This window comes from Massilia aerilata, assembly GCF_042656905.1.
Lineage (GTDB): Bacteria > Pseudomonadota > Gammaproteobacteria > Burkholderiales > Burkholderiaceae_D > Telluria > Telluria aerilata.
On sequence record NZ_JBHSMZ010000001.1, the window covers coordinates 744,544 to 857,273 of the forward strand.

The window sequence follows — 112,730 nt, forward strand, 5'->3', positions numbered from 1 at the left end:
GTCGAGCTGCAGTCGCTGGGCAATCGCGAGATCGACTGGCAGCTGGGCGTGTACTACGGCGCCGAGGACAACGGCATCCGCTTCGACATCCCGATCATGAACGGCACCCAGCAGGGCACCGTCGGCTGGCAGGGCTCCTTCATCCAGCCGAAGGAAACCGTCAAGTCCTCGGCCGCCTTCGGCCAGGCGACCTGGAACCTCGCGAACAACCTGCACCTGACCGGCGGCGCGCGCTATACCCACGACAAGCGCACCAACGAAGGCGGCAACGGCTATACCTGGAACTACGATGCGAGCGTGCCGCAGGTGCCGGTGAACCCGAACATCGACCCGACCAGGCCGGGCCAGGGCTACAACCCGAACGTGCCGTCGAATACCGGCGAATTCATTGGCCACAAGTGGACCGGCCTGCTGCGCCTGGGCTACGACATCGACCGCAGCAACATGGTCTATGCCAGCCTGTCCACCGGCTACAAGTCAGGCGGCCTGCAGGACGGCGGACGGCCCTACTTCGATGAGACCCTGACCAACTACGAGGTGGGCAGCAAGAGCAGCTTCATGGGCGGCAAGCTGCTGGTGAATAACGCGATTTTCTACGAGAAGTTCCGCGGCTTCCAGTTCAGCTCCCCGATCACGAATGCGGACGGCACCCGCGGCCTGGCCACCGAGAATGCGGACGGCGCCAAGATCTACGGCCTGGAATCGGAGATCACCGCCAGGATCACACCGAGCGACCGCCTGATGCTGGCCCTGACCTTCACCCCGCACGCCAAGCTGGGCAAGCTGACCGGCGGCTCGAACGACTACACGCTGCCGCCCTGCCCGGCCACCAACGGCGCCACCACCTGCCTGGACGTGACCGGCCACAGCATGCCGCATACACCGAAATTCATGGCCCAGCTGCAGTACCAGCACGTGTTCCGCCTCGGCGAAGGCACGACCCTGGCGCCGCGCATCTCGGCCCACTACGAGACCGAGTCCACGCTGTCGGTGTTCGACCTGGGCGCCGAAGACCGCCAGAAGGCCTACGGCCGCGCCGACGTCGGCCTGCGCTACACCCGCGACAAGTGGTGGCTCGACCTGTTCGTGCGTAACGTCAGCGACGAAAAGATCAAGACCAGCGCCTTCAACCCGGGCCCGCATGCGATCTGGCTGGCCCAGTACCAGCCGCCGCGCACCATCGGCTTCAACACCGGCATCGACTTTTAAACGACCATGATTCAATCCATGCACTTCCCTGCCAACTTCACCTGGGGCGTCGCCACCAGCGCGTTCCAGATCGAAGGCGCCGCGCGCGCCGACGGCAAAGGCGCCTCGATCTGGGATACCTTCTGCCAGAATCCTGCCAACATCGACGACCGCAGCAACGGCGACGTCGCCTGCGACCATTACCACACCTACAGGGAGGACGTGGCGCTGATGGCGGCGCTGGGCGTGGACGCCTACCGCTTCTCGATGGCCTGGACGCGGGTACAGCCGGAGGGCAAAGGTGCATGGAACGAAGCCGGCTTCGATTTCTACAAGCGCCTGATGGATGCGCTGCAGGACAAGGGCATCGCGCCGCACCTGACGCTCTACCATTGGGACCTGCCGCAGGGCCTGCAGGACGGCGGCGGCTGGCTGTCGCGCGACACCGCCCACCGCTTCGCCGACTATGCGCAGGAGGTGGCGCGCCGCTTCGGCGACCGCCTGGCGACCATCGCCACCCACAACGAACCCTGGTGTACGGCCAACCTCGGCTACGGCAACGCCCAGTTCGCGCCGGGCGTGGCCGATAAAAAGCAGGCGGTCCAGGTCTCGCACCACCTGCTGCTCTCGCACGGACTGGCGATGCAGGCGATGCGCGCGGCCGGCACGAAAGCGCAGCTGGGCATCGTGCTGAACCAGTGGACCGCCGACCCGGCCACCGACAGCGAAGCCGACCGCGCGCTGGCGAAGCTGGAATGGGCGCGCTCGGTCCAGTGGTTCATGGACCCGATCTTCAAGCGCCGCTATCCGGAACTGGCGCTCGCCCACCACGGCGCCGACGCGCCGCTGGTCCACGCGGGCGACTTCGACATCATCGCCCAGCCGCTCGATTTCCTGGGCGTGAACTACTACCGCCGCGAGGTCATGAGCGCGGAAGACCCGCCGCGCAAACCCGAAGGCGGCCAGGGCTTCACCGACATGGGCTGGGAGATCTATCCCCAAGGCCTGACCGAGCTGCTGCTGCAGCTGAAGGCCGAGTACGCGCTGCCCCCGATCTACATCACCGAGAACGGCATGGCATCGAGCGACCACGTCGAAGCCGGCGAGGTGAATGACACGGTGCGCCTGGAGTACGTCCGCACCCACCTCGAAGCGCTGAAGGCGGCGATGGACCAGGGCGTGGACGTGCGCGGCTACTTCCTCTGGAGCCTCCTCGACAACTTCGAGTGGAACTCGGGCTACACCAAGCGCTTCGGCATCGTCTACGTGGATTACGCGACCCAGGCGCGCATCCCGAAGGCCAGCGCGCTGTGGTACCGCGACTTCCTCGCCGGCCAGCGCCGTTCGCGGCAAGCCGCCTGAACACCATGGAACGCGACGACTACCCCGACGGCCCGCGCCTGCTTTCCGACATCGGCGGCACCAACGCCCGCTTCGCGCTGGAGCGGGCGCCCGGCCACATCACGGACGGCGCCACCCTGGCCTGCGACGGCCACCCGCGCTTCATCGATGCGGTGCGCGCCTACCTGCGCCGGCATCGCCGCGTGCGCGTCAGGCACGCGGTGGTGGCGATCGCGAATCCGGTCGAGGGCGACTTCATCCGGATGACGAACCACCATTGGCAGTTCTCGACCGAGGAGACGCGCGAAGACCTGGGCCTGGACACGCTGCTGGTGGTGAACGATTTCGCGGCGCTGGCGATGTCGGTGCCCGACCTTTCCGCCGCCGACCTGGTGCAGGTGGGCGGCGGCATGGCGCGTCCCGATGCCGTGATCGGCGTGCTCGGCGCCGGCACGGGCCTGGGCGTGGCCGGCCTGGTGCCGGCCTGCCACGATCCGGTCGGCTGGACGGTGCTGCAGAGCGAAGGCGGCCATGTCGCTTTTTCGCCCGCCGACGAGCGCGAGCAGCGCATCCTGTCCTTCTGCTGGCAGCGCTATCCGCACCTCTCGGCCGAGCGCCTGATCTCCGGACCGGGCCTGAGCCTGATCCACGAAGCGCTGGGCTGCCGGCACGGCGTGACAAAAGCGGTGTTGAGTCCAGCGCTGATCGTCGAGCGCGGCCTGGCCGGCGACCCGCTGTGCCGCGAGACCCTGGAAGTCTTCTGCGGCATGCTGGGCACCATGGCCGCCAACCTGGCGGTCACCCTGAGCGCGCGCGGCGGCATCTACATTGGCGGCGGCGTGGTGCCGCGCCTGGGCGCCTGGTTCGCGGACTCGCCCTTCCGCGCCCGCTTCGAGCACAAGGGCCGCTTCTCCAGCTTCACGGCGCAGATCCCCTGCTTCGTGATCCATGCGCCCACGCCTGCCTTGTCGGGCGCGGCCACCATGCTGGCGAGGCAGCTCGGGGCGCGTCCCGCACGCATCGAAGGAGGCCATCATGCCTATGCCTGAACCGGCGGGCGCACGCCGCTCGCCCCTGCTGTGGGTCCCGACCGGCTATTTCACGATGGCCCTCGGCTACACCATGCTGTGCAGCGTCACCGCCATCATGTTCAAGAATCTGGGCATGGACAACGGCCGCGCCGCCGCCTATTCGAGCATGCTGATCCTGGCCTACACGATCAAGCCGCTGTTCGCGCCCATCGTCGAGATGTACAGGACGAAGAAGTTTTTCGTGCTCTGCGCGCAGCTGCTGATCGGCCTGGGTTTCGCGGGCGCCGGCCTGGCGATGGGCCTGCCCGACTACATGACCGTCATGCTGCCGCTGTTCTGGCTGATGTCCTTCATCGGCGCCACCCAGGACATTGCCAGCGACGGCGTCTACGTGACCTCGCTCGACAGCCGCGCGCAATCGCTGTACTGCGGGGTGCAGAGCCTGTCGTGGAATATCGGCCCCATCGTCGCTTCCGGCTTCCTGGTCTACCTGAGCGGACGGCTGCACGCGGACGTGTTCCACCACGACCCGCGCGTGTTTGGCCCGGCCTGGATGGACGCCTGGCGCGTAATCTTCTTCATCGTCGCCGGCATCACGCTGGCGATGGCGCTGTGGCACACGCGCTTCATGCCCGAGGGTGCGCGCGCCGCGCACACGCCGGCCGACATGAAAGGGGCGGGGCGCATCCTGCGCGACGCCTTCGTGACTTTCTTCCAGAAGCCGGGCGTGTGGAAGATGGTGGCCTTCGCCTTCCTGTTCCGGCTCAGCATCGGCTTCCTCGAAAAGATCGGGCCCTTCTTCATGGTCGATGCGGCGGCGCGCGGCGGGCTCGGGCTGTCGAACGAACAGCTGGGCATCGTCTACGGCACCTATGGACTGGCGGCGGTGCTGGTGGGCTCCCTGCTGGGCGGCTGGTTCGTCGCGCGCCGGGGGCTGCAGCGCACCCTGTTCCTGCTGTGCTGCGCGGTGAACATCCCGAACCTGACCTTCCTGGTCATGAGCATGGTCCTGCCTTCCAGCCTGCTGGCCATCACGGCGGGCGTCGTGATCGAGAAGTTCTTCTTCGGCTTCGGCTCGGTGGGCTTCATGATCTACCTGATGCAGGAGCTGGCGCCCGGCCCCTACGCCACCACCCACTACGCCTTCGGCACCGGGCTGATGGGCCTGTGCGGCATGGTGACGGGCGTGCTGAGCGGCCACTTGCAGGAGATGATGGGCTATGTGCCCTACTTCGTGTTCGTGATGGTGGCGACCATCCCCTCCTTCCTGGCCTGCTGGTTCGCGCCCTTCCACCACGGGGATGGCGGCGCGGCCGAGCCTAGCGCACCGCCGCCGGCTGCGTTGGCCGCAGGAACGGGTAGGGATTGATGGCGCCGCCCGCTACGTAGATGCCGTAATGCAGGTGCGGCGGCGTGGTCGCGGCGTTGCCGGTGTTGCCGACATAGCCGACGATCCTGCCGGCATCGATGCGCATGCCGGCGTGCACGTCGCCGTAGCTGTCGAGATGGGCGTAATAGTGGCGCTGGCCGCCCGGGCCCAGCACCCACACCACCTGGCCGCCCAGCCGGTTGCTACCGACGCGCATCACGATGCCTTCGGTGGCCGCCAGCACCGGCGTGCCGCGTGTGGCGAAGATGTCGATGCCTTCATGCTTGCGGCCCCCGCTGCGCGCCCCGCCCCAGGTGTCGGCCAGGCGCGCGGACTTGACGCCGGCCACCGGCACCGGCAGCGTCATCGGGGCCGGCATCGCGCCCAACCGGATCGCATAGACGAGGTTTTCCAGCCACGGCCGCAGCAGGCTTTCGAGGGCGATCAGGACGATGGCAAGCGCCAGGCTACGCAGCAAGGTTCGCATGCGCCGCAGATGGGGGCGGCCGAGCCGTAATCAACGCAGGCCCGTTGCCACCATCGGCCATTCGAACCGCAGAATCGATGCTCAGCCGGGCATGCCCTGCAGGTTGGCGCGTACCCGCGCCAGCAAGTCCAGCAGCGCGCCCTGCTCCTGTGCCGTGAAGCCCTGCAGGGCCGCTTCCTTCAGCCTGCCGTCATTGCCGTGCAGGGCGGCGTGCACGGCCCGTCCCTGTTCCGACAGGTAGAGGTGCGCGCTGCGGCGGTCGGCCTCGTCGGCCCGGGCTTCGAGCAGGCCGCGCTCGCGCAGGGCGCGGATCTGGCGCGCCACCTGGGCCTTGTCGCGGCCCGAATGCGCCACCAGTTCGCTCTGCGTCGCGCCAGGATGGCGGGCGAAGAAACCGAGCGCCTTGACCTCCATGTGGGCCAGGTCGTTGGGGCCGTCGCGCAGGCTGCGATGCTGGGCCGAACGGTAGAGATGCATGATGGCATGCATGGTCTCGAGCACGTCGTCGACGGGCTTTTGGTTGACTTGATCAACTTGTTTCGGCATAATGGATGACATTATCAACTAGTTTGGAGCAATCATGACGCAGGAAGTACAAACCGCCGCCGGCAGCGCGCCGCTGGTCCGGCGCGTCCGCCACGAACTCAAGCTGCGCGACCTGGAAGTGGCGGCCGTCGACCGCCTCTCCCCCGGCTTCGCCGCCGTCACCTTCAAGGGCGAGGCGCTGGCCGACTTCACATCCCTCGGCTTCGACGACCACGTCAAGCTGATGTTCGGCGAGGCCGGCGAAGGACAGTTGCGGCGCGACTATACCCCACGGCGCTTCAGCCGGGAAGCGCGCGAACTGGTGATCGAGTTTGCGCTTCACGGCACGGGCGCGGCGTCCGACTGGGCGCGCACGGCCAAGGCCGGCGACCGCCTGCTGGTTGGCGGCCCGCGCGGCTCGATGATCGTGCCTTTGGCGCTGGGCTGGCATCTGCTGGTGGGCGACGACACAGCCCTGCCGGCGATCTCGCGCAGGCTGGAAGAGTTGCCGGCCGGGAGCCGGGCTTACGTGCTGCTGCTGGCGGATGCGGCGGACCGGCGGGAGTTTGCGGGTGCAGCGCAGGCGGAGGTGCGGTGGATGTCGTCCAATGAGGAGTTACTGGCCGCGCTGCGGGCTTTGTCCTTGCCTGCGGCCGACACCGGATTCGCCTGGGGCGGCGGCGAGGCGGGCTTGATGGCGCAGGTGCGGCAAGTGCTGACTGAGAAGGGGGTGCCCAAGCAGCATATGCGGGTATCAAGCTATTGGAAGCAAGGGGTGGCGAATCATCACGAGGATCTGGCATAGCCACTCTAAAGTCTAGAACCATGAAGGCATCTCAGTGTCATAGCTTGCAGGCGATTCTTGATCAATTTTCGTTTGGAGCACAAGCATGGAACTTTATGATGCCCCCACTGGCGAACCATTCCGATCAAATCAATTTCCTCAACTTCCGCTTCGCTACACGGGTGGAGACCTAGGGCTCGGAAATGATGGTGCTCCATGGATCTACTTTATCGATCAAGCTGGACAACGGTTCCTGACTCATTCCACGGAATGGGTTCTGTACAACATCAACTCTTTTCTAGAAGAACGCGATCAGATTCGGCTCCTTTGCGGTGTCGCTTTGCACTACGGGATGGATGCTTACGCCTTAATGGGTAGGAGGGGCTACCAGGACTACCTCGACGCCTGTATTCGTATCAAGCCCCTTCCGATAGCTGCAATGCGATATGGTATGAACATTTGCCCTTTGACCGGCAGACCGCAAATCTAAGCCACGTCTAACTTGGGTTCCCGCCTTCGCGGGGACGACGGTGGAGCTGCCCCTCCCGATCCAGCTCGAAACGATCAAAATCCCGCGCCAAAAACAGCTGCCCCCGATACACCTCGCGCGCCTCGTCCTCGACCTCCCGGATCGACGGCGCACCCTCCCCGTCCTGGTAACGCGGGCTGAAATGCGTCAGCACCAGATTCGGCACCCCGGCCGCCGCCGCGGCGGATGCCGTCATGCGCGCGGAGCTGTGCCGCGGCCCCGGGCCCACTTTCCGCAGCACCGCCTCCGTGTAGGTCGCCTCGTGGATCAGCACCCCGGCGTCGCGCGCCTCCTCGGCCAGCAGGCCGGGCGTGTCGTTGTCACCGCCGACGATCACTTTTCTGGGCTTGCGTCCCGGGAGCAGCCAGTCCTCGGGCCGCAGCACGCGGCCGTCGGCCAGCACGACTTCGCGGCCATGCTGCAGCGCGCCCCAGGCTTCGCCGCGCGCCACGCCGGCCGCATCCAGCCTGGCCGTATCGAGCTTGCGTTCCACCTGCCGCTCCGTGAAGCTGTAGGCCCAGCAAGGCATGCGGTGCGACAGCGCGGTCGCCCGCACGACCAGGTCCGGCAACACCTCCACTCCCTCGAGCGCCGTCACGTCGACGAAGGCAATCGGGAACGGCAGGCCCAGCTCGGTGGTCGCCATCACCCCTTCGACGAAAGGCCGCAACGGCGCCGGCCCGACCAGGGCCAGGGGCGCCGTACGGTTCATCATGCCGGCGCTGGCCAGCAGGCCAGGCAAGCCGTAGCAGTGGTCGCCGTGCATGTGGGTGATGAAGATGGCGGCCAGGTCGTTCAGCGACCACGGCGTGCGCAGGATGCGGTGCTGGGTGCCCTCGCCGCAGTCGACCAGCGACCAGTGGCGCGCCGCGCGCGAGGCGCCCAGCGAGCGCAGCGCCAGCGCCGTCACGTTGCGGGACTTGCTCGGGGTGCCGGACGAGGTGCCGAGGAACTGGAATTCCATGCTGGTGGGTCTCCTGCGCAAAGCGTCGATGGCCGCATTATCCCGCATGCGCGGCCGGCCCCGGTTCCGGTTCGCGCCCTCGATGGCCGGTTTCGCGCCCTTCCAGCCCGGCTTCGTCGCATCGCGTCTTGCCGCCGGCCCCGCGGCTGGGCACAATGCCCGAATGACAAGCCTCATCGATACCCTGCCGCCGCGCCCGGCCCTGCCGCAGCGCCTGCACCGCTTCCTGCGGGACCTGCGCCTGGCCGCCTTCTACAGCGCGCTGACCGGGGTCCTGATCACGCTGGTCGAAGGAAATCCGCAGATCCTGGCCAGCCAGATGGTCTATTCGACCTGCATCGGCAGCATCGCCGCGTTCATCGTCGACGGCGCCCGGCTGGCGTTCTGGGACGATCCCTCGCGCCGCAAGCATATATGGCCGCCCTTCGTCGCCTTGATCGTGCTGGCGGCGCCGGTGGCGCACTACTGCGGCATCGTGCTCGGCTCGCTGCTGCTGGGCGTCGAAGCTCCCAGCCTGGCCAGCTACCCGAACCCGCGCCAGGTCAGCATGATCCTGTTCTCGATGCTGTGCATCGCCGCGTTCTCGCTGGTGATCGTCAGCCGCGAGCGGCTCGAGCGCATCAAGCTGGAGCGCGGCGAAGCCCTGCTGCACGCCGAAGCCGTCGAGCGCCAGGCCCTGCAGGCCCAGCTGCGCCTGCTGCAGGCCCAGATCGAGCCGCACATGCTTTTCAATACCCTCGCCAACCTGCAGGGCCTGATCGCCATCGACCCGCAGCAGGCCAGCCGCATGCTGGACCAGTTGATTCAATACCTGCGCGCCACCCTGAGCGTCTCGCGCATGGAAACCACCACCCTGGACCACGAATTCGCCGCGCTGGAGGCCTATCTCGGCCTGATGGCGGTGCGCATGGGCGCGCGCCTGTCGTATCGGTGCAGCCTGCCGGAGGCCTTGCGCGGCGCACGCCTGCCGACCATGCTGCTGCAGCCGCTGGTCGAAAACGCCATCGTGCACGGGCTCGAGCCGAAAATCGACGGCGGCATGGTCAGGATCGAAGCCGCGCAGCGCGGCGACAGCCTGGAAATCGTGGTCTGCGACACCGGGCTCGGCCTGGATGGCGACGGCGCGCGCGCGGGCGGCGGCGTCGGCCTGTCCACCACCCGCGAACGCCTGCAGGTGCTGTACGGCGAGCGCGCCGGCGTCGAACTGCAGCCCTCGCCGCCGCAAGGCACCCTGGCCCGGCTCACTCTTCCCCTGGAGTTCGCATGAACGCTTCCCGCCCCATCCGCGCCCTCATCGCCGAGGACGAACCGATCCTGGCCGCCATCCTCGCCCAGTCGCTGCAGCGCCTGTGGCCCGGGCTCGAGATCGCCGCCACCGCGCCGAACGGACTGGCCGCGGTCGAGCAGGCGCTGGCGCTGCGCCCCGAGGTCCTCTTCCTCGACATCAAGATGCCCGGCCAGAGCGGACTGGAAGCGGCCGAGGAGCTGGCCGAGCGCTGGGACGGAGCGCAGCCCTTCCCGGAAGTGGTGTTCGTGACCGCCTACGACGACTACGCGCTGAAGGCCTTCGAACAGGCCGCCGCCGACTACGTGCTGAAGCCGGTCGGCGACGAACGCCTGCGCCGCACCGTGGAGCGCCTGCGGCTGCGCCTCGATGCGCGGCAGGACGGCGGCGGGCTGGCCCGACTGGTCGAGCAGATGCGGGCCCTGCTGCCGCAGGCATCCGCGCCGGAGCGCCTGAGCACGATCCGCGCCGCGGTCGGCAACGTGGTGCGCATGATCCCGGTGCAGGACGTGGTCTACTTCCAGGCGCTCGACAAGTACGTGACCGTCGCCACCGCCGACAGCGACGCCCTGATCCGCCTGCCGCTGAAAGAGCTGATGGCCCAGCTGGACCCGCTCCAGTTCTGCCAGGTCAGCCGCAGCAGCATCGTCAACATGCGGCAGGTGGCCAGCGCCAGCCGCGACGAGACCGGCAAGCTGAGCCTGGCGCTGCGCGGGCGTTCGGACCGGCTGAAGGTCAGTCCGCTGTTTGCGCATTTGTTCAGGCAGATGTAGGCACCGGCGCGCGCGGCGCTTCCCACTGCCGCCGGGCCGGAAACTGCCGGCCGGTCCGCCGGTCAAAGCTGATGACGCATAGTCGGAGGCGACCATGATACGGCGGATGCGGTTCCTCGCTCTCGCAGCGGCGCTGTGCCTGCTGGCCCTGTTCCCGCCGCCCGCCGGCCGGGGCGCCGCGGGCGCTCCGGGCGTCGGCCTGCTGCGCGTCGACGGCGTCATCGGCCCGGCCAATGCCGACTACGTCGTGCACGGCATCGCCCGCTCGGCCAGACTCGGACAGCAGCTGGTGATCCTCAAGATGGACACGCCGGGCGGCCTCGACACGGCCATGCGCGAAGTGATCAAGGCCATCCTCACCTCGCCGGTGCCGGTGGTGACCTGGGTCGCGCCGGGCGGCGCCCGCGCCGCCAGCGCCGGCACTTACATCCTCTACGCCAGCCACATCGCGGCGATGGCGTCCGGCACCAACGTCGGCGCCGCCACGCCGGTGGAAGTCGGCATCGGCAAGCAGTCCGGCGCCGACCCCTCGCCCATGGCGCGCAAGCAGGTCAACGACGCCGCCGCCTACCTGCGCGGCCTGGCCCAGATGCGCGGCCGGAACGCCGACTGGGCGGAGCGCGCCGTGCGCGAAGCCGTCAGCCTGACCGCCGAGGAAGCGCTGAAGCAGAAGGTGATCGACATCGTCGCACCGGACATCCCCAGCCTGCTGGCCCAGCTCGACGGCCGGCCCCTCACCGCGCTGGGCCAGGCGAGGCAGCTGCATACGAAAGGGATGGCGCCGGACGAATACGCGCCCGACTGGCGCACGCGGCTGCTGGCGGCGATCACACATCCCAGCGTCGCGCTGATCCTGATGATGATCGGACTCTACGGCCTGGTGTTCGAGTTCATGAACCCGGGCTTCGTGGCGCCAGGCGTGATCGGCGCCATCTGCCTGCTGCTGGCGCTTTACGCCCTGCAGCTGCTGCCGGTGAACTACGCCGGCCTTGGATTGGTGCTGCTGGGCCTGATGCTGATGATGGCGGAAGCCTTCCTGCCCAGCTTCGGCATCCTCGGCCTGGGCGGCATCATCGCCTTCGTGGCCGGCGCGCTGATGCTGATCGATACAGAGGTGCCGGGCTACGGCATTCCGCCGGCCCTGATCGGCACCCTGGGCGTGGCCAGCGCCCTGCTGCTGTTCGGCACCGCGCGCCTCGCGCTCACGGCGCGCAGGCGTCCGGTGGTCAGCGGCGCGGCCGCGCTGATCGGCGCCACCGCCAGGGTCGAAAGCGTGGCCCGGACCGGCGATCGCGAAGGCTGGATCCGCGTCGACGGCGAACTCTGGCAGGCCGCCAGCGGCCAGCCCCTCAGTCCATCGCAGGCGGTGAAGATCGTCGGCCGCAAGGGCCTGACGCTGGACGTCGTCCCTATCGATACCCCCAAGGAGGATTAGCCATGTTCAACGTCGGGATCGGCTTCGGCGCCCTCATCGTCCTGCTGTTCCCCCTGCTCGCATCGAGCATCAAGGTGCTGCGCGAATACGAGCGCGGCGTGGTGTTCCAGCTCGGCCGCTTCTGGGGCGTGAAGGGGCCCGGCCTGATCATCCTCGTGCCCCTGCTCCAGCAGATGGTGCGGGTCGACCTGCGCCCCGTGGTGCTGGACGTGCCGACCCAGGACGTGTTCTCGCGCGACAACGTCTCGGTCAAGATGAATGCGGTGATCTACTTCCGTGTGGTCGACCCGGAAAAGGCGATCATCCAGGTGGCCAACTTCATGGAAGCGACCAGCCAGCTGGCCCAGACCACGCTGCGCTCGGTGCTGGGCAAGCATGAACTGGACGAGATGCTGGCCGAGCGCGAGCGCCTCAACCTCGACATCCAGCAGGTGCTGGACGCCCAGACCGACGCCTGGGGCATCAAGGTCTCGAACGTCGAGATCAAGCATATCGACCTCGACGAATCGATGGTGCGCGCCATCGCCCGCCAGGCCGAGGCGGAGCGCGAACGGCGGGCCAAGGTGATCCACGCCGAGGGCGAGCTGCAGGCGTCGGAAAAGCTGCAGCAGGCGGCCTTCGTGCTGTCGCAGCAGGCCGGGGCGATGCAGCTGCGCTATATGCAGACCCTGGGCGCGATTGCCGGCGATAAATCCTCGACCATCGTGTTTCCGCTGCCGATCGACTTGCTGGGCGGGGCGCGGCCGCCGGCCGACAAAAAATAACTTATTACAAAGACTTTTAGTTTTGTTATCATTCCGCGATTCATCTGGAATATCCTCGGTCGCGCATGAAGCTCCTCGTCAAAATCAATCTGGGCCTGGTCGCCGTCTTCGGCGTCGGCTTTGTCGCCACCGGCTTCTTCACCCGCCAGGTCCTGCAAAAGAACGCGGAAGAAGAAGTGATCGGCAGCGCGCGGCTGATGATGGAATCGGCGATGGCGGCGCGCAGCTACACCACCGGCGAGATCAAGCCCCTGCTCACGCCGCAGCTGCTGAAGACCTTCCTGCCGCAGACCGTGCCCTCCTACGCGGCCACCCAGAGCTTCGCGGCCCTGCACAAGTCGAATCCCGACTACTCGTACAAGGAAGCGACCCTGAACCCGACCAATCCGCGCGACCGCGTGGTGGACTGGGAAGCGGACGTGGTGCAGCGCCTGCGCGACCATCCCGAGACCAGGGAATTCATCGGCCAGCGCAACAGCGAGTCCGGGCCTTCGCTCTACCTGGCGCGCCCGATCCGCATCAACGACGCGCAGTGCCTGAGCTGCCACAGCACCCCGGCCGCGGCGCCGGCCAGCATGCTGGCCCTGTACGGTTCGAACAATGGCTTCGGCTGGAAGCTGGGCGAGGTGATCGGCAGCCAGATCGTCTCGGTGCCGCTGGACGTGGCGATGCGCAAGGCCGACCGCACGGTGAACATGATCATGACCGGCTTCGCGCTGTCCTTCGCCGCCCTGCTGCTGTTCGTGAACGCGGTGATGTACTGGCTGGTGCTGCGGCCCATGCGGCGCATCGCCCGCATCGCGGACGCGGTGAGCGAAGGCCGCCTTGAGGTCGAACCCTTCCCGAAGGGCGGCAGCGACGAGCTGGCGGTGCTGAGTACCGCCTTCACGCGCATGCGCCGCAGCATGGAAAAAGCCCTCGCCCTTCTGGATTGAACTTCTGCTGGATTGAATCATGGCCTACGACGTCTTCCTCAGCCACTCCCATGTCGACAAGAGCCACGCCGACGCCATCTGCCACTGCCTGGAACGCGCCGGCGTGCGTTGCTGGGTGGCGCCGCGCGACATCCGGCCCAGCGAGGACTGGGCGGAAGCGATCATCAACGGCATGGACCAGTGCCGCATCCTGCTGCTGATCTTCTCGTCCAGCTCCAACAATTCGCCGCAGGTGCGGCGCGAAGTCGAGCGCGCGGTGAACAAGGGCCTGACCATCCTGCCCTTCCGTATCGAAGCGGTGGCGCCCTCCAAGAGTCTCGAGTATTTCATCAGCACCCAGCACTGGCTGGACGCCTTCGGCCGCGACCTCGACGCCAGCCTGGCGGAGCTCCAGCATTCAGTGACCGCCGTGCTGGGCGCGCATCCGCCTGAGCACGTGGCGCCGGCGCCGTCCGCGCCCATCGTGGTGCCGGCCGCTGCCGCCCCCATCCAGATCGCCGCGCCTTCGCTGCAGCCGGCCGAGCAGGAACCCGTCGCCCTCGAACTGGCCCGCATCCTCGGCCCGATCGCGCGCCAGCTGGTCAAGCGCGCGGCCCTGCCCGGCCGCAGCCGCCAGGACGTGATCGCCGCGGTGGCGCTGGAGATCGACGATGCCGCCGAGCGCAAGCACTTCCTGAGCCGCTTCAGCGCCCAGCCCAACTAAGAACGTCAACCGCAGTCCATCCATGTCCGACTCCGCCATCCGCTGCCGCAGCGCCGGCCGCATCCGCAATTTCCTCCGCAAGCGCCTCCTGCTGACTGGCTGGCAGGCGCACGATCTTCCTGACGCGCCGTCCCAGGACAGCAGCCAGGCCCTGCTCGGACGCCTGATCGGCTCTTCCCTGCTGCAGCGCCTGACCGGCGCCCTGATCGAGTCCGACACGCTGGCGCAGCGCATCGGCGGCTGTGCGCGCGACGCCTACACGGTGCTGTACGCCTGCGCGGCGCTGGCGGTGCTGCTGGCGGCATGGGGTGTTGCTTCCACTTCGGAGACCCTGCGCCTGGTGGTATCGGTGGCGGAGCTGGGCACGCTGGTGGTGCTTTTCCTCACCTTCCGCAACGCCCACCGCGTCAACTGGCACGAGCACTGGCTGGGGCTGCGCTTTCATGCGGAATTCCTGCGCTGCCTGCCGGTACTGGTGGCGCTGGACCGGGACAGCGCGCCGCTCTGGCTGCACGGCGGCGCGCACAAGGAGCTCGATGCCGAGGATACGGTCCTGCCGCCGCACCTGGCGGCCCTGTCCGGCCACCATCACGCCAGCGTGGATGCGCGCGCGGCCGCGGACGAGCGCGAACGGCGCCAGGTGCGCGCCGACTTGCTGGCGCAGCTCGACCGTGTCTGCCGCGACGACGAGTGGACCTACACCCTGACCGCGCTCGAGTATGCGCGCCAGCTCGCGCGCCAGCAGTTGCGCTACCACTGCCGCCGCACGCAGGAGGAACAGGCGATCGTGCACCGCGTCCACGGGATATCGCTGACCGGCTTCGCGGCCACCATCGCGGCGGTGATGGGCCACCTGGTGTGGCATGCGCCGGCGCTGACCATGATCTCGACCGGCGTGCCGGCCTTTGCCGCCTCGCTGCAGGGCTTCACCGCGCAGGAGGAATCGGAGCGCCTGAGCACGTCCTACGGCTCGATGGCGCACCGCCTGGACGCCTGGCTGAACACGCCGCTCGGGCGCGACGCCGGCATCGCCGAGGTCCAGGAACACCTGGCCAAGCTGATGGAACTGCTGATGTCCGAAGTCCATGAGTGGCACCGCCTGTTCGGCGAAAAAGGCATGTACCACCTGGGCTGAGCATGGCTACCCTGACACCATCGCCGCTCGTGATCGCGGTCAGCGGCCACCGCGCGCTGCATGCGGACGATTTCGCGCGGCTGCGCGCGCAGCTCGCAAGCGCGCTCGAAGCGCTTGCGCAGGCGGCGCCGCTGGATTGCCTGTCGCCGCTGGCGGCCGGCGCCGACCAGCTGTTCGCGGAGCAGGTGCTGGCCTTGCAGGCGCGGCTCGGCGCCGGGCGCGTACGCCTGCTGGCGCCGCTGCCGATGCCGGAAGCGGCCTACATCGCGAGCCAGGAACAGCCGGGGGCCACAAGCTTCCGCGACAGCTACCTGCCACTGCGCGGCCGCGCGCAGGCGGTGTTCGAGGTGCCCGCGGATGGCGGCCCGCTTGACGGCGCCGCGCCCTATGTGCGGCTGGGCGACTACCTCGCCGCCAGGGCCGGCCTGTTGGTGGCCGTGTGGGACGGCGACACCAGCGCCGGGCGGCAGCCCGGCGGCACCTTCGACGTGGTTATGCGTTACCTGGCGGCGCCCGGACGGACGGTGCTGCATCTGCCGGCGCGGCGCGCGGACAGCGCCGCCTCTCCGGCGCAGGCCTTGCCGGCCATGCTGACGCTCGATGACCAGGGCAGGCTGCGGCGCGACGAGGCTCCGGGCTCACTGGCCCGCTGGCTGTGCGCGGCCTGCGGCTAGTTGAAGCGGCCGTCCCTGCCGCCCATGCTGTAGCAGCCCGCACCCAGCAAAGCCACCGCGATGGCGCCCGCCAGATACATGCCCTGCAGCTCGAGCGCCCAGCCGCCCTGCTCGTTCAGGGTGAAGAACTGCCTGGTGTGCACCAGCAGCAGGGCCACGACCATGTTGATCGCCACCACCAGGGCCGCCGGCCGCGTGAACAGGCCGACCAGGATCAGGAGCGGCGCGACGACTTCGCCGATGTAGACGCCGTAGGCGAAAACGCCCGGCAGGCCGGCTTTTTCGACGACGCCGGTGATGAAGCCGATGCCGCCCGTGAGTTTCGAGTAGCCGTGGAACAGCAGCATGATGGCGAGGACGGCGCGCAGCAGCAGCTTGCCGTAATCCTCCGCCGGTTGCAGGATCGCCTGGGTTGCGTCGGTCGTTTGCATGAGAACTCCTTGTGCTTGTTCGGGTTGATTGTCCGGATGGGTGCGTGGCCGTCGACGTTCTCGCGGTAGCTGAACGGTACACCCAGATTCTCGAGGACGGCACGCGGCTGCTGCTTTTTAGTCAAATGCGTAGGCGTCCATGGCCAGGATGCCATGTTCGAAACTCGCGTGCAGCTGCGTGATCCTGGCGTCTGGACCGGCCGCGCCCATCGCCACGAACAGCGGCAGCAGGTGCTCGTCGGTCGGATGGTTGCGGACCGCGAAAGGCGCGGCCTCGCGGTAGTCCAGCAGCGCGGCGCGGTCGCTGCTTTCCAGGCGCGCCTTCATCCACGCCTCGAAGCCGCTGACCCAGTCCGGCACCGGGGCATCCACACTCTGCCCGCGGAACTCATACAGGTTGTGCGTCAGCGAGCCCGAAGCCAGCACCAGCACGCCTTCTTCGCGCAGGGCCACCAGCGCTTGCCCGATCCGCTCGTGCACGGCCGGGCCGGCGCCGCGCACCACCGACAGCTGGGCCACCGGAATGTCCGCATCCGGATACATCAGGCGCAGCGGCACCCAGGCGCCGTGGTCGAGGCCACGGTCCGCGCTGCGGCCGACGGGGACACCGGCCGCTTCCAGCAGCGCGGCGGCGCGTTCGGCGGCGTCAGGCGCGCCCGGCGCCGGATAGCGCATCTCGAACAGGGCGCGCGGAAAGCCGCCGAAGTCGTGGATGGTGGCGGGCTGCGGCGCCAGGCTCACCGCCGGGCCGCCGCTGGTTTCCCAATGCGCGGAGACGACGACGATCGCCTTCGGACGCGGCAGGGTCTTGCCGAGCGCCTGCAGGAAGCGGCGCGCGGGACTGTCCTGCAGCGCCAGCATGGGCGAGCCATGCGAAACAAAGAGAGTGGGAAGCGTGGCCATGTCGGTACCTCGTTCATTCGGAGCGGCGAAGGCCGCATCAACATGCTGCCATCTTAGGCTTTCCGAAGTTCGGAATAAACACGGCTGGATGGGCCAGACTGTCTCGTATAGTGGAACAATCTTCCCTAGTTGCCCCAGGACGGCACCGCGAATACCTCGACCAGGAAATCGATCAGCACGCGCACCTTCGGCGACAGGAATTTCCGCGACGGGTAGACGGCATGGATGCCCAGCTCGATCGAGCGGTAGCCGGGCAGGATCTCCTTGAGCGTGCCCTGCACCAGGTCGGCGCCGACCATGAAGCTGGGCTGGAGGATGATGCCCTGGTGCTGCAGGGCCGCGGCGCGGCAGGTGTCGCCGCTGTTGGTGCGCATGCGCGGCGCGACCTTCACCGTCACCTCGCCTTCCGGGCCGGTGAAGGTCCAGTTCTCGCCGCTGGCGAACAGGCTGTAGGAGATGACATCGTGGGCCGCCAGCTCGCGCGGGTGCGCCGGCTCGCCGCGCGCCTGCAGGTAGGCCGGCGACGCGCACGGCACCAGCCGGGTCGAGGCCAGCTTGCGGCTGATGAGGGAAGAGGCCGGCAGCTGCCCGATGCGCACCGCCAGGTCGTAGCCCTCCTCGACCAGGTCGGCCACGCGGTCTGACAGGGTGACGTCCAACGCCAGGCCGGGGTGGCGCGCCAGCAGCGCCGGCCACAGCGGCGCCAGGTGCATCAGGCCGAAGGTGACCGGGACGTTGGCCTTCAGCATGCCGCTGGCCTCGCCGCTTCGCGATGTGATCTCGGCCTCGGCCTGGTCGAGGTTGTCGAGCAGCTCGCGGCAGCGGGCATGGAAGATCTCGCCTTCGGTCGTCGGCGAGAGCTTGCGCGTGGTACGGTGCAGCAGGCGCAGCCCCAGCCGCTCCTCCAGCTCGGCCACGTAGCGCGACACCGCCGCCTTCGACATGTCCAGCGCCCGGGCGGCGCCGGTAAAGCTGCCGGCATCGATCACGGCGGCGAAGACTTTCATTTCCTGGAATTTATCCATCGTCTCGGGAATTGGAACAACCATGCCCATTCTACGATGATTGTCTCGCAGGAAGGCGATCACGATCGCTGGAATTCTCTATATGATAAGGACCATGACACCCACCGCCGCCATCCTCGCCGCCTTCACCCCGACCGGCAAGCTGCGCGCCGCCATCAACCTCGGCAACCCCATCCTCGCATCGAGCGACGAGGCCGGCGGCGCGCGCGGCGTGTCCGTCGACCTGGCGCGCGAGTTCGCGCGGGTGCTGGGCGCCGAGCTGGAACTGATGGTGGTCGATGCGGCCGGCAAGTCGGTGGACCTGGTGGCCTCGGAGGGGGCCGACATCGGTTTCTTCGCGATCGACCCGCTGCGCGGCGCCAGCATTGCTTTTACCGCGGCCTATGTGCTGATCGAGGGCTGCTACCTGGTGAAGGAAGACTCGCCCATCGGCGCCAACGAGGAAGTCGACCGCGCCGCCAACCGCGTGGTGGTCGGCAAGGGCAGCGCCTACGATCTTTACCTGACGCGCACGCTGCAGCAGGCGCGGATCGTCCGCTCGCCGACTTCGCCGACGGTGGTCGATACCTTCATCGAACACGGGGCCGAGGTGGCAGCCGGCGTGAAACAGCAGCTGGAAGCCGATGCGCTGCGCATCGGCGGCCTGCGCCTGCTCGATGGGCGCTTCATGGTGATCCAGCAGGCGATGGGGACGCCGAAGAGCCGCGGCGAGGAGGCGGCGGCTTTCCTGACGCGCCTTGTCGAAGCGATGAAGGCGAGCGGTTTCGTGGCTGCGGCCTTGGCGCGGCATGGGATTGCCGGCGCTTCGGTGGCGCCGGCGAGCATCTAGCCGGGATTACTTGCGCCGGGTGCGGGTACGGCTGGTGCGATGCTTGCGCCTCGACGTGAACCGGCGCGGCGCCACATGCTTATGCTTGGTTTCGCCGCACTTGCTGCGCTGCTTGTTGACGATCCGGGATCGGGCTGGCTCGATCTTACGGGTTCGCTGCTTCCATCGTCGCACGGAAGATGTCCCCGTAAGCCCGCGCCCTGGCTTCGGCGACGACATGGTCGACGAAGACCCTCAGCTTGGCGGGCAAGAGCTTGCGGCTCGAATAATAGATCGATAGAGCGCGAGTTTCGGCATACCAGGCCGGCAGCACGCGGACGATCTCCCCGCTCTGCAGCAGGGGCAACGCATGCGGCAGCGGCAGCATGGCGATGCCCAGTCCACAGGCCGCCGCCCGGCCCAGCGCCTCGGGATCGTCCATCACGGCCACCGGCTTCACGTTCGCGACGACCTCGCCGCCCTCCCCGTTCTTGAGTATCCACGGCACCAGCCGGCCGTCCGCCAGCGAACGCCGCAGCAAGCCTCGATGGCGCGACAGGTCCGCCGGATCGGCCGGCGCGCCATGCTTCGCCAGATAGGGGGGCGCCGCGGCCAGCACGATTCTCACCTGCGCCAGCTCGCGCGCTACCAGCCCTTCGGTCAGCTCGATGCCGCCGCCGATGGCGACGTCGTAGCCTTCGCCGATCAGGTCGACCTGGCGATTATCGAAATGCAGGTCCGGCACGATGTCCGGATAGCGCTCCATGAAGGTTTCCAGCATCGGCACGAAATAGGTGCGGCCCACGGCCGGCGCCATGGCCACCTTCAGCGTGCCCGCCGGTTTGCCCGCGCCCTGCTGCAGTTCCGCCAGCGCGCCGCCGATCTCGATCCAGGGTGCGCGCACCTGCCGGTACAGGCGCTCGCCCTCTTCCGTCAGGCTCAGGCTGCGCGTACTGCGCTGGAACAGCCGCACGCCGAGGCCGGCCTCCAGGCGCGCGACGCTCTTGCTGACGGCAGGCGGCGTGATCCCCAGGCGCCGGGCGGCGGCCGAGAAGCTGCCCTCGTCGGCCGAGGCGACAAAGGCATCGAGGTGGGTGCTGAGTTCATTCTGCATACCCGTATTCTAAACCAGTGGTTATAGCTGTTGTTTCTGATTGATGACTACCGCGACAATCCGGCGGGGCAGATACTTCAGCTACCGATTCTTCACCACGAAAGGAAACACACCATGAACACCTCATCACTCACCGGCAAAGTCGCCTTCATCAACGGCGGTTCACGCGGCATCGGCGCCGCCACTGCCCGCCGCCTGGCCAGCGAAGGCGCGACGGTCGCCATCGGCTACGGCGCCTCGGCCATCGCCGCCGAAGCGCTGGTCGCCGAGATCGAAGCGCGCGGCGGCAAGGCCATCGCCCTGAAGGCCGACGCCTCGGACGCGCCGGCGCTGACCCGCGCCATCGACAGCGTGGCCGAGCGTTTCGGCCGCCTCGACATCCTGGTGAACAGCGCCGGCGTACTGCTGATGGGTCCCGTCGACCAGTTCTCGCTGGATGACTTCGACAAGACCATGGCCGTGAACGTGCGCGGCGTGTTCGTCGCCGCAAAGGCTGCGGCGGCGCACATGCGCGACGGCGGCCGCATCATCAACATCGGCAGCACCAATGCCCAACGCATGCCGTTTGCCGGCGGCGCCGTCTACGCGATGAGCAAGTCGGCCCTGACCGGCCTGGTGAAGGGCCTGGCGCGCGACCTGGGCGGGCGCGGCATCACCGTCAACAACGTCAGCCCGGGCCCGGTGGACACCGACATGAATCCGGCGCAGGGAGATTTCGCTGCGTCCCTGCATGGCTTGATGGCGCTGCCGCGGCATGGCAAGGCCGAGGAAATCGCGGGGATGGTGGCTTATCTGGCCAGTGCGGAAGCGGCTTTCGTGACCGGCGCGGACTTGTTGATCGACGGCGGCTTCGCGGCCTGAGCTTGCGATGCTGCGGGACTTCAATAGATTTCGGCAGCCGCAGCCCGCACCGCGCGCAGCAGCAGATCGGCGCCTGGCGACAGCAAGTGATCGCGCTGGCGGATGATGCCGAAGGCGTCCATCTTGCAGGGCAGCTCGATGGGCAGGATGCGCATCACGTTCAGCGAAGCGTAGTACTGCGCCACCTCGAGCGGCATCACGTGCAGCGAATCGGTCTGCTGCAGCAGCGCCGTGATCATCAGCATGGCCGTGGTGTCGACCACATTCGCCGGCGGTTCCAGCCCCGCGCGGCGGAACATCATGTCGAAGCGGTAGCGCAGGATGCTGCCGTGCGGCGGCAGGATCCAGGGCAGCGGCGCGATGTCCTTCAGCGCCAGCTCGCGGTTTTCCTGCAGCAGCGGATGGCCGGGACGCACGACCGCGCAGGCCGGCTCCTCGGTCAGCTCTTCGTAGATCAGGCCGGTCGTGTCGATGGTGTCGAAGATGCGGCCGATCATGAAGTCCAGCGTGCCGTGCTGGAGCTTGTCGAGCAGGACGTTGCTGGCCTCGAGCTGCACGCCGATCCGCAGCAGCGGCGCCTCTTCCTTCACGCGCGCGATGGCGCGCGGCAGCAGGGCCATCGCCGGGGTCATGATCACCCCCACTTCGGCCTGGCCGGTCAGGCCGGCCTTCAGGGTGACGATGTCGTCGTGCGCCAGCGCCAGGCTGGTGAGGGCCATGCGCGCGTGGCGGATCATGGTCTCGCCGTAGATGGTCGGTTCCATCCCGCGCGGCAGGCGCTCGAACAGCTTCACGTCCAGCATCTCCTCCAGGTCCTTGATCTGCTTGGACGCGGCGGGCTGGGTCATGTGCAGTTCGTCGGCCGCGCGGTGGATGTTGCGGTAATCGTCGAGTGCGATCAGCAGCAGGAGCTGGCGCGTCTTGAGGCGCGCCTTGAGGAACCAGTTCGGGTTGGGCGTATCCATCAATACATCATATCATTCTGGCAGGCATCACTTGCATGCCGGCGAGGGATTGGCGGCCGGACCCTGCGCGGTCTGCGCCACCGGCAGGATCTTGCCGTCCGGGCCATAGTGCAGCTCCTCGACCGCCACCGAGCGGCGGAACTCGCCTCCGCCCGGCAATTTGCCGTTGTGGTAGAAGATATAGGACTTGCCGTTGAAGTCGACGATCGCCTGGTGGATCGTCTTGACGTTCGAATTCTGCTCCATGATCACGCCGCCGAAGGACCACGGACCGGTTGCGCTCGGGCCGGTCATGTACACCGTCTCTTCCGGGAATTTGCGCGAATACGAGAGGTAGTATTTGCCGGCATGCTTGTGCAGGTAGGACGCCTCCGTGAAGGCTTCCAGGCCCACCGTGTGGATAGCCCCATCCAGCTCGATCATGTTGGGCTTGAGCTTCGCGTACTTCATCACGGTGTTGCCCCAATAGAGATACGCCTGGCCGTCGTCGTCGATGAAGACGGCGGGATCGATGTCGTCCCAGGCGATCGGGGTCTCGTGGGTCATGTCGTTGGTGACCAGGGCCGAGCCGCGCGCGTCGACGAAGGGTCCGGCCGGGCTGTTCGACACCGCCACGCCGATCGCCTTGCCGGGGATGGTCTTGTGGTCGACCGTGGTGTAGAGGTAGTACTTGCCGTTGCGCCTGGCGATATCGCTGGCCCAGGCGTCGCGTCCGGCCCATTTGAACACGGTGTAGGGCACCGGATTCGGATGCTCGGTCCAGTTCTGCATGTCGCAGCTGGAGAACACGCGCCACTCGTTCATCAGATAGTCCTTGCCGCCGGCCGCTGCTTCGTCATGGCCGACGTACAGGTAGACGCGCCCGTTGTCGACCAGGGCCGCCGGGTCGGCGGTGTAGATCTTGCTGGTGATGGGATTGGCGGCCTGGGCGAGCGCGGACGCGGCCACCAGGATGGCTGGCAGGGCATGTTTCAGCATGGAGTCTCCGATTGATTTAGTTATTTGGCGCGCCCGCCCATCAGCCTCTGCACGACGCAGAAGACGAACAGCAGTGCGCCGATCACGATTTTGGTCCACCACGAACTGAGCGTACCGTCGAAGGCGATCAGGGTCTGGATCGCGCCCAGCACCAGCACGCCCGACAGCGCCCCGGCGATATAGCCGTAGCCGCCGGTCAGCAGGGTCCCGCCGATCACCACCGCGGCAATCGCATCCAGCTCGATGCCCTGCCCGTGCAGGCCGTAGCCGGACAACATGTAGAAGGCAAACAGCAGGCCGCCCAGCGCGGCGCAGAAGCCGCTCAGCGCATACACTGCCACCTTGGTACGGCCGACGTTCAATCCCATCATCGCAGCCGACTGCTCGTTGCCGCCGACCGCATACACGGCCCGGCCGAAGGCGGTGAAATGGGCCAGCCACACCGCCAGCAGCAGCACCACCAGCGCGACGATGGCGCCCGGCGACAGGAAGCCGCCGAGGACCGGAATCTGGGTCTGGGACAGCGCCACGAAGAAGGGCTGGTCGATGGTGATCGACTCGATGCTGATCAGGTAGCACAGCCCGCGCGCCAGGAACATGCCAGCCAGGGTCACGATGAAGGGCTGCAGTTTGAACAGGTGGATCACCAGGCCCTGCGCGGCGCCGAAACAGGCGCCCATCAGCAGCACGGCGCCGATCACCAGCGCCGGGTGCCAGTGCGCGGTCTGCAGCAGCCAGGCCGCCACCATGGTCGACAGGGCCAGCACCGAGCCCACCGACAGGTCGATCCCGCCCAGCAGGATCACGAAGCCCATGCCGATCGCCAGCACCAGCAGGAAAGCGTTATCGATCAGCAGGTTGAAGATCACCTGCAGCGACAGGAAGCCGGGATAGGCGGCCCCGCCGATGCCCAGCATGGCCGCCAGCAGGACGACCGTCACCATAGCCGTGAACCAGGGCGCGGCGGAGAGTCCCCGTGCGCTGCTTGCCAGGCTGCTCATGCGGACCTCCTCGATTGCGAAATACAGACGACGAACACGACGACCGCCTTGACGACCATGTTCACCTCGGGCGGCACACCCATCGAATAGATCGTGTAGGTGAGCGTCTGGATGATCAGCGCGCCGATCATGCTGCCCACCAGGCTGAATTTGCCCCCTAGCAGCGAGGTGCCGCCCAGCGTGACGGCCAGGATCGCGTCCAGCTCCAGCAGCAGGCCGGCGTTGTTGGCGTCCGCGCTCTTGATGTTGGAGGTGATCAGCATGCCCGCCAGGCCGGCGCAGGCGCTGCAGAACACGTAGACGAAGACGATCAGCGTGGCGGTACGCAGGCCGGCCAGGCGCGCCGCCACCGGATTGATGCCGACCGCCTGGATGAATAGGCCCAGCGCGGTCTTCTTCATCAGCAGCATGGTCACCGCGAACACCGCGGCCACCACGAACAGCGAGAACGGCAGTCCGAACAGGTAGCCGCTGCCCAGGAAGAAGAAAGGCTGGTAGTAGACCGTGACGATCTGGCCGTCGGTCAGCAGCTGGGCCAGGCCGCGCCCCGCCACCATCAGGATCAGCGTGGCGACGATGGGCTGCAGCTTGATGCCCGCCACCAGCACGCCGTTCCACAGCCCGCACAGCAGCGCCACGCCGAGGCCCGCCGCCAGCGCCATGCCCATCGGCGCATGGGCCGTGGCGCCGCCGATCAGCATCGCGGCGACGGTGCCGGACAGCGCGACCACCGCGCCCACCGAGATGTCGATGCCGCGCGTGGCGATCACCAGGGTCATGCCCAGCGCCGCCAGCATCAGCGGGGCAGCGCGGTTGAGGATATCGACCAGGGCGCCGTACAGGTGGCCATCCTTGAGTTCGATGCGGAAGAAGCCGGGCACCAGGATCGCGTCCAGCACCAGGAGCACCAGCAGCGCGGCGGCGGGACGCAGCAGAGGATGCTGCAGCAGGACGGTGCGAACCGAGGCGGCGGGGCTTGCCGCCGGCTTGGCGATACCGGGATCGACGCGCGCGTTCATGCACCCTCCCCTGCGGTCTCGCCCGCGATCGCCCGCAGCACGGAAGTTTCGTCGAGCTCCCCGCGCCGGTATTCGCCGCAGGCCTTGCGGTCGCGCATGACAACCATGCGGTCGGACACGCGCAGCACTTCCGGCAGCTCGGACGAGATGAACAGGATCGACATGCCCTTGCGGCACAACTTGCTGACGTAATCCATGATCTCCTGCTTGGCGCGCACGTCGATGCCGCGCGTCGGTTCGTCGAGAATCATCAGCTTCGGCTCCGTGGCCAGCCAGCGCGCCAGCAGCACCTTCTGCTGGTTGCCGCCGGAGAGCGAGCCGATGGGGGTCTCGATGCTGGCGGTCTTGATGCCCAGCCAGCCCACGTAATCGTTGGCCAGCTGCTGCTGGCGCTTGAGGGGAATCGCGCGCCAGAGCCCAACGCGCGCCTGCAGCGCGAGAATCAGGTTTTCACGCACCGACAGCGGCAGAATGGCGCCCTCGTGCTTGCGGTCTTCCGAACAGAAGCCGATGCCCTGCGCGATGGCGTCGCGCGGCGTGGACAGGCCGACCTGCCTGCCCTCGACCGCGATGCTGCCGCCGTCGGCCCTGTCGGCGCCGAACAGCAGGCGCGCGGTTTCGGTGCGGCCGGAGCCCAGCAGGCCGGCAAGGCCCAGCAGCTCGCCGCGGTGCAGCTCGAGATCGACCGGCGCCAGCACGCCCTTGCGCGCGATGCCGCGGGCGCGCAGGAAGACATCGCCGCGTTGCGCCTGCCGGCCGGCGGCCGCTTGAGCGCCTGCGTCTTCGGCATCCTCCGCCGCGCCGATCATCTTGTTCACCAGCGCCAGCCGCGACAAGTCGGCGCAGAAGTATTCGCCTTCGCGCTCGCCATTGCGCATCACGGTGATGCGGTCCGAGATCGCATAGGTCTGGTCGAGGAAGTGGGTGACGAACAGGATCGCCATCCCCTCCTCGCGCAGGCGGCGCAGGACGCCGAACAGGGTCTGGACTTCGGCCTCGTCGAGGCTGGAGGTCGGCTCGTCGAGGATCAGCACGCGGGCGTCCGTGTTGAGCGCGCGCGCGATCGCCACCATCTGCTGGATCGCCAGCGGATACTCGCCCAGCGGCTTGCCGACGTCGACGCCGATCTGCAGGCGCCGCAGTAGCTCGGCGGCCTGGCGGCGCATCGCGCGCCAGTCGACCATGCCGAAGCGGCGCGGATAACGTCCGATGAAGATGTTTTCCGCCACCGACAGGTTCGGACACAGATTCACTTCCTGGTACACCGTGCTGATACCCAGGTCCTGCGCGTCCTGCGTGGAGCGCGGGCGGATCGCCCGGCCGTTCAGGACCATGCTGCCGCCGTCGGGCCGGTAGACGCCGGTGAGGACCTTGATCAGCGTGGATTTACCGGCGCCGTTCTGGCCCATCAGCGTGTGGACTTCGCCCGGGAACAGGCGCAGGCCGGCCTCGTTCAGCGCCTTCACCCCGGGGAACTGCTTGTGGATGCCGGTGAGTTCGAGCACCGGCTGTTGAGCGTCGACCATGGCCGGCTCAGTATTTCCGGTTCGGGAATTCCTTGGCCGCGGCTTCGGCCGGGAACACGCCCTCGTCGACCGTGATGCGCTTGGGGACCGGCTTGCCGGCGACCACGCTCTGTGCGGTCTGCACCAGGGTCGGCCCGAGCAGCGGATTGCACTCGACGGTCACGTTGAGCTTCCCCTGCATCATGGCCTCGAAGGCGCCGCGCACCCCGTCGATCGAGACGATCACGATGTCCTTGCCGGGCTTGAGCCCCGCTTCCTCGATCGCCTGGATCGCGCCGATGGCCATGTCGTCGTTATGCGCAAACAGCACGTTGATGTTCTTGCCTTCGGACTTCAGGAAGGCTTCCATCACCTCCTTGCCCTTGGCGCGGGTGAAGTCGCCGGTCTGCGAGCGGATGATCTTCAGCTTCGGATTGCCGGCAATGACCTCGGCAAAACCGGTCTTGCGGTCGGTGGCGGGCGCCGAGCCGACCGTGCCCTGCAGCTCGACGATGTTGAGCGCCTTGTTCGGGTTCTTCTTCGCATAGTCCAGCAGCCAGCGCCCGGCGCGGCGGCCTTCCTCGACGAAGTCGGAGCCGATGAAGCTGACGTACAGCGAGGGATCGCTGACCTTGACCGAGCGGTCGGTCAGGATCACCGGGATCTTTGCATTCTTCGCTTCGCGCAGCACGGTCTCCCAGCCGGTTTCGACCACCGGCGAGAACGCGATCACGTCCACGCGCTGGGCGATGAAGGAGCGAATCGCCTTGACCTGGTTCTGTTGCTGCTGCTGGGCGTCGGCGAATTTCAGGTTGACGCCGGCCTGCTTGGCGGCGGCCTTGATCGAGGCTGTGTTCGCGGTGCGCCATTCGCTTTCGGCGCCGACCTGGGAGAAGCCGATGGTCAGGGGCTTGGCGGCTTGGGCTGGGATGATCACGGCGGCGCATGCGGCGGCGGCGACCGCGGCCAGGATGGTCCTGCGGATTGGGAGGGGCATCACTTGTCTCCGGTATTGTTGTGTCTCAATACTAAGGTATGGAGTGATGCTGATCCAATCAATTTTTCGTCACTAATGATAGCGATTTTGGTATCAGCGCAACAGTCGCAGGCCGTACAAGCCACCGGCGACCGAATCCTTTTTCGCGACGAAGCGGACCTCCAGCTTGCCGCTTGCGCTCTGCATGAGCGACGCCGGCAACGCATAGTCGCGGGTATAGAATTCGTCCGCCACGTCGGTCGGCAGCGCGATTTCCGCCAGCAGCGCGCCATTCACCAGGATATCGAACCTGCGCCCGCCATCCACCCGCGCAAACGTCAGCCGCAGCACCCTCGCCTCCTGCTTCGGATCGTTCAAGCGATAACTGAACCAGCCGGTCGCATGCCGCCAATGCCGCCCTCCGTTCACCCCGACCTCCGCCCCCTCGCCCTTGAAGAAGTGATCCGACTCCGGCTGCTGTTCCCCCGGCGCCACCTGGTCGATGGTCTGCGCATCCAGCGCCAGCCGTTCGGCTTCCTTGGCCGCATTCTCCGCCCGCATGCGCGCAAAATCGCCCGGCGTCGACTGCTGCCAGTACACCACGTAGCGCGAATCGTGCAGCCGGAAGAAGGGAATGAACTCGGTCGATGACCCCGCCCCGCCCTGCACCAGTCCCGGCGCCGTGAATGTCAGCGGCTTGCCCTTCACCGGCCTGAACCGCCGCATGAAATCCTTCCGATCGGAGACGAAAGTCGGCGCCGACTCCAGGGGACAGACCTGGCCCGAAGCGATATGCCCCATGCGCGAGTCGTCGGCCAGGAAGTTCAGGCGCTCGGCCGGGAAGGGATTGGTCTTCGCCGCCAGCACGATCGGGCCATGCAGCACGGCGTAGTAGTTCGACTTGTCCGGCATCTGCTCGAGGCGCGTCGTCATCGGCAGGTTGACATCGACGCGGTCGCCCCTGCGCCAGGCGCGGTCGATCGCGACGTATTCGCCAGGTTTGGCGACGATCTTCACCAGGCGGCCATTCACGCGCACGGCCAGCTTGCCGGCAGCCACCCAGGCCGGATAGCGGATTTTCATCGTGAAGCGCGCGTCGCCCTCGACGGTGATGCGGGTGCCCGCCTGGTCCGGGAAGCGGTTGGTCTGCGTCAGCTGCACGCCCTTCTCGCGCCACTGCAGCGTCGAAGGAATGAACAGGTTCACGAACAGCGCGTCGCCATCGTGGGCATAAATGAACTCGCCGTACTTGGCATGGCTCTCGATGCCCGAGCCGACGCAGCACCACATCGCCTGGTCCACCTGCGAATACACGCGGTACTGGTTCGGGCGCATCGGCGTGAAGTAGACGAAGCCGCCCGTGCCCGGACGCTGGGACCCGAGGATGTGGTTGTACAGCGCCCGTTCGTAGTAGTCCGCATACTGCGACTTTTCGCTCGACACGAACAGCATCTCGCTCAGCTTCAGCATGTTGTAGGTGTTGCAGGTCTCCGGCCCTTCGACCTCGTTGATCATTGGGCTGAAGTCTTTGTCGTCGTGGAAGTGCTCCTTGACGCTGTTGCCGCCAATGGCGACCGTGCGGTGCTCGACCACGGTCTGCCAGAAAAATTCGGCGGCGCGTTCCATGTCCCTGTTACCGGACAGGTCGGCGATGCGCTTGAAGCCGATCACCTTCGGGATCTGGGTGTTGGCGTGCAGGCCGGTGAGCCTGTCCTCGCCTTTCTCCAGCGGCTGCAACAGGGCCTGGTGCGAGAACTTCAGCGCCAGGTCCAGGTATTTCCGCTCTCCCGTCATCTGGTAGACGTCGGCCAGCACCTCGTTCATGCCGCCGTGCTCGCTCTTCAGCATGGACTGCATCTGCTCGTCGCTGAGATGGCCGGTCAGGCGCAGCGCCCAGTCGGACAGCGCGATCAGCATCGTGCGCGCATCCTCGCTGCCGCCGTAACGGTACGCATCGCGCAGGCCGGCGTAGATCTTGTGCAGGTTGTACCAGGGGACCCACTTGCCGTTGACCGAGAAGTTGTCGGCGTGGAGCTCGCCGGCGGCGACGTCGCGCCAGGCCGCACGCCCGCCGGGGATGCCGCCGAGATAGCCGTCGCCGTTTGCCTGCTGCGCGCGTTTCAGCTCCGCGACGAAGTAGTCCAGGCGTTCCTTGACGCCGGCGTCGCCGGTCGACGCAACCATCAGTGCGAGTGCGGACAGGTAATGGCCGCCCATGTGGCCGTCCAGGCCCGTCGACTCCCAGTTGCCGTAGCTGGGCTTCTTCGGTTCCATACCCGCTTCGCGCAGAAAGGGCGCGAGCAGGCGGTCCGGCTCCATCGCCATCAGGTAGTGCAGGTCCGTGGCCTGCGCGTCGAGGAAGGGACTGGGGCCCAGGCGCACGTCGCGCAGCGGGAACAGCTCGGCGGCGTTCGCGGACGCAGAGCCGAATGCCAGGAGTAACTGCGGCAGCAGCGCTGCGATCCGTTTCAGTGTCATGGAAGTTGTCTGCTCACATAGCGGTTCAGGTCCGCGGGATCGACGACGGGCCAGCCATCCTTGTCCCACTTCATTTCCAGCACCTTCAGCTTCTGCTTGTACTTGTCCGCCGTCTCGTAGGCGTGCAGCACCAGCCAGTCCTTCCCGGCTAAGGTATAGGCACTGTTGTGGCCCAGCGCTTTCCAGTCCTTGTCGCCTTCGATGAGCAGCGAGCCGCCGCCCAGCGCCATGTCCTTGCCCTGGCGGTCGAGGTAGGGGCCGGTGATGTCCCTGGCACGCCCGACCACGACCTTGTAGGTGCTCTTCGGTCCCTGGCAGCACAGACCCCAGGACGCGAACAGGTAGTACCAGCCGTTCTTCCTGAAGATGAAGGGTCCTTCGATCTGGGCCGCGCCTGGCTCCTCGTCCGGCGTGAAGGCGGGGCGTTCGCGGCGGGCGATGGTGTGCCATTCCTGAGGTTCGGCCAGCTTGGTCCAGCTGGAGTCCAGCTTGACCAGCTTGATGCCGGTCCAGAAGGAGCCGAAGGACATCCAGCCGTTGCCCTTCTCGTCTTCGGCGACGTTGGAGTCGATCGCGTTCCACAGGTCGCGGCCCGGCACCGATTGCAGGATCATGCCCTGGTCTTCCCAGCGGTAGTTGGGCGCGCGCGGGTCGAGCGTGGCGTTGCTGGTCACGCCGATGCCCGAGGTGTTCTTGCCGAAGCCGGACACCGAGTAGTACAGCAGGTAGCGGCCGTTGTGGTACTGGATGTCCGGCGCCCAGATGTGGTCGTTGAAGGTGGGGGCGGCTTTCTTTGCCCACGTCGGCTGGCCGGGGAAGATGCGGCCTTCCGGCTTCCAGTTCTGCATGTCGGCCGAGCTGTAGAAGGTGATGCCGGGGCCGGTGCTGAAGAGGTAGTATTTGCTGCCCTCTTTTGCCATGACCGGATCGTGGATGCTGACCTGGGCGGCGTTTGCCGTGCCGCACAGCGCGAACGCAGCAATGCAGACGGCGCGTATCGCCGCGTGGGCACGGGGTGCCCACCCTACGGACGTCTCCATGAATCAGCCTTCCACCGCAAAGACCATCACCGCCTTGGCCGGCACCTTCAAGGTCAGCTTGCCGCCGGCGGCTTGCGCGCTGAACGGCGCCGGCTTGATGGCCTGCGGCCTGTCGAAGGTGTTGTGGGCGTCCATGGCCTCCGCGCTCAGGACCTGGCCGGCGACCTTGCCGATGGCCTGGCCCGGTACATCGAGGGTCACGTCGGTCGCCTCATGCGGATTGGTGTTGACGAGCGCGACATACAGCTTGCCATCCCTGGCGCGGGCTGCCGAGGCGCTGATGCCGGGCACGCCCTTGCCGTTCGCGCCGTAGGTCGTGTTGTTGGCCAGGGTGAGCGGCAGCGAGGTCGCGTCCTGGAAGGGCACGTACATCTTGTAGGCGTAGTAGGTCGGCGTCAGCAGCATCTTGTCCTTGTCGGTGATGATCATCGCCTGCAGCACGTTGACCATCTGCGCGATGTTCGTCATGCGGACGCGGTCCGCGTGCGCATGGAAGATGTTGAAGTTGAGCGCGGCGACCACCGCGTCGCGCAGGGTGTTACGCTGGAACAGGAAGCCCGGATTGGTGCCCTGCTCGACGTCGTACCAGGTGCCCCATTCGTCGACGTAGAAGCCGATCTTCTTCTGTGGGTCGTTCTTGTCGAGGATCGCGACGTTGCGCTTGATGTGCTCGTCGATGCGCAGGGTGTTCGACATGGTCGAGAACCATTCGCTTTCCGGGAAGCCGGTGGCGGCGCCCTTCTTCTCCCATTTGTCGGTGGGCAGCGTGTAGTAGTGGAAGCTGATGCCGTCGGTGCCATGGGCGGCTTCGCGGCTCAGCGTTTCGGTCCAGCTGCTGTCGTTGTCGTTGCCGCCGCTCGCGATGAATTTCGGGAGCACGTTCGGCGGCGCCTTCAGGAAGGTCTTGTAGTGCTTGTACAGGCTGGCGTAGTACTCCGGCTTCATGTTGCCGCCGCAGCCCCAGGCTTCGTTACCGATCGCGAAATAGGCGACCTTGAAGGGCTGCGGATGGCCGTTCTTCGCGCGCAGCTCGGCCAGGCTGGACTTGCCTTCCGAGGTCATGTACTCGACCCACTCGGCCATTTCCTGCGGCGTGCCGGTGCCCAGGTTGCCGTTGACGTAGGCGTCCGCGCCCAGCAGCTCGACCAGATCGAAGAATTCGTGGGTGCCGACCGCATTGTTCTCGGGGACGCCGCCCCAGTTGGTGTTCACCTTCACCGGGCGCTTGCCGCGCGGGCCGATGCCGTCCTTCCAATGGTACTCGTCGGCGAAGCAGCCGCCCGGCCAGCGCAGCAGCGGCACGTGCAAATCCTTCAGCGCGCCGACCACGTCCTTGCGCCAGCCCTTTGTATTCGGGATCTTCGATTCCGGGCCGACCCACAGGCCCTCGTAGATGCCGGTGCCCAGGTGCTCGGCAAACTGGCCGTAGACGTTCTTGTTGATCACGGCGCCGGGCCGGGACGTGTCGACGGTCAGGCTCACCTGCGCGAAAGCCGGCAGCGCAGTGAGAATGCAAAGCGGGATGCCGAGGGCGAGGATCGAAGGTTTGAAGCAGGGCATGCGGGTCTCCATTCTTATTGATTGATTATTTGAATACGGCGACGAAACCGCCGTGCGCCTTGATCGTGAGCTGCTGCCGGCCGCCGCCGAACGCGGCCTGCATGAATTCGCGTTCGCCGGCGCCGTCCGTGATGAGCTGCCCTTCCCTGCCGGCCAGGAAGCCGAGGTCGAGGTCGAGCTTCAGGTCGGTATCGTCGGCGTTGATGCCGGCCAGGTACCAGGCCTCCCCGCTCTTCCTGGCGATGACGGCGTGGCGGCCCGGATAGCCGGCCACGAACCTGACCTCGTCCCAGCTGCGCGGCAGCGTCTGCAGGAAGCTTTTCACATAGGCGGGCACGCCGGCCATGCCTTCCGGCGTCTCGGCAAAGTGCTGGATCCCGGACAGGAACAGCACCGATTCCGCCAGCTCGAAGCCGTTGCGGGTGGCGCGGTGGATCTTCGGGATGTCGCCGAACACCATCGGCGTGAAATCCATCGGGTCGAACAGGTTGCGCGCGAAAGGCAGCATGGCGGCATGCCGCACCACGGCGTCCTGGTCTTCCTGGGTGAAGGTCGTGTATTCGAGGCCGCGCACCGCTTCGGCGCTCATCAGGTTCGGATACGTACGCGCCCAGCCGCGCGGCAGGGTCGCGCCATGGAAGTTGACCAGCAGGCCGGCGTCCGCGGCGTCCTGCAGGATCGCCGTGTAATAGGCGATCATCGACTGGCCGTCGCCGGCAAAGAAGTCGATCTTCACGCCCTTTACGCCCATCTTCGCCAGGCGATCGAATTCCGCGGCGCGCTGGGCGTGGGTCAGCAGCTTGCCCTTCGGGGAGTATTCCGTCTTGTTCCAGGCGCCGGACGAGTTGTACCAGGCCAGCAGGCCGATACCCTTCGACGCCGCATAGGCCGCCAGCTCGCGCATCTTGTCATAACCGATCTTGCGGTCCCAGTCGGCGTCGACCAGGGTGTAGTCCCAGCGCATGTCGGCGGCGTAGTCGATGAAGGTCTTCTGCACCTCGAAGACGGTGGCGTCGTCCTTCAGAAGCGCCCAGCTCCAGGAGGCGTGGCCGGGGACGACTTTCGCCTTGTCGAAGGCGATGGCCGGCGCGGCGAGGTCGGTGCCGAGCGTCGATTCGCTCACGGCCGCCAGGCTGCCCAGCGCGATCACGCGCCAGGGCGAGGTCAGCTGGCCGCTGCTTTCCGCCAGCAGGGCGCCGCCGGTGAAGACCTCGGGCGCCATCGGCGTGCCGAGACGGTATTCGCCGCCGGTGGAATCGGCTAGCAGGCGCGAAGCGTGCCAGCTGCCGTCCATGTTCGCTTCGGTCAGCGCGACCCAGGTGTCGCCGGTCTTGAACAGCGCCGGAAAAACCCAGCCGGCGGCGGTCGGCGCCCTGGTTCCGACCGCGATCTCGCGCTGGTAATGTTCTTCGTAGGACGGATTGGTGTTCATCCAGCCGGTCTGGGCGACCGACATCGGCTGCAGCCAGGCCTTCGCCGCCTTGTCGAAGCGGTAGCTGGTGGCTTCGCTGAGGAAGCGCAGGCGGCCCGGCGCACGCACCAGGTAGCGCAACGCCACGCCGTCGTTCGAGACCCGGAAGGCGACATCCATCGCCTGCCCTTTCGCGTTGCGGACCGTGTAGACCTGTTCGTTCGCGCGGTAGCTGATGCGGCGCTTCTTGCCGGTGGCGAGTTCGTAGTCTTCGGCGATGGGCTTGACGGCCGAGCTGGCGGTCAGCTTCAGTTTGTTCGCCAGGTCGGCGCCGGCGAGCTGCAGGCCCAGGCGCGACGGCAGGATGACGGGCTGGCCGTCGCGCTGGATGGCGTATTCCAGCGTTTTCTGTGGAGTGATGCGAAGTTCGACGCTGATGTGGCGGTCGGGGCTCTGGAGGGGAGCTGCAAATGCGGAATGGACCGCAAGGGCAAGGACAGCTGGGATTTGTTTGATCATGAGCGGCGATCTGGCTGAAATGACGGTCTTGAGGCATCAGGTTGGAAACCGATAAAGCCCTCTCAAGTCCACCCCGCATCCACCACGAAATCCTGCGCCGTACACATCCTGCTGTCGTCCGCCGCCAGGAACAGCACCATGGCCGCGATATCTTCGGACATCAGCTTGCCCGGCAGGCACTGCGCGCGGCGGATTTCGGCTTCGCCGTTCTCGTCCAGCCACAGCTCGATCTGGCGCTGGGTCATCACCCAGCCCGGCGTCACGGTGTTCACGCGGATGTTGAACGGCCCGAGGTCGCGCGCCAGGCAGCGGGTCAGGCCGGTCACCGCGGCCTTGGTGGCGGCGTAGATCGGGTAGCCCGGGTTCTTGGCGTGGTAGGACATCGAACTGAAGTTGATCACCGAGCCGCCGCCGCGCCGCTTCATGCCCTCCAGCGCCGCCTGCACCGTGAAAAACATCGGGCGCTGGTTGATGGCGATGCGCTCGTCGTAGTAGCCGACGCTGACGTCGCCGATCTGGTGGCGCTGGTCGTTGGCGGCGTTGTTGACGATGACGTCGAAGTCGCCCAGCAAGTCCGCCAGCTCGGCCATGGTCTGCTGCAGCGCAGGGATATCGGTGATGTCGCAGTAGCGGAACACCGGTGCCGTCCGGCCAGGCTGCAGCGCCGCGGACAGGCGCGCCACCAGGGCTTCACTCGGGTCGCGCACGATGTCGACGAAGGCCACCGCCGCGCCCTGCTCCACGAAGGCGGCCACGATCGCCTCGCCGATCCCGCTGCCGCCGCCCGTCACGAATACCCGCTTGCCCTCGAGGCTGCCGTACTTTGCCGACTTGCTCATACCTTCTCCATGCCTTTACCGATCGCCCCGTCGATACGGCGCCAGATCTCACGCGGATTATCGTCCCGCAGCACGGCCGGCAGCAAGGATTGCGGCAGGTTCTGGTAGCACACCGGGCGCAGGAAGCGGTAGATGGCGGCGGTGCCGACCGAAGTGCTGCGGCCGTCGGCGGTCGCCGGGAAGGGGCCGCCGTGGACCATCGCATGCGCCACTTCGACGCCGGTGCCGAAACCGTTGACAAGGATGCGGCCGGCCTTGCGCTCCAGCGTCGGCAGGAGTGTGCGCGCCGCCTCGACGTCGTCGGTGCCGTCGACCATGTGCAGGGCCGCGGTCAGCTGGCCTTCCAGGCGCTCGGCCACGGCACGCATGTCGCCGGCGTCCTTGCAGACGACCAGCAGCGAAGCCGGGCCGAAGATCTCGTCATGCAGTTCCCGGCGCGCCAGGAAGTCGCTGCTGGAGACGCGGAACAGCGCCGCATGTCCCTGGTGCTCTTCGTGTTCCAGGCGCAGCAGGGTCGTCACCGCGTCATGGCCGTGCAGCGCGTCGACGCCGCTGCGGAAGCTCGCTGCGATGCCGGCCGAGAGCATGGTGGCCGGCTGGGTGTTGCCCAGTGCCGCGGTGGCGCCGGCGCAGAACGCGTCCAGGCCTTCGCCTTCGATTGCCAGCACCAGGCCGGGGTTGGTGCAGAATTGCCCCACACCCAGCACCAGCGAAGCCGCGAATTCCTTGCCGATCCGCTCGCCGTCCGCTTTCAGTGCGTTCGGCAGCAGGAAGACCGGGTTAATGCTGCTCATTTCGGCATACACCGGGATCGGCTGCGGACGGTTGGCCGCGGTCGACATCAGCGAGGTGCCGCCGGCGCGCGAGCCGGTAAAGCCGACCGCCTGGATGGCCGGATGCGCGACCAGCGCCTGGCCGATGTCGCGGCCGGTGCCGGTCAGCAGCGCGAACACCCCGGCCGGCAGGCCGCATTGCGCGACCGCCTTGACGACGGCGCGCGCCACCAGCTCCGAGGTGCCGGGATGGGCCGAGTGGGCCTTCAGCACTACCGGGCAGCCGGCTGCGAAGGCGGACGCCGTGTCGCCGCCGGCCACGGAAAAGGCCAGCGGGAAGTTCGAGGCCGCGAACACGGCCACCGGACCGACGCCGATCAGGCGGCTGCGCAGGTCCGGGCGCGGCGGGGTGCGCGCCGGCAGGGCCGGGTCGATGCGCGGGTCCTGCCAGGAACCTTCGCGCAGCAGAGACCCGAACAAGCGCAGCTGATTGCAGGTGCGCCCGCGTTCGCCCTCGATGCGGGCGCGCGGCAGGCCGGTCTCGAGCATCGCGCGCTCGACCAGCTCGTCGCCGATGGCCATGATCTGCTCGGCCACGGCGTCGAGGAAGTCCGCACGCTGCTGGTCGGTGGTGTTGCGGAAGCTGTCGAAGGCGGCGCCCGCCAGGCTGCAGGCGCGGTCGATCTGCGCCAGGTCGACCATGTGGAAGGACGGCTCCAGGTGCTGGCGCTGGGACGGGTTCCAGGCTTTGAAGGAACCGCCGGCGCCCTGTTCCGCGCGGCCGCCGATGAGTGCTTCGCCAGTCAGGCTGCTCATAATGCTTTCACTTTCTTGTAGGTGTCGGGAGTCACGGCAAGCGTGTTGCGCAGGGCCGGGCCGAATTGCGGCGATGCGATCTCGAAAGTCTCGCCGGCCGCGACCTGCACGTTGTCGGCGAAGCTCAGCGTGGCGGTGCCGAAGAAGTGGATGTGGACGTCGCCCGGGCGCGTGAACAGCCCGTACTTGAAATGGTGGTACTCCAGGTTGGCGATGGTGTGCGACATGTTCTGTTCGCCGGAGACGAAGGCTTTCTGCCAGCGCACCTGGCCGTCCGTGCCTAGAATGCGCGACACGCCCGAGACATGGGCCGGCAGCTCGCCGACCAGCAGCGCCGGGCCGACGCCGCAGTTGCGCAGCTTCGAGTGCGCCAGGTACAGGTAGTTCTGGCGTTCGGTCACATGGTCGGAGAATTCATTCCCCAGCGCGAAGCCGAGGCGCCAGGGCTGTCCGTCCTCGCCGATCACATACAGGCCGGCGATCTCCGGTTCTTCGCCGCCGTCCAGCGCGAAGTCCGGCATCTCGATGGCCTGGCCGCTGGCGCGCACGATGGAGCCGTCGCCTTTATAGAACCATTCCGGCTGCACGCCCGGGGTATCGCCCTGCGGCTTGCCGCCTTCGACGCCCATGCGGAACATCTTCATGCTGTCCGACAGGGCTTCGACGTCGCCGCCGATCTTCTTGTGCATGGCGTCGCGGGTGTCGGCGCTGCCCAGGTGCGTGAGGCCGGTGCCGGTCACATAGCAGTGCGCGGCATCCGGGTGGTCGAGCGGCGCCAGCAGGCGGCCTTCGGCGAGGATGGCTTCCAAGGCGTCGGCATCGCCGCCGGCGGAGGCGTCCGCCAGCGCCGCCAGGCTGTGGCCACGGGCGATGGCTGCCCTGGCCAGCTCCAGGGTCGAGGTGAAGCCCTGGATCGGGGTGACGGAGTCGCCGGTCAGGATGCCGACGCGGCGTGCGCCGGCAGCGGTGGTGTATTGAATCAGCAGCATGTGGATGTCCCCATCGTTTTATGTTGCAGCATGTGGGCACAGGGTGCCCACCCTACTTTAATGCGAATGTTTTGGCACCGCGGAACCGCGGCAGCCGACCAGGAAGTCGAAGTCGCAACCCTCGTCCGCCTGCAGCACGTGGTCGAGATAGAGACCCTGATAGCCGGTGCGCGGCGGCGCCTTCTGGGTTTCGGCGCGCTCCGCCAGGCGGGCCTTGATCTCTTCGTCCGGCACGTCCAGGTGCAAGCGGCCATTGGCGCAATCGAGCTCGATGAAGTCGCCGTCCTTGACGATGCCCAGCGGACCGCCGGCCATCGCTTCCGGCGCCACGTGCAGCACCACGGTGCCGTAGGCGGTGCCGCTCATGCGGGCGTCCGAGATGCGCACCATGTCGGTGATGCCGCGCGCCAGCAGTTTGGGCGGCAGGCCCATGTTGCCGACTTCCGCCATGCCCGGATAACCCTTCGGGCCGCAGTTCTTCATCAGCAGGATCGAGTTCTCGTCCACGTCCAGGTCGGGGTCAACGATGCGCTGTTTGTAATGGTCGAAATCCTCGAACACGACGGCGCGGCCGCGGTGCTGCATCAGGTGCGGCGATGCGGCCGAGGGCTTGAGCACGGCGCCGCGCGGCGCCAGGTTGCCGCGCAGGATGCAGATGCCGCCGTCCTCGATCAGCGGCGTGTCGAGCTTGCGGATCACCTCGTCGTTGTAGATCGGCGCGTCGACGCAGTTCTCCCACAGCGACTTGCCGTTGACGGTGAGCGCGTCCGGGTGCGGCAGCAGCTTGCCCTCGCCCAGGCGGCGGATCGCGCCCGGCAGGCCGCCGGCGTAATAGAACTCTTCCATCAGGTAGCGGCCCGAAGGCAGCAGGTCGACGATGGTCGGGGTGCCCTTGCCGATCGCGGTCCAGTCTTCCAGCTCGAGCGGGACGCCGACGCGGCCGGCGATGGCCTTCAGGTGGATCACGGCGTTGGTCGAACCGCCGATCGCGGCGTTCACGCGGATCGCGTTCTCGAAGTTCTCGCGCGTCAGGATCTTCGACAGCTTCAAGTCTTCGTTGACCATCTCGACGATACGGATGCCGGACATGTGGGCCAGCACGTAGCGGCGCGCGTCCACCGCCGGAATCGCGGCGTTGTGCGGTAGCGAGGTGCCGAGGGCTTCGGCCATGCAGGCCATGGTCGACGCGGTGCCCATGGTATTGCAGGTGCCGGCCGAGCGCGAGTGGCCGGCTTCGGCGGCGAGGAAGTCGTGCATCGTGATCTGGCCGCCCTTGGCCTGCTCGTGCAGCTGCCAGACGGCGGTGCCGGAGCCGATGTCCTTGCCGTTCAGCTTACCGTTCAACATCGGGCCGCCGGTGACGACGATGGTCGGGAGGTCGACGCTGGCCGCGCCCATCAGCAGCGCCGGGGTGGTCTTGTCGCAGCCGACCAGCAGCACCACGGCGTCCATCGGGTTGCCGCGGATGGATTCTTCGACGTCCATGCTGGCCAGGTTACGGGTCAGCATGGCGGTCGGGCGCAGGTTCGATTCGCCATTCGAGAAGACCGGGAATTCGACCGGGAAGCCGCCGGCTTCCAGGATGCCGCGCTTGACGTGTTCCGCCAGCTTGCGGAAATGGGCATTGCAGGGGGTGAGCTCGGACCAGGTGTTGCAGATGCCGATGATCGGCTTGCCCTGGAATTCGTGGTCGGGGATACCCTGGTTCTTCATCCAGCTCCGGTACATGAAGCCGTTCTTGTCCTGGGTACCGAACCACGCCGCGGAACGCAGCGTGGGCTTCTTTTTCGTATCGGACATCTGGTCTCTCCTCCGTCGTTTTGTTCGTGCTCAGCGATGGAAGAAAGTCTAAGGTGCTGCCAGATAACTTTCCAATCAATTTTAAGCGCTTATCGATATCATTTCAGATATCGATATCGCTCAGCCGAAGCGCTGTTCCGGCAGGCCGCGCAGGTCCAGCGCATGCGCGAACACGCCGCCCGACGCGGGCGCCGCCGCCAGCGCCTCGGCCGGCATGTTCTGGGTGGCGGAACTTACATAGAGCACGTCCAGGCGGGGTCCGCCGAAGGCCAGGCAGGTCGGCTGCGGCGCCTGCAGCGGCAGCACGCGGTCGACGCGGCCGTCGGGTGCGAAGCGCACCACCTGGCCTCCGCCCCAGCGCGCGTTCCACAGATAGCCCTCGGCGTCGATGGTGGAACCGTCCGGATCGCCCGGCGCGGCATCGGCAGGGGCGAACACGCGCAGCCTGGCGACGCCGCCGGCATCGCCGGGGTCGTAGTCGCAGCAGCGGATCTCGCCCGTGCCCGAATCGCAGTAATACATGGTGCGGCCATCGAGGCTGAAGCAGATGCTGTTGGCGATGGCGACGCCGCCCAGCGGCAGGCGCTCCAGCGAGAGGTCGCGGTTCAGGCGGTAGAAGCCGCCGATCGGGTGCTTCGGATCGTTCGCCTGGTTGAAGGCGCCGAACACGTAGCGGCCCTGGCGGTCCACGCGGCCGTCGTTCAGGCGGGTGGTGGGAAGGTGCGCCTCGACCTCGCAGATGCGTGTCAGCTCGCCGGTGCGCAGGTCGAAGAAGGCCAGGCCGGAGGCCAGCGCCAGCAGCAGGCGGCCGTCATCCTCCGTCAGCGCCATCGAACACAGGCGCTCGGGCAGCGGCCAGCGTTCCAGTGCGCCGCCGGCCGGATCGTGCGACCACAGCTCGCTGCTTTCGATGTCGGTCCACAGCAGCCGCCCCGTGCGCTCGTTCCAGATGATCCCCTCGCCCAGCACATGCCGGCCGTCCACCGCCAATTTCATCATCGTTCCTGTGTATCCACTAAAAATTTGAAGCGCGACTCGGTCGCGTAGATCTCGCCCGGCCGCAGGATCGTCTCCGGATAGGCGGGCTGGTTGGGCGAGTCCGGCAAGTGCTGCGGTTCGATGCAGAAGCCGCTGCGGAAGGCGTAGGGGCGGCCGCCCTTCCCCGTCAGCGAGCCGTCGAGGAAGTTCCCGCTGTAGAACTGCACGCCCGGTTCCTGCGTGATCAGCTCCAGCACGCGCCCGCTCTCAGGCTCGCGCACCCGCACCGCGCGGCGCTGTCCGCCTTCCTCGGCGGCGCCTGCGTTCAGCACCCAGCAGTGATCATAACCGCCGCCGTGGCGCAGCTGCTTGTCCGGCTGTCCGATGCGCTCGCCGATCGGACGCGGCTGGCGGAAGTCGAACGGGGTGCCGGTGACGGGCACCAGGGGCCCCAGCGGAATCGCGCCGGCATCGATGGGCACGAAGCGGTCGGCATCGATGCGCATCTCGTGCTGCAGGATGTCGCCCTCTTCCTGGCCGGCGCCGCGCAGGTTGAAATAGCTGTGCTGGGTCAGGTTGACCGGGGTCGGCCGGTCCGTGACGGCGTGGAAGCGCATCACGATCTCGTTGTCGTCGCTCAGGCTGTAGCTGACGGTGGCATCCAGCTTGCCTGGGTAGCCCTGCTCGCCGTCCGGGCTGCGGTAGCGCAGGACCAGCGCGTCGCCTTCGATGGCGGCCCTCCACAGCACCTTATCGAAACCGGGGGCGCCGCCGTGCAGGTGATGCTCGCCGTCGTTCACGGCCAGCTGGTAAGCCTTGCCGTCGATGGCGAAGCGGCCCTTGGCGATGCGGTTGCCGTAGCGGCCGATCAGGGCGCCGAAGTATGGGCTGTCCCGCAGATAGGGCTCGAGCGTGTCGAAGCCGAGCACGACGTCCGCGAACCGGCCGTCGCGGTCGGGCGCCTGGATTTCGCGGATGATCCCGCCGAAGTCGAGGATCTTCACGACCATGCCGCGGCTGTTCGCGAGCGTGAATTCGCTGACCTGGGCGCCGTCCGGCAGCCTGCCGAATGGCGCCTGTGTGATGGAAGTGTGCACGTCGGGTCCGGCTTCAGGCGATGGATGGACGGCCGAACACCGGCATGCCTGCTTCGTCCCAGCGCAGGCGTTTGACGAAGGTGTGGCGGTCGGGATTCCACAGCGGATCGCCGACGATCTCGGTATAGGTGCGCGCGTGGTAGACCAGCATGACGGTGTCGCCGTCCTCGGCATAGGTAAAACTGTTGTGGCCCGGGCCGTAGATGCCGTGCTCGTAGCAGGTCTGGAACACCGGCTCCCTGGCCTTGGTCCAGGATGCTGGATCGAGCAGGTCGGCGTCCTCGTTCGCGTAAAGCAGGCCCATGGCGTAGTTCTCGTCGGTGGCGCTGGCCGAGTAGGAGATGAAGATCCTGCCGTTCCGGCGCAATACGGAGGGGCCTTCGTTGACCCGGAAGCCGCGGATCTCCCAGTCGAACTCCGGCTTCGACAGCAGCACCGGCCGGCCCTCGATCTGCCACGGCGTCTTCATTTTCGCGATGTAGAGGTTCGAATTGCCCTCGATCGCCTGGTCCTTCTGCGCCCACAGGTAGTACAGCTCGCCCTTGTGCGTGAAGGTGGTGGCGTCGAGGCAGAAGCTGTCGATGCCGGTGTCGACCTGGCCCATGAACTCCCACTCGCCTTCGAGCGGATTCGGATTTGTATTGCGGATCGCGTACATGCGATGCTGGAACAGCTTGTCCTTGATCTCGCGGCTCGGCGCGGCGGCGAAGTAGACGTACCAGGCGCCCATGTTGAAGTGCAGCTCGGGCGCCCAGATCAATTCGCTGTACGGGCCCGTGTCCGGCTTGGTCCAGGCGTCGACCGTCGGCGCCGTGGCCAGGCCTTCGATGCTGGTGGCGCGGCGCAGCTCGATACGGTCGTATTGCGGGACCGAGGCGGTGAAGTAGTAATAGCCGTCCGTGTGCTTGTAGATGTAGGGGTCGGCGCGTTGTTCGATCAGGGGAGTAATCAAGGTTTCGGTCATTATTGTAGGGTGGGCACCCCGTGCCCACCAATGTATGCGGTTAATTAGCGTTCGGTGGGCACGGGGTGCCCACCCTACGTATCAGCGCGCGGCATAGCCGCTTGCCTGCAGTTCTTCCTTCACCGTGCCGTAGTACGCGTCGCTGATGCGGTACTTGAACATCAGCGCCCCCATCAGGAAGTGGAAGAAGCCCGGGATCACCGACAGCATCAGCGCAATGCCCTGCAGCGCAAACTGGGTCTGTTCCTGGTTGGGCTGGTAATCGAAATAGGTAAGCAGCACACCGACCATGCCGCCGGCGACGGCCATGCCGGCCTTCTGGCACACCGAGATGCCGCCGAAGGCGAAACCGGAGATGCGCTTTCCGGTCTTGAGCTGGCCGTAGTCGATGGTCTCGGCGATCGCCGACCAGAACACCGGCGCGTGCAGGTCGACGATCAGGGACAGTGCGAAGTACAGCACGAAGGCGAGCAGCGTATCGCCGGGCTTGACGAGGAAGTAGATCATCACCGAGATCACGGCCACGACCAGCTGGGTGTAGCGGAACAGCTTGACCTTGCAATAGACCTTGGTGACCCAGGTCGAGATGACCATCGCGATGATCGCCGCGGCCACGCCGGTCGACATGAAGGCCGAGACGACGCCGGTGTCGCCATGCAGGTAGTACTTGGCGTAGTAGACCGCCACCGAGCCGCGGATGACGTAGCCGATCGTGCCCGTCACGCAGGCCCCGGCCAGGTACAGCCACTGGTCGTTCTTCAGCAGCACGGCGAGCTGCTCGCCCAGGGGCTGGCGCGCGACCTTGTACACCACGCGCTCGCGGGTCGTGAAGAAGCAGAACAGGAACAGGACCGCGCCCAGCACGGCCATCAGCGCCATCGCCGCCTGGTAGCCGGCGGCCGGGCTGCCCTTGCCCCAGCGTTGCGACAGGATCGGCACCACGATGGTCACCATGAAGGCCCCGACCTTCGCCAGGAACAGGCGGTAGCCATTGGCCGACAGGCGCTCCTGCGGGTCGGCGGTCAGGGCGCTGGGCAGCGAGATGTAGGCCACGCCCACGCCCGAGGTCATCAGGGTCATCAGGATGTAGGTCGAATACGCCCATACCAGCTTGGCGTCGTAGTTCCAGCCAGGCGTGGAAAACACCATGAACACGGACACGCCGTAGGGCACGGCGAGCAGCAGCAGCCAGGGACGGTAGCGTCCCCAGCGCGTCAGGAAACTGTCGGTCATCTGGCCGACGGCCAGGTCGGAGACCCCGCCGATCACCTTCACGATCACGAACAGCAGCGCCAGGTCGGTCGTCTTCAGGCCGTAGATGTCGGTGTAGAAGAAGGTGATGATCAGCATCATCGACGAGATCACCACGTTGAGCGCCATGTCGCCGGCGCCGAAGCCCACTTTTTCGAGAGTGGAAAGCTTCTGGGTTTGCGTTTGCATGCGGTCCATGCGTCTCCTGTGTCTTTGTTATGGTGTTACCGGCATCGTTATATGTGCCTGCACAGCCGCATCTTAAAAGATGAACTGAGACTACTCCAATCACAATTCTTGCGACTCCGATACCGTTTTTCGTATGGGTAGCTGCCCTTAGGGCATCGGATCGGCGACCGGCAGGCCGAATTCGGGGCTGCCATCCTGTCGCCAGGAGATCGCCTGGGCGCGGGTATGGCGGTTGGGATCGAACAAAGGGTCGCCCACGATATCCCGGTACTGACGGGCGTGATAGACCAGGATATCGGTCTTGCCATCGACGGAGGTCGTGAAGGAATTATGGCCGGGGCCATACTGGCCATTGGTGGCGCTGCTGGCAAACACCGGTACCGGCGACTTGGTCCAGGAGGCGGCATCCAGCAAATCGGCGTCGGCTGGCGCCGCGAGCATGCCCATGGCGTAGTTGGCGTCGGTCGCACTGGCGGAATAGGTCATGAACACGCGGCCGTTCCTTACCAGGACAGCGGGGGCTTCGTTGACGTCGAACTTCACCCGCTCCCACGCATATTCCGGCATCGTGAGCAGGGCCGCCGGGCCGGCAATCGACAGCGGCGTGTCCATCCTGGCGATGTAAATCGCCGTCATGTGTTTTGCCGCGGAGGGCGGGCGCTGCGCCCAGGCCAGGTAGCGTTGCCCTTTCAGCGCGAATGTCGTCGCGTCCAGCGCGAACGATTCCCACCCGGTTTTCAGTTGCCCGCGCTCGATCCATTCGCCCTCGAGCGGATCGGCGGCCGCATTCTCGAGCACATAAAGACGGACGTCGAACGGTGCGTCGCTACGCCCCGCCGTGAAGTAAAGAAACCATTTCCCGTCGATCCGGTGTAGCTCGGGCGCCCAGATATTTGCGCTCATCGGCCCCGAGGCATGCCGGCGCCACACGACTTTCGCCGGCGCCGCGCCAAGGCCGTTCAGGGCGTGCGCGCGGCGCAGTTCGATGCGGTCGTACTCGGGCACGGTGGCCGCCAAGTAGTAATAGCCGTCCGCGGCCAGCGTCACCTGGGGATCGGCACGCTGTTTTACGAGGGGATTGAGAATATCCGGCGACGCCATGACTGGCGCGGCCACGGCGAACAGCAGAGAAAGCGACACGCGCAGGATTCGAATCATGGTCATCGCCGGCAGGGTTATCGAGGATTCGTCATGGTAAGAAACCATGCTCCTTTCAACCAATAACTTTTTTTGACCAGGCGATATCGGTTTCGGTAGCACTGGGCATTCGCCCTGCCCTGATATCGAAACCGATATGGGACTGCCAGAAAAAATCATTAGTCCGATTATCGCTGGGTCTCTACCATGCTTTAAGAGCAATGTAATTTGAAAATAAAATCCCTTATAACTAGAAACACAGGAGACGTATGAAATCGCAAGAATCTGCACGTCCGTTGGCCTTGAAGCTGAGCGTGATTGCCCTGATGGGCGCCGGCCTGCTCAGCAGCGCCTCGGTGTGGGCGCAAGCGGCCACCGAAACGACGGAACTGCCTGAGACCTCGACTGTCGTCGTTACCGGCGTCAAGGCATCCCTTATCAAAAGCCTGGCGATCAAGCGCACCAGCGACCAGGTCGTCGAATCGGTGGTTGCCGAAGACATCGGCAAGCTGCCTGACAATAATGTCGTCGAGGCGCTTCAGCGCGTGACGGGTATCCAGGTCACCAACCGCGCCGGCGGCGAAGTCGGGACCCTGTCCATCCGTGGCCTGCCCGACGTCCAGACCACCTGGAACGGCCGCAATATCTTCACCGCGTCCGGCACGCAGGTCGCGCTGCAGGACATCCCCTCGACACTGGTTCGGCAGATCGACGTCTACAAGACGCGCGACGCCAGCCAGCTGGATACGGGAATTGCCGGCCAGATCGACGTCAAGTCCCTGCGGCCCTTCGATTTCAAGGGTTCGAAAGTGTCGATCTCGGCGCGTGAAACCTATCTCGATCCCGCGAAAAAGACGAATCCGCAGCTCAGCGGCCTGCTGAGCAATCGCTGGGACACCGGCGCCGGCGAATTCGGCGCGCTGGTCAATCTGTCGGCGACCAAGACCAAATACCGCAACGAAAGCGTGACGCCAGGGGCCATGGTGCCCTTCGCCAGCCCGAATGCCGCCGAAGATCCCGCCGGTTACACGCCCTTGCAGCGCATCTTCGACAACAATATCTGGACCGCCGGCACCCATACCGGCCTGCCGATGGCGGCGGGATCGACGCTGAATTTCGACGGCAAACCCTATCCTTATTACCTGGCGCGCGACGCCGTGTTCCAGAGCGACGTCGAAGGGGAGCGCAAGCGTCCCGCCGCGAATATCGCCCTGCAGTGGAAACCGAACAGCGATGCGGTCTACACCTTCGAATCGATGTACAACGGCTACCGCGACAAGTCCTTCAACCGCCTGCTGTTCAGCTTCGTCGACTGGTGGGGGGATCTCGGCAGCAACCCTGCGGGAACGATCACGACCTTCCCGGGAACGAACGTCATCAAGAGCCGTACGGTCAACAACGTGTATGGCTTCAACAGCGGCGACTACACCACCTCGGCCACCGATTCCTACGTTTATGCCTTGAACGGCAAGTGGAACCTGGGCGACCGCCTGAAGCTGGACGGCGATGTGTCTTACCAGACCAGCAGCTACCACTCGGAATTCACCGCCACCCGGATCGATCGCGTTGCACCGTCGATCAACGTCAATTTCAATGACGGCAGCAACAACACGTCCTTCCACTTCAACGACGATGCCGATCTGGCCAACCCGGCCAAGTGGAATGTCGCGCAGTTCTACGATAACGCCAACCGCAACAAGGGCAGCGCCGCGACGGCGAACCTGTCGGGCGTGTTCGACGCCAACTGGGGTGTGCTGGACACGCTCCAGTTCGGCGTGCGCTTCGACGACCGCAAGGCATCGGAGGCCAACCGGACGCAATCGGGTACCTTGAACCGCAACCTCGCCTCCCTGGGTGCGGAGTACGCCTCCACCAACGCGAACTTCGGCACGGCCATCTCGGACGTTCCGCGCTCATGGGTGGAACCGAATGCCTATTACATCCGCGACAATATCGACGACTGGCGCAAGCTCCTTGCCTCGACCGATCCGAACTTCCTGACGACGGACAAACTGAGCCTGCAGAAGACCTTCGAGATCGATGAAAAGACGAGCAATCTCTTCCTGATGGGGAATACCCGGAACGAGCTGTTCGGCCATCGCCTGCGCGGCAATTTCGGTGTGCGCTATGTCAAGGTCAAAACCGACATGACCTTCTACAAGGTCGATGCCAGCACCAAGGCGGTCACGCCATCCAGCGCCAGCAAGTCGGCCAGCAAGCTGCTGCCCAGCATGACCCTGATTTACGATCCGTCGAAGGACGTCGTGCTGCGCTTCAATTATGGCGAAACCTTGCGCCGCCCGAACTTTGGCGATCTGAACCCGGTCCTGCAGCTCGGCGACGACGTCTCGAAGGTCGGCTATGGCTCGGGCAGCGGCGGCAATCCGGACCTGAAACCGACGCACTCCAAGAACTTCGACCTGACGGCCGAGTGGTACTTCCAGAAGGACAGTGCAGTCTACGGCACTGTGTTCAAGCGCAAGATCGACGGCCTGGTCGTGGGCTTGCGCCACAGGGTGCACGTCGATCCGGCGAATGACCCGTACCGCAACTCGACCTCGGGCGGCGACCATACGAACGGCTACGACTACGTCATCAACTCGCCGGTCAACGCCTCCGACGGCAAGATCAGTGGCGCCGAACTCGGCTTCATCTACTTCCCGAAGGGGCTGCCGGGCCTGCTGGACGGGCTGGGATTCCAGGGCAGCTATACGCGACTCACGTCCTCGCAAAACGTGCCCGACGCCAATGATGCCGGCGTCATCGTCACGCAGCTCGAGACACCTTTCTTTGGCGTCTCCAACCGCTCCTACAACGCCACCGTGGCCTACGAAAAGGGCCCGGTCAGCGTGCGCTTGTCCCAGGTCTGGCGCTCCGGCTTCCTGGCGGCCAACGAAGCCGCCCTGTTCGCCAATCCGATCGGCATCTGGCGTCATCCGGAAAAGAGCGTGGACATGCAGGTTTCTTACAAAATCAACGACAACATGTCGGTCGATATCAGTGGCGTCAACCTGACCAACGAAATGCAGCAGCAGTACTACCACTTCGGCAATGCGGGTAATGCGCAGGTGAGCAATTTCGGCACGGTCCAGATCGGACGTTCGGTCTCGGCCGCCTTGCACTGGAAGATGTAAGCCCCGGCGGTCGAAAAGACCAGTGCTGGCCAAAAGGGCGTTGCTCGGATCAAACCGCAACGCCCTTTTTTCATGTCAGACCCATGTCGCCTATAAAACCAAGGAGGAGATACCCCATGAAACGACTTCACTCTTTCGCGAGAATGGGAGCGCTATGCGCGTCCTGTTTCATCGCGGCTGACGCCGGCGCCCAGGCTGGCTTTGCAATGCCCGCCTTCCAGAACGCTGCGGTGCACGATCCGGCGGAAATCAAGGTCGGGAATACCTATTACGTATTCGGCTCGCACCTGGCGTCCGCAAAATCGACGGACCTGCTGAAGTGGACGCAGATGACGGATGGCGTCACCGCCACCAATTCCCTGTTCCAGAATGGTTCCAGGAACGTGTTCACGGAGCTGGCGGAAGCCTTTTCCTGGGCGAACACACGGGATTTATGGGCGCCGGACGTACGCCAGCTGGCCGATGGCAAGTACTACATGTACTACGACGCTTGCCAGGGCGACGCGCCCCGTTCCGCGCTTGGCGTCGCCGTCGCGGACAAGGTCGAGGGGCCGTACGTCAACAAGGGCCTGATCCTGAAGTCCGGCATGTGGGGTTTGGCGAGCCCCGACGGCACCGTGTACGACGCTTACAAACACCCGAACGCGGTCGACCCCAATGTCTTCCACGACAATGCCGGCAAGCTCTGGATGGTCTACGGCTCCTATTCGGGCGGCATCTTCATCATGCAGATGAACCCCGCCACAGGCATGCCTTACCCGAACCAGGGCTATGGCAAGCGCCTCATGGGCGGCAACCATGCACGGATCGAAGGCGCGTACATCATGTACAGCCCGGCCACGGCCTACTATTACCTGTTCACCTCCTTCGGCGGACTGGATTCCACCGGCGGCTACAACATGCGCGTGGCGCGTTCCACGAACCCGGACGGTCCGTATGTCGATGCGCAGGGCTACGACATGGCGAACGTGAAGGCGGACGCCGGCAAGCCCTTGTTCGACGACGCCTCGGTCGCCCCCTACGGCGTCAAGCTGATGGGGAACTTCCTGTTCCAGCGCCTCCTGGGGGAAGCCGGCACCGGCATCGGCACCGGCTATGTCTCCGCGGGCCACAATTCCGCCTTCTACGATCCGGCGACAGGCAAGCACTTCCTCGTGTTCCACACGCGTTTCCCGGAACGGGGCGAGCAGCATGAGGTGCGTGTGCACCAGATGTTCATGAATGCGGACGGCTGGCCCGTCGTCGCGCCTTATCGCTACGCCAACGAAACGCTGGCCGCGGTGCGCAGCGAATTCGTCGTGGGCGACTACCTGTACGTCAACCACGGCAAGGACATCACGGCCGCGATCAAGAAGTCGCAGATCGTCACCTTGAACAGCAATGGCACGATCACGGGCGCCGTGTCCGGCAGCTGGCGCATTCTAGGGGGCAACCAGGTCGAGATCAGCCTGCCCGGCGCGTCGACCTACAAGGGCTATTTGCTGAGCCAATGGGACGAGACCTCGAAGAGCTATGTGATGACCTTCACTGCGTCCTCGCGCGAAGGCATCGCGATCTTCGGCAGCCGTCTGATCCCTCGCACCGACGCGGCCATCGCAACGGCCATCTACAACGAGCTGAGCCTGGGCGCCACCACCGCCGTCACCGGTAACCTGACGCTGCCCACGACGGCCGCACGCGGCGCGACGATCAGCTGGACCTCCTCGAATCCCGCCGTCGTCAGCAACACCGGTGTCGTGACCACCCCTGGCACCGGCGCTGTCAACGTCTCGCTGACGGCACGCATCGCAAAGGGCACGGCGGTGCTGACGAAGACCTTCACGGTCACGGTGACGAAGCTGGGCGGCCTGGTCGCCTACTACGCGCTCGATGGCAACCTGCTCGACTCGAACGGCGGCTTCGCTGCCGGCGCCGTCATCGGCAACAGGATCGACGTCGCCGGCGGCAGCCTGTCCTACGAGAGCGGCGTGCGCGGCAGCGCGGCCGTGTTCAACGGCGCGACGGGCGTGCGCCTGCCGAACGGTCTGATCTCCTCGAACAACTATACGGTCTCGATGTGGCTGAAGCCTGCCCAGTTGACGGCCTATACACCCACCTTCTTCGGCGCGCGCACCACGGATTCCTGGGTCAGCCTGCTGCCGATGGGGCACTCCTTTGTGAATGGCGCCACGATGCTGTGGTCCGGCACCGCCTGGTATGACGCGGGCCTCGGCATGAACATCCCCGTCAACCAATGGTCGCACCTGGCCTTCACGGTCAACAACGGCGCCGTGAATGTCTACGTCAACGGCGTGAAGCGCTTCGCCGGCAGCGGTTTCCCGAACGTGTTCACGAGCACGACTGCCGCGTTCGCGCTGGGCGTGAATTACTGGGACACGCCGTACAAGGGCTCGATGGACGAGCTGCGCATCTATAACACCGCCTTGACCGACGCCCAGGTGGCCGGTCTGGCGCATTGAAGCCTCGAGAGGATCCAACATGAACAAAATGATCATTGCCCTGGTCGCGGCATTCGCCTGCTCCGCCGCGTCGGCTGGCGTCATCGACTTCGACGACTTGCCGGGCGATCCGACGCTGCCCCTGGACAGCGGCTATGCCGGCTTCAACTGGACCAACATCGGCGCCATCCGGAGCGACGCCGCGCCGGGCACGGGCTTCGAGACGGGCGTGGTGTCGCCCTCCAACGCCGCTTACAACTGGTATGGCTTGACGGCCACGATTTCGACGGCCGACGGCAAGGCGTTCAGCTTCGCCGGCGCCGACTTCACGTCCGCCTACGTGGACCAGGAAATCTCCTTCGAGGCTTACCGGAATGGCGAACTGGTACGCTCCAGCGGCGCCTACACGCTGGATACGCTGGCGCCCCAGTGGATACGCTTGGACTGGGCCGGCATCGACACGCTCGTCATCTACAACAGCAGCGGCACGCAGTGGGCGATGGACGATTTCACGGTGCCGGAACCGGCGACACTGGGCTTGTTCGGCGGCGCGCTGATGGGATTGTTCGCCAGCCGCCGCCTGCGCCGCCGGGGCTAGTTGTCCAGCGGCGAAAAACCAAAAAGCGGCCTTGCGGCCGCTTTTTCGTTTGAATCTCTGGCGGAGGCCCAGGATGCCGGGGCCGCCGGTTCCGAAATCGAGCTGTTTCGGCGTATAAGCCTGGAGGATGAGCAGGCCGCCTGGCTTGAGCGCATCGACGGGCCGGCGAACTGGATGAAGATGGCGGCAACCCAGGCCTCGCAATCGCTGACCTCGTAGTGGACCCCGACGCCGGCCTCGTGCGCAAGCTGGCGCGCTGCCCCGGCTTCAGCAGATGCGCCTGCCTGGCGAGCCAGCCGTTCGGCGTGTTCCGAACACGAAGTCCGGCTCACTGAAGCGCGCGTTCCAGACTGTTGCGGCATCGCCGAACTGGTTTCCCGCCATCATCTACTCCCCCAAACATTCTATTGAAATATATATCGTTACTTCATATAATATATTCGAGTTGATTTTAATTGAAGGAGGCCGCCCGGTGGCGCACGCTCAAGACAAGTTCGATTTGCAGGAGATGCAGGCCGCCGCGGCGCGCGCCTGCGCACTGCTGAAAACGCTCGGCAACCCCGACCGGCTGCTGCTGCTGTGCCAGCTGACGCAGGGCGAGTTCTGCGTCAGCGAACTCGAAGCCAAGCTGGGCATCCAGCAGCCGACCCTTTCGCAGCAGCTGGGCGTGCTGCGCGAGGAAAAGCTGGTCAACACACGCCGCGAAGGCAAGCAGATCTACTACAGCCTGGCCAGCGAGGAAGCGAAGGCCGTGCTGGGAGTCCTTTATCAACAATTCTGCAACAAGCCCTGAGGTAGTCATCATGCGCATCGACTGGATGCATTTCACGCCCTGGACGGCGCTGGCCGGCGGCCTGCTGATCGGTTTGGCCGCATCGGGCTTCGTGCTGCTGAACGGCAGGATCGCCGGCATCAGCGGCATCCTCGGCGGCTTGTTTCGCCCGGCACAGGGCGACGTCGCCTGGCGCGTCGCTTTCCTGGCCGGCCTGGTCGGCGCGCCGCTGCTTTACGCCCTGTTCTCGGCCCTGCCCGAAGCCCGCATCGAGGCCGGCGACGGCGCCCTGGTCGCGGCCGGCCTGCTGGTCGGCCTCGGCACCCGCTATGGCGCCGGCTGCACCAGCGGCCACGGCGTGTGCGGCCTGTCGCGCCTGTCGCCACGTTCGCTGGTGGCGACGGCTTCGTTCATGGCCGCCGGTTTCGCGACCGTGTTCGTGCTGCGCCACCTGATCGCCTGAAAGGAAACAGACAATGAACATCTTGAGCGCATTGATCGCTGGCCTCGTCTTCGGTATCGGCCTGATCGTCTCGGGAATGACGAATCCCGCCAAGGTCCAGGGCTTCCTCGACCTGGCCGGCAACTGGGACCCCTCGCTGGCCTTCGTCATGGGCGGCGCCATCCTGGTGGGCCTGCTCGCCTTCCGCTTCGCCGGCAAGCGCGAACGCTCGCTGCTGGGCCAGGCCATGCGCCTGCCGACCGCCACGCAAATCGACCGCCGCCTGGTGCTGGGCGGCCTGGCCTTCGGCGCCGGCTGGGGCCTGGGCGGCTTCTGCCCCGGACCGGCGCTGGCCTCGCTGGCCACCGGCAGCCCGAAGGCATTGATCTTCACCGGCGCCATGCTGGCGGGGATGCTGGTCTTCGAAATACTGGAACGCCGCGCCGCGGCGTCCAGGGCACGTACCGCGTAGTCGAGGCGTGCCATGCTGGTTTCGCTGATGTTCGGTCTCGCGGTGGGCCTGATCCTGGCGCTTACCGGCGCCGGCGGCGGGATCCTCGCCATGCCGCCGCTGGTGTTCGGCGCCCGGATCGGGCTGCCGCACGGCGCCTGAGCGAGCGATCGTACGCTGCCCGACAGCAGGAAGTGTTATTGTCGAATCGTCCACATGAAAAGGAGCTGACATGCATGCCGCCCATCAAATCAGCATCCTGCACGCGCAGCGCGGCAAATAGAGGCCGACGGAGCTGGAGCGCATGAAGCACCAGGAAACGCATCGCATCGAGCACCTCGGCTGGCTGCGGGCCGCCGTTCTTGGCGCCAACGACGGCATGATCTCGACCGCCAGCCTGCTGGTCGGCATCGCCGCGGCCCACGCGTCGCACGAGAACATGCTGCTGACTGGTTTTGCCAGCCTGGTCGCCGGCAGCATGTCGATGGCGACCGGCGAATATGTCTCGGTTGCGTCGCAGGCCGATACCGAAAAGGCGGCCATCCGCCAGGAAACGGCCGAGCTGGCGCACGACGGCGAGGCCGAACACCGCGAGCTGACCGCCATCTACGTGCAGCGCGGCCTGGACCAGGGCCTGGCCGCGCAGGTGGCGGCCCAGCTGATGGCGCACGACGCCCTCGGCGCCCATGCCCGCGACGAGCTCGGCATCCATGAAACTACCCGGGCGCGGCCGCTGCAGGCGGCGCTCGCCTCGGCGCTGAGTTTCGCCGTCGGCGCCGCGGTGCCACTGGCGATCACGGCGCTGACCCGCGCCGACCTCCTGATTGCCGTACTGGTTGCCGCCACCCTGGCCGGCCTCGCCGCACTGGGAGCGCTCGCCGCGAAAACCGGCGGTGCGCCACCGCGCCGGGCTGCGATCCGCGTTACCTGCTGGAGCGCGCTCGCGATGGGCTCGACCATTGCGATCGGCACCCTGTTCAATGCCAACATATGACATCCAAGCACCAACCCATGAGAAAACAATGAAATCCGATCCTGCTTCGAACATTGGCAATATCACCCGCGTCGCCGCCGGCGACGACCGCACGGTCTATGACAATTTCGCCGTCTTCCTGCACTGGCTGACGGTGCTGCTGGTGCTGAGCCAGTTCGCCCTCGCCCTGACCTGGGAATGGTTCGCACGCCCGACCCGGCACCTGATGATCGTCGCCCACATGTCGTTCGGGATCATTCTCGCTGCCGTCATCGTCGTCCGCCTCGTCTGGCGCCTGCTGCCGGGCCACCAGGTGGCGCCCGCCGTCTCCGGATGGGTGGAGATGGCATCGAAGGCGGTCCACTACCTGCTGTACGCGATGCTGGCGGCCGAGGCGGTGCTGGGCTTCATGCTGCGCTGGTCCGGCGACGAATCGATGAGCTTCTTCGGCCTCCTGATAGCGCCGCCCTTCGCGCCCTTCTCCAAGCCCGCCCACCATCTGGTCGGCGAGCTCCACGAGCTGAACGGCTGGGCCATCATCATCCTCGCCGCCGGCCACGCCGCCGCCGCGCTGTACCACCACTACGTGCTGCGCGACCGGGTGCTGTCGCGGATGCTGCCGCCGCTGCGCGAAGGCTAGGCGCGTCCGGCGTCGCGCCCGGGCAGCATGCCTGGTCTCAGGCACCCGGTGTGGCTCTGCTCATTTCTTGGGCGTGGCGCTCTGGCCCGCCGGCGCGCTGTCCACAAGACGAACGATCCTGGTCCGCGCGGCAGCCAGAACGAGGCGCACGTCTGCGCTGCCGGTTCTTACCTTGAGCCACTCATTGATGCGCTTTAGCTCGGCTGCCCTGGGCACCCGGCGGCAGTCGGCGCTCAGGAGGGGAACCGCCGCCATGTTGTCGGCGCCGGGCGGCACGGCCTTGCCGAACAATACATTCCCGCACGGCGGGTATTGGGCCTCGAATTCACGGGTGATGGTGCTGGCCTGCTTCAGCCAGTCCTGCTGGGCGGCCACTTGCTCGCGCAGCGCCGCCAGCGCCGCGTCCTTGTCCTGCAGCGCCTGCTGGTTGTTACGCACGATCTCCGCCAGGATGTCCGCCTTCAGGCTGCCCACGTCGATCTCCTTGTGATCCTCGACCTGGGCCTGGTGCACCAGCAGGCGTGCGTTTTTCAGCCCGCTTGCAGGGAGCCGCGCCGCGATCGCCTGGATCGCCGCCGGATGCAGCGGTGCGCCGATCAGTGTCACCTCGATGTCGCGCGTGCCGGGCGCGACCCGCGTTTCGAGCACGTGCACCTGCTCCATCCTGAATTCCCTGCGCACGAATTCGCGCGCGTGGCTGCTGAACACTTCGTTGTCGACCAGGCGCGCGGCCAGGAAAATGCTGGGCAGGCCAGTCAGCAGCACGATGGCGAGCAGGGCGCGCTTGACCCGGCGCTCCTTGGCGCGGTCGACGAACTTGCGATGCGGCAGTCGCAGGAACTCGATGACGATCACCGCGGAAAAGGCAATGAACACGCAGTTGATCGAGAAAAGATAAAACGCGCCGCCGAACACCGACCAGTTGCCGTTCGCGAGCCCATAGCCGGCCGTGCACAGCGGCGGCATCAGGGCGGTGGCGATGGCCACGCCGGGAATGACGTTGGATTTCTCGCGGCGCGTCAGACCGATGATGCCGGCCAGGCCGCCGGCCAGTGCGATCAGCACGTCCCACAGCGACGGCGTGGTGCGCGCCAGCAGTTCCGATTGCGCCTCCGCGAGCGGCGTGACCATGAAGTACAGGGTGGAGGTCAACAGGCTGATGCCGGCGGCAATGGCGAGGTTGGCAAGCGAACGGCGGATCAGGGCGAAATCGAGGATCCCGATGCCATAGCCGAGGCCGACGATCGGCCCCATCAGCGGGGACACCAGCATGGCGCCGATGATCACCGCGGTCGAGTTGGTATTCAGGCCAACGGACGCGATCAGGATCGCCAGCATCAGGATCCAGGGCGTGGCGCCGCTCAGTTCGACGCCGGCGCGCAGGCTCCGGTCGATCTCGGCATCGTCGGCCTTGTCGTCGAGGAGGCTGAAGCGGTGCGCGATCGCGGCGCGCAGGGATGGGGGCTGGTGCTGGGAGTCGGGTACGGTCATGGGAATCGTTAGGTTTTCAGAGGCAATTTTCACCGAGATTCTTCATTTGAACAAATCCTTTTGTGCACTGAATGCCCTTATAATATGGACAGGGTGATCATACCGCTCGGGTATGACAGGATTCGCGCTGGTCGGGCCGCCACGCGGTTCAAACGCGACCATATGCCCTACCTCCCTGCATTCCCGCTTTCGAAGACGTTCAAGGAATTCGCCGCCTCCGGCAAGGCCGGCGGCGCCGTCCTGATCGCCTGTACCCTCGCCTCGCTGCTGATCGCCAACTCCTCGCTGGGCGGCCAATACATCCATTTCTGGCACCAGCCGCTTGCCGGCCTGAGCATCGAGAACTGGGTCAACGATGCCCTGATGGCGGTGTTCTTTCTGCTGATCGGGCTCGAACTGGAGCGCGAACTGTACAACGGCGAGCTGTCCGACATGAAGAATGCGCTGCTGCCGATCGTCGCGGCTTGCGGCGGGATCGCGGTGCCGGCGCTGATTCACTTCGGACTGAACCACGGCACCGCCAGCCAGCCCGGACTCGGCATTCCGATGGCCACCGACATCGCTTTCGCCCTTGGCGTGCTCGCCATGCTGGGCCAGCGGATCCCGGCTTCGCTCAAGGTCTTCCTGACCGCGCTGGCGGTGATGGACGACCTCGGGGCCATTGTCGTCATCGCCCTCTTCTATACGGCGGAGCTCTCGGCCGCCTGGCTGCTGGCGGCGCTCGCGGTATTCGCGCTGCTGATCGCGCTGAACCGCTTCGGGCGGGTCATGGCCTTGACGCCTTACCTCGCGGGCGGCGCCCTCATGTGGTTCTTCATGCTCAAGTCGGGCGTGCACGCGACGATCGCCGGCGTGCTGCTGGCGTTCGCGATTCCCTACTCCGCCCGATGCGACGACGAGGCCTCCCCTTCGCACCGGCTCGAACACGTCCTGCACAAACCGGTCGCCTTCTTCATCCTGCCGGTCTTTGCCCTGGCCAATACCGGCATCGTCATCGGCGCCGGCTGGTGGCAGGGCCTGCTTTCGTCGAACAGCCTCGGCATTGTCCTCGGCCTGGTGGTCGGCAAGCCGCTCGGTATCGTGCTCGCCTGCCTGGCGGCCGTGGGCCTCGGCCTGTGCCGCCTGCCCTCCGATCTCGCCTGGCGCCATGTGATCGGCGCCGGCCTGCTGGGCGGCATCGGCTTCACCATGTCGATCTTCATCACGAATCTGGCCTTTGCCGGCCAGGCCGAACCGGTCAACGCGGCCAAGATGGCGATCCTGGCTGCGTCCCTGGTTTCGGGCCTGGGCGGATTTATCTGGTTGAGGCTGCGCGGAGCTATGGTTTAATAGCAAGATGCGGCCGGTCCCGTCCGCGTCATCCTGGAGAGCGATAAGTAGATGAACGAACTGGTCAACGCCGTCAACGGCATCGTATGGAGTCCCGCCCTGATTGCGCTCTGCCTTGGCGCCGGACTGTATTTTTCATTCCGTTCGCGCTTCCTGCAGGTGCGCCACCTGCGCGAAATGACGCGCCTGATGATGGAGGGGAAAAGCTCGGACCAGGGCGTGTCTTCGTTCCAGGCGCTGGCGATGACCCTGGCCGGCCGTGTAGGCACCGGCAATATCGCGGGCGTCGCGACCGCCATCACCTTCGGCGGCCCCGGGGCCGTGTTCTGGATGTGGGCGGTCGCCTTCCTCGGGGCCAGCTCGGCCTTCGTCGAATCGACCCTCGGCCAGGTCTACAAGGAACAGATCGGACGTGAATACCGCGGCGGGCCGGCCTTCTACATCGAAAAGGGTCTCGGCATGAAATGGTATGCCTGGGTGTTCGCCGTCACCACGATCGTCGCTACCGGGCTGCTGCTGCCGGGCGTGCAGGCCAACTCGATCGCCGAGAGCATCAAGACCGCCGCCGGCATCGACCCCAACGTCACCGCGGCGCTGCTGGCAATCGCCCTCGGCTTCATCATCTTCGGCGGCGTCAAGCGCATCGCGCACTTCGCCGAGATCGTGGTGCCCTTCATGGCGCTCGCCTACATCATCGTCGCCTGCGTGATCATCTTCCTCAACTACCAGCAGCTGCCGCACGTGCTGGGACTGATCTTCCGCTCGGCCTTCGGCCTGGACGCCGGTTATGGCGCCATCCTCGGCCTGGCGATCCAGTGGGGCGTCAAGCGCGGCGTCTACTCGAACGAAGCCGGCCAGGGCACCGGGCCGCACGCCTCCTCCGCCGCGGAAGTCAGCCACCCCGCCAAGCAGGGCCTGGTGCAGGGCTTCTCGGTGTACATCGACACCCTGTTCGTCTGCTCCGCCACCGCATTCATGCTGCTCATCACCGGCCAGTACAACGTCGAGCGCGCCGACGGCAGCCACATCTACATGGGCGTCAAGGGCGTGGCGTCCGGCCCCGGCTATGTCCAGACCGCGCTCGAGAATGTCATGCCCGGCTTCGGCTCGCTGTTCGTCGCGCTGGCCCTGCTCTTTTTTGCCTTCACGACCATCGTGGCGTACTACTACATCGCGGAAACCAATATCGCCTACATCAACCGCACGGTGCATCGCCCGTGGATGAGCCTGGTACTCAAGCTGGCCATGATGGGCGCGACCGTGTACGGCGCGGTCAAGACCGCCGACGTCGCCTGGGCGCTCGGCGACCTGGGTGTCGGCCTGATGGCCTGGCTGAACATCGTCGCCATTTTCCTGCTCCGCAATACGGCCTTTAAATGCCTGCGCGACTACGAGGCCCAGCGCAAGGCCGGCAAGGACCCGGAGTTCGATCCGGTCGCACTGGGCATCCCGCGGGCCGATTACTGGGAGCGCCGCAAGCTGGCGGCCGGCGTTCAGGCGCGCAGCGAAGGCGACGGCGTGGCGCTGCACCGGGATTGAGCCGCTTGCCGGCGATCGGGCATGCCGGCGCCCTTACCACAGCCAGTCGATCGGCAACAAGGACATGATGGAAACGGAGGCGCGCTGCAGGAAGCTGGTGCCGGGCTCTACGTCCTAGCGCAAGCGTTTGTCGCCGTCGCGCCCGATCCAGTACCGCGGCGACGTCGGTGGCCTCCAGTGCATTCGTCAGCACCCGGATCTTCACGCCCCTCGCAGCCAGCCCGGCGAAGGCCTTCACGCCCTCGTCCGTCGGCACGAAGCCGGAAGAAGCCGCAGGCCTGGCCTTGTTGAATGGCTGATCGATTGGACGGGCGTTGAAAGCCGCCCAGCCGCCGAAAACAAAAAAGCGACCCGAGGGTCGCTTTTTTGTTTGAATCTCTGGCGGAGACGGTGGGATTCGAACCCACGATACGGGTATAAGCCATATGCATCCTTAGCAGGGATGTGCCTTCGGCCACTCGGCCACGTCTCCAATCAACTTCAACAATGTTGCTCGTTGTCGCTGAGTGCAGGCATATTAATGTCCACACTTCATTTGGTCAAGGAAGCACGACCAATTTTTTTGAAAAACTTATGCTTTTTCCAAGTCAAACGCTTTATGCAGGGCGCGTACGGCCAGCTCCATGTATTTCTCGTCGATCAGGACCGAAATCTTGATCTCGGAGGTCGAGATCATCATGATGTTGATGCCCTCTTCCGCCAGGGTGCGGAACATCTGCGAGGCCACGCCGACGTGGCTGCGCATGCCGACGCCGACCGCCGACACCTTCGACACCTTGGCATCGCCGACCAGGCGGGTGAAGCCCAGCTCTTCCTTCTGCGATTCCAGCACCGACATTGCGCGCTGGTAGTCGTTGCGCGAGACGGTGAAGGTGAAGTCGGTTTTCCCGTCGACCGACACGTTCTGTATGATCATGTCGACTTCGATGTTCGCATCCGAGACCGGGCCCAGGATGTGATAGGCGACGCCCGGCTTGTCCGGCACGCCGAGGACGGTGATTTTGGCTTCATCGCGGTGGAAGGCGATGCCCGAGATGACGGCTTGTTCCATGTTGTTCTCTTCCTCAAACGAAATCAGGGTGCCCGAGCTGGCTTCTTCCTCGAGCGGCATCAGGGGGTCGGTCAGCGACGACAGCACGCGCGTCGGAACACGGTAGTTGCCGGCGAATTCGACCGAGCGGGTCTGCAGGACCTTCGAGCCCAGCGAAGCCAGTTCCAGCATCTCTTCGAAGGTGATCTTCGACAGGCGGCGCGCCTCGTCGACCACGCGCGGGTCGGTCGTGTAGACGCCGTCGACGTCGGTGTAGATCAGGCATTCGTCGGCCTTCATCGCGGCCGCGATCGCCACCGCCGAGGTGTCCGAGCCGCCGCGGCCCAGGGTCGAGATATTGCCGTCTTCGTCCATGCCCTGGAAGCCGGTGATGATCACGATCTTGCCGGCCTCGAGGTCGGCGCGCACGCGCGTGTCGTCGATCGACTGGATGCGGGCCTTGGTGAAGGCCGAGTCGGTGCGGATGCCCACCTGCCAGCCGGTATAGGACACGGCGTCCTTGCCGCGCGCCAGCAGTGCCATGGCCAGCAGGCCGACGGAAACCTGTTCACCGGTCGAGGCGATCATGTCCAATTCGCGCGGGTCCGGCTGCGCCATGATTTCCTTGGCGAGGCCGATCAGGCGGTTGGTTTCACCCGACATCGCCGACGGGACGACAACGATCTGGTGACCGGCATCGTGCCATTTGGCGACGCGCGCCGCGACGTTCTTGATGCGGTCCGTCGATCCCATCGACGTACCGCCGTATTTGTGGACTATTAATGCCATGACAGTGGGGGTTTCCGCTTGTAAAAATAGAAGGGGTCTTTAACTCTACATGCTGCGCTGCAGAATAACAATACGTGGTATTGCGAAACCTATACCTAATTGGAATAAGGTAATGCAGAAATAGCATATTACGCCTTCTGCGCCCCTTCTACACGGTCTCCCAGCGTAGGGCGATGCGCCCTTCCCCTTCGGATACATGGCGGCAATCCATCCCCAGCCCGGCCGCGAACAGCAGCGCGAAGCCGCTGCCGACGATGGGCAGGCGGCCGCGTTCCCAGACCGGCACGCCTTGCGCCTGGAACAGCTGCTTGAGCCCGCGGGTCGGCCGGTTGGGCGCCAGCTTGAGGCGCTCGCCACCTTTGCGGAAGTCGATTTCCAGGTCCTGGACGCGCAGCCAGTCGGCGTCCAGGCCGATAGCCGACATATCGAAATGCAGCACGCCGCCGTAGTCCGGGAAGGCCAGGCTGGCTTCGCCATTCCATTTGAAAGCCTGGGCGTGCTTGACGATGATGCCTTCGTCGTCCGGGTCGCGCAGGCCGGCCAGGTCGCGCTGTTTCGGCACCAGCAGCAGGCGGTCGCGGTAGCGGCGCACGTCCACGTCCGGATGGGCGACCAGCGGCTGCGCATCCTCGCGCGCGCTGGTGAGCTGGGCCACCATCTGCTCCAGCCAGGCGGTCGAGGGCATGCCCAGTCCCTGCTTGGAGAACCAGTGGCGCAGCAGGTTGTTGATGCGGTCTTCGCTCAGCAGGCGCAGGCGCGGCAGGTCGATGCCATCGCCGTCCAGGCAGGCGATCAAGTCCTGCTCGGCCAGCTCGTCCAGCAGGCGCTGGCTCGAGGCGGCGTGGGCGCTGCTGCGCGCGATGCGGGCCTGGAAACCGGGGAAGGCCTGGGCCAGCACCGGCATCACCTGGTGACGCAGGGCATTCCGGGCGTAGCGCGGGTCAAGGTTCGATTCATCCTCGACCCAGGCGATCTGCTGCTGTGCGGCATAGGCCTCCAGCCCGGCGCGCGCCACGGCCAGCAGCGGCCGCGCCATCACCAGTTGCTCGTCGCCGAGCAGCATTGGTGCGCGGTTGGCCGCATCCATGCCAGACAGGCCGGCCGGGCCGGAGCCGCGCAGCAGTTGCAGCAGCACGGTTTCGGCCTGGTCGTCGAGGTGGTGGGCGGTCAGCAGCAGGCCGACGCCATGGGCGCGGCACATCGCGCCAAGGGCCGCGTAGCGCTGCTTGCGCGCCGCCGCTTCGACCCCGCTCCTGCCCTTCTCCACCGTCACATCGCGATGGTCGAATTCGACGCCGAGCGCGGCCGCACCAGCTGCGCAATGCGCGCGCCAGGCATCGGCATTCGGGCTCAGGCCATGGTGGACGTGGAAGGCAAACAGCGGCAAGCCGGCCGCGTGGGCAGCCTCGTGCGCCAGGTGCAGGAGCACCATGGAATCGAGGCCGCCGCTGAGGGCGACCGCAAGCCGGGATGGCGAGTATTCAGTGCGCAGGCTTGAGAAAGCCTGCGTGAAACCTGCCGCCACGGAGGCGGCGGGACCGGCGCTCATGCCCGGTCCGTTCTTGCTTCGGCTCACTCGTCGCGCGGGGTCATTTCCTTGAATTTGCCGTAAGCCATCAGCTTCGCATGACGGGCTTCCAGCAGATCCTTGGTCTTCATGCCCTGGAACTGGCGCAGGGTGTCGGCCAGCGCGCGCTTCAGGCCCTGGGCCATGGCGGCCGGGTCGCGGTGGGCGCCGCCCAGCGGTTCGCTGATGATCTTGTCGACCAGGCCCATGGCCTTCAGGCGGTGGGCGGTCAGGCCCAGGGCGTCGGCGGCTTCGGCCGCGCGCTCCGAGGTCTTCCACAGGATCGAGGCGCAGCCTTCCGGCGAGATCACCGAGTAGGTCGCGTATTGCAGCATCAGCACGGCGTCGCCGACGGCGATCGCCAGCGCGCCGCCCGAACCGCCTTCGCCGATGATGGTGGCGATCAGCGGCACTTTCAGCTCGGCCATCACGTACAGGTTATGGCCGATCGCTTCGGACTGGCCGCGCTCTTCGGCGTCGATGCCCGGGAAGGCGCCCGGGGTGTCGACGAAGGTGAAGATCGGCAGGTTGAACTTCTCGGCCAGCTTCATCAGGCGCATCGCCTTGCGATAGCCTTCGGGCTTGGGCATGCCGAAGTTGCGCATCGCGCGCTCTTTGGTGTCGCGGCCCTTCTGGTGGCCGATCACCATGCAGGACTGGCCGTTGAAACGGGCCAGGCCGCCGATGATGGACTGGTCGTCGGCGAAGCTGCGGTCGCCGTGCAGTTCGTGGAAGTCGGTGAAGATCGCGTTCACGTAATCCATCGTGTACGGACGCTGCGGGTGGCGCGCGATCTGGGAAACCTGCCAGGGGGTCAGCTTGGCATAGATGTCTTTCGTCAGTTCCTGGCTCTTCTTGGCCAGGCGGTCGATCTCTTCCGAGATGTCGACTGCCGAATCGTCCTGCACGAAGCGAAGCTCTTCAATTTTCGAATCGAGCTCGGCGATCGGCTGCTCAAAACTGAGGAAAGTTGTTTTACTCATCGTAACTCCGTTATTCTTGTGGCTCCGCATGCGCTGGGAATGCGGCAGCAAAGGCGCATTTTAACCCGAAACAGGGTCCAGACTACGCCATAAATACCATGTGGCAACCGTTCGCCAGGGTTCCCAGTTGGCGGCGACCTCGCGCGCATCGCTGCGCGAGACGGGCTCGCCCGAGAAATAGTTCTGGCTGATGCCCTGGATCAGGCCGGCGTCGTCGAGCGGCAGCACGTTCGGCCTGAGTAGATTAAATATCAAAAACATCTCTGCTGTCCAGCGGGTGATGCCGCGGATCCGCACCAGTTCGGCGATCACGGACTCGTCGTCCATCTGCGACCAGAGGTCGGCGTGGACGCGTTTTGCCTTGAAGTGGTCGGCCAGGTCGAGGATGTATTCGGTCTTGCGCTTGGAGAGGCCGCAGGCGGCCAGTTCCTCGGCCCCGGCCTTGATCACCTGGGCCGGCAGCATCTTCGGGCACAGCTCGCGCAGCTTGCCCCACGCGGCCTCCGCCGCCTTCACGGTCACCTGCTGGCCGACGATCGAGCGCGCCAGGGTCGTGAACGGGTCCGGGTGGCCGCGCAGGTGCATGTCCCCGAACTGCGGGATCAGCTTGTTCATGATGCGGTCCCGCCGCATGAGCTCGGCCTTGGCCTCCGCCCAGTACGGGGGGAGGTCAGGCAATGCCGGGGCCGCGCCCATGGGTTCCTTCGTCACGCGCGGCGCCAGTTGGTCGCGCCGTCGGGCTTGTCTTCGAGCACGATGCCGGCCGCGGTAAGTTCCGCGCGGATGGCGTCGGCTTCGGCGAAGTTGCGCGCCTTCTTGGCGGCGGCGCGGCGGGCAATGGCATCGTTGATGCCGGCCTCATCCATGCCGCCCTCGCCCGGCGTGCCGGCCTGCAGGTATTGCTGGGGCGAGCGCTCGAGCAGGCCCAGCACGCCGGCCAGGGCCTTCAGCTGGCGCGCATCCTTCAGCGACTTGCTCTTGTTGACTTCGGAAGCCAGGTCGAACAGTTCGGCCACCGCCAGCGGGGTGTTGAAGTCGTCGTCCATCGCTTCGCGGAAGCGGACCGCGTGCGCTTCGTCCCAGTCCACCGCTACCTGCTCGCCGCCCATGTCGACATCGGCCAGCGCCGTGTACAGGCGGGTCAGCGCGCCCTTGGCATCGTCGATGTGGGCGTCCGAGTAGTTCAGCGGGCTGCGGTAGTGGGCGCGCAGGATGAAGAAGCGCACCACTTCGGCGTCGTATTGCTTCAGCACGTCGCGGATCGTGAAGAAATTGCCCAGCGATTTGGACATCTTCTCGTTATCGACGCGCACGAAGCCGTTATGGATCCAGAAATTCGCCATCGGCGGGCCAAAGGCGCCTTCCGACTGGGCGATCTCGTTCTCGTGGTGCGGGAATTGCAGGTCGGCGCCGCCGCCGTGGATGTCGAAGTGCTCGCCCAGCAGCGCGCAGGACATGGCCGAGCATTCGATGTGCCAGCCCGGACGGCCGACGCCCCATTTCGAATCCCATTTGGCTTCCGCCGGTTCGGATTCCTTGCCGGCCTTCCACAGCACGAAGTCGAGCGGATCGCGCTTGCCGGTATTGACGTCGACGCGCTCGCCGGCGCGCAGGTCGTCCAGCGACTTGCCGGACAGCTTGCCGTAGCCCTCGAATTCGCGCACGGCGTAGTTCACGTCACCGTCCTCGCCCTTGTAGGCCAGGCCTTTCTGCTCCAGCTTCTCGATGATGGCGAGCATGTGCGGCACGTGGTCGGTGGCGCGCGGCGCAAAGTCCGGCGGCAGGATGCCCAGCGCGGCCGTGTCCTCGTCCATCGCCTTGATGAAGCGGGTGGTCAGCTGGGACATGGTCTCGCCGTTTTCGACGGCGCGCTTGATGATCTTGTCGTCGATGTCGGTGATGTTGCGGACGTACTTGACCTCGTAGCCCGAGGCCTTGAACCAGCGGTAGATGACGTCGAATGCCATCATCATCCTTGCGTGACCGACGTGGCAGTAATCGTAAACCGTCATCCCGCACACGTACATGTTGATCTTGCCGGGTTGCTTGGGAACGAATACCTGCTTGTCACGCGCGAGCGTGTTGTAGATCTTTAATTGGCTCATCGGATGGTGTTCTGGATGGTTGGAGCTTGACGCTCGGACGCAGCGCTGCAAGGCAGCGTGCCGGGGTGTGGCACCCGTCGCGACCGTCAGGACTATGTAGAATACCAAACATGTAACTTTGATAAAATCAACAGTCCGTCGCAAAGTATAGCATTGATAAAATCCTGACTGGCCGCATATGCCACAGGTTTATTTTTCTGCAAAAGTCTTGACATCACTTTGCGTTTGCCCACAGAGAGGAAGCCACGATGCACACCATGAAACCGTCCCCCACCCGCCTGCTGGCCCGTGCATTGGCCACTGCGGCAGCCGCCGCCGGCGCCCTGCTCCTGAGCACGGCGGCCTGGGCAGCCGAACCGCAGGTCTCGCTGAAAACCTCGATGGGCGAGATCGTGCTCGAACTGGACCAGGAAAAAGCGCCCATCAGTGTCGCGAACTTCCTGCAGTACGTGAAGTCCGGCTTTTATAAAGGCACGGTCTTCCACCGCGTGATCGACGGCTTCATGATCCAGGGCGGCGGCATGGACGCGCAGCTGAAAGGCCGCAAGACCCGTCCGCCGATCAAGAACGAAGGGAACAACGGCTTGTCCAACGCCGCGTACACGGTCGCGATGGCGCGCGAAGACAACCCCGATTCGGCCACCTCGCAATTCTTCATCAACGTGGTCGACAACTTCGGCCTCGACGCCATCAACCGCATGGATGCCGGGTACACCGTGTTCGGCAAGGTCGTGAAAGGCAAGGAAGTCGTCGACAAGATCAAGGGCGTGCTGGTGGACGACGTGAAGGGCATGCAGAACGTGCCGGTGACGCCTGTCGTGATCCAGTCCGCGACCATCGTCAAAGCGAAGTAAAATACCGAACTCTTAACAATAAGCGACAGGACAAAACCATGACCAACGTACTCTTGACCACCAACAAAGGCAACATCAAGATCGAACTCGACGACGCCAAGGCGCCGAAGACCGTCGCCAACTTCGTGGAATACGTCAACCAGGGTCACTTCAGCAACACGATCTTCCACCGCGTGATCAAGGACTTCATGATCCAGGGCGGCGGTTTCGAGCCGAACATGTCGCAGAAGCCGGCCGAGAAGACCGTCGAGAACGAAGCCAAGAACGGCCTGAAGAACGACAAGTACACCATCGCGATGGCCCGCACCATGGCCCCGCACTCGGCATCGGCCCAGTTCTTCATCAACACCAAGAACAACGACTTCCTGAACTACCCGGGCCAGGATGGCTGGGGCTATGCCGTGTTCGGCAAGGTCGTCGAAGGCCAGGACGTGGTCGACCAGATCAACACCGTCAAGACCAGCCGCTCGGGCATGCACTCGGACGTGCCGACCGAGGCCGTGATCATCGAGAAAGCTGAAATCGTTTAATTAATCAGTAGCGCGTGGGACCGTCCACGGAATAGCCGATGAACAGTCCCGCGCGCACGCTTGCGCTTTTCATTTCCGACCTGCACCTGCAGGAATCGCATCCGCGCACGGCCGAAGCCTTCTTCGCCTTCCTGGCCGAACGCGCGTCACAAGCCGGGGCGCTCTACCTGCTCGGCGATATCTTCGAATACTGGGCCGGCGACGACGACCTCGCCACGCCCTTCCACCAGCGCATCGTCGATGCCCTGCGCGAGCTTTCCGACGCCGGGGTCGCCGTGTACTGGATGGCCGGCAACCGCGACTTCCTGGTCGGCCAGGACTTTGCCGATGCCGCCGGCCTGCGCCTGCTGCCCGATCCTTTTGTAACGACCATCGGCGGCCAGCAGGTCGCCCTGGCGCATGGCGACGCCCAGTGCACCGACGATCTCAAATACATGGCCTTCCGCGCCCAGGTGCGCGACCCGGCCTGGCAGCAGCAGTTCCTGGCCATGCCGCTGGCCCAGCGCAAGGCCATCATCGCCGGCCTGCGCGAAGGCAGCCGCCAGGCGCATGGCGAAAAGCCCTATGAGATCATGGACGTGACCACGGAGGCGGTGACCGCCCTGCACGAGGCCACCCAGGCGCCCACGATCATCCACGGCCATACCCACCGCCCTGCCCTGCATCTCGACCAGTCCACCGGACGGCGCCGCTACGTGCTGCCGGACTGGGAGCTGGATGCCGAGCCGGTGCGCGGCGGCTGGATCGCCATTACCGAAGACGGCGCCATCGCCCGCCACGGCCTCGACGGCCAGCCGCTCTGAATCGACCCTGACAAAATTCCCAGCTTGCATGACGGGCAACAGTATCTTTACACTGTGCCTTCCAGAATTGCTGAGCTGATCCCGCATTCTCGACTTTGCATGCATACGTTCAAAATCTGTTGACGGCCTCCGAGCTGGTGTTATACTTCACTACAACACCACTTCAATACTACGCTGAAGTAGTGCCCCATCAACGAGGAGGCAGGCATGATTCAAACGCGCCGCACCGCAACGCAGAGGAGCCGGCAATGAGCATCGGCTGGAACGACAACGCGCCGATTTATCGGCAATTGAAGGACAGGGTGATCGGCATGATGCTCGACGGCGCCCTGAAGGCCGGTGATGCGCTGCCCTCGGTACGCCAGATCGCGGCCGAGTACCAGCTGAATCCGATCACGGTCTCGAAGGCTTACCAGGAACTGGTCGACGAACAATTAGTAGAAAAACGAAGGGGGATCGGCATGTACGTCACTGAAGGCGCCAGCGAAAAACTGCTGGCAAGCGAAAGGGAGCGCTTCCTGCGCGAAGAATGGCCGGCGATGCTGGAACGCATCCGCCTGCTGGGTCTGAATGTGGACCGGTTGCTGGCCAGCGAGCACGGAGGCCAGGCATGAGCACCGTGCTTTCGGCCAAAGGCCTGTCCAAGCGCTACGGCAAGCGCGTTGCCGTCGACGGCATCGACTTCGAGGTGCCGGCCGGCCGCATCGTCGGCCTGATCGGCCCGAACGGCTCGGGCAAGACCACCACCCTCAAGGCCGCCCTCGGCCTGATCCCCTTCGACGGCCAGCTGAAAGTGCTGGGCTTCGACCCGCGCACCCAGCGCGACGACCTGATGCAGGACGTCTGCTTCATCGCCGACGTCGCCATCCTGCCGCGCTGGATGAAGGTCAAGGACGCGATCGACTTCGTGCAGGGCGTGCACCCGCGCTTCAACCGCGAGAAGGCCGAGCGCTACATCGCGAATACCAAGCTGAAGCCCAACATGAAGGTCAAGGAGATGTCGAAGGGCATGATCGTCCAGCTGCACCTGGCGCTGGTGATGGCCATCGACGCCCGGCTGCTGGTGCTGGACGAGCCGACCTTAGGCTTAGACATCCTCTACCGCAAGCAGTTCTACCAGAACCTGCTGGAAGACTATTTTGACGAGCACAAGACCATCGTCATCACCACCCACCAGGTCGAGGAAGTGGAGCACATCCTGACCGACCTGATGTTCATCCGCGAAGGCCGGATCGTGCTGACCGCCTCGATGGAGGAAATCGGCGAGCGCTATGTGGAAGTGATGGTCTCGCACGACAAGATCAGCGCCGCCAACGCCCTCTCGCCGATCGACCGCCGCACCGTGTTCGGCAAGGCCGTGATGCTGTTCGATTCGGCCGCGCCGGGCAGCGCCTCGCGCCAGCAACTCGCCGCGCTCGGCGAAACCCGCAATCCAAGCGTCGCCGACCTGTTCGTCGCGACCATGAAAGGAAGCTACGCATGAACTCCATGACCATGAAATGGCTGCTCCGCCGCGAGTTCTGGGAGCACAAGGGATCGATGTTCTGGGCCCAGCTGATCGTGGCGGCGGCGCTGGTGCTGTTCGTCGGCGGCTCGCTGGCGTATGCGGTGATCGTGCACGGCGCCCCGACCCGCGTGATGATCAACGGCCACGTCGTCAGCCAGGGCGCCCTGGCCGCCGCGATGCCGATGGAAGCGCGCTCGGAAATCGCCGGCATCGCCAGCGGCATGTACCTGGCGGCCGGTATCCCGCTGTTCATCCTGATGACGGCCACCCTGTTCTTCTACTGCCTGGGCGCGCTGTACGACGAGCGCCGCGACCGCAGCATCCTGTTCTGGAAATCGCTGCCGGTCTCGGACGGCACCGCCGTGCTGTCGAAGGTCGTCACCGCGCTGTGCGTGGCGCCGCTGATCACGATGGGCTTCGCCATCGTCGCCTCGCTGGCCCTGCTGCTGATCGGCGCCGCGGTGATGGCATCCGCCGGTATCAACCTGTTCGGCATGCTGCTGTCCTCGCCCGACCTCTACCTGCAGCCGGTGCGCCTGCTCGGCCTGCTGCCGGTCTACATGGTGTGGGCGCTGCCGACCATCGGCTGGCTGATGCTGGTGTCCAGCTGGGCCAAGACCAAGCCCTTCCTGTGGGCGGTGGGCGTGCCGCTGATGGTCCTGCTGCTGGCCAAGTGGATCAGCATGGCCCTGGGCAGCTTCCAGCACGATGCGCTGGACGTGCAGTGGTTCGGCAATGAAGTGGTGGCGCGCGGCATCGGCGGCCTGCTGCCCGGTATCTGGTTCGGCTACAGCGGCGGCCTGCCGGTGGAAGCCCACCGCGCCGGCGGCGGCGTCGACACCCAGGTCCTGTTCACGGCTTCGTGGATGACCCTGGCCACCGCCCGCGCCTGGCTCGGCGCCCTGGTCGGCGGCGCCATGATCTTCGGCGCGATCCGCCTGCGCCGTTACCGCGACGAGGGCTGAGTGCGCAGCCTGCACGCAGCCCTGCTGCTGGCGCTGCTGTCCCTGGGCGGCGCCGCCGCGGCCCGGGACCAGGACGCCGGCACGGTCCAGGTCAAGGGCATCAGGAACCCGGAGACGCACAGCTACCGCGCCATCGCCGCCGGCCTGGACATCTTCGAAGCCCGGCACGCGCTGGCCCCAGGCGTGCCGCAGCTGCTGTTCCAGGCCCGCACCCGCAACGGCAAGCTGCTCGACGCGGACCTGCTGCAAGGCGCGCCGGACGGCGAACCGCTGGGCGCCGTGCTGGCCGGCGACGAGGGCTACGCGCTGCGCCTGGCGCTCGACGAGGCCGGCCGCTTCCAGGTGCCGCGCAGCCAGCCGGCGCTGGACGCCGACGCCGAGCTGCGCCTCAGCAAGAAGCGCAGCGACGTCCGGGTCTGGCCCTGGGTGCGCTCGCCCGGCCTGCCCGACAACCAGCGCCGCCTGGGCGACATCCGCCTCGAATGCCAGGTCTTCGTCGCCATCGCCAAGAAGGAAGCGCCGCTGCACATCGTCCTGCTCGGGAATGCCGTAATGCTGGGCAGCGACTGGTGCGCCTTCATGAAGGACGCGGATCGCGCCTGGGACCTCGCCATGAACGAGCTGCCGGCCACCGCGGTCCTGCGCGAAGGCCAGCGCAGTATGCCGCTGCGCGTCAAGGGCCACAAGGTCGAAGTCCCGATCGGCGATACCAGCTGGGGCAACGAAGCCATCGTCGAAACCACACCGATAACGAAAGCCGCCGCACCGTGAAAATCACCGCCACCCTTCTGCTGGCCTGCGCCGCCGCTTCCGCCTTCGCCGCGGAGCCGGGCAAGGACGAAGCCAGCGTCCACATCAACGCCGTCAAGAACCCCGAGCTGCACAGCTACCGCGCCGTGGTGGCGGGGCTGGACAAGTTCGACGAGCTGCACATGCTGGCGCCGGAGGTGCCCCAGCTGCGCTTCCAGGTCGAGGCGCGGCGCGGCAAGCCGCTCGGCAGCGAGCCGCTGGTGGCGCGCATCGCCGCCGACGATTTCTCGATCCCCCTCGTGCTCGACCAGGACCTGCGCTTTGCGGTGCCGCGCAGCCAGGCAGCCTGGGATGCCAAGGCCGAAATGGTCCTGAACCGCAAGAAGCACGAGGCTCGCTTCGAGACCTATGTGCGCAGCCCGGGCCTGGCCGACAACCAGTACCGTATGGGCGACGTGCGCCTCGATTGCCAGGTCAAGGTCGCGATCGGCAAGGAAGAGGCGCCGTTCTGGGCCATCGCCCTGGGGAACAGCTTCCTGCTGACTACCGACTGGTGCTCATGGTTCAAGGGCGAGACCCCGAAAGGCGTCGACCGCACCTGGCCGCGCGAGGCGCCGGCCCGGCTGAGCGCAGCCACCCTGCGCGATGGCGAGCGCAAGGCGGCGCTGAAAGTCGACGGCAAGACCTTCCTTGTGCCGATTGGCGATACCAGCTGGAGCAACGACGCGATCGTCGAGGTGGAATATGCGTTCAAGGCCGAGCCGCCAGCGCCCGAAGGCATGGTGATCCCGGACCAGCAAACGAAAGGCAAGGCGCCATGAGCGCACGCGCCCTTTTCCTGTGCCTGGCGCTGGCCGGCGCCGCGCGGGCAGCCGAGACCCCTGCTTCCGCGCCGCACTCGGTCGAGGTCAACAGCATCCGCAACCCGGAGATGCGCTCCTACCGCAGCATCTGGGCCGGCCTTGATGCCTTCGACGAGTACCGCCGGATGGCGCCGGCGGCGCCGCTGCGCTTCCGCGTTCTGGGCGCCGACGGCAAGCCGGTGGCGACGGCCGAAGGCCTGGCGCTGCGCCTGGCCAGCGACGAGGGCTCGACGCCGGTGGCGATCGATGCCGCCGGCCTGGTCGACATCGCGCGCAGCCGGGCCGCATATGATGCCGACGCATATTTCATCCTGAACCAGAAGCGCGGCCGCTTCAGCGCGCGTCCCGAGATCCGCACGCCGGGCCTGCCGGACAACGTGCGCCGGCTGGGCGACCTGCGCCTCGCATGCCGGGTCAGCGTGGCCATCGCCAAGGACCAGATCCCCTTCCTGGCCCGGGCCGCGATCAACACGCTGATGCTGAGCACCGACTGGTGCGGCAAGAAGGACATGAATGCGTCCTTCCCCGCAGAGGGTGAACTCGAGAGCGCCGTCATCAGCCACGGCGGCCGCTCGGCCGAGCTCGAGCTCGAGTCGCACCGGGACGCTTACATGGCGCCGCTGGGCAATCCGGCCTGGCCGGACGATGCGCTCATCACCCTGAAGTACGCGGCGCCCGCGCCGTAGAAGCGCTCATTCGAACTGCTGGCGGAAGGCGGCGAACTGCGCCTTGAGCTCGTCGACTTCCGCACGCAGCGCCGCCACTTCCTGCTCCAGCTGGGCCGTGCGCCCGCCCCCGCCGGCGCCGGCGCCCGGCGCCGCATCCATGCGCGCCACGTCGATCTCGCCGCCCAGCAGCTGGCCGTAGCGCGGCTCCTTGGTGCCGGGCGCGCGCTCCAGGCGCACCACCAGCGGCGGGTATTTATCGATCAGGAACTGCAGCGCGCTTTCCGCCTCGGCCACCGACTTGAACTCGTGCAGGCGCCCGCTGCGGGTGCGGATCTCGCCAGCGGTCTGCAGGCCGCGCAGCATCAGCACGGCCAGCACCGCCACCTTGTCCTGCTCCAGCGACCATTTGATGCGCATGCGGTGCTCGTACTTGATCACGCGCGCGCCGGCCTGCGACATGCTGCCCACCAGCTTGCGCTGCATGAGGCGCTGCAGGGTGTCGTGGACCACGTCCTCGGACAGCTGCATGACCGGGTCGCGGCTCGACAGCTGGTTGCAGCCGTTCATGACCGCGTTCAGCGACATCGGGTAATTGTCGGGCGTGAGCGCTTCTTTTTCGGCCAGCACGGCCAGCACGCGGATTTCGTTGGGGTCCAGATCGGAGGCGGGATCGAAACTGCCGGGGATGTCGTCTTGGCTCATTTGCTCACTTGAGTAATTGGAACTGCTCATTCGACCATTCGATTGAGTTGCGCCTGGTCGAGCTTGTCGTTTTCGTCCAGACCCTTGCAGGAGATGCCGGCCGCCTTCATGGTCGAGCACATGCGCTCGATCTGCTCGTCCTGCCGGGCCACGTGGTCGATCAGGTTGCGCAGCGCCTTGGACAGCGGATCGTCGCCGTTCGGCGTGACGCCGTAGGCCGCGAACATCTGCGCGCTGCGCACCTGGTCTTCCTTGCGCACGATGTGAGCCGGGTTGCCGACCGCGGTGGCGCCGGACGGCACCGGCTTGACCACCACCGCGTTCGAACCGATCTTGGCGTATTCGCCGACAGTAAAGGCGCCGAGCACCTGGGCGCCGGCGCCGACGATCACGCCGCGCTCCAGGGTCGGATGGCGCTTGGTGCCGGCCACCAGGGTGGTGCCGCCCAGGGTCACGCCCTGGTAGATGGTGCAGTCGTCGCCGACCACGGCGGTCTCGCCGATCACCACCCCGAAGCCATGGTCGATGAAGACCCGCCGGCCGATGGTGGCGCCGGGGTGGATTTCGATACCGGTGATGACGCGGGCGGTGTAGGAGATGAAGCGCCCCGGCCACTTCAGGCCGATGCGCCAGCAGGCATGCGCCCAGCCGTGCATGACGACCGCATGCAGGCCGGGGTAGCAGGTGAGCACCTCCCAGCCGTTGCGGGCGGCCGGGTCACGTTCGATGATGCTCTGGATATCTTCGCGTAGCTTGGTAAACAACATAGCCCGAATGGTAGCTTATCCGGGCGGTGTTTGCTTAGGGCGCCGATGCTTGACCAACTGCATAACTTGGATTCCCGCCTGCGCGGGAATGACGGTTATTTGGGTTCCAGCGCCAGGCGCTGGCGGCGCGCCTCGTACAGGCAGACGCCCGAAGCCACCGACACGTTCAGGCTCTCGACCGAGCCGAACATCGGGATATTGACCAGCACGTCGCAGGTTTCACGGGTCAGACGGCGCATGCCCTCGCCTTCCGAACCCATCACCAGCGCGGTCGGGCCGGTGAAGTCGCCTTCGTACAGGCCCTTGTCGGCGTCGTCGGAGGTGCCGATCAGCCAGATGCCGCGCTCCTTCAGGTCGCGCATGGTGCGCGCCAGGTTGGTCACGGTGATGTAGGGAACGGTTTCGGCGGCGCCGCTGGCGACCTTCGCCGCGGTCGCGTTCAGGCCGACCGAGCGGTCCTTCGGGGCGATCACGGCATGCGCGCCGACGCCGTCGGCCACGCGCAGGCAGGCGCCGAGGTTGTGCGGATCGGTGATGCCGTCCAGGATCAGCAGCAGCGGCGGGCCGTCCACCGCATCCAGCAGCTCATCCAGGTTGCGCGCCAGCGACAGCTGGCTGGCGAAGGCGATCACGCCCTGGTGGCGGCGGGTGCCGACGATCTTGTCGAGGCGCTCGGCATCGACCGGCATCACGCGCACGCCATGCTGCTTGGCATGCGCGATCAGGTCCGTCATGCGGCGGTCGTTGCGGCCGGCGTCGACGAAGATCTCTTCCACCGATTGGGCCTCGTGGCGCAGCCGCGAAGTCACCGCATGGAAGCCGAAAATCATTTTATTTTTCATTCAATTACTTCTTTTTACTGGTTTTGGAGACGGCCCTGGGGGCCTTGGCGGCGCTCTTGCGCGGAGCGCTCTGTTTTGCTGCGGTTTTACTGGCCGGCGCTTTCTTCGCGGCGGGTTTGGCGTTGCCGTTGCCGTTGGCGTTGCCGGCCTTGCGGCTGCGGCGGGCCGGCGGCACGAAGACGATATCGTCCTCGCTCTCGTCGCTGGCGCTGAAATCGGGCGGCACCGGCGGCTCGCCCTTCATGCCGTGCACCTGCTGCGGCGAGGCCGGGACTGCGGCGACCGGGGCGCCGGAGCGACGGCCGTTCGCTTCGGCCCTGGCCGCTTCTTTGGCTTTCCTGCGGCGCGGCGGCTTCGATCCCATCGCATCGGCGGCAGCGGAGCGGGCGCGCTCCAGCGGCGCCGGAATGCCCTGCTGCGCCGGCGCGGCCAGCACCAGGTCGATCTTGCGCGCTTCCAGGTCGACGCGGGCGACCTGCACGGTCACCTGGCCGGTCAGCGCATACACCTGGCCGCTGTTCTTGCCGCGCAGCTCATGGCGGGCTTCGTCGTACTCGAAATAGTCCTGTCCGAGACCGGTGACGTGGACCAGGCCCTCGACGAACAACTCGTCCAGCTGCACGAAGATGCCGAACGGGGTCACCCCGGAGATCACGCCGGTGAAGGATTCGCCAAGGCGGTCCTTCATGTAGTAGCACTTGAGCCAGTTCTCGACGTCGCGCGAAGCTTCGTCGGCGCGCCGCTCGTTGGCCGAGCAGTGCACGCCCAGCGCATCCCAGACCGTCAGGTCCTTCGGATCCTTCTGCGTGCCGGCGGCCTTGTCCTTGGCCTGCTGCTTGCGGGTCGCGTTCGACACGGTGCTGTTCAGCTTGGACAGGTCGATGCCGGTCGGCTCGTATTTTTTGCCCAGCAGGACCGCCTTGATGGCGCGGTGGGTCAGCAGGTCCGGGTAGCGGCGGATCGGGCTGGTGAAGTGCGCGTAGTGCTCGTAGGCGAGGCCGAAGTGGCCGACGTTGTCCGGGCTGTAGACCGCCTGCTGCATCGAACGCAGCAGCATGGTCTGCAGCAGGGTCGCATCCGGGCGCTCCTTGATCTGCTGCATCAGCTCGGCGTAATCGCGCGCCTCCGGCTTCATGCCGCCGCCCAGGTTCAGGCCGACCTGCTTCAGGAAGGTGCGCAGCTGGTTCAGCTTTTCTTCGGTCGGCACCGCGTGGATGCGGAAGGTGCTCGGCTGGTCGTGGCGGATCAGGAAATCGGCCGCGCAGACGTTCGCCGCCAGCATGCATTCCTCGATCAGGCGGTGCGCATCGTTGCGGGTGCGCGGGATGATCTTCTCGATCTTGCCCATCGCGTTGCAGACGATGTAGGTCTCGGTGGTCTCGAAATCGATCGCGCCGCGCGCCTGGCGTTGCTGCAGCAGCGCGCGGAACACTTCGTTCAGGTTCAGCAGGTGCGGCACGATGCCGGGACGGCGCCCCGCTTCCGGCCCCTTGGTGTTGCCGAGGATGGCAGCGACCTCGTTATAGGTCAGGCGCGCCGCCGAGTGCATCACGGCCGGATAGAACTGGTAAGCCGTGACCTCGCCGCTTGCTGTGACGACCATGTCGCACACCAGGCACAGGCGGTCGACCGCCGGGTTCAGCGAGCACAGGCCGTTCGACAGCTTCTCCGGCAGCATCGGGATCACGCGGCGTGGGAAGTAGACCGAGGTCGAGCGCTCGATGGCATCGGTGTCCAGGCCATCGCCCGGCTTCACGTAGTGGCTGACGTCGGCGATCGCCACCAGCAGGCGGTAGCCCTTGGTGCGGCCGATCTTGACCGGTTCGCAGTAGACCGCGTCGTCGAAGTCGCGCGCGTCTTCGCCGTCGATGGTTACCAGCGGCACGTCGCGCAAATCGACGCGGTTGCCGAGATCGGCGTCGCGGACTTCGTTCGGCAGCTTGTTGGCCTGCTTGATCGCCGCTGGCGAGAACACGTGCGGCACGCCGAATTTACGGACCGCGATCTCGATCTCCATGCCGGGGTCGTCCAGCTCGCCCAGCACCTCGACGATGCGGCCGATCGGCTGGCGGAAGCGCGAAGGCTGCTCGACCAGTTCGACGCTGACCACCTGCCCCGACTTCGCCTTGCCCGGCGAGCCGTCGACCAGGATGTCCTGGGCGATGCGCTTGTCTTCCGGGGCCACGATCCAGACGCCGTTTTCCTGCAGCAGGCGGCCGATGACGTGGGTGTTCGCGCGCTCGGTGACTTCGACGATCGTGCCCTCGGGACGGCCGCGGCGGTCGGTGCCGACGATACGCGCCAGCACCTTGTCGCCGTGCAGGACCTTCTGCATCTCCTTATCGGGCAGGAACAGGTCGTCGCCCGGCTCGTCCGGGATCACGAAGCCGTAGCCGTCACGGTGGGCGCTGACGCGGCCGGAGACGAAGCTCGAGTGGTCGGTCAATGCATACTGGCCGGCGGGATTCGCGCGGAGCTGGCCGTCGCGCTCCATCGCATTCAAGCGGCGCGTGAGGACGCCTTCCGCCTCCGGATCGACCTGCAGGGCGCGTACCAGTGCGCCGCTGTCGAGCGGCCCCTTGGCATCGCGGAAAACGCCGAGAATCTCCTCGCGGCTTGGAATGGTATGAGTTGGGTGCTTCAAATCGTATTTTCTATTCTTGTTGAGCCAGTGGCGCGCCGATCGCGAGTGCTTGCTTGCACTTGCAGGCGGCGCAATGTTGGTTGGATTGACACCTTGACAGGCGTAGTGTAACGGAGACACGGGGTATTCGCCTAACGTGCGCCGTGCAAGCGTGCCGCGGGCATCCTTCCGTTGGGCCTTTGACATTTGCCATTCATCCGCTATACTTTCGGTCTCTTCGCAAACGGCCCAGCCGGATGCGGGGTTGCTGCGAAGGTGCAGCCGGCGAAAATCAGATCGAAAGTTGGTCTGGCGCAAATCGGCAAAGCCTGATATCGTAGCGGAATTCGACGGCAACGTCGAGCGATGATTGCAAGACCCGGCCCACGTGGCGGAATTGGTAGACGCGCATGGTTCAGGTCCATGTGCCGCGAGGTGTGGGGGTTCGAGTCCCTCCGTGGGCACCAAAGCCGGTCTTGTTCTTGTCGATGGTGGTTGATATGCCCACGTGGCGGAATTGGTAGACGCGCATGGTTCAGGTCCATGTGCCGCGAGGTGTGGGGGTTCGAGTCCCTCCGTGGGCACCAAATGCTACCCTGTTGTATGTTGTACCTGCTGTTTGATATGCCCACGTGGCGGAATTGGTAGACGCGCATGGTTCAGGTCCATGTGCCGCGAGGTGTGGGGGTTCGAGTCCCTCCGTGGGCACCAAATGCTACCCGGCTCTCTCAGGAGCTTCCAGAATACTGGCGCAAAACGCCGCAATCTTTGCTAAAGGATTGCGGCGTTTTGCGTTTTGCAGCGTCCAGCAAGACGCCCATGGCTGCGTTGCATTCGTCTCGCCGTACTTACGTACTGTCTTCGACGATGCGCCTTGCCCTGGGAGCCTTGCTGGACGCTGCTTGACTTTAGTGGGTGGCCAGGTCGTCGAGGATGGGGCAGTCCGAGCGCTGGTCGCCATGGCAGGAGTGAGCCAGCTGCTCGAGCGTGCGCTTCATCGCCTGCAGCTCCTCGATCTTGCGGTTCAGTTCCGCGATGTGCTGCTCGGCCAGCCGGCGCACGTCGGCGCTGGCGCGGTCCTGGTCCTGCCACAGCGCCAGCAGCCCGGCGATCTTCTCGAGCGGGAAGCCGAGCGCGCGGCCGCGGTGGATGAATTGCAGCAGGCGCACGTCCTGTTCGCCGTACACGCGGTAGCCGGAAGCCGTCCGGCGCACCGCCGGCAGCAGCCCGATGGACTCGTAATGGCGGATCATCTTGGCCGACACGCCCGAGGCCTGCGCCGCTTCGCCGATATTCAACATGCTCGTCTCCTGTGTTCCGCACAGAATACACCTTCCCATCGTGGGAAGGTCAAACGGGTCCGTTCGCTTGACTTGCGGCTCCGGTGCCGTCAAGCTCGGCCACATGAAGAAATCGTTCGCCATCCTGCTGGGCCTTGTTCTGGCCTGCCCCGCCGTCCTGAACGCCGAACCCGCGCCCTGGTACCAGTGGCGCAGCAAGTCCACCGGCGATCTTGCCTGCTCGCAGACGCCGCTCGGCGCCGGCTGGGAAAAATTCTCCGGGCCCTATCGCGATGCACGTTGCGAAATCCGCAAGACCGGGAAATAATGTAAAAAGTTAAACATTGAGCAGGCCCCAGGAAAACCAACCGAGGAGACAAGCAATGTTCACCAACCCCGAGCAATTCGCCAACGCCACCAAGACCCTGTTCGAACTGCAGATGGAAACCTTCAACGCCCTGGCCAGCAAGGCCGTGCAGGGCGTCGAGCAGGTGGTGGCACTGAACATGGCCACCGCGAAGAATTCGATGGAAGGCGCGATGGCCACCAGCCGCCAGATGAGCCAGGCGGCCGATCCGAAAGCGGCGATCGACACCCTGCAATCGCGCTTGCAGCCGGGCGTGCAGAACGCCCAGGCCTACGGCGAAGAACTGCGCCGGATCGTCGCCGACATCCAGCAGGACTTCCAGCAGGCCGCCGACACCCACCTGGTGGAAGCCAAGAACACGCTGTCGGCCCTGATCTACGACGTCACCCAGAACGTCAAGCCGGGCCAGGAGAACGCCGTCGAGATCATCAAGGCCGCGATCGACAATGCTTTCAAGGGCTACGAGCAGGTAACCCAGTCGACCCGCGACGCCATGCGCCGCGTCGAAGAGCAGGTCACGCGCGCGACTTCGCAACTGGGCGAGGCGGCCGGCCAGGCGCCGAAGGCCTGATCCTTCCCTGACCCGCCGCCCGCGCCGCCTCAGCTCCCCGACGGCGGCGCGACGCCCAGCATCTCCTCGATATGGGCGAACGAGGCGTCATCCTTCACCACCGAGCGCAGCCACACGTGCAGGGGCTGTTCGCCCCAGTGCGCGGCTTTTTCCGCCAGATAGGCGACGGGGCTGTGCGGCTCGGTGCGGCGGAAGAACTCGGCGACTTCGCGCAGCTGGGCCAGGGCCTGGGTGCGCGATTGCGGCGGGCCGCCGGCCATGCCGCTTGCCGTTTCGGCCGGCGCCGCCTGCCGCATCGCCTGCTGCGCACCCGGCTGCGCGGAAGGCGCCGGCGCAAGTTCCGCCGGCCGGCTTGAAACCTTCGCGCCGCCCTCCTTCACCATCGGCTTCACGAACAGCAGCACGCTTTGCAGGCCGGACTTGGCCGCGGTGAAGCTGGGTCCCTCCGTGCCCAGGCGCTGGTCGACGCTGTGCTCGATGCGTTCGAGCGCGCCGGCGCAGTGCTCGCAGTCGCGCAGCAGGGCTTCGAAAAAGGCGGGCGCGCTGCGCGCCTTGGCCGTCTCCAGCTTGCCCAGCTCCTCGCCGCCATGCATGCGGGCGACGTCGAAGTCGCGCAGCGCGTAGCCGTGCGGTCCCTCGGTCAGCGGGATCTCGCGCAGCAGCGGCGCGATGCGCGCGGCCATCCAGGACAGGTTGCCGATGCGCCGCTCGTGCCCGTCCTCGTCCGGCAGCGGATACAGGCCGTCCCAGTAACGGTCGCACAGGGCCGCGATCAATACCAGGCTGTCCGCCAGGCCGCCAAGGCCGCTGGTGCGGGCCTCGGCCTCGGCCAGCCAGACCGCCAGCTGCAGGTCCTTGCTGCGCGTTTCGATCAGCTGGGCGCACTGCTTCGCCACGAACTTCCAGTCGGCTTCCTTCAGCTCGGTGACCCAGGCGCCCTGCTCGATCGAAGGATCGTCGGCCTGGCGCGCACGCACGATGTCGTCGATCTCGCGCGAAAAGGCCAGGTCCTCGCCGCAGGGCCGACCTTCGCTCACCGGCGCCAGCAGCTTTTCCATGTTCAGCATGCCGCCCTCCTCACGCCGGTTCGACGGCGTACTTGATCTTGCCGGCCCTGCTTGCACTCACCTTGATCTGCCTGATCCCGCCGCCGGATGCCATCGCCGCCAGCACGTTGTCCGCGATCTCGGGCAGCAGCGTGCCGTTCAGGATGGTGTCGACGTTGCGCGCACCCGAATCGACCTCGGTGCAGCGCGCCAGCACGGCGTTGACCAGCGCGTCGTCGTACAGGAACCGGGCATTGTGATTGGCGGCCACCCGCGCCTTGATGCGCTCCAGCTTGAGGCGGATGATGTTGGCCAGGACTTCGTCGTCGATCGGATAGAAAGGCACCACGGTCAGGCGTCCGAGGAAGGCCGGCTTGAAGTGCTTCATCAGGCTGGGACGGATCAGCTGCGCCAGGTCGTCGGGCGATGGCCGCTCGGCCGCCGGCTTGTTCAGGCAGGCCTGCATGATCTGCGCGGACGCCGCGTTCGAGGTGAGGATGATGATCGTGTTGCGGAAGTCGATCTGGCGTCCTTCGGCGTCGTCCAGCACGCCCTTGTCGAAGACCTGGAAGAACAGCTCAAGCACGTCGCCGTGCGCCTTCTCCACTTCGTCCAGCAGCACCACGCTGTAGGGGTTGCGCCGCACCGCTTCCGTCAGCACGCCGCCCTCGCCGTAACCGACATAGCCCGGGGGCGAGCCCTTCAGGCCGGACACGCTGTGCGCTTCCTGGTATTCGCTCATGTTGATCGTGACCAGCTTGCGCTCGCCGCCATACAGCATGTCGGCCAGGGCCAGCGCGGTCTCGGTCTTGCCGACGCCGGAGCTGCCGACGAACAGGAACACGCCCTTCGGCTTGTTCGGGTCTTCCAGGCTGGCGCGGGCCGTGCGCACGCGCTGGGCGACGATGCCGCTGGCGTGGTTCTGGCCGAGGATGCGCTCGTCGAGCATGCCCTGCAGGTTCATCACGGTGCGGATCTCGTCCTTCACCATACGGCCCAGCGGAATGCCGGTCCAGCTGGCGACGATGGCGGCCACCGTGTGGCCGTCGACCTGCAGCGGCACCAGCGGCGTCTCGCCCTGCAGCGCGCGCAGTTGCCCGACCAGGGCCTGCAGCGCCGGGCTGTCGCTCGAGTCGCCGCTTTCCAGGCGGGCGCGCACGGCATGGATCTCGGCCGACAGGGCCTGCTCGCGGTCCCACTGGGCGCGCAGGCGCTCCTGTTCCTTCAGGCCGGCCTCGCGTTCGCTTCTCAATGTGGCTAGCGTGGCGGCGTGATCGGCGCCGCCGCTCTCCTCGCGCACCAGGGTGCTGATGCGGGCGTCGAGCCGCTCCACGCCGCGGGTCGTTTCTTCCAGCGCCGCCGGCGTCGCCTTCTGGCCGAGGGCGACCTTGGCACAGGCGGTGTCTAACACGCTGATCGCCTTGTCCGGCAGCTGGCGCCCGCTGATGTAGCGATGCGACAGCCGCACCGCCTCGCGGATCGCCTCGTCGAAGATGCGCACGCCGAAATGCTTCTCCATCAGTGGCGCCATCGCGCGCAGCATGGCGCAGGCGGTGTCTTCGTCCGGCTCCTCGACCTTCACCACCTGGAAGCGGCGCGCCAGCGCGGCGTCCTTTTCGAAATACTTCTTGTACTCGCCCCAGGTGGTGGCGGCGACGGTGCGCAGCTCGCCGCGCGCCAGCGCAGGCTTCAGCAGATTGGCGGCGTCGTTCTGGCCGGCCGCGCCACCCGCGCCTATCATGGTGTGGGCCTCGTCGATGAACAGGATGACCGGGTGCAGGCTTTTAGTAACCTCCTCGATCACGTTCTTCAGGCGGTTCTCGAACTCACCCTTGACGCTGGCGCCGGCCTGCAGCAGGCCCATGTCGAGGGTATGGATCTCGACGCCGCGCAGCACGTCCGGCACGTCGCCTTCGGCGATGCGCAGCGCCAGGCCTTCGACCACGGCGGTCTTGCCGACGCCGGCCTCGCCGGTCAGGATCGGGTTGTTCTGGCGGCGCCGCATCAGGATGTCGATCACTTGCCGGATCTCGGCGTCGCGCCCGATCACCGGGTCGACCTTGCCCTCACGCGCACGCGCCGTCAGGCAGGTGGTGTACTGGTCGAGCGCGGGCGTCCTGCCCGGCGCCGCCGATTGCAATTCGCCGACCGCGTCGCCGCCGGCTTTCGTGGACTGCGGCGGCGCGGCCTCGGTGACTGCCGACGCTTCACTGGAGCCGCGGGTCAGCTTGTCGAAATCGTGCTTCAGGCGGTCCACCGGAAAATCCATGAAGCTGCCGGACGCGCGCTGGGCCAGCTGGGCCAGGCCCGGCTCGGCCAGCAGCGCCAGCAGGAGGTGGCCGCTGCGGATGCGCTGTTCCTGGCCGGGCGCCGGCTGGCCCAGCGAAGCGATCAGCCAGGCGTGCTCGAACAGCAGCGGCAGGTGGCGCGAGAACACCGTGGTGCGGCCGCTGCCGCCGGGCAGGCGCTCGACTTCCTTGCGCAGGTCGGTTTCCAGCGCCGTCAGGCTGATGCCGGCGGCGCGCGCGGCCACCACGAAGTCGCTGGAAGGCTGCTCCAGCAAGGCCAGGAACAGGTGTTCGATGTCGACCTCGTACTGGCCGAAGCCGACGCAGATGCCCGCCGCGCGCGTCGCCGCCGTCCGGCTGGTGTCGTTCAGCTTGCCGATCAGGGTCTTCAGGTTGATGTCCATCGTCTCTTCCTTTCGTTTGCGATCGCGTAGTGCAGGTTCGAAGGCTGGAGCACGGCGTTGAAGTCCACGGGCGCCATGCCATCGGCCAGGTGCAGTGTGGCGTGGATGACGAAGTGGAGCCGGTTGACGCTGCCGGCTTCCCGCTCCAGCGCGGCGCTGACGTTCCTGAGGCGCGGCTCGTGGCGCTCGATCGCGTCCTTCAGGCTGGCGCAGATGGCGGCGCGGTCTTCGCTGCTGGACAGGCAGTAGCCGGCGAAGTCGGCCAGGCCATAGTTCAGGACCGAGGCGCGCGCACCGGGGCTGGCGTCGAAGCACCCCGGCGGAAAGCCGAGGCGCGTGTTCAGCAGTGCTTCGAGTTCGCGCGCCAGGCTGTCCTTGAGCTGTTCGGCGCCGCCGCGGGCGCCCGCGCCGGCGCCCGCGCTCTCGCCCATCAAGCGGTCCAGCAGGCCGGGGACATAGGCGGTCATGGCTGCTCCAAAAAAGACCGCGGCACGAAGGCCGCGGCAAGCGCGCTGGCAACGTAGCGCAGGGGAACGCAGTAAGTTCAGGCCACCTTGTTCGAAGACAGGTCCCAGCCGCCCGAGGTATTGCCGCCCGAGCCGCCGCCGATCTTCTGCTGGGTGTACTTCCACTTCACCTTCGAGAACTTCAGGCCGACCTTCTCATGCATGAAGTCGCCCTCCTTGACGGCCGGCGTGATCGAGCCGATCAGCACGTTCTCGAGTTCGATCTCGAAATACTTGATGCGCTCGCCCTGGCCGTCGGCGCGCATGAACTCGAATTTCGCCTTGGGGATGGTCTTGCCGGACGAGCAGGTCTGCAGCAGCACCGGCGAGGACAGGTCGGCCAGCTTGAGCAGCTCGATCTCCTTGTGCTCGCAGCGCTCGGCGGTGTGGCCGCCGCCGGTCGAGGACGTCGCCGATTTCGGCTGGATCACGCCCCAGTCCACCGATTTGCACTCGATCCAGTCCTTGTGCTTGTCGTCCGCCGATTCGCCCTTGATGCCGTCGATTTGCAGGTACACGTCTATCGCCATTTGATACTCCAGTCTTGGTTGGTGAAAAAATCAGCTTTTGGTCGATTGCGGCAACTCCGCGACCAGTCGGAGCGATACGGACAGCTCGTCGAGCTGGAAGTGGGGGCGCAGGAAGGACACCGCGCGGTAGACCCCGGGCCGGCCCGGCACCTCGGCCACCTGCACGCTGGCTTCGCGCAGCGGGAACTGGGCCTTCTGCTCCTGGCTGGCGTTATCGTCCAGCAGCACATATTGGGTCAGCCAGCGATTGAGGTAATCCTCGACGTTGGAGGCGGCGGCGAAGCTGCCGATCTTGTCCCGCATCATGGCCTTCATGTAGTGGGCGATGCGCGAGACCGCGAAGATGTACTGCAGCTGCGAGGACAGCAGCGCGTTGGCATTGGCGGCGTCGTTGGCGTACTTGCGCGCCTTCTGCGCTGACTGCGCGCCGAAGAAGGCCGCGTAGGAGGTGTTCTTACAATGGACCAGCGAGATGAAGCCCAGGTCCGACAGCTCCTTCTCGCGGCGGTCGGTGATCGCCAGCTCGGTCGGGCACTTCAGCGCGACCTCGCCCTCGTCGGTCTTGAAGGTGTGGGTCGGCAGGTTCTCCACCAGGCCCCCGCCCTCGACGCCGCGGATCGCCGCGCACCAGCCGTAATCCTCGAAGGCGCGGGTCAGCTTCGAAGCGAAGGCGTAGGCCGCGTTACACCACAAGTACTTCTGGTGGTCGCTGCCGTCGACATCCTCGACGAAGTTGAAGCCCTCGGTGGCCATGCCGTCCATCGGGTTGTAGGGCAGGCGGCCCAGGAAGCGCGGCAGGGTCAGGCCGACGTAGCGCGCATCCTCGGAGTCGCGGAACGCCTTCCACTTCGCGTATTCGACGGTGTCGAAGACCTTGGCGAGGTCGCGCGGCTTGCCGAGGTCGCCGAAGCTTTCGATGCCGAACAACTCCGGCGCGCTCGAGGTGATGAAGGGCGCGTGGCTGGCCGCTGCCACGTGCGACATCTGCTCCAGGAAGTAGATGTCCTCGGGCTGGCGGCTGATCTCGAAATCGCCGATCAGGGCGCCGTAGGGCGCGCCGCCGAAGGTGCCGAATTCCTCCTCGTAGATCTTCTTGAACAGACTACTCTGGTCGAATTCCAGCGCCGACTGGAAGTCCTTCACCAGCTCGCGCTTGGTGGCGTTGAGCATGCGGATCTGCAGGTTGGCCGAGGTCGAGGTGTTCCGCACCAGGTAATTCAGGCCGGTCCAGCTGCGCTCGAGCTTCTGGAATTCGGGCGCGTGCATGATGCTTGAGAGCTGGCTCGAGATCATGCGGTCCAGCTCCGCCAGGCGCGCATCGATGGTCGCCGACAGGTTGCTGGAGACGACCATGGTGCCTTCCATCACCTGGGTCACCAGCTCGGAGATGATGTCGCGCGCGCGTTCGTGCTCGCTGCTGGACTTCGCCACCCTGCTCTGCTCGACGATCTGGTCGAGCAGGCCGGTGTCGAGCTCCAGGGCGCCGGGCGCTTCGGGACTTGCTACCGCATCGAGGATCGCCGCCATGTTATTTTTCCTCCTTCGCCTTGCGCAGGCTGTCCAGCTTTTCGGTATTGGTCAGCACGTCGTTGAGGATGTCTTCGAGCTTGTCGTTCCCGGCCAGCTTGTTGCGCAGGTCGGCCAGCTTGCTGCGCGCGTCCAGCAGGCCCTTCAACGGCGCCACCTGCTGCACCACCGACTCCGGCCGGAAGTCGGCCATCTCGCGGAACTGCAGGCTGACCGCGAACTCGCCGCCTTCGCCGGACAGGTGGTTCTCGACGCGGAAGTTGGCGACCGGAGCGACCGCGTTCAGCACTTCGTCGAAGTTGTCGGCGTCAACGTTGACGAAGTTGCGGTCCTTGAGACGCTTCCTGGCGGCGTCCGGATCGCTACCGAAATCGCCCAGCACGCCGAGCACGAAGGGCAGCTCCTTGTTTTCGATGGCGTCGCCGATCTCGACGTCGTAGGTCATCTGCACGCGCGGGGCGCGCACTTTCTGCAGGCGTTTCTGCACGCTTTCGTTCTTGGGCATGTCGACTCCAGGCTGGGTGGAAGGAAGCGGCGGCGCTGCTTACTTGAGCGCGCCGAACGGGTCGTTGCCGGCGGGACGCGCGGTCGAAGGACTCGAGATCGTCTTCTTGCCGCCCGTATCCCTCGGCCGCGCCACCGGCTGGCGTCCGCCGTTCGACACCAGCACCTCTTCGTTCAGGCTGGTGCGCAGCAGCTTGGCCAGCTCCACGGCCTCGGTGCGCACGTTGCCGCTCAGGTTGTTCTTCTGGCTCAGGTCGGCCAGCGCCTTGCTGGTCACGCGCAGGCCGCTGACCGCGACGATGCTGTTGGCCAGGGTATCGTCCGGGTCGCGTTCCAGCGCTTCGAGGGCGCTGACGATGGCTTCGCCGTAATCGGTGCTGTCGAAGCGCATCTGGGCCATCCGGACCCAGGGCGTCTTGTCGACCGGGAAGGTGGCGCCGGCGCTTTTCAGCAGGGTATAGGCCTTGTCGGTCTGGCCGGCCAGCACGGCGGCATCGACTTCGGCCATGGCGGCGGCCATGGTGGGCGCCGGCTTGGCGCTGGCGGCGACCTGGCCGCCGGTGCCGGCGCAGGCCGACAGGATCGCAGCGAAGGCTAGACTCGGCATCAGGTGGTGGAACTTCATCTGGTTCTCCCTGGTTGAAATCAAGCGCCATTATTGGCGCACGGTTTCTGATGAGAATTGCGCCGGGTCAACTTAGGTTTTACCGGCAATTGCGCCCTGTCGAAACGGTCGTTGCGCGGGCGCAGCGTGTGCGGATGGCGATGGCTTTAAATGTCGCTGTCGGCCCATTTCCTGAAGGTAAGCTCATGTCCTCTGCCCGCCTTTCCGTTTGTGTACTGTTCGGCCTTCTGTCGGTTAGTTGCACTAGTGGCGGCCGCTCGCCCGCCGGCCTCCTGGAAGCCGCCGGCCTGCGCAAGCCCCCGCCCTTGCCTGAGGCTCAACTCGGGCCACGCAGCGTGGCCCTGCGCCTGCATGCGGCCAAGCGCCTGAACGTCGATGCGCACGGCCAGCCGCTGGCCCTGCTGGTGCGGGTCTACAAGCTGCGCCAGCGCACCGCCTTCGAGCAGGCGCCGTATGCCGCCTTCCTGTCGCCGCAGACGGAGCGCGAGGCGCTGGGCGCCGACCTGCTCGAGGTGCGTGAGCTGACCCTGATGCCCGGCCAGCAGCTGGAGCTCAACGAAAAGCTGGCGCGCGAGGCCGGCTGGCTGGGCGTGGTCGCACTGTTCCATGCGCCCCCGGCGCAGGGCTGGCGCCTGGCCTTTGCCGCGCCTGAGGCGGAAAAGACTGGCGTGACGATCGGCCTGCATGCCTGCGCCATGAGCAGCGCCAGCAGCGCCGGCGCCGGGCCTGCCGCTGCCAAGCCCCTGGCGCTTGTCCGATGTCAATGAAGGCCGTGCGGTTTCCTCCAAGCTAGAGATTTGTGAAACTTCGCAGGAGGCATGCGTGAAACCACCAGCCAAGGTCTTGTGGGGCGAGGGCCTGTTCTTGCGCCCCCAGCATTTCCAGCAGCAGGACCGCTACCACGAAGCGCGCCTGAACGACACCGCCGCCGCCCTCCACCCCTACTGCTGGGGCGTGCGCAAGCTCGAGATCGACCTCGATGCGCTCAAGGCCGATACCCTGCGCATCACCGGCCTGTCGCTGATCTTCGCCGACGGCGAGATCCTGCACGCACCCGAGCGCGACGCCCTGCCGCCCCAGGTGCGCCTCGGCGAACTGGCTTCGTCGGTGCAGTCGCTCACCTTCCACGCCGCCCTGCCCGCCCTCAAGGACCATGGCGAGAATTGCGCGGCGCGCGGCGAATCGCGCCTGGACACCCGCTTCGGCCAGCACGAACACGATACCTTCGACCTCTACACCGACGCCGCCAGCGCGCCGGTCGCCTACCTGAACCGCAGCCTGCGCCTGGTGTCGGAGCTGGAGCCGCTCGAGCCCTACGAGACCATCCCGCTGGTACGCCTGCGCCGCCTGCCGACCGGCGGCTTCGAGGTCGACCACGCCTTCGTCCCGCCCAGCCTCTCGGTCGAGGGCGCGCCCGGCCTGCACGGCATGCTGACGCGCCTGATGGAAAAGCTGCTGGCCAAGGTGCACGCGCTGTATGGCCATTACCGCGAGCCGAGCAAGAACGTGGTCGAGCTGCGCGGCGGCGACGTCGCCTCCTTCTGGCTGCTGCACACGGTCAGCAGCGGCTATGCGGCGCTGACCCACTTCCTGGCGCACCGCGAGCTGCATCCCGAGCGCCTGTTCCAGGAGCTGCTCGGTCTTGCGGGCGGCCTGATGACCTTCTCGCGCAGCAGCAAGCTGGAAGACCTGCCGGCCTATGTGCACCAGGACCCGGGGCCAGCCTTCACGCGCCTGGATGCGATCCTGCGCGAGCTGCTCGACACCGTGATCTCGTCGAAGTACTTCGCGATCGCGCTCTCCAACGAACGGCCGTCCTACCACCTCGGCGCGCTGGACTCGGGCAAGATCAACGGCCAGACCACGCTCTACCTGGGCGTGGCGGCCGACATGCCGGCCCTGCAGCTGGTCGAGATCGTGCCGCTGCGCTTCAAGATCGGCGCGCCGGAAGACGTCGACAAGCTGGTGCTGTCGGCCATGCCCGGCGTGCGCCTGGTGCACGCGCCGCAGGTGCCGAGCGCTGTGCCGGTGCGGCCCGACACCTATTACTTCGTCCTCGAAAACCGCGGCGTGCTGTACGAAAGCATGCTGAAAGCGCAGGCGATCTCGATCTACGTGCCGAACGGGATCCGCGACCTCAAACTCGAACTCATCGGAATCGCAGCATGAGCCAACACGTCGAACGGCGCACCGCCCCTTTGCACTCCGGCGGCCGCAACCCTTCCGGCAGCACCCCGACCTCTTTGGTCGACATGATGTACGAGGGCTTTTACGCGCTGTTCCTGCTCAAGAACGGCAACGGCCCGCAGGACAAGACCGCCTTCGCCGACCACATGACGCGCTTCCTCGGCGACGTCGACCGCAACGCCAAGGCGCTCGGCGTGCCGGCCGACGACGTCACCGCGGCCAAGTATGCGTTCTGCGCCGCGGTCGACGAGATCATCCTGCGCTCCGACTACGAGATCCGCGAAGCCTGGGAGACCCGCCCGCTGCAGCTGCGCCTGTTCGGCGACCAGCTCGCCGGCGAGCACTTCTTCCAGCGCCTCGAAGACCTGCGCGCCAAGGGCGCCGTGCACCTGCAGGCGCTGGAGGTCTTCCACGTCTGCCTGCTGCTTGGCTTCGAGGGCCGCTTCGCGCTGGACGGCAAGGACAAGCTTGCCTACCTGACCGCGCGCCTCGGCGACGAAATCGCCCGCATGCGCGGCAAGAACCGCGGCTTCGCCCCGCACGCCGAGCGCCCCGACCAGATCGTGCACAAGCTGGGCAGCGACCTGTCGCTGTGGGCCTTGTCGATGGTGTTCGCAGTGGCCGCCCTCGGCGGCTACCTGGGCTTCCGCACCGCCCTGGCCCACGAAACCGGCCAGGCGCTGGCCGGCTACAACGACCTGGTGAAGCTGCCGCCGAGGTCGGCCAACGTGACGATCACGCTGCCGTAAGCCGTTTGCGCAAAAACAAACCGGGGTCAGACCCCGAATTTTGGAAATGTCCTGCAAGCTGTTTCCAAAATTCGGGCTCTGACCCCGGTTTGATGTTGGTTAAGCTTTATTGGACGACTTTGAACTCGATGCGGCGGTTGCGGGCGCGGCCTTCCGGGGTGCGGTTGTCGGCCACCGGCCGGTCCGGGCCTTCGCCGGAGACCGCGACCATCTCTGCTTTTACCCCGCGCCCCACCACGTAGTCCCTCACCGCCTCGGCGCGGGCCTGGCTGAGCGAGAGGTTGCCGGCGCGCGAGCCGGCGTTGTCGGTGTGGCCGATCACTTCCACCCGCTTGTCCTTCAGGCGCAGCAGCACGGCGCTCATCTGGTCGAGGATGGTCTTGCCGGAATCGGCCAGCGTGGCCTTGCCCGACTCGAATTCGATGATGCGGTTGGCCAGCGCGGCGTCCAGCATGCCCTGCTCGGACACCGCCACCCGCAGGCCGTTGTTGACGGTGTAGCTGGTGTCCAGGTTCAGCGCCAGTTCGCCGGCGATCTGCTGTTTCTGCGCTTCGGTGGCGACGTCGCCGCGCAGGCTGACGCTGGTGCCGTCGATCTGCAGCTGGCCGCGCGTGACCAGTTTCAGGTTCGGGCCGATCAGGCTCGCGACGTGCTCGTTCCAGTTCGGCGGCGCCGCAACCCGCCCCACCGCCAGCTGGTCGACCACGCGATCAAAGCCGTAGACGGTCCGCAATCGCGCCAGCAGCGCCGCCTTGCTGGCGTCGTCGGGGACGGTGCCGGAGACGACGATAGGTGCGGTGGCCGCCGGGCTGTCGGCGAAAGCCGGCGCCGCCGCGCAGACGGCCACGGCCAGCAAGAATGTCGAAAGACGCTTCACGTGTCGGCTCCAATGAAAGTCTTGAGGAACAGTTCGCGCGCCAGGCGCAGCGGCAGCATCGGCTGCTCGAGATAGCTGGCCAGCGCGCGCACGTCGATGTCGATGCCCAGCTGCTCGTCGATCCAGCCGTTGTCGCTCAGCTGCACCTGCTGTTCGCGGCCGGCCAGCGGATCGACGATGCCGTGCAGGGTCTCGCTTGCTGCGCCGCCGAAGCCGATCACCAGCGCCGGCCGCTCGGCCACCGTGGTCAGGAACAGCACCAGGTCGAACGCCGTGCGGCGGATGAAGGGCGTGACCAGCTCCAGCCAGAAGGCCGCGACCTGGCAGCGCAGCGCCGGATCCAGCGGCAGCGGCAGCACCAGGCTTTTGTGCAGCGCCGCCGGGCGGCTGTGCATGACCGGCTGCAGGAGCAGGCCGAGGCCGAGGATCAGGCGGTTCGCCTCGAGGTCCAGCGCGCCCGACAGCGAGCTGACCGTGGCCGCGGCCAGGAAGTCGTCGAGCCGGGCCTCGTATTCGCCGAGGACCACCGCCGCATCGGCGATCGCATGCAGGTGCGGCCCCGGCTCGTCGGCCCCGAGCACCTGCGGCGCCATCGTCTCCAGGTAGTCCCACAGCGGCCCGAAGGCCAGCGGGCAGCGCGACACGAAGGCCGCCGGATCCGGCACGTCGACGGTGCGCATCATCAGGAAGGGAAAGCGGCGCCCGGACTGGTCGTGGCTGGCCACCAGGTGGCCGGCGATCGCATGGCGGCGGCTCGGGCCGACGAAGGCGAAGCTGACCGGCGGCGAGGCGTCGTAGTACAGCTTCCAGCGCGCGTCGTTGGGCAGGCGGGTCATGACTTGGGCCAGCCAGTCGTCCAGCATGCCGAGCACGGGCTGGTCGTCCGCGACCTTGACGAAGTCGCTGCGCGCCGGGAGCTTGCCGAAGCAGCCGATCCGCGCCGAGGACAAGGCGCGGGTCATTGCGCCGCTCCCGCCAGCTGCGGACCGGCGGCGGCGCGCCCGACCACGCTGTCAGGCAGGCGCAGGCCGCTGAAGCCGCGGCTGACCTGGCCGTCGCCGGTACTGGCGGCGCTGCTGACCACCTTGAGCGTGACCCCCACTGTCGTGCTGCCAGAGGTCCAGCGCAGCTCGGCCACGCCGGACTCCAGTCTCTTCTTTGCCGCAGCGGCGATCAGTTTGGTCAGGCCTTGCTCGCCCGGCTCGTTGAACAGCTCGACCGTGCGGCCGTCGAAGGTCACCGCACTGACCTTGGCCCCGCTCGCCCCCTGCGGCCCCGGATGCACCATGTTCACCCACGCCGGCGGCGTATTGCGGTAGCGCAACTGCTGCCCATCGATCTCGATCGTGTACTCGGTCACGCCGGGCGCCGTCATCGGCAGCAGCTGGAACACGGTCTGCGGGCCGCCACCGGTGGCCACGCCGTTGGCCGACAAAGGCGCGATCCATCCCGGGAAGCCGCTCACCACCTGCGGCGCCAGGGTCACGCCGATATCCGCCCAGGTACGGCTGGACAGCACGTCGCCGCGCCGCACCACCAGCGGCCCCATGGTCGTGGTCACGAACTTGGCCACCGCGCCATCGGGTCCGAACACCTGGCCGATCTCGGCGGCCCCCGCCTGCATCTGCGCGGCTGGCGAGAACGGGGATTTGCCGGCCAGGTTCTTCTGGAAGGGTTCGACCACCTGCGCCTGCCAGGTCTTGTTGATCTCGGATTCCGATGGCAGCACGATCATGGCGAAGGTCTGCACCAGTGGCCGCACCAGCAGCGGGCGCAGCATCTGCTTCTGGGCGTCCGTCATCCCGGTCAGCATCTGCTCGTCGACGTATTTGAGGGCGTCGGCCAGCTCGGAGCCGTTGCCTTCCAGCGTCTGCTGCATCAACTGCTTGGCGCCGGGGCCGGGGTCGCCCTGGTTCTTCAGCTGGTTCAGGCGCGAGCGCAGCTTGGACAGCGCGTCCAGGTAGCCGGTCATCAGCGAGGCATCCTTCTCCTTGATGCCGACCAGGCGCGCGACGCCGGCGAACTCGCGCCCGACCGGGCCCGCTGCCGCACCGGCCACGCCTGCCATGCCGGGCATCGGCGCCGCCGCATCGGCGATCTGGCGCGCCTCGCTGGGCGCCTGGCGCAGCACCACTTCGCGGAACCAGGCCATCACGCCGCGCTTCAGCTTCGCCTGGTTGGCGCGCGCCTGGCCGGGATCGTCCCAGGAAGTCTCGTCGTAGACGGTCTTCAGCACCTTGGCCAGCGGCGAGGTCTGCGGGTCGCCGAGGCGGTTCATGGCCTGCACGCTGGCCTCGAAGCCGTTCAGGTCGGCGATCGTCACGCCCTGCACGAATTTGGCCCACTCCTTCGCATAATCGGCCTTGTACAGATCGATCAGGGTCTTCTGGATCTGCTCCGGGCTGCCTTCCAGGGTCAGATCGTCCTTGGCCACGGTCTTCAGCACCCAGTCGTTGCTTTGCAGCTCGCGGTTGGAGGCTTCGCGGATCGCGCCCAGCACGAACTTCTCCCAGGCGTCGCGGGTAAAGGCGCCGGGCACCGCGTGGCTGCCGACCACCAGGCCCTGGTCCTGCTCGCCGACGATGCGCGCCACGGTCACCGCCGGGAAGCGGGTGCCGGCGCGGGTGCGGATGTCGGCGTAGACGCGTTCGCGCGCCGGGGTGCCGCGCACCACCCGGCGCAGGTTTTCGCGCGCGGTGTCGAGCAGGCTGAGTTTGGGCGTGATCTGCGGCCAGGCCGGGTCCGCAATATGTGATAAGTGGAAGGTCATCAGGCGCTCCGCGCTGCGGATCATCTGCTCCTTCGCCATGCCGCCGCGGTTCGCCTGCAGCCACACGCGCCAGTAGCGGGTCAGCTGGTCGTTCAGGTGGCCCGGCTCGGCATGGCTTTTATCGGCCAGCATCAGGTAGGTCTTCAGGGCGTTGTAGGCGTCGCCGATATTGGTGGCCGAGACGTCCTGGTAGGGCTGGCCCGGCCTGGCGCTGGGCGCCGCCTGCGCGTTCGGGTCCAGCTGCGAAGCGTTGGCGTTCATCTCCGCCAGCAGCGCTTCCAGCGCGCCGGCCACCGGCTGCACCATCACTTCGCGCACGCCGGCGAAGTATTCGTCGCGCAGCTTGCGTTCCAGCGCCTCGCCCTGGTACAGGCCGAAGGACAGCGCCCAGGGCCGCTCGCCGCGGTATTTTTCCAGCTGCTCGATGCGGTCCTGCAGGATGTCCAGCGCTTCGAGGCGCGACTGCAGGCCGCCGGTCCTGGCCTGCATCTTCATGACCTTGTCGAGGTCCGCCTGGACGTTGGCGACCAGCTGGCGATTGCCCATGTAGGACCAGCTCCAGCCGCCGAGCGCGCAGCCGAGCAGCACGGTGGCGGCGAAGAAGGCCGCGTACTTCAGGCGCGTGGCGGCCGGGCTGGTGTAGCGCTTGACCAGCTCCTTGTCCGCGAAGATCACCTTGCGGAACAAGTCGAGCAGGAAGAAGCCGGACTGCTCTTCATGCTGCTCGCCCTTCTGCTCCCCGTTCTTGAGCTGCAGGTCGAAGCGGCTGGCGACGCGGCGCGAGGACAGGTTCTCGACCATCCCTTCCTGCAGCGCGCTGGTGAAGTAGAAGCCGCGCAGGACCGGTTTGAACTGCCAGGTATTCTCTTCGAACAGGGTGGCGAGGAAGGCGCGCAGCTGCGGTTTGAGGGAGGCGAATTCGAGCGGGAAGGTAAACACGCCCGGGCGCATGGCCGCGCTGCGGTTGCCGGCCATGGTGGCCAGGCTCATCTCCTTCAGGCCGTCGTACAGTTCGTCGAAATGGATATCGAAAAAAGCCAGCACGTCCTGCGGCGTGCTGCGGCGGTTGTAGCGCTGGGTCGCGCCCCACACGCGCTCGCGCTCTGCGCGGTCGCTGTCGTGGAAGAAGTCGGAAAAGCCGGCGATCAGGTCGGCCTTGGTGAACACCACGTAGACCGGCGCGTGCACCCCCAGCCGCTCGGTCAGTTCCTGCACCCGCGTGCGCAGGCTTTTCGCCAGCTCGATCGAGCCTTCCGGCGATCCGCCCGCCAGCTCGGCCACGCTCACCGCGATGATGATGCCATTGATCGGCGCGCGCCGGCGATGGCGCCGCAGCAGGTCGAGGAAGCTGAACCACTCGGCGCGGTCGGCTTCGACCACCGAGTAGCGGCCGGCGGTGTCGAGCAGGATGCCGTCGGTGGTAAAGAACCAGTCGCAGTTGCGGGTGCCCCCCACGCCCTGCACCGCCTTGCTGCCGGGGATGGGGAAGGTCAGCCCCGAATGCTTGATCGCGCTGCTCTTCCCCGCCGCCGGGTTCCCGATGATCATGTACCAGGGCAGTTCGTACAGGGCCTGGGCGCCGCGCGTCAGGCCCAGCTTGGAGGTCTTGATGGTGTTGATCGCCTCCAGCATGCCTTTGCGCAGTACCGGCGCATCGTCGCGCTTGGGATTGTCGGCCTGGGCGACGATCGCCTCGCTCAGGCGGGCGGCGGCGCGCTTGCGCCACCAGCTGCGCGCCAGCCACCAGGCGCCCCAGGCCGCCAGCAGGAGCAGTCCGGCCAGCACGGCCCAGATGGCCGCCACTTCGAGCGATTCGGCGCCGAGAAACAGGAGCCCCGCGAGCGCCGCGATGCCGGTCACGGCCATTACGCGGCGGTTGGTGAGAAACTGCCAGAGTCGGGCCATAGTGGGTTCGGTTCAGAGAGGTGAATGGAAAGCCACAGGCAATGTTGGCACCATTTCCCTGCTGAATCTTGAGTTCAAACAATTGCCCCGACCGTAAAGGCGTCAACGCCGCATCACCCCGCGCAGGCGCAGTTCGGTATGGCCGAGGTCCATCATGGTCCAGCGCCCGCCCCAGGTCAGGCCCAGCGATTCCGCGACCTCGCCGTAGAGCTGGTAGCCGCGCATCGCCCACGGGTCCTTTTCGGAGATGACGAGCTTGCCGTCGCGCAGGAAGGCGCAGTCGGCCGCCAGCCCGTACTGGTGCCAGCTCTGGAAGGCCTTGGCATTCGTCACCGCCGAGCCCATTTTTGCCAGCAGGTCCTGCCGCGCCGGACTGCGGTAACCCTCCAGCAGCGCCATCTCGTAGCCATACTTTTCCTTCATGATGCGGAACACGAGCAGCAGGCGCTGGTTGAAGTCGGGATGCATGAGGCCCCAGTTGCGACTGGCGTCCACCAGCATCGGCCGCACCAGTTCGACCTCGCGGGTGGTGAAGGCGACCGGCGGCAGCGAGGCCGGCGGCACCAGCTGCTCGCCCTTCAGCAGGGCCGCGACCTGGGCGTCGACGATGGTGTCGCTTGGCTCGTAACCGGGCAGCATGTCGGGCCGGCGCAACAGCAGCGCGACCAGCGGCGGGATCAGCACCAGCGGCAGGCCGACGGCGACGAAGGCGCGGTGCTTGCGGATCCAGCCGCGCAGGTCGGTCGCACCCCGGCGCCAGCGCCAGCGCAGCGCCGGTCCGGCATCGCGCAAGGCCGAACCGCCGGATGCGCGCCAGCCGCCTGTCCGCATCTGGAAACGCCGCTGCAGTCCGCCCAGGAAATGCAAGACCGAGGCTCGTCCGCCGGGAAAGCAGGCGAGCCAGATGAGGCTGCAGGCAAGACAAAAGTACAAAAGGGCGAGGAAGATCAGCATCCGCTTCTCCGGTTTGTTTCTAATTGGCATTGGTGTCCAATCTTAGGAGGACCGCAGTGCGCCCTACAGATGAAGATCAATCCGGATCGCGGCGTCCGAACCTGATGTCCTCGACGCGCCGGACGGCGAACGAGACGAATATCCTCGCCATGCTCGACCGCCACGAATCGGGCGGGCGCCTGCGGCGCCTGCTGCGCGGACTGGGCGGCTTGCCGGTCATGGTCTGGTACGGGACCGCCGGCCTGCTCGTCGCCGGACTGGTGGGCTCGCTGGCATGGCTGGCGCTCGACAACGGCCCGGCTTCCACGGGCAATACGGCGCTGTCCGGGAGCGCCGGAACGAAGATCCGGCCGGTCACGGAAGCGCCGGCGATCGCCGCGCCGCCGGCGCCGGTTCCGGCTGCCGTGACCGCGTCCGCGTCCGCCGGCGCAAGCGCCGAAGTGGTCGATGAGGCGCAGGCGGCCGGCGCCACCATCGTCGACCTCGCTCCCGCCGGGACCGCCGAGGCGGCCGAGCCGCTCACGGCGCTGCGCGTGCTGCCGCCGCAACAGCATGCCGGCCGCATCGCGCAGCATGAGGACCGGCGCGAGAGCCAACGCGAGCTGCCGCCCGAGCGCCCGCGTCCGGCCTCGCACGCCGCCACGTCCAGGAGTGCATCGCGCGGCGCCGCTGGCAAAGCTGTTGCCTCTGCCGCCCGCGCCCCAGGGCTGGCCCACGCCGAACCGCGCAGCCGCCGTCCCGCCGCGCAAGCCAGGCCGGCGCCGGGCGCGGTCGACACCGACGTCGCCCTGATCTCGGCCATCATCCAGCACGCCAACAAGCGCCAGGAGGCCGAGGAAGCGGCCGCCAAGCCATAGCAAAACGCCAAGCTGTCGTAAAAAAGCCCCGCTACTGCTGGGTAAAGCAAAGCCGCGCCGCTATACTGTACAAAGTTACAGTATGGTGCGACATGATCAGGGTTCTGGAAAACGAGTTTTATTATCTGGATAACTTCCAGCGCGTCCTCGACTGGATCACCCAGCGCTACGCCGACCTCCTCGACGGCGAGGAGCGGGCTTTCATCGAAGCCTTCGCCGGGCTGCCCCGCCCTGCCCAGGCCCTGTTCGTGCGCATGGTGATGCGCAAGGGCAGCCTGTTCCGCGCTTCGAAGATGAACTACCCGGAGATCGGCTGCCCGGTCGCCGCCGCCCAGGCGCTGCTGCCGACCGGCTGGATCGTCGCCGACCCGGTGCTCGGCATCGACGCCCTGTTCGAGCTGCTGGTCAAGCCCGAGATCGTCGACGCCTTCGCCCTGAAAGCGCCGTTGAAGGCAGCGCGCAAGGACGAGCAGCTGGAAGCGCTGCGCGGGCAGCACGCCGAGCCGCGTCCCTTCTCGGCGTGGTATGCCGGCTGCCCCGACACCGTGTGGACGATCCAGGTGAAACCCCTGTGCGACCGCCTGCGCCTGGTCTTCTTCGGCAACCTGCACCAGGACTGGACCGAATTCGTGCTGGCCGACCTGGGCCTGTTCCGCTTCGAGCAAGTCGAGTTTTCCGAGGCGTCGCGCGGCTTCCGCTCGCGCCGGGACATCGAGCACTACCTGCAGCTGCACGCCTGCCGCGAGCGTTTCTACGAACTCGAGCCGGGCTGTGAAGCATTCCGTGAAGTGCTGCAAGCTGTCCTGCAGGACGTGCCGCGCCACGGCTTCGACAACGACTGGCTGGACAGCCGCCGCGAAAAACTCCTGTTCGCCATCGGCCAGCAATTCGAAAAGGACAAGGACTGGGAGACCGCCCACGCAGTCTATGCCGGGTGCCGCTTTCCCGGCGCCCGCTCGCGCGCGATGCGCGTGCTCGAGAAGGACGAGAAGTTCGACCAGGCCTACGCGCTGTTCTGCGCGGCCGAACAGGCGCCGGAAAGCGAAGCCGAACGCCAGCACCTGTTGCGCATCGGTCCGCGCCTGGCGCGTAAGCTCGGCCACGCCAAGGTGAAAGCGCGCAAGGCGCCGCCGCCCGCGCGGCTCGATCTGAATCTGCCGCGCATTTCGACTGGCCCAGGCGGCGAATGGCGCGTCGAAGGCGTGGTGCTGGAACACCTGCACCGCGATGAAGCCCCGGTCTTCTACGTCGAGAACACGCTGGCGAATACCCTGTTCGGCCTGCTGTGCTGGCCGGCCGTGTTCGCGGCCATCCCCGGCGCTTTTTTCCACCCCTTCCACCGCGGCCCGGCGGACCTGTACAGCCCCGACTTCCACCAGCGCCGCGCGCGCGAGTTCGGGGCCTGCCTGGCGCGCCTGGACGACGGCAGCCACGTCGAGGCCATCCTGGCCACCTGGGAAGAGAAGGCCGGCATCCAGTCGCCCTTCGTGGCCTGGGACTACCTCGACCGCGCCATCCTCGAGACCGCCCTGCACTGCATCCCCGCGGCGCACCTGAAGCTGTGGTGCCAGCGCATCCTGCAGGACGTGAAGGACAACCGCACCGGCTTCCCCGACCTGATCCAGTTCTTCCCGGCCGAAGCGCGCTACGAGATGATCGAAGTGAAAGGCCCCGGCGACCGCCTGCAGGACAACCAGCTGCGCTGGATCGAGTACTGCAGGGAGCACGGCATGCCGGTGACCGTCTGCTACCTGCAATGGCAGGAGGCGGCTTGAGCGGCGAGGTAAAAGGCTATACCGTCGCGGTCAGGGCCCTGTGCGAGTTCACCGCAAAGCAAGGGGACCTCGACCTGCGCTTCACGCCCTCGCCCACGGCCCTGGAAGGCATCGCCGGCCACGCCGTGGTGGCCTCGCGGCGCGGCGAGCGTTACCGCGCCGAGGTCACGCTCGAAGGCGACTATGGCCTGCTGCACGTGCGCGGCCGCGCCGACGGCTACGACCCGGACCAGAACCTGATCGAGGAAGTGAAGACCTACCGCGGCCAGTTCACCAGCATCCCCGACAACCACCGCCACCTGCACTGGGCCCAGCTGCGCATCTACGGCCACCTGATGTGCGAGCAGCTGGACATGGAAACGGTCAACCTGGCCCTGGTCTACTTCGACATCGGCAGCCAGCAGGAGACCCTGCTCCGCGAGACCCGCACGCGCGCCGAGCTGAAAGCCATCTTCGAAGACCACTGCGGCCGCTTCATCGCCTGGGCCGAGCAGGAGATGCGCCATCGCGAAGCGCGCAACGACGCCCTGGCCGGCATGCGCTTCCCGCACGCGGACTTCCGCCCGGGCCAGCGCCAGCTCGCCGAAGCCGTGTTCCGCGCGAATGCCGGCAAGCGCTGCCTGCTGGCCCAGGCCCCGACCGGCATCGGCAAGACCCTCGGCACCATGTTCCCCGCCCTGAAAGCGGCGCCGAAGGAGAACATCGACAAGCTGGTGTTCCTGGCCGCGAAGACGCCAGGGCGCAAGCTGGCGCTGGATGCAGCAGCAACCCTGAAGGCCGGCGGCACGATCCCCCTGCGCGTGCTGGAACTGACCGCGCGCGACAAGGCCTGCGAGCATCCGGACAAAGCCTGCCATGGCGACGCCTGCCCTTTGGCGCGCGGCTTCTACGACCGCCTGCCGTCGGCGCGCGCCGCCAGCCTGGATGCGCCGCTGCTGGACCGCGAGACCCTGCGCACGATCGGCCTCGAACACGATGTCTGTCCCTATTACCTGGGCAGCGAGATGGCGCGCTGGAGCGACATGGTCGTCGGCGACTACAACTACTGGTTCGATGGCGGCGCCATGCTGTACGCGCTGGCGCTGGAGCGCGGCTGGAAGGTGAGCGTGCTGGCCGACGAGGCGCACAACCTGGTGTCGCGCGCACGCGGCATGTACAGCACTTCACTGGAACGCGGCAGCCTGCGCGCGGCCCGCGCCGTCGCTCCGCCGGCCGTGCAGAAGCCGCTGGAAAAGGTCGGCCGCGCCTGGACCGAAGCCGGCAAAGCCGCCCCGCTTCCCTACCAGGTGCTGGAGGCGATACCGCAAAAGCTGCTGGACAGCCTGCAGAACGCCACCAGCGCGATCACCGAGCACCTCGCCGAATCCATGGCGGACGGCGGCCTCGATCCGGCGCTGCAGGCGTTCTACTTCGACGCCCTGCAGTTCCAGCGCCTGGCGGAATCCTTCGGCACGCATTCGCTGTTCGACCTCACGCGCACCGACGAGCGCGACACGACGCTGGCGATCCGCAACCTGGTGCCGGCGCCCTTTTTGAAGCCGCGCTTCGAGTTCGCGCATTCGACCACGCTGTTCTCGGCCACGCTCAGCCCCTGGCACTATTTCGCCGACCTGCTCGGCATGCCCGAAGACACCGCCTGGATCGACGTCGACTCGCCCTTCGTGGCAAGCCAGCTGAAAGTCGAGGTGGCGCGCGGGATCTCGACCCGCTACCAGCACAGGAAAAGCTCGCTGGTCCCGATCGCCGACCTGATGGCGCGCCAGTACGCGGACCAGCCGGGAAACTACCTGGCCTTCTTCTCCAGCTTCGACTACCTCGAGCAGGCCGCCGACATGCTGGCCCAGCGCCATCCGGAGATCCCGGCCTGGCGCCAGTCGCGCCGCATGAGCGAGATGGAGCGCACTGCGTTTCTGGAGCGTTTTACCTCCGAAAGCAGAGGCGTTGGCTTCGCGGTGCTGGGCGGCGCTTTCGGCGAAGGCATCGACCTGCCCGGCGCGCGCCTGATCGGCGCTTTCGTCGCCACCCTCGGCCTGCCGCAGATAAACCCTGTCAACGAGCAGCTGCGCGAACGCCTGCAGGCGCTGTTCGGCGCCGGCTACGACTATGCCTATTTATATCCAGGCCTGCAGAAGGTGGTGCAGGCGGCCGGCCGCGTGATCCGCACCGAGCAGGACCAGGGCACGGTCTGGCTGATCGACGACCGCTTCGCACGGCCGGAGGTGCTCGAACTGCTGCCGGCCTGGTGGCACGTCGAGGCGCGGTCTAGCGCATCAGCTCCCTGAGTCTGGTGTAGCCGCTGCGGCTGACAGGAATGCGCGCGCCGCCGCGCAGCACCGCGCAATGCCCATCCTTGCCGGACGGTTCGATACGTTCGATGGCTGCCAGGCTCACGATATAGGAACGGTGCACGCGCAGGAAGGCGCCCGGGTCCAGCTGTTCCTCCAGCTCCGACAGGCGCTGGCTCTTCAGCCAGGCCTTGCCGGCCGCGACCACCTGCACGTAATCGTCCTGGGCCTCGATGTAGTCGATGGTGGACGCCATCACGACCTGCACCCGCGTGCCGTCCCGGATCAGGATCCGCTCCAGCGGCGCGCGCCTTTGCGCCGCCTCGCTCGCAGCGGCGACGGCGTCCAGCGCGGCCGCGCCGGCCTGCGGACTGCCGAGCCGTGCGCGCGCATGCGCCAGTGCCTGCTCCAGGCGCTCGCGCGAAAAGGGTTTCAGCAGGTAGTCCAGCGCATGCACTTCGAAGGCGCGCAGCGCGAACTGGTCGTAGGCGGTGACGAACACGTACTGGGTCTTTGCCCCGGCCAGTTCGACCACCTCGAAGCCATCCAGCTTGGGCATCTGGATGTCGAGGAAGACCAGCTCCGGCGCCAGCTCGGCGATCGCCTTCACGGCTTCGAAGCCGTTCGCGCATTCGGCGACGATCTCCAGGTCCGGATACAAGGCCAGGTATTCGCGCAGCACGGCGCGCGCCAGCAGCTCGTCGTCCACGATGATCACACGCATGTTCTCAGCTCTCCTCTACGGTGTCGAAGGCCTCGGCCGGCAGCGCCAGCTCGACCCTGAAGCGATCGTCCTCGCGCGTCCAGTGGACGCTGGCCTCGATCCCGTAGGCCGCCGCCAGCCGCCGCCGCACGTTCTCCAGGCCGACGCCGCCCGCGCCTTCGCCCGGGCCCTTGACGCCCACGGTATCCGGATCGACGTCGTTCTCCACGACGATGCGCAGCAGCGAACCCGCACGCAGCGCGGACAAATGAATGCGGCCAGGTTCGATCATCTGGCCGATGCCATGCTTGACCGCGTTCTCCACCAGCGGCTGCAGCAACATGGGCGGCACCAGGCAGGACAGCGCGTCCGGCGCCGCGCCGGCCTCGAAGCGCAGGCGCTCGCCGAAGCGCACCTGTTCGATCGCGACGAAGTCCCGCACCAGTTCCAGCTCGCGGCTCAACAGCACCTTGCGCTCCGCATGCAGGCCCAGGCTGAGGCGGAAGAAGCCGGCCAGGCGCAGGGTCATCGCGCGCGCCGCGCCGGGGTCGATCGAGGTCAGCGCGCTGATCGAGTTCAGGCTGTTGAACAGGAAGTGCGGGTCGACCTGGGTGCGCAGCATGCGCAGCTCCGCATCCTGGGCCATCAGGCGCGTTTGCAGTTCGCGGGTCTCGAGCTGGCGCACGCGCTCGGCTTCGATCAGCAGGTAGTTCACGGCGGCCGCAAGGCCATACAGGATCACGCCCAGCGCGAACATGGTCGCCAGCCGCGCCGCATCGAGCTCGAACAGCTCGCCTTCCGGCATGAAGGTGCGCAGCAGCGCGGCCCAGGCCGAGCCGATCGCGCACCACAGCCCCGCCGCGCAAGCCGCCGTGGCGCCGACCCCGCCGACGATCGCGGCCGGGTGCTTGTGGCCGATCGGATAGGCGCGGCACACGTAATACGCGGAGAAGGCGGTGGCGTTGGCGTAGACGATCGCCAGCGGCACCGCGAACAGCAGGCTGGCGCCCCAGCCCGCGCCGCCGGCGGCCAGCAGCGCGGCGGTCGCCAGGCCCAGCAGCAGCCAGGCCAGCATGTAGAGCAGCGCCGCATACCACCTGGAGACCACGCCGTGCATCGTGCCGCCTTAGTTGCGGACTTCGACGCCGCCCATGACGGCGTAGCCGGTGACCACCAGGCGCTTGCTGTTGTCCGGCGGGCGCGCCGTCTTTTCCGTGAAGCCGCCCATGATCGGCGAGCCGTGCAGGACGACAGTCCAGTCGGCCGGCACCTTGATCGTGATGCCGCCCCAGATCGCGAAGACGTTGATCACGGCTTCGCCGGCCAGTCCCGCTTCGCGCAGGTCGATCTCGCAGCCGCCCATGATCGCGGTGATCTCGCCGCCGCGGAAGTCCGGCGTGCTGACGCGGCGCTCGAAGCCGCCGAGGATGGCGGTGATGTCGATCACGTTGTCGGCCTTGGCATCGTCCTTGGTGTAAGGACCGGCGTGGACGCGCGCCACGCGCCCGCCGCCCAGCGTGCGGAACAGGATCAATCCGCCGAGGCCTATCATCACCAGCGGCCAGAAGGTGCGCCAGCTGATGAAGTAGTAGCCGAGGCGGTTCATGGTCATCGCCACGCCGATCGCGATCAGCACGATGCCGGTGATGCGGCCGCTGCGCGGGCCGTCGCTGAACAGGGCCACCAGGCCCGAGGCGACGAAGGCCAGCGGCCAGAAGAAGATCACGTGGCGCAGGTAGATGATGTTCAGGTTATCGAGCAGGAACAGCACGCCGAAGGCCACCACCAGCAGGCCGATCACGACCTGGCTGCCCGCGCGGGCAGCGTGGCTGTTTTCACTGGCCATGGCTGCCTCCCTTCTTGTCGAAGCAGCCCTGGCGGGTGCGGTCCGGGTTGGCGCCGAAGCGGCGCTCGGCGATCGGGCGCACGGCCATGCCGATGCCGCCGACGATGATGAACAGCGGCCAGCTGTTGAACCAGTTCAGTCCGAACAGGCCTTCGAACACGGCGAACAGCCACAGGCCGATGAAGACGGTCCACAGGCCGTTGACGAATTCGCGCGCGCTCGGATAGCCGATGGTCTGGTTGATGCCGGCCACGACCAGCAGCAGCGGCGCGTAGTGCCACAGGCGGTCGATCTCATAGATGTCGAGCTGGTCCAGCAGGAACGCCACGCCCAGTCCGATCAGCAGCAGGCCCCACAGGACCTGGCGCCGCAGGTGATACGATGCTTCGCTGTTCATTGAGTCCTCCTTGTTGGAATGAGGACAAGATAACCGGGGACGGGCCGGCAGCGGAAGCGCTTTTCGGTGAATGGCGGGGAAAGGCCGGCGAACGGCGGCGCGATCGGCGAACGCCGGGCGAACGGCGGACGCAAAAAAACCCGCCGCGTCGCCGGGGCGGGTTTGTTGCGCTGGGCCGGACCCGGAACAGGTACCGGCCGCGCCTGGGTCTCAGGCAGCCGGCTGCGCGAGGACCATGTTCGGCTGGCCCTTCTGCAGGTTGCGGTACTTGGCGCGGGCGATGGCCTGCTTGACCGCTTCGCGGGCGACGTTGGTCTTGTGGATCTCGGCGCGTTCCTTCTTGCCGCGATGCTGGGCGATATGCTTGTTGCCGATTTTCTTGGTCATGGCGCTCTCCTGTAAGGCTGGGGTTGGTGCCCGTTCAGGAACGCGAGGAGCCCATCTTGTCGTCGTCGTGCGAGTGCATCAGCATGCCCCAGCCGAGCTGGCGACGGATTTCTTCCGGCGTCGGCGGCGGTGCACTTTCCTTCGTGCGGCGCTCGAGGTACTCGCGCACGAGGTGCTTCGGTGGATGACTCGTCGTTGGCAAAGACATGAACAACCTCCGCTTCCCAAAGGGCGTGGAATCTGGTGCCGATCCTCGAGGCGACCGGCTAACCTGTTGAGGTGGTTGGCGGCCTGCGTATTCGCTGGCGTCCTCACTCAACGCCTTCATCTTATCGAAACGCACCGTCGGGCACCGTTAGGTGACGCACACTTCAAAAAAAAGGGGAGCCGGAGCTCCCCTTGCACGACAACGGAAAACGGCGCTTAGAACTTGTAGCGCAGGTTCAGGTAGTACTGGCGGCCGCTCACGTCCAGCTTCTGCTGCTCGTCTTCGCTGTAACGATAATAAGCGCGGCGCACGTTGGTGAGGTTGGTGGCGATGAAGGACAGCGACAGCGCCGGGGTGATGTTGTAGCTGCCGTTGAACGCCAGCGTGGTCACCGGCGAGGCCATGGTCGGCGCGGACGGCATCAGGATGCCCTGCACGGTCGACTGGCCCTGGCTGTTGGCGGTCGGCGCCGGCGCAGTGCTGCTGTTGACGTACTCGCTGCGGTAGTTCGCCACCAGGCGCATCGACACCTTGTCGTTCTCGTAGTAGCCACCCAGGTTGGCCGCCCACTCGGACGCGCCGACCATCGGACGGCCGTCGTCGACCTTGGTCTTGGCGCGGCTGACGTTGCTCGTGAAGCCGAAGCCGGTGCTGCCGAACGGCTGCTCGTAGGCCAGCTCGATGCCGCCGATGCGGGCGCCCTGCTGGCTCGAGGTGTTGATCGCATAGGTCTTCAGGCCGCCCGACGCCGAGTCGTACAGGTCGATGGAGGAGCCGCCGGTGGTGCCGGTCTTCACATAACCATTGATCTTCGAATAGAACACGTTCACGCCCACCATCGAACGGCGCGCGAAGTACCAGTTCCAGGACAGGTCGACGTTATCCGAGGTCAGCGGATGCAGGTCCGGGTTCGGACCGGTCACGTGGCAGCCCTGCGCATCGCAGGTCGGGGTCCCGAGGCCCGCGCCCAGGATGTTGTAGTTCTGGCGGCCGATGGTGCGGCTGGCGCCGAAACGCGCGATCATGTCCTTGTCCAGCTCGTAGCGCAGGTTCAGGCTCGGCAGCCAGTTGTTGAACTTCTTGTCGGTCTTGGCGAAGTAGTACATGTTGCCGGCCAGCGGATTGAATGGGTACTTCGTCTGGTCGTCGTAGTACTGCTGCAGGTCGCCCGCGGTCGTGATCGCGTCCGGGAAGGCCGCGCACGGAATCGCCGGCTGGTTCGGCGCCGAACGCTGGCAGACGCCGGCCGCGATCGGGGTCGGAATGTCGGCGTTGACGCGGGTCTGCACGAAACGCAGGCCGAGATTGCCGGACAAGGCGCCGCTTTCCAGGTTGGCCATCATGTAGATCGAGGTCTGGCGCTCGCGCATGTGCAGCTCGGACGCGATGCGGCGCTCGTACTGGTCGCTGGTTTCCTTGGTGTTGGTGCCGAAGTACTGCTTCAGGACTTCCGGCGGGAAGGTATAGCCGGTGTTGTCCCAGCCGGCCGGGCCGTTCAGGCCGTTGCCGAAGTCCGACGGCCACGGGATGGTGGTGGTCGGCCCCGCGTCGACCAGCACGCCGTTCACCAGGAAGGGCGCATGGAAGGCCGGGTAGCGGCGCTCGCTGTCGCGGTGGTGGTCGGCGTAGCGCAGGCCGGCTTCGATCGATTGCACCCAGCCCTTCTCGAGCTTGTATTCGCCGTCGATCTGGCCGCTGGTCTCGCGGTCGCGGGTCTTCAGGCCCGAGATGGTGCGTCCCACCAGCTGGTCCGGCTTGATGCCGGTGCCGTAGTACTTCACGTAGGGCGCATTGTCGACGTCGCCGAGCGCGAACGAGGTGCCGGTGCCGAAGCTGGCGTAGGTCAGGCCCTGGTCGGCGTCGGTCTTGCCCACGCCGCGGGTGGTCGACAGCAGGGTCTTCAGCGTCAGGGCATCGTTGACGCGCCAGCTGCCGTTCAGGTCCAGGAAGGAACTGGTGGCGTTGGCGCCATCGCGGTAGAAGCCTTCGGTGTTGCCGATATACTGAGGCACGGTCCCGGCCGGGAACATGATGTCGGCGCTCTTGAGCACGCGGATGGTGTCGCCGTACAAGGTGGTTTCGTTGACGATCACCGGGTTCTTGATCGAGGCGAAGACCTGGGCGCCGCCCGGCTGGCCGGTGGCGTTGGTGTTCGGCGAGGTGGCGCCGGTGGCGCCGTCCACCAGCGAGGCTTTACCCAGCAGCATCGAGTACATCGCGCCGGCCTTCAGGCGGCCGTAGTTATTCGCGTTCATCGACGAGTGGAAGCCAGTCAGGGTGAAGTCCATGTCCTGGTTCGGCTTGAACTCCAGCGACAGCACGCCGCCCTTGCGGTCGCGAACGCCTTCGACGAATTCGGTGGCCATCGAGCCCGGCATGCGCACGCCGTTCAGGTCGGAGGCCTTCAGGCCGGTACCGGCCAGCGATTCGTCGGTGATGCCCTTCATGGTGCTGGTGTTGATCACGTCCCAGCCGCTGCTGGTGCCGTAGGCCAGGCGCGACGAGGAATCGCGGCGCACATAGCGCTTCTCGGCAAAGCCCTGGAAGATGAAGCCGAAGTTGCCCGCCTCGTTCTTCCAGTTGATGACGCCGTTCATGTCCGGGCCGAACTTGCCCGGCAGGGTCGCGTAGCTGCTGCCGACAGTGACCACGCCGCCCAGGCGCTCTTTCTGCTGCAAGGGCTTGCGGGTGGTGATGTTGACGGTGCCGGACAGGCCGCCGTCGACGACATTGGCCTGCGAGGTCTTGTAGACGATGGCCTGGTTCAGGACCGAGGACGGCACCAGCGACAGGCTGGTCGAGCGGCTGCTCGAGGCCTGGTCGCCGACGTACCAGTCGCCGCCGGACACGGTGTGGCCGTTGAACAGGATGAGCGCCATGTCCGGATTGGTGCCGCGCATCGACACCTTTTCCGCTTCGTCGTAGTCGGTACGGACCGCCACGCCAGGCAGACGCTGCAGCGAATCGGCGATGTTCTTGTCGGGCATCTTGCCGACGTCTTCGGCGGTGATCACCTCGACGTTGGCCGACGCGTCGCGCTTGACCGCCAGCGACTTCGCCATCGAGGCGCGGATACCGGTCACTTCGACGGTCTGGATGGCGTTCGCGCCAACGGTAGCCCCATTCTGGGCCAGCGCGGGCAGCGCAGCCAGACCCAGCGCGACGGCGACGGCTGCTGCAAGCGGCTTCTGTTTCAACATTCTCACTCTCCTGAATAGTTATGCGGGGGCAGGTGTGTCCCTGCCGCGCGCATAGTATTGACGATAGAGAAACTGTTGGACAATGATAAGTAGTGGAGAATCCATAACCCAAGGGAATGTTTACTGGCGGAGGAGAACAGCGGGTTATACTCGCCTGCATAATTTTCATTTTGCAAATACTTGCTGGCGCGCTAGCGTGCGGCATTGCATCTGCCTTGGAGACACCCATGCGTTTTGCCTGCCTCTTGCTCGCCGCCGCCCTCGCCGGCTGCGCCACCCAGCCTTCCACGCCGCCGCCCGCCGTGGCATCCCAGCCACAGGCCCCGGTCACGATCGAGACCATCCTGCAGAAGCAGATCTATCAGATGAGTCCAGTCGAAACGGGACGTTATGTGGCCTGGGTGCACCAGTCCGAACCCGACCTGCGCAAGCGCATCGCGGCGATCGGCCGCAAGAACATCGGCCAGCCCTACACCCTGAACCTGCTGGGCGAATTCCCGTATGAGGTGCACGACAACCTGCCGATGTTCAGCCTCGATCACAGCGACTGCGTGGTGTTCGCGGAACACACCTATGCGATGGCGCTGTCGCAGTCGTGGGAAGAATTCTTCTGGATGCTGCAGCGGATCCGCTACCGCGACGGCGTGATCGGCGTCGCCACGCGCAACCACTACACCGAGATGGACTGGAACGTCGCCAACCGCTGGCTGGTCACCGACATCAGCGCGGAACTGGCCGGCGCCGCCGGTCCGTCGTATTCGATGACGGTGGACCGCGCGCGCTTCCTGAAGACCCGCCACCACACCGAGCGCAACATCCCGGTCGAGACCAGCCGCCAGGCCTATGTGGCGAAGGACCAGGTGGCTTCCATCGCCGGCCAGCTGCAGGAAGGCGATTTCGTGAACGTGATCTCGACCCGCAACGGCGAGTACTGGGCCTCGCACGTGGGCCTGGTGGTCCTGGGCGCGGACGGCCAGCGCCACTTCCTGCATTCGTCCGAGCCGCAGGTGCGCGAAGAGACCTTCGAGTCCTTCATCGCGCGCGCCGCGGCACGCGAGGAACGCAACCGCAAGGAGGGCAAGAACGGCCAGGTGCTGGCCGGCTTCAAGTTCCTGCGCCTGAACGAGAACATCGTGGTGCCGCCGATGGCACCGCAGCCTCGCCCGGGCGCCGGCGCCTGATCCCTTCTTCCTCCCCTCCTCCCTCGCGGGCCGCTCGATGCGGCCCGTTTTCTTTTTGCCGATCGATTTCCTATTTTCATTTTTATTCCTGCAATCGGGAAATAAATTAATTCAGGAAAGTAATTTCCTAATTCCAAATTAGCAGAGAAAGATTTAATTCCCTTATGCCGGTTGAGCATAGTCAAACCCATCAATCTTTCCAAATCGGATAATAAACTTACTCAGCAATAAGCACTCTAAAAAGCGGCGATTTTTACTCTACCCGAAATTATTTCCGCGAAATAAGACACAAGAAATAAAACCGGCCTTTATTTAGCCAGGCTATATCCCCGAGAAAAAGATAACCCGTAACCACGCAGCCTTTCCGAGATCATGCCAAAGCTAAATCAGGGCCTTGTCGGCCAGTTTTGCTCCAGGATGGTGTCCCTGCACCGCAGGACCAAAATCGCCATGATGGTGACAGCCGACCTGATCGCGCTGCCATTCTGCTTTCTCGTCGCAATGCTGCTGCGCGGCGGCGATTTGAAACTCGCATCCCATTTCGGCCCCGCTTCTTATGTATTGGTGGCGGTGGTGACGATTGCGGCCTTTTCCGTCTCCGATCTTTACCGCGCCGTTATTCGATTTATTGATCAACGTCTATTGAGCGTCACGGGACTCGCATTGGCCGTCGCGATTTTATGCGCGTATATCGTCATGTTCGCGATTAACGAGGAACGATTCCCGCGCAGCGCCCTGACGATTTACTGGTTTATCGTGTTTTCCTATGTGGTCGCCTCGCGTGTGGGAATGCGTAATTTCCTGCGCAACCAGAATGCAAGACAGCGCTGCGCCGCCGAAGTGGTGGCCATCTACGGCGCCAGCGAAGCCGGGGCCCGCCTGGCCCAGGCCATGCGCGGCAGCGACGAATACCGCCCGGTCTGCTTCTTCGACGACAAGCACGTCCTGAGCGAGCGCAACGTCGCCGGCCTGCGCGTCTTCCACACCGACCGCCTGGCCGAGATCGTGCAGGCGATGTCCGTCCGCTCCATCGTGCTGGCCCTGCCGGGGGTGTCGCCGGAACGCCTGCGCGACATCATGCAGCGCCTGGCCCAGGCCGGCGTCGCCACCAAGATCCTGAGCCGCCTGGTCGATCTGTCCGACGACAAGCTCACGCCGCGGGAAACCATCCGCGAGCTGAAGTTCGAAGACCTGCTGGGCCGCCCGCCGGTGCCGCCGCGGGTCGACCTGTTCGCCCGCTGCGTGCGCGGCAAGACCGTGCTGGTCACCGGCGCCGGCGGCTCCATCGGGAGCGAGCTCTGCCGCCAGATCGTCACCGTCGCGCCCAGCCGCCTGCACCTGCTCGACCATTCCGAATTCGCGCTGTACACCATCCGGCAGGAACTGGTCTCGCGCTTCCCCGACATCCCCATCGAGGCCCACCTCGGGTCGGTCTGCAATGCCGAACTGGTCGAGCGCATCCTGCGCGACGGCAAGGTCGACACCATCTACCATGCCGCCGCCTACAAGCACGTGCCGCTGGTGGAAACCAACATCGTCGAAGGCCTGCGCAACAATGTGGTCGGCGCCCAGGTGATCGCTTCCCAGGCCGCCCGCCACCGCGTCGAGACCTGCGTGCTGATCTCCAGTGACAAGGCGGTGCGCCCGACCAACATCATGGGCGCCAGCAAGCGCATCGCCGAGCTCATCTTCCAGGCCGCGGCGGCCCGGCATGGCGCCCACACCACCTTCTGCATGGTTCGCTTTGGGAACGTGCTGGGCTCCTCCGGCTCGGTGATCCCGCTGTTCCAGCGTCAGATCGCCCGCGGCGGCCCGCTGACCATCACCCACCCCGAGGTCTCGCGCTACTTCATGCTGATTCCCGAGGCCGCGCAGCTGGTGATCCAGGCCGGCGCCATGGCCAAGGGCGGCGACGTGTTCGTGCTCGACATGGGCGAGCCGGTGCGCATCGTCGACCTGGCGCGCACCATGATCGCGCTGCACGGCCTGACCGAGAAGAATACCCAGAATCCGGCCGGCGACATCGAGATCCGCTACGTCGGCCTGTTCCCCGGCGAGAAGCTGCACGAGGAGCTGCTGACCGACGGCGTGGTCTTCCCCAGCGACCACCCGCGCATCATGCGCATGAAGGAAAACGCCCTCCATCCCAGCGTGCTGGAGACCTTCATCACCTGCCTGATGATGGCCTGCGAGACCCACGAGCGCGCCATGATCGAGTCGATGGTCAAGGCCATCGTCACCGAATACACCCCGCAGCAGGTCACGAATGCGCCCACGCCGGTCCCGGTCGCGGAAGCGCCACGGCTGGGCCTGATAAGAAAATTCGTGCCGTTCCGTATCTAACTTTTTGACGAGGACACTCATGCGTGACGAAAGCAAACCGGCATATCTCGAACAGCTGACCGAGCGGCTGGACAAGCGGTCGGCCGTGATCGGCATCATCGGGCTCGGCTATGTCGGCCTGCCGCTGACCCTGCGCTATGCCGAGGCGGGCTTCCGCGTCCTCGGCATCGACATCGACGGCGCCAAGATCGAGCGCCTGAACCGCGGGGAAAGCTATATCAACCACATCAAGTCGGCCGACATCGCCCGCGCCCGCGAACGCGGCTTCGAAGCCACCAGCGACTTCACCCGCGCCGGCGAGCCGGACGCCCTGATCATCTGCGTGCCTACCCCGCTGAACGCCTACCGCGAGCCCGATCTCTCCTTCGTGCTCGACACCGCCGACGCCCTGCTGCCCTTCATGCGGCCGGGCCAGGTGCTGTCGCTGGAAAGCACCACCTATCCCGGCACCACCGACGAGGAACTCAAGCCGCGCCTGGAATCGCGCGGCTTCCTGATCGGGCGCGACGTGTTCCTGGTGTTCTCGCCGGAGCGCGAAGACCCGGGCAATCCGAACTTCCACACCCGCACCATCCCCAAGGTCTGCGGCGGCGTCACTCCGGCCTGCCTGGAAGCCGGCATCGCCCTCTACAGCCCGGCGATCGACAAGGTGGTGCCGGTCAGCTCGACCCGCGCCGCCGAGCTGACCAAGCTGCTGGAGAACATCCACCGCGCGGTCAACATCGGCCTGGTGAACGAGATGAAGATCATCGCCGACCGCATGGACATCGACATCCACGAGGTGATCCGCGCCGCCGCCACCAAGCCTTTCGGCTTCACCCCCTACTATCCGGGGCCGGGCCTGGGCGGTCACTGCATCCCGATCGACCCCTTCTACCTTACCTGGAAGGCGCGCGAGTACGGCCTGCATACCCGCTTCATCGAACTGGCCGGCGAGATCAACAGCGACATGCC

The 112,730-nt window shown here is 66.2% G+C and carries 103 protein-coding genes and 4 tRNA genes (2 of these 107 only partly in view); 51 read left to right on the top strand and 56 right to left on the bottom strand.

Annotated features, from left to right (window positions below):
• The 4 genes in view from ACFPO9_RS03330 to ACFPO9_RS03345 are tightly spaced (at most 18 nt apart) and all read left to right on the top strand, a layout consistent with a single transcriptional unit that may run on beyond the window.
• Positions 1–1,209 carry the 3' portion of a TonB-dependent receptor gene (locus ACFPO9_RS03330; RefSeq protein WP_379767023.1) on the top strand. 1,203 nt of this gene lie to the left of the window's left edge, so only the last 1,209 of its 2,412 coding nucleotides appear in the window; the start codon falls outside the window, past its left edge; it ends in the stop codon at positions 1,207–1,209.
• Positions 1,210–1,227: 18 nt separating this feature from the next.
• Positions 1,228–2,550 carry a GH1 family beta-glucosidase gene (locus tag ACFPO9_RS03335; protein WP_379767026.1) on the top strand — a complete coding sequence of 441 codons (1,323 nt, stop codon included), beginning with the start codon at positions 1,228–1,230 and terminating at the stop codon, positions 2,548–2,550.
• 5 nt (positions 2,551–2,555) lie between these two features.
• Positions 2,556–3,578, top strand: a complete 1,023-nt coding sequence (locus ACFPO9_RS03340; RefSeq protein ID WP_379767029.1) for a glucokinase — start codon at positions 2,556–2,558, stop codon at positions 3,576–3,578.
• On the top strand, positions 3,565–4,929 hold the full coding sequence (locus ACFPO9_RS03345) for an MFS transporter (protein WP_379767032.1): 1,365 nt from the start codon (positions 3,565–3,567) through the stop codon (positions 4,927–4,929). The genes ACFPO9_RS03340 and ACFPO9_RS03345 overlap by 14 nt, the downstream gene beginning before the upstream one ends.
• Here the strand turns inward: ACFPO9_RS03345 and ACFPO9_RS03350 are convergent.
• Together ACFPO9_RS03350 and ACFPO9_RS03355 are read right to left on the bottom strand one after the other, a co-directional pair.
• The gene (locus ACFPO9_RS03350) at positions 4,880–5,416 is read right to left on the bottom strand and encodes a M23 family metallopeptidase (RefSeq protein ID WP_379767035.1); all 537 of its coding nucleotides are present in this window, start codon (positions 5,414–5,416) and stop codon (positions 4,880–4,882) included. The genes ACFPO9_RS03345 and ACFPO9_RS03350 overlap by 50 nt on opposite strands.
• Positions 5,417–5,497: 81 nt before the next feature.
• The gene (locus ACFPO9_RS03355) at positions 5,498–5,962 is read right to left on the bottom strand and encodes a MarR family winged helix-turn-helix transcriptional regulator (protein WP_379767038.1); all 465 of its coding nucleotides are present in this window, start codon (positions 5,960–5,962) and stop codon (positions 5,498–5,500) included.
• Between the two features lie 34 nt (positions 5,963–5,996).
• On the opposite strand from ACFPO9_RS03355, the gene ACFPO9_RS03360 reads away from it, so the two are divergent.
• Entirely contained in the window at positions 5,997–6,746 is a 750-nt protein-coding gene (locus ACFPO9_RS03360; RefSeq protein WP_379767041.1) for a siderophore-interacting protein, read from the top strand.
• A 476-nt stretch (positions 6,747–7,222) separates the two neighbouring features.
• Here ACFPO9_RS03360 and ACFPO9_RS03365 read toward each other — a convergent pair whose 3' ends face one another.
• Complete coding sequence (locus ACFPO9_RS03365; protein WP_379767044.1) at positions 7,223–8,218, bottom strand: ribonuclease Z; 996 nt, start codon at positions 8,216–8,218, stop codon at positions 7,223–7,225.
• A 163-nt stretch (positions 8,219–8,381) separates the two neighbouring features.
• On the opposite strand from ACFPO9_RS03365, the gene ACFPO9_RS03370 reads away from it, so the two are divergent.
• From ACFPO9_RS03370 to ACFPO9_RS03405, 8 genes are all read left to right on the top strand, one after another.
• On the top strand, positions 8,382–9,485 hold the full coding sequence (locus ACFPO9_RS03370) for a sensor histidine kinase (protein ID WP_379767047.1): 1,104 nt from the start codon (positions 8,382–8,384) through the stop codon (positions 9,483–9,485).
• Positions 9,482–10,276, top strand: coding sequence for a LytR/AlgR family response regulator transcription factor (locus ACFPO9_RS03375; protein WP_379767050.1), 795 nt, complete (start codon positions 9,482–9,484; stop codon positions 10,274–10,276). Before ACFPO9_RS03370 ends, ACFPO9_RS03375 begins: the two co-directional genes overlap by 4 nt.
• A gap of 106 nt (positions 10,277–10,382) precedes the next feature.
• Positions 10,383–11,711, top strand: coding sequence for an NfeD family protein (locus tag ACFPO9_RS03380; protein ID WP_379767053.1), 1,329 nt, complete (start codon positions 10,383–10,385; stop codon positions 11,709–11,711).
• Between the two features lie 2 nt (positions 11,712–11,713).
• Positions 11,714–12,475: a slipin family protein gene (locus ACFPO9_RS03385; RefSeq protein WP_379767056.1), complete on the top strand. Its 762-nt coding sequence runs from the start codon at positions 11,714–11,716 to the stop codon at positions 12,473–12,475.
• Between the two features lie 65 nt (positions 12,476–12,540).
• The gene (locus tag ACFPO9_RS03390; RefSeq protein WP_379767059.1) at positions 12,541–13,410 is read left to right on the top strand and encodes a Tll0287-like domain-containing protein; all 870 of its coding nucleotides are present in this window, start codon (positions 12,541–12,543) and stop codon (positions 13,408–13,410) included.
• 19 nt (positions 13,411–13,429) lie between these two features.
• Positions 13,430–14,113, top strand: a complete 684-nt coding sequence (locus tag ACFPO9_RS03395; RefSeq protein WP_379767061.1) for a toll/interleukin-1 receptor domain-containing protein — start codon at positions 13,430–13,432, stop codon at positions 14,111–14,113.
• 22 nt (positions 14,114–14,135) lie between these two features.
• Positions 14,136–15,248: a hypothetical protein gene (locus ACFPO9_RS03400; protein ID WP_379767064.1), complete on the top strand. Its 1,113-nt coding sequence runs from the start codon at positions 14,136–14,138 to the stop codon at positions 15,246–15,248.
• A 2-nt stretch (positions 15,249–15,250) separates the two neighbouring features.
• Positions 15,251–15,922 (top strand): hypothetical protein, encoded by a 672-nt coding sequence (locus ACFPO9_RS03405; protein WP_379767067.1) that lies wholly within the window; start codon positions 15,251–15,253, stop codon positions 15,920–15,922.
• Here ACFPO9_RS03405 and ACFPO9_RS03410 read toward each other — a convergent pair.
• From ACFPO9_RS03410 to ACFPO9_RS03420, 3 genes are all read right to left on the bottom strand, one after another.
• Entirely contained in the window at positions 15,919–16,353 is a 435-nt protein-coding gene (locus ACFPO9_RS03410; protein ID WP_379767070.1) for a DoxX family protein, read from the bottom strand. The genes ACFPO9_RS03405 and ACFPO9_RS03410 overlap by 4 nt on opposite strands.
• A gap of 117 nt (positions 16,354–16,470) precedes the next feature.
• Complete coding sequence (locus ACFPO9_RS03415; protein WP_379767073.1) at positions 16,471–17,256, bottom strand: dioxygenase family protein; 786 nt, start codon at positions 17,254–17,256, stop codon at positions 16,471–16,473.
• Positions 17,257–17,381: 125 nt separating this feature from the next.
• Positions 17,382–18,281: a LysR family transcriptional regulator gene (locus ACFPO9_RS03420; protein WP_379767076.1), complete on the bottom strand. Its 900-nt coding sequence runs from the start codon at positions 18,279–18,281 to the stop codon at positions 17,382–17,384.
• 94 nt (positions 18,282–18,375) lie between these two features.
• Here ACFPO9_RS03420 and ACFPO9_RS03425 point away from each other — a divergent pair, with 94 nt between their 5' ends.
• Entirely contained in the window at positions 18,376–19,110 is a 735-nt protein-coding gene (locus ACFPO9_RS03425; protein ID WP_379767079.1) for an ABC transporter substrate-binding protein, read from the top strand.
• A 145-nt stretch (positions 19,111–19,255) separates the two neighbouring features.
• Here ACFPO9_RS03425 and ACFPO9_RS03430 read toward each other — a convergent pair whose 3' ends face one another.
• Positions 19,256–20,203, bottom strand: coding sequence for a LysR family transcriptional regulator (locus tag ACFPO9_RS03430; protein ID WP_379767082.1), 948 nt, complete (start codon positions 20,201–20,203; stop codon positions 19,256–19,258).
• A gap of 114 nt (positions 20,204–20,317) precedes the next feature.
• On the opposite strand from ACFPO9_RS03430, the gene ACFPO9_RS03435 reads away from it, so the two are divergent.
• Positions 20,318–21,064, top strand: coding sequence for an SDR family oxidoreductase (locus ACFPO9_RS03435; protein WP_379767085.1), 747 nt, complete (start codon positions 20,318–20,320; stop codon positions 21,062–21,064).
• 20 nt (positions 21,065–21,084) lie between these two features.
• Here ACFPO9_RS03435 and ACFPO9_RS03440 read toward each other — a convergent pair whose 3' ends face one another.
• From ACFPO9_RS03440 to ACFPO9_RS03530, 19 genes are all read right to left on the bottom strand, one after another.
• The gene (locus ACFPO9_RS03440; RefSeq protein WP_379767088.1) at positions 21,085–22,029 is read right to left on the bottom strand and encodes a LysR family transcriptional regulator; all 945 of its coding nucleotides are present in this window, start codon (positions 22,027–22,029) and stop codon (positions 21,085–21,087) included.
• A gap of 27 nt (positions 22,030–22,056) precedes the next feature.
• Positions 22,057–23,007 (bottom strand): glycoside hydrolase family 43 protein, encoded by a 951-nt coding sequence (locus ACFPO9_RS03445; protein ID WP_379767091.1) that lies wholly within the window; start codon positions 23,005–23,007, stop codon positions 22,057–22,059.
• 20 nt (positions 23,008–23,027) lie between these two features.
• Positions 23,028–24,008, bottom strand: a complete 981-nt coding sequence (gene yjfF, locus ACFPO9_RS03450; protein WP_379767093.1) for a galactofuranose ABC transporter, permease protein YjfF — start codon at positions 24,006–24,008, stop codon at positions 23,028–23,030.
• The gene (locus ACFPO9_RS03455; protein WP_379767096.1) at positions 24,005–25,027 is read right to left on the bottom strand and encodes an ABC transporter permease; all 1,023 of its coding nucleotides are present in this window, start codon (positions 25,025–25,027) and stop codon (positions 24,005–24,007) included. The genes yjfF and ACFPO9_RS03455 overlap by 4 nt, the downstream gene beginning before the upstream one ends.
• Complete coding sequence (locus ACFPO9_RS03460) at positions 25,024–26,553, bottom strand: sugar ABC transporter ATP-binding protein (protein ID WP_379767099.1); 1,530 nt, start codon at positions 26,551–26,553, stop codon at positions 25,024–25,026. The genes ACFPO9_RS03455 and ACFPO9_RS03460 overlap by 4 nt, the downstream gene beginning before the upstream one ends.
• Before the next feature lie 7 nt (positions 26,554–26,560).
• Complete coding sequence (locus tag ACFPO9_RS03465) at positions 26,561–27,529, bottom strand: ABC transporter substrate-binding protein (RefSeq protein ID WP_379767102.1); 969 nt, start codon at positions 27,527–27,529, stop codon at positions 26,561–26,563.
• A 93-nt stretch (positions 27,530–27,622) separates the two neighbouring features.
• On the bottom strand, positions 27,623–29,986 hold the full coding sequence (locus tag ACFPO9_RS03470) for a beta-L-arabinofuranosidase domain-containing protein (protein WP_379767105.1): 2,364 nt from the start codon (positions 29,984–29,986) through the stop codon (positions 27,623–27,625).
• On the bottom strand, positions 29,983–31,026 hold the full coding sequence (locus ACFPO9_RS03475; protein ID WP_379767108.1) for an arabinan endo-1,5-alpha-L-arabinosidase: 1,044 nt from the start codon (positions 31,024–31,026) through the stop codon (positions 29,983–29,985). The genes ACFPO9_RS03470 and ACFPO9_RS03475 overlap by 4 nt, the downstream gene beginning before the upstream one ends.
• Before the next feature lie 3 nt (positions 31,027–31,029).
• Positions 31,030–32,586 (bottom strand): alpha-N-arabinofuranosidase, encoded by a 1,557-nt coding sequence (locus ACFPO9_RS03480; RefSeq protein ID WP_379767110.1) that lies wholly within the window; start codon positions 32,584–32,586, stop codon positions 31,030–31,032.
• 25 nt (positions 32,587–32,611) lie between these two features.
• Complete coding sequence (locus ACFPO9_RS03485) at positions 32,612–34,516, bottom strand: glycoside hydrolase family 97 protein (protein ID WP_379767112.1); 1,905 nt, start codon at positions 34,514–34,516, stop codon at positions 32,612–32,614.
• A 62-nt stretch (positions 34,517–34,578) separates the two neighbouring features.
• On the bottom strand, positions 34,579–35,355 hold the full coding sequence (locus ACFPO9_RS03490; RefSeq protein ID WP_379767115.1) for an SDR family NAD(P)-dependent oxidoreductase: 777 nt from the start codon (positions 35,353–35,355) through the stop codon (positions 34,579–34,581).
• A complete protein-coding gene (locus ACFPO9_RS03495; RefSeq protein ID WP_379767118.1) occupies positions 35,352–36,944 on the bottom strand; it encodes an aldehyde dehydrogenase (NADP(+)) in 1,593 nt (530 codons plus the stop codon). Before ACFPO9_RS03495 ends, ACFPO9_RS03490 begins: the two co-directional genes overlap by 4 nt.
• Positions 36,941–37,933, bottom strand: a complete 993-nt coding sequence (gene araD1 / locus ACFPO9_RS03500; protein ID WP_379767121.1) for an AraD1 family protein — start codon at positions 37,931–37,933, stop codon at positions 36,941–36,943. The genes ACFPO9_RS03495 and araD1 overlap by 4 nt, the downstream gene beginning before the upstream one ends.
• A gap of 57 nt (positions 37,934–37,990) precedes the next feature.
• Complete coding sequence (locus ACFPO9_RS03505; RefSeq protein ID WP_379767124.1) at positions 37,991–39,733, bottom strand: IlvD/Edd family dehydratase; 1,743 nt, start codon at positions 39,731–39,733, stop codon at positions 37,991–37,993.
• Between the two features lie 120 nt (positions 39,734–39,853).
• Positions 39,854–40,732, bottom strand: a complete 879-nt coding sequence (locus ACFPO9_RS03510; RefSeq protein ID WP_379767127.1) for an SMP-30/gluconolactonase/LRE family protein — start codon at positions 40,730–40,732, stop codon at positions 39,854–39,856.
• Complete coding sequence (locus tag ACFPO9_RS03515) at positions 40,729–41,808, bottom strand: aldose epimerase family protein (protein ID WP_379767130.1); 1,080 nt, start codon at positions 41,806–41,808, stop codon at positions 40,729–40,731. The genes ACFPO9_RS03510 and ACFPO9_RS03515 overlap by 4 nt, the downstream gene beginning before the upstream one ends.
• A gap of 13 nt (positions 41,809–41,821) precedes the next feature.
• Positions 41,822–42,772, bottom strand: coding sequence for a glycoside hydrolase family 43 protein (locus tag ACFPO9_RS03520; protein ID WP_379767133.1), 951 nt, complete (start codon positions 42,770–42,772; stop codon positions 41,822–41,824).
• A gap of 81 nt (positions 42,773–42,853) precedes the next feature.
• Complete coding sequence (locus ACFPO9_RS03525) at positions 42,854–44,212, bottom strand: MFS transporter (RefSeq protein WP_379767135.1); 1,359 nt, start codon at positions 44,210–44,212, stop codon at positions 42,854–42,856.
• 147 nt (positions 44,213–44,359) lie between these two features.
• Positions 44,360–45,418 carry a glycoside hydrolase family 43 protein gene (locus ACFPO9_RS03530; protein WP_379767138.1) on the bottom strand — a complete coding sequence of 353 codons (1,059 nt, stop codon included), beginning with the start codon at positions 45,416–45,418 and terminating at the stop codon, positions 44,360–44,362.
• 200 nt (positions 45,419–45,618) lie between these two features.
• On the opposite strand from ACFPO9_RS03530, the gene ACFPO9_RS03535 reads away from it, so the two are divergent.
• The 10 genes from ACFPO9_RS03535 to ACFPO9_RS03580 all read left to right on the top strand — a co-directional run bounded on the left by ACFPO9_RS03535 (position 45,619) and on the right by ACFPO9_RS03580 (position 54,797).
• On the top strand, positions 45,619–48,483 hold the full coding sequence (locus ACFPO9_RS03535; protein ID WP_379767142.1) for a TonB-dependent receptor: 2,865 nt from the start codon (positions 45,619–45,621) through the stop codon (positions 48,481–48,483).
• 116 nt (positions 48,484–48,599) lie between these two features.
• Positions 48,600–50,942, top strand: coding sequence for a family 43 glycosylhydrolase (locus tag ACFPO9_RS03540; RefSeq protein WP_379767145.1), 2,343 nt, complete (start codon positions 48,600–48,602; stop codon positions 50,940–50,942).
• Positions 50,943–50,961: 19 nt separating this feature from the next.
• Positions 50,962–51,519 (top strand): PEP-CTERM sorting domain-containing protein, encoded by a 558-nt coding sequence (locus ACFPO9_RS03545; protein ID WP_379767148.1) that lies wholly within the window; start codon positions 50,962–50,964, stop codon positions 51,517–51,519.
• Entirely contained in the window at positions 51,520–51,738 is a 219-nt protein-coding gene (locus ACFPO9_RS03550; RefSeq protein WP_379767151.1) for a hypothetical protein, read from the top strand.
• Between the two features lie 289 nt (positions 51,739–52,027).
• The gene (locus tag ACFPO9_RS03555) at positions 52,028–52,312 is read left to right on the top strand and encodes an ArsR/SmtB family transcription factor (protein WP_379767594.1); all 285 of its coding nucleotides are present in this window, start codon (positions 52,028–52,030) and stop codon (positions 52,310–52,312) included.
• Positions 52,313–52,322: 10 nt separating this feature from the next.
• A complete protein-coding gene (locus ACFPO9_RS03560) occupies positions 52,323–52,754 on the top strand; it encodes a YeeE/YedE family protein (RefSeq protein WP_379767153.1) in 432 nt (143 codons plus the stop codon).
• A 13-nt stretch (positions 52,755–52,767) separates the two neighbouring features.
• Positions 52,768–53,205, top strand: a complete 438-nt coding sequence (locus tag ACFPO9_RS03565; RefSeq protein ID WP_379767156.1) for a YeeE/YedE family protein — start codon at positions 52,768–52,770, stop codon at positions 53,203–53,205.
• Between the two features lie 12 nt (positions 53,206–53,217).
• A complete protein-coding gene (locus ACFPO9_RS03570) occupies positions 53,218–53,346 on the top strand; it encodes a hypothetical protein (RefSeq protein ID WP_379767159.1) in 129 nt (42 codons plus the stop codon).
• Positions 53,347–53,488: 142 nt separating this feature from the next.
• Positions 53,489–54,178 carry a VIT1/CCC1 transporter family protein gene (locus ACFPO9_RS03575; protein ID WP_379767161.1) on the top strand — a complete coding sequence of 230 codons (690 nt, stop codon included), beginning with the start codon at positions 53,489–53,491 and terminating at the stop codon, positions 54,176–54,178.
• 28 nt (positions 54,179–54,206) lie between these two features.
• Positions 54,207–54,797 carry a cytochrome b gene (locus tag ACFPO9_RS03580; RefSeq protein ID WP_379767164.1) on the top strand — a complete coding sequence of 197 codons (591 nt, stop codon included), beginning with the start codon at positions 54,207–54,209 and terminating at the stop codon, positions 54,795–54,797.
• A 60-nt stretch (positions 54,798–54,857) separates the two neighbouring features.
• Here ACFPO9_RS03580 and ACFPO9_RS03585 read toward each other — a convergent pair whose 3' ends face one another.
• Positions 54,858–56,288 (bottom strand): TIGR00341 family protein, encoded by a 1,431-nt coding sequence (locus ACFPO9_RS03585; RefSeq protein ID WP_379767167.1) that lies wholly within the window; start codon positions 56,286–56,288, stop codon positions 54,858–54,860.
• 162 nt (positions 56,289–56,450) lie between these two features.
• Here ACFPO9_RS03585 and nhaA point away from each other — a divergent pair, with 162 nt between their 5' ends.
• The 3 genes from nhaA to ACFPO9_RS03600 all read left to right on the top strand — a co-directional run bounded on the left by nhaA (position 56,451) and on the right by ACFPO9_RS03600 (position 59,455).
• Positions 56,451–57,617: a Na+/H+ antiporter NhaA gene (gene nhaA, locus ACFPO9_RS03590; RefSeq protein WP_379767170.1), complete on the top strand. Its 1,167-nt coding sequence runs from the start codon at positions 56,451–56,453 to the stop codon at positions 57,615–57,617.
• Between the two features lie 51 nt (positions 57,618–57,668).
• Positions 57,669–59,156: an alanine/glycine:cation symporter family protein gene (locus ACFPO9_RS03595; protein ID WP_379767173.1), complete on the top strand. Its 1,488-nt coding sequence runs from the start codon at positions 57,669–57,671 to the stop codon at positions 59,154–59,156.
• A 167-nt stretch (positions 59,157–59,323) separates the two neighbouring features.
• On the top strand, positions 59,324–59,455 hold the full coding sequence (locus ACFPO9_RS03600) for a hypothetical protein (protein WP_379767176.1): 132 nt from the start codon (positions 59,324–59,326) through the stop codon (positions 59,453–59,455).
• Between the two features lie 80 nt (positions 59,456–59,535).
• Here the strand turns inward: ACFPO9_RS03600 and ACFPO9_RS03605 are convergent.
• The 6 genes from ACFPO9_RS03605 to cysS all read right to left on the bottom strand — a co-directional run bounded on the left by ACFPO9_RS03605 (position 59,536) and on the right by cysS (position 65,630).
• Positions 59,536–59,628: transfer RNA gene (locus ACFPO9_RS03605), tRNA-Ser, on the bottom strand.
• A gap of 99 nt (positions 59,629–59,727) precedes the next feature.
• Positions 59,728–60,975: an aspartate kinase gene (locus ACFPO9_RS03610; protein ID WP_379767179.1), complete on the bottom strand. Its 1,248-nt coding sequence runs from the start codon at positions 60,973–60,975 to the stop codon at positions 59,728–59,730.
• Positions 60,976–61,123: 148 nt separating this feature from the next.
• On the bottom strand, positions 61,124–62,524 hold the full coding sequence (tilS, locus tag ACFPO9_RS03615) for a tRNA lysidine(34) synthetase TilS (RefSeq protein ID WP_379767182.1): 1,401 nt from the start codon (positions 62,522–62,524) through the stop codon (positions 61,124–61,126).
• Between the two features lie 23 nt (positions 62,525–62,547).
• A complete protein-coding gene (locus tag ACFPO9_RS03620) occupies positions 62,548–63,525 on the bottom strand; it encodes an acetyl-CoA carboxylase carboxyltransferase subunit alpha (protein WP_379767185.1) in 978 nt (325 codons plus the stop codon).
• A gap of 60 nt (positions 63,526–63,585) precedes the next feature.
• Positions 63,586–64,221, bottom strand: a complete 636-nt coding sequence (locus ACFPO9_RS03625; RefSeq protein WP_379767597.1) for a DNA-3-methyladenine glycosylase family protein — start codon at positions 64,219–64,221, stop codon at positions 63,586–63,588.
• A gap of 11 nt (positions 64,222–64,232) precedes the next feature.
• Positions 64,233–65,630, bottom strand: coding sequence for a cysteine--tRNA ligase (gene cysS, locus ACFPO9_RS03630; protein WP_379767188.1), 1,398 nt, complete (start codon positions 65,628–65,630; stop codon positions 64,233–64,235).
• 248 nt (positions 65,631–65,878) lie between these two features.
• On the opposite strand from cysS, the gene ACFPO9_RS03635 reads away from it, so the two are divergent.
• The 9 genes from ACFPO9_RS03635 to ACFPO9_RS03675 all read left to right on the top strand — a co-directional run bounded on the left by ACFPO9_RS03635 (position 65,879) and on the right by ACFPO9_RS03675 (position 72,588).
• On the top strand, positions 65,879–66,484 hold the full coding sequence (locus ACFPO9_RS03635) for a peptidylprolyl isomerase (protein ID WP_379767191.1): 606 nt from the start codon (positions 65,879–65,881) through the stop codon (positions 66,482–66,484).
• Between the two features lie 38 nt (positions 66,485–66,522).
• Positions 66,523–67,014 carry a peptidylprolyl isomerase gene (locus ACFPO9_RS03640; RefSeq protein ID WP_379767193.1) on the top strand — a complete coding sequence of 164 codons (492 nt, stop codon included), beginning with the start codon at positions 66,523–66,525 and terminating at the stop codon, positions 67,012–67,014.
• 38 nt (positions 67,015–67,052) lie between these two features.
• Entirely contained in the window at positions 67,053–67,817 is a 765-nt protein-coding gene (locus ACFPO9_RS03645; RefSeq protein ID WP_379767196.1) for a UDP-2,3-diacylglucosamine diphosphatase, read from the top strand.
• Between the two features lie 248 nt (positions 67,818–68,065).
• Entirely contained in the window at positions 68,066–68,431 is a 366-nt protein-coding gene (locus ACFPO9_RS03650) for a GntR family transcriptional regulator (RefSeq protein WP_379767199.1), read from the top strand.
• Positions 68,428–69,300, top strand: coding sequence for an ABC transporter ATP-binding protein (locus ACFPO9_RS03655; RefSeq protein ID WP_379767202.1), 873 nt, complete (start codon positions 68,428–68,430; stop codon positions 69,298–69,300). Before ACFPO9_RS03650 ends, ACFPO9_RS03655 begins: the two co-directional genes overlap by 4 nt.
• Positions 69,297–70,289: a hypothetical protein gene (locus ACFPO9_RS03660; protein ID WP_379767205.1), complete on the top strand. Its 993-nt coding sequence runs from the start codon at positions 69,297–69,299 to the stop codon at positions 70,287–70,289. The genes ACFPO9_RS03655 and ACFPO9_RS03660 overlap by 4 nt, the downstream gene beginning before the upstream one ends.
• Entirely contained in the window at positions 70,290–71,060 is a 771-nt protein-coding gene (locus tag ACFPO9_RS03665; RefSeq protein ID WP_379767208.1) for a hypothetical protein, read from the top strand.
• Positions 71,057–71,860 (top strand): hypothetical protein, encoded by an 804-nt coding sequence (locus ACFPO9_RS03670; protein WP_379767211.1) that lies wholly within the window; start codon positions 71,057–71,059, stop codon positions 71,858–71,860. The genes ACFPO9_RS03665 and ACFPO9_RS03670 overlap by 4 nt, the downstream gene beginning before the upstream one ends.
• Complete coding sequence (locus ACFPO9_RS03675; protein ID WP_379767214.1) at positions 71,857–72,588, top strand: hypothetical protein; 732 nt, start codon at positions 71,857–71,859, stop codon at positions 72,586–72,588. The genes ACFPO9_RS03670 and ACFPO9_RS03675 overlap by 4 nt, the downstream gene beginning before the upstream one ends.
• Positions 72,589–72,594: 6 nt before the next feature.
• Here ACFPO9_RS03675 and ACFPO9_RS03680 read toward each other — a convergent pair whose 3' ends face one another.
• The 4 genes from ACFPO9_RS03680 to rnr all read right to left on the bottom strand — a co-directional run bounded on the left by ACFPO9_RS03680 (position 72,595) and on the right by rnr (position 77,525).
• A complete protein-coding gene (locus ACFPO9_RS03680; RefSeq protein ID WP_379767216.1) occupies positions 72,595–73,272 on the bottom strand; it encodes a YceH family protein in 678 nt (225 codons plus the stop codon).
• Positions 73,273–73,298: 26 nt separating this feature from the next.
• Positions 73,299–74,036: a serine O-acetyltransferase gene (gene cysE / locus ACFPO9_RS03685; protein ID WP_379767600.1), complete on the bottom strand. Its 738-nt coding sequence runs from the start codon at positions 74,034–74,036 to the stop codon at positions 73,299–73,301.
• Positions 74,037–74,134: 98 nt separating this feature from the next.
• Positions 74,135–74,881: a 23S rRNA (guanosine(2251)-2'-O)-methyltransferase RlmB gene (gene rlmB, locus ACFPO9_RS03690; protein ID WP_379767219.1), complete on the bottom strand. Its 747-nt coding sequence runs from the start codon at positions 74,879–74,881 to the stop codon at positions 74,135–74,137.
• Between the two features lie 4 nt (positions 74,882–74,885).
• On the bottom strand, positions 74,886–77,525 hold the full coding sequence (gene rnr / locus ACFPO9_RS03695) for a ribonuclease R (RefSeq protein ID WP_379767222.1): 2,640 nt from the start codon (positions 77,523–77,525) through the stop codon (positions 74,886–74,888).
• Positions 77,526–77,886: 361 nt separating this feature from the next.
• Here rnr and ACFPO9_RS03700 point away from each other — a divergent pair.
• The 3 genes from ACFPO9_RS03700 to ACFPO9_RS03710 all read left to right on the top strand — a co-directional run bounded on the left by ACFPO9_RS03700 (position 77,887) and on the right by ACFPO9_RS03710 (position 78,215).
• A tRNA-Leu gene (locus ACFPO9_RS03700) sits at positions 77,887–77,971 on the top strand.
• 35 nt (positions 77,972–78,006) lie between these two features.
• Positions 78,007–78,091: transfer RNA gene (locus tag ACFPO9_RS03705), tRNA-Leu, on the top strand.
• 39 nt (positions 78,092–78,130) lie between these two features.
• Positions 78,131–78,215, top strand: a tRNA-Leu gene (locus tag ACFPO9_RS03710).
• Between the two features lie 197 nt (positions 78,216–78,412).
• On the opposite strand, the gene cueR is transcribed toward ACFPO9_RS03710, so the two are convergent.
• A complete protein-coding gene (gene cueR, locus ACFPO9_RS03715; RefSeq protein WP_379767225.1) occupies positions 78,413–78,805 on the bottom strand; it encodes a Cu(I)-responsive transcriptional regulator in 393 nt (130 codons plus the stop codon).
• Between the two features lie 103 nt (positions 78,806–78,908).
• Here cueR and ACFPO9_RS03720 point away from each other — a divergent pair, with 103 nt between their 5' ends.
• Together ACFPO9_RS03720 and ACFPO9_RS03725 are read left to right on the top strand one after the other, a co-directional pair.
• On the top strand, positions 78,909–79,112 hold the full coding sequence (locus tag ACFPO9_RS03720; protein WP_379767229.1) for a hypothetical protein: 204 nt from the start codon (positions 78,909–78,911) through the stop codon (positions 79,110–79,112).
• Positions 79,113–79,167: 55 nt separating this feature from the next.
• Entirely contained in the window at positions 79,168–79,722 is a 555-nt protein-coding gene (locus tag ACFPO9_RS03725; protein WP_379767232.1) for a phasin family protein, read from the top strand.
• Positions 79,723–79,751: 29 nt separating this feature from the next.
• Here ACFPO9_RS03725 and tssA read toward each other — a convergent pair whose 3' ends face one another.
• The 7 genes from tssA to ACFPO9_RS03760 form a co-directional block, all read right to left on the bottom strand.
• Positions 79,752–80,789, bottom strand: a complete 1,038-nt coding sequence (tssA, locus tag ACFPO9_RS03730) for a type VI secretion system protein TssA (protein WP_379767235.1) — start codon at positions 80,787–80,789, stop codon at positions 79,752–79,754.
• 10 nt (positions 80,790–80,799) lie between these two features.
• Positions 80,800–83,460: a type VI secretion system ATPase TssH gene (tssH, locus tag ACFPO9_RS03735; RefSeq protein WP_379767238.1), complete on the bottom strand. Its 2,661-nt coding sequence runs from the start codon at positions 83,458–83,460 to the stop codon at positions 80,800–80,802.
• The gene (gene tssE, locus ACFPO9_RS03740; protein WP_379767241.1) at positions 83,445–83,927 is read right to left on the bottom strand and encodes a type VI secretion system baseplate subunit TssE; all 483 of its coding nucleotides are present in this window, start codon (positions 83,925–83,927) and stop codon (positions 83,445–83,447) included. The genes tssH and tssE overlap by 16 nt, the downstream gene beginning before the upstream one ends.
• Before the next feature lie 77 nt (positions 83,928–84,004).
• Positions 84,005–84,496, bottom strand: coding sequence for an Hcp family type VI secretion system effector (locus tag ACFPO9_RS03745; protein ID WP_379767244.1), 492 nt, complete (start codon positions 84,494–84,496; stop codon positions 84,005–84,007).
• Between the two features lie 30 nt (positions 84,497–84,526).
• Entirely contained in the window at positions 84,527–86,023 is a 1,497-nt protein-coding gene (tssC, locus tag ACFPO9_RS03750) for a type VI secretion system contractile sheath large subunit (protein WP_379767247.1), read from the bottom strand.
• 1 nt (position 86,024) lies between these two features.
• Positions 86,025–86,528: a type VI secretion system contractile sheath small subunit gene (gene tssB, locus ACFPO9_RS03755; protein ID WP_379767250.1), complete on the bottom strand. Its 504-nt coding sequence runs from the start codon at positions 86,526–86,528 to the stop codon at positions 86,025–86,027.
• Positions 86,529–86,567: 39 nt separating this feature from the next.
• Complete coding sequence (locus ACFPO9_RS03760; protein ID WP_379767253.1) at positions 86,568–87,152, bottom strand: tetratricopeptide repeat protein; 585 nt, start codon at positions 87,150–87,152, stop codon at positions 86,568–86,570.
• A 185-nt stretch (positions 87,153–87,337) separates the two neighbouring features.
• Between ACFPO9_RS03760 and tssJ the strand changes: the two genes are divergently transcribed.
• The 3 genes from tssJ to icmH are packed head-to-tail and all read left to right on the top strand — an operon-like array spanning position 87,338 to position 90,088.
• On the top strand, positions 87,338–87,919 hold the full coding sequence (tssJ, locus tag ACFPO9_RS03765; RefSeq protein ID WP_379767256.1) for a type VI secretion system lipoprotein TssJ: 582 nt from the start codon (positions 87,338–87,340) through the stop codon (positions 87,917–87,919).
• Between the two features lie 55 nt (positions 87,920–87,974).
• The gene (gene tssK / locus ACFPO9_RS03770; RefSeq protein WP_379767259.1) at positions 87,975–89,321 is read left to right on the top strand and encodes a type VI secretion system baseplate subunit TssK; all 1,347 of its coding nucleotides are present in this window, start codon (positions 87,975–87,977) and stop codon (positions 89,319–89,321) included.
• On the top strand, positions 89,318–90,088 hold the full coding sequence (gene icmH, locus ACFPO9_RS03775) for a type IVB secretion system protein IcmH/DotU (RefSeq protein WP_379767262.1): 771 nt from the start codon (positions 89,318–89,320) through the stop codon (positions 90,086–90,088). Before tssK ends, icmH begins: the two co-directional genes overlap by 4 nt.
• A 106-nt stretch (positions 90,089–90,194) precedes the next feature.
• On the opposite strand, the gene ACFPO9_RS03780 is transcribed toward icmH, so the two are convergent.
• The 4 genes from ACFPO9_RS03780 to ACFPO9_RS03795 all read right to left on the bottom strand — a co-directional run bounded on the left by ACFPO9_RS03780 (position 90,195) and on the right by ACFPO9_RS03795 (position 96,594).
• On the bottom strand, positions 90,195–90,965 hold the full coding sequence (locus tag ACFPO9_RS03780) for an OmpA family protein (RefSeq protein WP_379767265.1): 771 nt from the start codon (positions 90,963–90,965) through the stop codon (positions 90,195–90,197).
• Positions 90,962–91,927 carry a type VI secretion system-associated protein TagF gene (gene tagF, locus ACFPO9_RS03785; RefSeq protein ID WP_379767268.1) on the bottom strand — a complete coding sequence of 322 codons (966 nt, stop codon included), beginning with the start codon at positions 91,925–91,927 and terminating at the stop codon, positions 90,962–90,964. Before tagF ends, ACFPO9_RS03780 begins: the two co-directional genes overlap by 4 nt.
• Entirely contained in the window at positions 91,924–95,640 is a 3,717-nt protein-coding gene (tssM, locus tag ACFPO9_RS03790) for a type VI secretion system membrane subunit TssM (protein WP_379767271.1), read from the bottom strand. The genes tagF and tssM overlap by 4 nt, the downstream gene beginning before the upstream one ends.
• A gap of 102 nt (positions 95,641–95,742) precedes the next feature.
• A complete protein-coding gene (locus tag ACFPO9_RS03795; protein WP_379767275.1) occupies positions 95,743–96,594 on the bottom strand; it encodes a M15 family metallopeptidase in 852 nt (283 codons plus the stop codon).
• 56 nt (positions 96,595–96,650) lie between these two features.
• On the opposite strand from ACFPO9_RS03795, the gene ACFPO9_RS03800 reads away from it, so the two are divergent.
• The 3 genes from ACFPO9_RS03800 (at position 96,651) to ACFPO9_RS03810 (ending at position 101,508) form a co-directional block, all read left to right on the top strand.
• A complete protein-coding gene (locus ACFPO9_RS03800) occupies positions 96,651–97,451 on the top strand; it encodes a hypothetical protein (RefSeq protein ID WP_379767278.1) in 801 nt (266 codons plus the stop codon).
• A gap of 92 nt (positions 97,452–97,543) precedes the next feature.
• Positions 97,544–99,226, top strand: a complete 1,683-nt coding sequence (locus tag ACFPO9_RS03805) for a VRR-NUC domain-containing protein (protein WP_379767281.1) — start codon at positions 97,544–97,546, stop codon at positions 99,224–99,226.
• Positions 99,208–101,508 carry an ATP-dependent DNA helicase gene (locus tag ACFPO9_RS03810; RefSeq protein WP_379767284.1) on the top strand — a complete coding sequence of 767 codons (2,301 nt, stop codon included), beginning with the start codon at positions 99,208–99,210 and terminating at the stop codon, positions 101,506–101,508. Before ACFPO9_RS03805 ends, ACFPO9_RS03810 begins: the two co-directional genes overlap by 19 nt.
• On the opposite strand, the gene ACFPO9_RS03815 is transcribed toward ACFPO9_RS03810, so the two are convergent.
• The 7 genes from ACFPO9_RS03815 to ACFPO9_RS03845 all read right to left on the bottom strand — a co-directional run bounded on the left by ACFPO9_RS03815 (position 101,489) and on the right by ACFPO9_RS03845 (position 108,252).
• On the bottom strand, positions 101,489–102,235 hold the full coding sequence (locus ACFPO9_RS03815; protein WP_379767287.1) for a LytR/AlgR family response regulator transcription factor: 747 nt from the start codon (positions 102,233–102,235) through the stop codon (positions 101,489–101,491). The two genes, ACFPO9_RS03810 and ACFPO9_RS03815, sit on opposite strands and share 20 nt — an antisense overlap.
• A gap of 4 nt (positions 102,236–102,239) precedes the next feature.
• Entirely contained in the window at positions 102,240–103,331 is a 1,092-nt protein-coding gene (locus ACFPO9_RS03820; protein WP_379767290.1) for a sensor histidine kinase, read from the bottom strand.
• Positions 103,332–103,340: 9 nt separating this feature from the next.
• On the bottom strand, positions 103,341–104,060 hold the full coding sequence (locus ACFPO9_RS03825; protein ID WP_379767293.1) for a LiaI-LiaF-like domain-containing protein: 720 nt from the start codon (positions 104,058–104,060) through the stop codon (positions 103,341–103,343).
• A complete protein-coding gene (locus ACFPO9_RS03830; RefSeq protein WP_230027272.1) occupies positions 104,050–104,457 on the bottom strand; it encodes a LiaF transmembrane domain-containing protein in 408 nt (135 codons plus the stop codon). Before ACFPO9_RS03830 ends, ACFPO9_RS03825 begins: the two co-directional genes overlap by 11 nt.
• A gap of 210 nt (positions 104,458–104,667) precedes the next feature.
• Positions 104,668–104,844: a hypothetical protein gene (locus ACFPO9_RS03835; protein ID WP_379767298.1), complete on the bottom strand. Its 177-nt coding sequence runs from the start codon at positions 104,842–104,844 to the stop codon at positions 104,668–104,670.
• Between the two features lie 34 nt (positions 104,845–104,878).
• Positions 104,879–105,052 carry a hypothetical protein gene (locus ACFPO9_RS03840; protein ID WP_230027270.1) on the bottom strand — a complete coding sequence of 58 codons (174 nt, stop codon included), beginning with the start codon at positions 105,050–105,052 and terminating at the stop codon, positions 104,879–104,881.
• Between the two features lie 215 nt (positions 105,053–105,267).
• On the bottom strand, positions 105,268–108,252 hold the full coding sequence (locus tag ACFPO9_RS03845; RefSeq protein ID WP_379767300.1) for a TonB-dependent receptor: 2,985 nt from the start codon (positions 108,250–108,252) through the stop codon (positions 105,268–105,270).
• Positions 108,253–108,479: 227 nt separating this feature from the next.
• On the opposite strand from ACFPO9_RS03845, the gene ACFPO9_RS03850 reads away from it, so the two are divergent.
• From ACFPO9_RS03850 to ACFPO9_RS03860, 3 genes are all read left to right on the top strand, one after another.
• Positions 108,480–109,433 (top strand): N-acetylmuramoyl-L-alanine amidase-like domain-containing protein, encoded by a 954-nt coding sequence (locus ACFPO9_RS03850; protein ID WP_379767303.1) that lies wholly within the window; start codon positions 108,480–108,482, stop codon positions 109,431–109,433.
• A 501-nt stretch (positions 109,434–109,934) separates the two neighbouring features.
• Entirely contained in the window at positions 109,935–111,776 is a 1,842-nt protein-coding gene (locus ACFPO9_RS03855) for a polysaccharide biosynthesis protein (RefSeq protein ID WP_379767603.1), read from the top strand.
• A gap of 19 nt (positions 111,777–111,795) precedes the next feature.
• A protein-coding gene (locus ACFPO9_RS03860; RefSeq protein ID WP_379767305.1) for a nucleotide sugar dehydrogenase crosses the window boundary here: on the top strand, positions 111,796–112,730 show its 5' portion. 394 nt of this gene lie beyond the right edge of the window; 935 of the gene's 1,329 nt are visible here — the first part of the coding sequence; the start codon lies at positions 111,796–111,798; its stop codon lies off the right edge, out of view.

Excerpts from the sequence above, each read along its gene's own strand:
- ACFPO9_RS03335 (WP_379767026.1), top strand. The coding sequence starts at position 1,228 with ATGCACTTCCCTGCCAACTTCACCTGGGGCGTCGCCACCAGCGCGTTC.
- ACFPO9_RS03340 (WP_379767029.1), top strand. The coding sequence starts at position 2,556 with ATGGAACGCGACGACTACCCCGACGGCCCGCGCCTGCTTTCCGACATC.
- ACFPO9_RS03345 (WP_379767032.1), top strand. The coding sequence starts at position 3,565 with ATGCCTATGCCTGAACCGGCGGGCGCACGCCGCTCGCCCCTGCTGTGG.
- ACFPO9_RS03350 (WP_379767035.1), bottom strand. The coding sequence starts at position 5,416 with ATGCGAACCTTGCTGCGTAGCCTGGCGCTTGCCATCGTCCTGATCGCC.
- ACFPO9_RS03355 (WP_379767038.1), bottom strand. The coding sequence starts at position 5,962 with ATGCCGAAACAAGTTGATCAAGTCAACCAAAAGCCCGTCGACGACGTG.
- ACFPO9_RS03360 (WP_379767041.1), top strand. The coding sequence starts at position 5,997 with ATGACGCAGGAAGTACAAACCGCCGCCGGCAGCGCGCCGCTGGTCCGG.
- ACFPO9_RS03365 (WP_379767044.1), bottom strand. The coding sequence starts at position 8,218 with ATGGAATTCCAGTTCCTCGGCACCTCGTCCGGCACCCCGAGCAAGTCC.
- ACFPO9_RS03370 (WP_379767047.1), top strand. The coding sequence starts at position 8,382 with ATGACAAGCCTCATCGATACCCTGCCGCCGCGCCCGGCCCTGCCGCAG.
- ACFPO9_RS03375 (WP_379767050.1), top strand. The coding sequence starts at position 9,482 with ATGAACGCTTCCCGCCCCATCCGCGCCCTCATCGCCGAGGACGAACCG.
- ACFPO9_RS03380 (WP_379767053.1), top strand. The coding sequence starts at position 10,383 with ATGCGGTTCCTCGCTCTCGCAGCGGCGCTGTGCCTGCTGGCCCTGTTC.
- ACFPO9_RS03385 (WP_379767056.1), top strand. The coding sequence starts at position 11,714 with ATGTTCAACGTCGGGATCGGCTTCGGCGCCCTCATCGTCCTGCTGTTC.
- ACFPO9_RS03390 (WP_379767059.1), top strand. The coding sequence starts at position 12,541 with ATGAAGCTCCTCGTCAAAATCAATCTGGGCCTGGTCGCCGTCTTCGGC.
- ACFPO9_RS03395 (WP_379767061.1), top strand. The coding sequence starts at position 13,430 with ATGGCCTACGACGTCTTCCTCAGCCACTCCCATGTCGACAAGAGCCAC.
- ACFPO9_RS03400 (WP_379767064.1), top strand. The coding sequence starts at position 14,136 with ATGTCCGACTCCGCCATCCGCTGCCGCAGCGCCGGCCGCATCCGCAAT.
- ACFPO9_RS03405 (WP_379767067.1), top strand. The coding sequence starts at position 15,251 with ATGGCTACCCTGACACCATCGCCGCTCGTGATCGCGGTCAGCGGCCAC.
- ACFPO9_RS03410 (WP_379767070.1), bottom strand. The coding sequence starts at position 16,353 with ATGCAAACGACCGACGCAACCCAGGCGATCCTGCAACCGGCGGAGGAT.
- ACFPO9_RS03415 (WP_379767073.1), bottom strand. The coding sequence starts at position 17,256 with ATGGCCACGCTTCCCACTCTCTTTGTTTCGCATGGCTCGCCCATGCTG.
- ACFPO9_RS03420 (WP_379767076.1), bottom strand. The coding sequence starts at position 18,281 with ATGGATAAATTCCAGGAAATGAAAGTCTTCGCCGCCGTGATCGATGCC.
- ACFPO9_RS03425 (WP_379767079.1), top strand. The coding sequence starts at position 18,376 with ATGACACCCACCGCCGCCATCCTCGCCGCCTTCACCCCGACCGGCAAG.
- ACFPO9_RS03430 (WP_379767082.1), bottom strand. The coding sequence starts at position 20,203 with ATGCAGAATGAACTCAGCACCCACCTCGATGCCTTTGTCGCCTCGGCC.
- ACFPO9_RS03435 (WP_379767085.1), top strand. The coding sequence starts at position 20,318 with ATGAACACCTCATCACTCACCGGCAAAGTCGCCTTCATCAACGGCGGT.
- ACFPO9_RS03440 (WP_379767088.1), bottom strand. The coding sequence starts at position 22,029 with ATGGATACGCCCAACCCGAACTGGTTCCTCAAGGCGCGCCTCAAGACG.
- ACFPO9_RS03445 (WP_379767091.1), bottom strand. The coding sequence starts at position 23,007 with ATGCTGAAACATGCCCTGCCAGCCATCCTGGTGGCCGCGTCCGCGCTC.
- yjfF (WP_379767093.1), bottom strand. The coding sequence starts at position 24,008 with ATGAGCAGCCTGGCAAGCAGCGCACGGGGACTCTCCGCCGCGCCCTGG.
- ACFPO9_RS03455 (WP_379767096.1), bottom strand. The coding sequence starts at position 25,027 with ATGAACGCGCGCGTCGATCCCGGTATCGCCAAGCCGGCGGCAAGCCCC.
- ACFPO9_RS03460 (WP_379767099.1), bottom strand. The coding sequence starts at position 26,553 with ATGGTCGACGCTCAACAGCCGGTGCTCGAACTCACCGGCATCCACAAG.
- ACFPO9_RS03465 (WP_379767102.1), bottom strand. The coding sequence starts at position 27,529 with ATGCCCCTCCCAATCCGCAGGACCATCCTGGCCGCGGTCGCCGCCGCC.
- ACFPO9_RS03470 (WP_379767105.1), bottom strand. The coding sequence starts at position 29,986 with ATGACACTGAAACGGATCGCAGCGCTGCTGCCGCAGTTACTCCTGGCA.
- ACFPO9_RS03475 (WP_379767108.1), bottom strand. The coding sequence starts at position 31,026 with ATGGAGACGTCCGTAGGGTGGGCACCCCGTGCCCACGCGGCGATACGC.
- ACFPO9_RS03480 (WP_379767110.1), bottom strand. The coding sequence starts at position 32,586 with ATGCCCTGCTTCAAACCTTCGATCCTCGCCCTCGGCATCCCGCTTTGC.
- ACFPO9_RS03485 (WP_379767112.1), bottom strand. The coding sequence starts at position 34,516 with ATGATCAAACAAATCCCAGCTGTCCTTGCCCTTGCGGTCCATTCCGCA.
- ACFPO9_RS03490 (WP_379767115.1), bottom strand. The coding sequence starts at position 35,355 with ATGAGCAAGTCGGCAAAGTACGGCAGCCTCGAGGGCAAGCGGGTATTC.
- ACFPO9_RS03495 (WP_379767118.1), bottom strand. The coding sequence starts at position 36,944 with ATGAGCAGCCTGACTGGCGAAGCACTCATCGGCGGCCGCGCGGAACAG.
- araD1 (WP_379767121.1), bottom strand. The coding sequence starts at position 37,933 with ATGCTGCTGATTCAATACACCACCGCTGCCGGCGCACGCCGCGTCGGC.
- ACFPO9_RS03505 (WP_379767124.1), bottom strand. The coding sequence starts at position 39,733 with ATGTCCGATACGAAAAAGAAGCCCACGCTGCGTTCCGCGGCGTGGTTC.
- ACFPO9_RS03510 (WP_379767127.1), bottom strand. The coding sequence starts at position 40,732 with ATGATGAAATTGGCGGTGGACGGCCGGCATGTGCTGGGCGAGGGGATC.
- ACFPO9_RS03520 (WP_379767133.1), bottom strand. The coding sequence starts at position 42,772 with ATGACCGAAACCTTGATTACTCCCCTGATCGAACAACGCGCCGACCCC.
- ACFPO9_RS03525 (WP_379767135.1), bottom strand. The coding sequence starts at position 44,212 with ATGCAAACGCAAACCCAGAAGCTTTCCACTCTCGAAAAAGTGGGCTTC.
- ACFPO9_RS03530 (WP_379767138.1), bottom strand. The coding sequence starts at position 45,418 with ATGGTTTCTTACCATGACGAATCCTCGATAACCCTGCCGGCGATGACC.
- ACFPO9_RS03535 (WP_379767142.1), top strand. The coding sequence starts at position 45,619 with ATGAAATCGCAAGAATCTGCACGTCCGTTGGCCTTGAAGCTGAGCGTG.
- ACFPO9_RS03540 (WP_379767145.1), top strand. The coding sequence starts at position 48,600 with ATGAAACGACTTCACTCTTTCGCGAGAATGGGAGCGCTATGCGCGTCC.
- ACFPO9_RS03545 (WP_379767148.1), top strand. The coding sequence starts at position 50,962 with ATGAACAAAATGATCATTGCCCTGGTCGCGGCATTCGCCTGCTCCGCC.
- ACFPO9_RS03555 (WP_379767594.1), top strand. The coding sequence starts at position 52,028 with ATGCAGGCCGCCGCGGCGCGCGCCTGCGCACTGCTGAAAACGCTCGGC.
- ACFPO9_RS03560 (WP_379767153.1), top strand. The coding sequence starts at position 52,323 with ATGCGCATCGACTGGATGCATTTCACGCCCTGGACGGCGCTGGCCGGC.
- ACFPO9_RS03565 (WP_379767156.1), top strand. The coding sequence starts at position 52,768 with ATGAACATCTTGAGCGCATTGATCGCTGGCCTCGTCTTCGGTATCGGC.
- ACFPO9_RS03570 (WP_379767159.1), top strand. The coding sequence starts at position 53,218 with ATGCTGGTTTCGCTGATGTTCGGTCTCGCGGTGGGCCTGATCCTGGCG.
- ACFPO9_RS03575 (WP_379767161.1), top strand. The coding sequence starts at position 53,489 with ATGAAGCACCAGGAAACGCATCGCATCGAGCACCTCGGCTGGCTGCGG.
- ACFPO9_RS03580 (WP_379767164.1), top strand. The coding sequence starts at position 54,207 with ATGAAATCCGATCCTGCTTCGAACATTGGCAATATCACCCGCGTCGCC.
- ACFPO9_RS03585 (WP_379767167.1), bottom strand. The coding sequence starts at position 56,288 with ATGACCGTACCCGACTCCCAGCACCAGCCCCCATCCCTGCGCGCCGCG.
- nhaA (WP_379767170.1), top strand. The coding sequence starts at position 56,451 with ATGCCCTACCTCCCTGCATTCCCGCTTTCGAAGACGTTCAAGGAATTC.
- ACFPO9_RS03595 (WP_379767173.1), top strand. The coding sequence starts at position 57,669 with ATGAACGAACTGGTCAACGCCGTCAACGGCATCGTATGGAGTCCCGCC.
- ACFPO9_RS03610 (WP_379767179.1), bottom strand. The coding sequence starts at position 60,975 with ATGGCATTAATAGTCCACAAATACGGCGGTACGTCGATGGGATCGACG.
- tilS (WP_379767182.1), bottom strand. The coding sequence starts at position 62,524 with ATGAGCGCCGGTCCCGCCGCCTCCGTGGCGGCAGGTTTCACGCAGGCT.
- ACFPO9_RS03620 (WP_379767185.1), bottom strand. The coding sequence starts at position 63,525 with ATGAGTAAAACAACTTTCCTCAGTTTTGAGCAGCCGATCGCCGAGCTC.
- ACFPO9_RS03625 (WP_379767597.1), bottom strand. The coding sequence starts at position 64,221 with ATGGGCGCGGCCCCGGCATTGCCTGACCTCCCCCCGTACTGGGCGGAG.
- cysS (WP_379767188.1), bottom strand. The coding sequence starts at position 65,630 with ATGAGCCAATTAAAGATCTACAACACGCTCGCGCGTGACAAGCAGGTA.
- ACFPO9_RS03635 (WP_379767191.1), top strand. The coding sequence starts at position 65,879 with ATGCACACCATGAAACCGTCCCCCACCCGCCTGCTGGCCCGTGCATTG.
- ACFPO9_RS03640 (WP_379767193.1), top strand. The coding sequence starts at position 66,523 with ATGACCAACGTACTCTTGACCACCAACAAAGGCAACATCAAGATCGAA.
- ACFPO9_RS03645 (WP_379767196.1), top strand. The coding sequence starts at position 67,053 with ATGAACAGTCCCGCGCGCACGCTTGCGCTTTTCATTTCCGACCTGCAC.
- ACFPO9_RS03650 (WP_379767199.1), top strand. The coding sequence starts at position 68,066 with ATGAGCATCGGCTGGAACGACAACGCGCCGATTTATCGGCAATTGAAG.
- ACFPO9_RS03655 (WP_379767202.1), top strand. The coding sequence starts at position 68,428 with ATGAGCACCGTGCTTTCGGCCAAAGGCCTGTCCAAGCGCTACGGCAAG.
- ACFPO9_RS03660 (WP_379767205.1), top strand. The coding sequence starts at position 69,297 with ATGAACTCCATGACCATGAAATGGCTGCTCCGCCGCGAGTTCTGGGAG.
- ACFPO9_RS03675 (WP_379767214.1), top strand. The coding sequence starts at position 71,857 with ATGAGCGCACGCGCCCTTTTCCTGTGCCTGGCGCTGGCCGGCGCCGCG.
- ACFPO9_RS03680 (WP_379767216.1), bottom strand. The coding sequence starts at position 73,272 with ATGAGCCAAGACGACATCCCCGGCAGTTTCGATCCCGCCTCCGATCTG.
- rlmB (WP_379767219.1), bottom strand. The coding sequence starts at position 74,881 with ATGAAAAATAAAATGATTTTCGGCTTCCATGCGGTGACTTCGCGGCTG.
- cueR (WP_379767225.1), bottom strand. The coding sequence starts at position 78,805 with ATGTTGAATATCGGCGAAGCGGCGCAGGCCTCGGGCGTGTCGGCCAAG.
- ACFPO9_RS03720 (WP_379767229.1), top strand. The coding sequence starts at position 78,909 with ATGAAGAAATCGTTCGCCATCCTGCTGGGCCTTGTTCTGGCCTGCCCC.
- ACFPO9_RS03725 (WP_379767232.1), top strand. The coding sequence starts at position 79,168 with ATGTTCACCAACCCCGAGCAATTCGCCAACGCCACCAAGACCCTGTTC.
- tssA (WP_379767235.1), bottom strand. The coding sequence starts at position 80,789 with ATGCTGAACATGGAAAAGCTGCTGGCGCCGGTGAGCGAAGGTCGGCCC.
- tssH (WP_379767238.1), bottom strand. The coding sequence starts at position 83,460 with ATGGACATCAACCTGAAGACCCTGATCGGCAAGCTGAACGACACCAGC.
- tssE (WP_379767241.1), bottom strand. The coding sequence starts at position 83,927 with ATGACCGCCTATGTCCCCGGCCTGCTGGACCGCTTGATGGGCGAGAGC.
- ACFPO9_RS03745 (WP_379767244.1), bottom strand. The coding sequence starts at position 84,496 with ATGGCGATAGACGTGTACCTGCAAATCGACGGCATCAAGGGCGAATCG.
- tssC (WP_379767247.1), bottom strand. The coding sequence starts at position 86,023 with ATGGCGGCGATCCTCGATGCGGTAGCAAGTCCCGAAGCGCCCGGCGCC.
- tssB (WP_379767250.1), bottom strand. The coding sequence starts at position 86,528 with ATGCCCAAGAACGAAAGCGTGCAGAAACGCCTGCAGAAAGTGCGCGCC.
- ACFPO9_RS03760 (WP_379767253.1), bottom strand. The coding sequence starts at position 87,152 with ATGAAGTTCCACCACCTGATGCCGAGTCTAGCCTTCGCTGCGATCCTG.
- tssJ (WP_379767256.1), top strand. The coding sequence starts at position 87,338 with ATGTCCTCTGCCCGCCTTTCCGTTTGTGTACTGTTCGGCCTTCTGTCG.
- icmH (WP_379767262.1), top strand. The coding sequence starts at position 89,318 with ATGAGCCAACACGTCGAACGGCGCACCGCCCCTTTGCACTCCGGCGGC.
- tagF (WP_379767268.1), bottom strand. The coding sequence starts at position 91,927 with ATGACCCGCGCCTTGTCCTCGGCGCGGATCGGCTGCTTCGGCAAGCTC.
- tssM (WP_379767271.1), bottom strand. The coding sequence starts at position 95,640 with ATGGCCCGACTCTGGCAGTTTCTCACCAACCGCCGCGTAATGGCCGTG.
- ACFPO9_RS03795 (WP_379767275.1), bottom strand. The coding sequence starts at position 96,594 with ATGCTGATCTTCCTCGCCCTTTTGTACTTTTGTCTTGCCTGCAGCCTC.
- ACFPO9_RS03805 (WP_379767281.1), top strand. The coding sequence starts at position 97,544 with ATGATCAGGGTTCTGGAAAACGAGTTTTATTATCTGGATAACTTCCAG.
- ACFPO9_RS03810 (WP_379767284.1), top strand. The coding sequence starts at position 99,208 with ATGGCAGGAGGCGGCTTGAGCGGCGAGGTAAAAGGCTATACCGTCGCG.
- ACFPO9_RS03815 (WP_379767287.1), bottom strand. The coding sequence starts at position 102,235 with ATGCGTGTGATCATCGTGGACGACGAGCTGCTGGCGCGCGCCGTGCTG.
- ACFPO9_RS03820 (WP_379767290.1), bottom strand. The coding sequence starts at position 103,331 with ATGCACGGCGTGGTCTCCAGGTGGTATGCGGCGCTGCTCTACATGCTG.
- ACFPO9_RS03825 (WP_379767293.1), bottom strand. The coding sequence starts at position 104,060 with ATGGCCAGTGAAAACAGCCACGCTGCCCGCGCGGGCAGCCAGGTCGTG.
- ACFPO9_RS03830 (WP_230027272.1), bottom strand. The coding sequence starts at position 104,457 with ATGAACAGCGAAGCATCGTATCACCTGCGGCGCCAGGTCCTGTGGGGC.
- ACFPO9_RS03835 (WP_379767298.1), bottom strand. The coding sequence starts at position 104,844 with ATGACCAAGAAAATCGGCAACAAGCATATCGCCCAGCATCGCGGCAAG.
- ACFPO9_RS03840 (WP_230027270.1), bottom strand. The coding sequence starts at position 105,052 with ATGTCTTTGCCAACGACGAGTCATCCACCGAAGCACCTCGTGCGCGAG.
- ACFPO9_RS03845 (WP_379767300.1), bottom strand. The coding sequence starts at position 108,252 with ATGTTGAAACAGAAGCCGCTTGCAGCAGCCGTCGCCGTCGCGCTGGGT.
- ACFPO9_RS03850 (WP_379767303.1), top strand. The coding sequence starts at position 108,480 with ATGCGTTTTGCCTGCCTCTTGCTCGCCGCCGCCCTCGCCGGCTGCGCC.
- ACFPO9_RS03855 (WP_379767603.1), top strand. The coding sequence starts at position 109,935 with ATGCTGCTGCGCGGCGGCGATTTGAAACTCGCATCCCATTTCGGCCCC.